Here is a 114,232-nt window from a genome sequence, read left to right as displayed (position 1 = left end):
CGCTCCTCGCGGCGATCGTCTCCCTCGACGGCGACGGCTCCACGACCTTCATGATCACCGTCTCGGCGATGTATCCGCTGTACAAGCGGCTGAAGATGAGCCTGGTCGTGATGACCGGTGTCGCCGCGATGGCCAACGGCGTGATGAACACCCTGCCCTGGGGCGGCCCGACGGCCCGCGCGGCGACCGCGCTGAAGCTCGACGCGAGCGACATCTTCGTCCCGATGATCCCGGCGCTCGCCGTCGGCCTGGTCTTCGTGATCGCCCTCTCGTACGTCCTGGGCCGCCGTGAGCGCAAGCGGCTCGGCGTGCTGACGCTGGACGAGGCGCTGGTGGAGGAGAAGGAGTCGGAGACGGTGCTGGTGGGCGCCGGTACTACGGGTACCACGGGCTCGGCCGCCGGTACTACGGGTACTACGGGTGGCGGCAAGGGCAACGCCTCCCTCCCCGAGAACCCGCACGGCCCCGAGGACTCCGACGACGACGGCTTCCGCGTCCTCGACCCCGAGCGCCCCACCCTCCGCCCCAAGCTCTACTGGTTCAACGCCCTCCTCACGGTCACCCTCCTCACCGCGATGATCATGGAGTGGCTGCCGATCCCGGTGCTGTTCCTCCTCGGCGCGGCCCTCGCCCTGACTGTCAACTTCCCGCACATGCCGGACCAGAAGGCCCGCCTCGCCGCACACGCCGAGAACGTCCTCAACGTCTCCGGCATGGTCTTCGCCGCCGCCGTCTTCACCGGCGTCCTCAAGGGCACCGGCATGGTCGACCACATGGCCCGCTGGCTCGTCGACAACATCCCCGACGGCATGGGCCCGCACATGGCCTTCGTCACCGGTCTGCTGAGCCTCCCGCTCACCTACTTCATGTCCAACGACGGCTTCTACTTCGGTGTCCTCCCCGTCCTCGCCGAGGCCGGCCAGGCCCACGGCGTCTCCTCGCTGGAGATCGCCCGCGCCTCCCTCGTCGGCCAGCCCCTGCACATGTCCAGCCCGCTCGTCCCGGCCGTCTACGTCCTCGTCGGCATGGCCAAGGTCGAGTTCGGCGACCACACCCGGTTCGTCGTCAAATGGGCCTGCCTCACCTGCCTGGTGATCCTCGCGGCGGGCATGCTCTTCGGGATCATCTAGCGGAGGCACTGGCTCAACCGGCGTACATCTGGAGGTACTTGTGAGGCCCGGCGGGAACCGCGGCTGGCTGCTCAGGCTCGTCATCGCCTTCGCTTTCGCGCAGGGGGCGGTGTCGATGGCCCGGCCCGCCGTCTCCTACCGGGCCCTCGCGCTGGGCGCGGACGAGCGGGCGGTCGGTGTGATCGCGGGGGTGTACGCGCTGCTGCCCCTCTTCGTCGCCGTGCCGCTCGGACGTCGTACGGATCACGGCCGTTGTGCGCCGCTGCTGCCGGCCGGAGTCGTGCTGATCGCGGGCGGGTGTGCGCTGAGCGGGGCCGCGAACTCCCTCTGGGCGATGGCTCTTTGGAGCGGGGTGATGGGGCTCGGGCACCTCAGCTTCGTCATCGGCGCGCAGTCGCTCGTCGCCCGGCAGTCCGCGCCGCACGAACAGGACCGCAACTTCGGCCACTTCACCATCGGCGCCTCTCTCGGACAGCTCGCCGGACCCGTCGCGGCGGGCGCCCTCATCGGCGGGGGCGGCCTCGCCGGGACCAGCGCGCTCGCCCTCCTCGTCGCCGGGGCGGGCGCGGCCGTCGCGGTCGGCTCGCTGTGGCGGATCGAGGACCGGGAGACGATCCCCAAGTCCCGTACGGGGCAAGGCGACCGGGTGGCCGTGACGGGCATCCTGCGGACCCGGGGCGTACCCGCCGGGATGCTGATCAGCATGTCGGTGCTGTCCGCGACGGACATCCTCACCGCGTACCTGCCGGTCGTCGGCGAGGACCGCGGCATCTCGCCGACGGTCGTCGGCCTCCTGCTCAGCCTGCGGGCCGCCGCGTCCATCGCCTGCCGGCTGATCCTCACCCCGCTGCTGCGCCTGCTGGGCCGCAGACGGCTCCTCACCCTGACCTGCCTGCTGGCCGCCCTGTTCTGTGCGGCGGTGGCGATTCCCGTACCGGTGTGGGTACTTGGCGTCATCCTCGCGGCGCTTGGCTTCTGTCTCGGCGTGGGCCAGCCGCTCTCGATGACGACGGTCGTGCAGGCGGCCCCCGCCTCGGCCCGTTCGACGGCCCTCGCCCTGCGCCTCACCGGCAACCGCCTCGCCCAGGTAGCCGCACCCGCCGGGGCCGGGCTCGTCGCGGGGGTCGCCGGGGTCGCGGCGCCGTTCCTGACGCTGGGGGTGCTGTTGCTGCTGTCGGCGGGGGTGGGACTACGGGTACCCGGACCCGAGAGTGACGCCGACGGGGTGAGAGAGCCGCAGACGGACGCCCCCGAGGACTCGCCCCCAACCCCGGGGACCGGTCCCCTACCCCCTGAGGACCAGCCTCCCGGACGCCGAGGACGCCTCTCGCTGAGCCGTAAGAGTGAGGACTGACGCCTCGCACGGCGATGCTCCCACCCACCCCGCACCCCCTACCCCCAGTCTTCCGAAAAAGATGACAATCATCCGACTCGGAGGCTCTGTATGACCCGCCCGTATCCCTCCCGCAAGGCCGCCGCCGCCCTGACGGCGCTCGCCGCGACGGGGGTGACCCTCCTCGGCGCGTCCGCCGCCGTCGCCGCGCCCGGCGACAACGGCGACGTCAAGATCCACACCGTGGGCACCGCGGTCGACGCCCAGGCCAACCAGCCCAAGGTCTGCCGCTTCTACCTGGACGCGTTCAACTTCGACACCGCCCAGGGCATCGACTGGACGATCCAGCCGCAGGGCGGGAACTCCGGCACCACGGCCACCCTGTCGGACTCGCTCACGCTGGCCAACGGCACGGGGACCACCGAGAACCTGCTGCTGCCGACCGGGCAGTACAAGCTGACGTGGAAGATCGTCGGCGGCAACGGCGCGGGCAAGATGAAGGTCTTCAAGGTCGACTGCCCGGACATCACGCCCAGCAGCCCGCCGCCGACCGGCGGTCCGGGTGGCCCCGGCGGTGGCCCGGGCGGTCCCGGCGGTGGCCCCGGCGGTCCGAACGGCGGTCCGCCGGCGGGTGGCGGCGGGCTCGCGAAGGACGACGCGTTCAGCCCGCTCGCCGGTGCGGCGGCCGTCGGCGTGACAGCGGTCGGCGCGGTGGCGTGGTTCCGGCTCCGCCGTCGCCCGCATGGCGCCGCGTAACCCCGGCGCCGTACGCGTGTCCCAGGCCCCCGGCGTCCCGGTCTCCCCGGGCGCCGGGCCCGGCCCGGGGGTACGGCGGTCCCGTCGCCCGGCGCCGCGCCCCTGGTACCGCACCCGCGCCTACCGCCTCACCCGCACCCTCGTGGTGGCCGCCGCGCTCACCACGGCCGGCGTGTGGTGGGCCGCCCCCGGCGACCCGGCGATCACGGCCGCCCCCGGCTCCGACGCGAAGAGCGTCCTCCCGGCCTCCGGCCCGAGCACCCCCGGCGGCCCCGGCGGCCCCGGCGGTTCCGGCGGTTCTGGTACGACGGTCCCCGGCCCCGGCGCGAGAAGCGTGCCCCCGACATCCGGTACGACGCCCCCCGGCCCCGGCGCGAAGAACGTGCCCCCGACAGCCGCCCCCACCCCGTACCCGTACCCCTCCAGAGCCACCCGCCTGGTCATCCCCTACCTCGACGTGGACGCCCCCGTCATGCCCCTGTCCCTCGACCGCGACCACCGCCTCACCGCACCGCCCGGCGACGACCCCAACCTGGTCGGCTGGTACACCGGCGGACCCGCGCCCGGCGTCCTCGGTACGGCCGTCGCCGTCGGACACCTCGACACGCACACCGCCGGTGCCGTCTTCGCGGGGCTCAAGGAACTCACCCCGGGCCACCTCGTCGAGGTGCGCCGCGCGGACGGACGGACCGCCGTCTACACGGTCGACAGCGTCGCGACGTACGACAAGAAGGACTTCCCCGACCGGCGGGTGTACGGCGACCGGGGGCGCGCCGAGCTGCGGCTGATCACCTGCGCGGGACGGTACGACCGGAAGAGCGGGTACTCGGGCAACACGGTCGTCTTCGCGCATCTCACGGGGACCCGGGGACGCTGAGTCCGCCCGCGGAACAGGTCGTTCACCCCGGTTCCGGTCCGCCCCGTTGACCCCATACCGTCCGGTCAGTATGTTCCCGGGAACGTCCCCCGCGTCCCACGGAGTGTGCACGTATGGACACGTTCCCCACCGCTCACCCCCGTACGACCCCCACCCGCAAGGCGTCCCACCGCCGGGTCGCCACGGCCGCCGCGCTGGCGTCGGCCGTGGAGTGGTACGACTACTTCGTCTTCGGGATCGCCGCGGCACTCGTGCTCGGCGATCTCTATTTCCCGTCCGGCAGTTCGACCGCCGGCATCCTGGCGGCGTTCGCGACCTTCGCCGTCGGCTTCCTGGCCCGCCCGATCGGCGGCATCGTGGCCGGCCAACTCGGCGACAAGCGCGGCAGGAAGCCGATGCTGGTGATGGCGCTGACCCTGATGGGGGTCGCGACGACCGGTATCGGGCTGCTGCCCACCTACGACACGATCGGGGTGGCCGCGCCGATCCTGCTCGTCCTGCTGCGCGTCGTCCAGGGCGTCGCCGTCGGTGCCCAGTGGGGCGGCGCGATGCTCCTGGCGACCGAGTACGCCCCCGAGGGCAAGCGCGGCATCTACGGCAGCTTCGTCCAACTCGGCGTCCCCATCGGCGTGGTGACCGCGAACTCCGTCTTCCTGCTGGCCGGCGCCTTCACGAGCGAGAGCGCGTTCGAGGCGTGGGGCTGGCGAGTCCCGTTCGTCATCGGCCTGTTCGTCCTCGTGCTCGCCTGGTACATCCACCGCCATGTCGAGGAGACCCCCGAATTCCGGGCGGCGGAACGGGAGTTGGCCGAGAAGGAGAAGTCGGAGCAGAGCTCCCCGCTGCGTACGGTCCTGCGCCACCACCTCGGCACCGTCCTCCTCGCCGGCGGCTCCTTCGCCGTGAACACCGCGACGTTCTACATCCTGATCACCGGCGTCCTCGACTACACGACCCGCGACCTCGGGATGAAGCGCAGCGCGGTCCTGACCGTCTCCCTCTGCGTCAGCCTCACCCAACTCGTCCTGATACCCGCCTCGGCCGCCCTCTCCGACAAGGTCAGCCGGATCAGGATCTACGCCCTCGGCGCGGCCGGCATCGCCCTGTGGGCCGTCCCGATGTTCCTCCTCATCGACACCGGCTCGCTGCTCTGGCTCGCCGTCTCCACCTTCGTCGCCGGCTGCTTCCTCAGCATCATGTACGGTCCCCAAGCCGCCCTGTTCGCCGAGCTGTTCACCCCGGAGATGCGGTACACGGGAGCCTCGCTCGGCTACCAGATCGCGGCGGTCGCGGGCGGCGGACTCGCGCCGTTCGTGATGGTCCTGCTCCTGGAGACGACCGGTACGTCGATGGCGGTCTCGGCGTACATCATCGGCCTCTCCGTGATCGCCCTGCTCTCCATCAAGGTCCTTGCGGACCGGGCCCGTTCACGCTGATCCGCGCGAACTGCCCCTCCAGGCCGTCGAGGAGAGCCGTCAGCCCGGTCTCGAAGGCCCGCTCGTCCACGGTCTCCTGCCGCTCGGCCAGCAGATGCGCCTGGCCGAGATGCGGGTAGTCGGCGGGGTCGTACGCGCCGCGGTCCCGTACGAAGCCGCCCGCGAACGACCCCAGCGCCGACCCCATCACGAAGTACCGCATCAGCGCCCCGACCGACGTCGCCTGCGCGGCGGGCCAGCCGGCCCGGACCATCGCCCCGTACACCGCGTCCGCGACCCGTAGCCCCGCGGGTCTGCGGCCCGGACCCCGAGCCAGTACCGGGACGATGTTGGGGTGATCCCGCAGGGCGGCCCGGTACGACGTCGCCCAGTCGTGCAGCGCGGTGCGCCAGTCGCGGCCGTCCTCGAACATCGACAGGTCGACCCGCGCGCTCACCGAGTCGGCGACCGCCTCCACGATCTCGTCCTTGGTGGCGAAGTGGTTGTACAACGAGGGCCCGCTCACGCCGAGTTCGGCGGCGAGGCGGCGGGTGGAGAGCGCGTCGAGCCCCTCGGCGTCGATCAGCTGCCGGGCCGCGGCGACGATCCGTGCGGTGCTCAGCAAGGGCTTGTGCGGTCGGGCCATGGCGCTCATAGTAGGGCTGCGCCAGAAAACTAGCAGTGATAATTTATCCTTACAGGAATCGCCGCATGAATCTGGAACTGACCGAGGAACAGACCGCCGTCCAGCGCCTCGCCCGGGACTTCGTCGCCCGCGAGATCACCCCGCACGTCCGCGACTGGGACCGCGCCGAGGCCGTCGACCGGGGCATCGTCAAGAAACTCGGCGCCGTCGGCTTCCTCGGCCTCACGGTCGACGAGGAGTACGGCGGCTCGGGCGGTGACCATCTCGCGTACTGCCTGGTCACCGAGGAGCTGGGGCGCGGCGACTCCTCGGTGCGCGGCATCGTCTCCGTCTCCCTCGGACTCGTCGCCAAGACGATCGCCGCGTGGGGGAGCGAGGAGCAGAAGCGGCAGTGGCTCCCAGGTCTGACGTCCGGTTCGTACCTGGGGTGCTTCGGGCTGACGGAACCCGGCACCGGGTCCGACGCGGGGAACCTCGTCACCCGGGCCGTACGTGAGGGTGACTCGTACGTCGTCAACGGGTCCAAGATGTTCATCACGAACGGGACCTGGGCCGACGTCGTCCTCCTCTTCGCGCGCTCCACCGACGCCCCCGGCCATCACGGCGTCTCCGCGTTCCTCGTCCCCACCGACACCGCCGGCCTGACCCGCCGCACGATCCACGGCAAGCTCGGGCTGCGCGGGCAGGCCACCGCCGAGCTGGTCTTCGAGGACGTCCGTATCCCCGCGTCCGCGCTGCTCGGCCCGGAGGGGAAGGGGTTCTCCGTCGCGATGTCGGCGCTGGCCAAGGGGCGGATGTCGGTGGCGGCCGGCTGCGTCGGGATCGCGCAGGCCGCGCTGGACGCCGCCGTCGGGTACGCGGGGGAGCGCGAGCAGTTCGGCACACCGATCGCCGGGCACCAGCTCGTGCAGGAGCTGATCACCGACATCGCGGTCGACGTCGACGCCGCCCGCCTGCTGACCTGGCGCGTCGCCGACCTGATCGACCGGGGGCTGCCGTTCACCACCGAGGCGTCCAAGGCGAAACTCTTCGCCTCCGAGGCCGCCGTACGCGCCGCGAACAACGCGCTCCAGGTGTACGGGGGTTACGGGTACATCGACGAGTACCCGGTGGGGAAGCTGCTGCGGGACGCCCGGGTGATGACGCTGTACGAGGGGACGAGCCAGATCCAGAAGCTGGTGATCGGGCGGGCGCTCACGGGGGTGTCGGCCTTCTGAGCCACCCCTCGGGGGTACGCCTTCAGAGGTACCTCTCCGGTCTCCCCCGGCTGAGTACCTCCTGAGTACTACGGCGGATGTGGCGCGGGCCACGTCCGCCGAGACTCGTCCCCATGAGTGAGACACCCAAGCAGCAGAGCACCGCCGCCTTCTACGGCCAGGCCGTGGCCTCGTTCGCCGTCGCCATGGCGGCCACCGCCGTCGGCATCTACCAGCTCAGCGCCGACGCCTGGGTCCGCGCGTTCCTCGCGATCGCCGTGCTCTACCTGGTGACGTCCTGCTTCACCCTCGCGAAGGTGATCCGCGACCGCCAGGAGGCCGGCCGGATCGTCAGCCGGGTCGACCAGGCCCGCCTGGAGAAGCTGCTCGCCGAACACGACCCCTTCGAGAAGCTCTGAGCGCGGACAGGTGCGGGGAAAGCTCCGACCGGCCTGACTAAGCGCCCGCTCACCTTCGGCGGTATGGTAGGGCGACTGTCTGTGAGAAGGGTCGGTGAGCGATGAGTACGGCGCAGGACACGATCGGCGGCGAGGCCGAACCGTGGGAAGAGGTCACGCCCGACGCGGCCCGACGTCTGCTCGTCGCCGCGGTCGAGGCGTTCGCCGAGCGCGGCTACCACGCCACCACCACCCGGGACATCGCGAGCAGGGCCGGCATGAGCCCCGCCGCGCTCTACATCCACTACAAGACCAAGGAGGAACTCCTCCACCGGATCAGCCGCATCGGCCACGACAGGGCGCTCGACATCCTGCGCACCGCCGCCCGCGGCGAAGGCACCGCCGCCGCGCGCCTCGCCGACGCGGTCAGCTCCTTCGTCCGCTGGCACGCGGTCCGGCGTACGACGGCCCGTGTCGTCCAGTACGAACTGGACGCCCTCGGCCCCGACGCCCGCGCCGAGATCGTCGCCCTGCGCCGCGAGGTCAACGCGGAGGTGAGCGGCATCCTGGAGGACGGGGTCGCCTCGGGGGAGTTCGACGTCATCGACGTCCGGGGGACGACGCTCGCGATCCTCTCCCTCTGCGTCGACGTCGCCCGCTGGTTCAACGTGCACGGGACACGGACGCCGGAGGAGGTCGGCGAACTGTACGCCGACCTCGTACTGCGGATGGTGGGGGCCGCGAAGTAGCGCTCCGGGGGTAGCTCCCGGGAGGTAGCCCTCTGGAGGCAGCTCCTGCGAGGCAGCTCCTGCGAGGCAGCTCCTGCGAGGTAGTCCTTCCGAGCCGCCCCCTGAGGGGTAGCCCTCTAGAGGTAGTACCGGGACACCGACTCCGCCGCGCACACCGGCTTGTCGCCGCCCTCGCGCTCCACCGTGAACGCGAGGGTGATCTGCACCCCGCCCGTGACGTCCTCGACGGAGCTGATCCGCGCGGTCGCGCGCAGCCGGGAGCCGACCGGCACCGGGGCGGGGAAACGGACCTTGTTCGTCCCGTAGTTGACGCCCATCTTCGCGCCGTCGACGCGGATCAGCTGGGGGCCGAAGAGGGGCAGCAGCGACAGCGTGAGGTAGCCGTGCGCGATGGTCGTCCCGAACGGGCCGGCCGCCGCCTTCTCCGGGTCGACGTGAATCCACTGGTGGTCCCCGGTGGCCTCGGCGAACAGGTCGATCCGCTTCTGGTCGACCTCCACCCAGTCGCTGTACCCCAACTGCTCGCCCACCGCCGCCTTGAGCTCGTCGGCGGACGTGAAGATCCTCGGCTCTGCCATGGTCCCGGCCTCTCGCTGCGAAGTCCCGAAGTCTAAGCGACTGCTTAGCATGGTCGACCGGAAAGCCACTGTCAACGCACGGCGGCCACCTCCGGCGGACCCGCGAGGGCGAGCCCGCCCCACTAGGCTGGTCGGGTGCCCCAGATCCACGAGAACGTCCAAGAGCTGACCGTCGGCCAGTTGTCGGCGCGCAGTGGTGTCGCCGTGTCCGCGCTGCACTTCTACGAGGCGAAGGGGCTGATCATCAGCCGCCGCACCGCGGGGAACCAGCGCCGCTACGGCCGGGACACGCTGCGGCGGGTGGCGTTCGTGCGGGCGGCCCAGCGGGTCGGCATCCCCCTCGCGACGATCAGGGAGGCGCTGGCCCAGCTCCCGGAGGAGCGGACGCCGACGCGCGAGGACTGGGCGCGGCTGTCGAAGGCGTGGCGGTCCGAACTGGAGGAGCGCATCAAGCAGTTGAACCGGCTGCGCGATCACCTCACGGACTGCATCGGCTGCGGCTGCCTCTCCCTCGACACCTGCGTCCTCTCCAACCCGGACGACATCACCGGCAACCGCCTCACCGGCTCCCGGCTGGTGGTGGAACGCCGGGAGAGCTGAGGAGGCGGCCCCGCCGACAGGGCGCGCCCGCCTCCTCGTGCAGGGCACGCCCCCACCTCCGCGCAGGGCACGCCCCCCGTACGCGGCCCCATATCACTCGTACTCCGTCCCGCCCTTCCTCGTCAGATAAGCCGGACTCACCGCCTTCCCGATCGCCCGCCCCCCGACGACAGGGCTGTACCTCTCGACGGCGGGCCGGATGACGACCCCCTCGCGCAGATGCAGCCCCTTCCCGGACACCGTCTCGCGCCCGGTCGCCAGCGCGAACACCTGCTTGGGGTCGTAGGGTCCGGCGAACAGCCGGGGTACGAGGGGCAGTTCGCCCGCGAGCAGCTCCTCCGCGTCCAGCCACCGCACCACCCCGTCGACCTCGGCGGCCACGTCGAACACCGCGTACCCGAGGGACTCGCGGCGCCCGTCGGCCCCGTACGACAGATCCTGGACGCCCTCCCCGTACACCTCCCCGAAGATCCCCACTCGCCGGGCCCCGAGGCGCGCGGCGAGCCGGGCGGCGGCCTCGGGGACGCCGTGGCCGCGTACCGCGCGCCAGTACAGGTTGCGCGGGTCCTCCTGGAGAGCCAGGGACCGGGCGCCGAACCCCTTGGAGGTGACGTACACCCGCTCGTCGTCCGCGACGTACGTCAGCAGGCAGGCCGAGCCGTGCAGCTTCTCCGTGAGTACTACGGGTTCCCCCGGGGTGAAGAGGCCGGGGTACCGCTGGATGTTCTCGATGTCCACCCAGGGGACAAGGTCGGGCGCCGGCTCCACGTCCCCGCTCATCGTCGGCGGCACCGGGGGCACCCACTTCGTGATCCCCAGGACCTCCGCGAAGTCGGTGCCGTCCTCGGCGGCCCGCGCCAGATCGACCCCCGCCAGGGCGCCCGGCCGGCACACGATGCCCTGCGACAGCTCACCGCGCAGCCGGACCGCCTTGACCCGGTCCGCGTTCCCGCCCGCGAGCCGCCCGGTCAGCCCGAGTTCCGCGATGAGCCCGGCGGGCAGCACCGCCTGCTCGGGGATGTAGACGGCGGTGTCCCCGGTCCGGTACACCCCCTTCGCCACCACGGCCCGGTACAGCCCGACCTGGGCCAGCTCCAGGGCGTCGGCGTTCGGGTGTTCGTGCACGGTCAGGACTTCGGCGGTGACGCGCAGCGTCGACATGAGTGCTCCTACGGACGTGGTCTCATCGCCGCCAACTGTCCCGGCGGGAATGAGGTGGAGCGACCGGATTTCCGCCTGCTACCTTCAACGGCCCCCGAAAGAGGGCCCGTTCAGCCCTCGCGCCCGCTGCACCCCCTTCACCCCCGGGCCCGCTTCACTCCCACACCCACCGAATCCCGAACCGGCACCCCTCCGCCCCCAGCGCCACCGCGTGCACCGCCCCCGCCGCGTCCAGCCGCAGCCGCCGCTCCCGCCGGAACCGCGCCCGCCCCTCCCTCTCAAGTCCCGTCGTACGGAAGGAGTAGCACGCGGACGGCAGGGCCTCCGCGGCGAACCGCACCTCCAACAGGTGCTCCCGCATGGGCACATGGATCGCCGTCTCCACGTGCTGGGACACCGGCAGCGGCTCCCGGTGCTCGACCGTGTAGTCCACGATCACCGTCTCCCCCCGGGCCAGCGGCCGTTCGAACAGCATCTCCGCGACGAGCAGCCCCTCCTCGGGCAGTTCGACGACCGTCCCGAGCCGCAGCGGCTCGGCGAGCCGTATCCGGGGCGGCGGGCCGGGGGAGTCGAGCCGGTAGAGGGCGATCCACCGGTCAGCCCCGTCCGCCTCGGCCCGCAGCAGCCGCCGGCTGGACAGCGACCGCAGCCGCCGCTCCCCGTCGACCTCCGCGCGGTTGTGGCAGCTGAGCCGGGTCAGTGAGGAGTCCCAGCGGACGTCGACGGCGTGCCGGGCGTCGCCCAGCGGCCAGGCCCGGTCCAGCGCCGGATGCGTGTCGCCGGGCGGCAGCCAGCGGCCCCGGGGCCGGGGTGGGGCGAGGCGTGCGCTGAGGGCGGCCGGGGGGAGTGCCAGCACGTCCTCCAGGACCGTCAACGCGGAGAGCGAGCGCCGTCGTTCGGGCTGGTGGCGGCCGGACTGCCAGGAGCTGAGCGTCGCCGCCGAGACCGGGACCCCGCGCAGCCGCAGCCGTTCGTGAATCCGGTCCAGACTCAGCCCGCTCGCGGCGATGGCGGCCCGCAGCTCCTCGTGGAACGGTCTCTCCCCGTGCATCCCCACAGTCTCCGCCCGGCCCCATGGCGGGGCGGAAGAGCACAGTCCGGATGTTTGATCAAAGTTTCCGCTTGTTTGATCGAAACCGTCCGAACCTAAAGCTTTCTTCTGGCAGCCGTTTCGCCGGTATTGCGGCTCAATTCCCGCAGAACTGAACGGACTCGGACTTCTTGCCATGCCCATGAAAGCTCGCCGAAGCTGCTGATCGCCGCCGCATGTCCCCCCACCTCCCCAGCCACCACGGAGAGTTCATGTCCAGCATCAGGTCCGCGAGCCTCGCCGTCCTCGCCGCAGGCACCCTCACCGCAGCCCTCGCCACCCCGGCGCTCGCCGCGACGCAGACGGTGACCGCCAAGGCCCCGCGTCAGCTCACGCAGTCCATCGAGAGCCACGAGAACCACGCCCCCCACGGCGCGCTGAAGCACTCCGGCAAGGTCAACGCCTCGGAGACGTCCACGAACTGGTCCGGTTACGCCGCGACCGGCTCCGCCGGCGACTTCACCTCCGTCACCACCTCCTGGACCCAGCCGACGGTCACCTGCGGCTCGGCCACCACCTACTCCTCGTTCTGGGTCGGCCTCGACGGCGACGGCAACGACGCGCTGGAGCAGACCGGCACCGAGGCCGACTGCATCAACGGCCAAGCCGTGTACGGCGCTTGGTGGGAGGTCCTGCCGGACGCCTCGACGTCGTGGGACGACGTCACCGTCGCGGGCGGCGACAAGCTGACGGCGACCGTGACGTACAGCGGCAGCAACTTCACGATGACGCTGAAGGACACCACGCAGGGCTGGACGAAGTCCAAGACCGACGCGGGCTCCTCCGACTTCCAGAACGCCTCCGCGGAGGTCATCGCCGAGGCGCCCGAGGTCGACGGCTCGCTCGCCGAGCTGGCCGACTTCGGGACGGTCGCCTTCACCGGTGCGAAGGCCAACGGCTCCGCCCTGAGCAACTCCTCGCCCGACAAGATCACGATGACCAACAGCAGCGGCACGGTCCGCGCGCAGCCCGGCACGCTGTCCAGCGGCGCGTTCTCGGTGGTGTGGAAGTCCGCCTGAGCCGTAGTGCTGTAGCGCTCAGGGCTCAGGTCCCGGCCGAGAGGTCGTCGTACCCAGGTCGTCCGGGACACCCCGTACCACCTGCGGACCTCGCCGTGAATCGGGGGGTGCGGCATCCCCGTCGCACCCCCACTGCCCTGCTCCGGGAGCTACGCCGACACCAGCAGCCGGCCTCGCCTGGCGGACGCCAGTGCCTCCGGGGTGAGGACCGGACGCGGGACCAATATGCCGCAGTCCGTGCAGACCGGGCCCGCCGACGGCTCGTGATCGAGGTCGTACTTCCACAGGAGCCGTTCGCCACCGCACACCGGGCAGCAGGCGCCCGGAGCGCGCTCCAGCGCGGCGATCAGCCGGCGCAGTACCTCGGCCAGCGGCTCACGGGGGTGGAGCCGCGGGTCGTCGCACCATGCCACGCCGAACCCGCCCCAGGTCAGCCGGTGCCAGTCGTCGACACTGCCGGGCCTGCGCAGTCCGTCGTGCTTCTCCTTCCTGCGCCGCTGGGCGAAGCCCGCCTCGTAGGCCAGCCACACCGTCCGCGCCTCCTCCAGCTCCTCCAACGCGGCCACGAGCCGCGCCGGGTCGGGAGAGCGGTCCTCGGGGCCGAACCCGGCCCGCGAGGAGAGGTGGTCCCAGGTCGCCCTGTGCCCGTAAGGGGCGAACCGCTCAAGGCACTTGCGCAGCGAATAACGCCGCAGCGCCAGATCGCTGCGCGGATCGCGCGCCTGTCTCGCCAGACTCCGGAAACCTGCCATCGCCTTGCACCTCCGTCACACCTGCACCTGTACTTCGGTCACTTCGGCGCCGCCGCGCCGGAATCGCGCGACGTCGTCGAATAGACGTATCGACTCTCGATTCGGCTCCATCCGATTTCCGGATGGCCCCCGCCGGGTGAGGAGCCGTGGAAAAACTTGACGCATGTTCATCTTCAAAGCCGGGGATACCGGCGGTAACCTTCCGGCCACCCCCGTCGCTAGGAGCTGCACATGCCACGGCGAACTCCCCTCGACAGACTGAGAACTCCCGGCAGACTTCCCGGGTTCCTGAAGAGCGCGACCGTGTGCGCGCTCCTCGCCGGTCTGTTGTCCCCCCTCACCCAGGTCGCCACCGCCCAGGCGGCCGAGGCCAACGACTACTGCGGCGGACAGTGTTCCGACATCCTGCCGCCCGGCCAGAACGGCAACGCGACCCTCGCGCAGATCATCCTCAACCAGGCGTTCGGCACCCAGCCCGACCACGCCGAGGACCAGCTCGGCCCGTACAACAACCTGGCCAAGGGCTATCCCACGCTCACCAACGCCACCATCAACACCTTCTTCAACGACGCCTCCTTCGGGGTCACGGCCGATCAAGTCGCCTCCACCCTCCAGCCGGCCGGCCGCACCGACGTCAAGATCGTCCGTGACAAGAAGACCGGCGTCCCGCACATCACCGGTACCACTCGATACGGCACCGAGTTCGGCGCCGGGTATGCGGCGGCCCAGGACCGGCTGTGGCTGATGGACGTCTTCCGCCATGTCGGCCGCGGACAGCTCACCGGCTTCGCCGGCGGCGCCGCCTCCAACCAGGGCCTCGAGCAGCAGTTCTGGCGCAACGCGCCGTACACCGAGGCCGATCTCCAGGCGCAGATCGACAACGCCGTCGCCACCAGCGGGGCCCGGGGCCAGCAGGCCCTCGCCGATGTGAACGCCTATCTCGACGGCATCAACTCCTACATCGACGCCTCCGACAGCGGCCGGTACTTCCCCGGCGAGTACGTCCTCACCGGGCACAAGGACTCGATCACCAACGCCGGGACCATCGACCACTTCAAGGTCACCGACATGGTCGCCCTCGCGTCCGTCATCGGCGCGCTCTTCGGCTCCGGGGGCGGCGGCGAGGTCAACAACGCGATCTCCCTGCTGGCCGCGCAGGAGAAGTACGGCGTCACCGAGGGCACCAAGGTCTGGGAGTCCTTCCGGGAACGCAACGACGCCGAGGCCGTCGTCACCGTCCACAACGGCGAGAGCTTCCCGTACGCCACGAAGCCCGCGAACCCGCAGGGCACTGCGCTCCCCGACGCCGGTACGGTCGCCGCCGAACCCCTCATCTACGACGCGACCGGCACCGGCGGCCCCGCCGCGACGGCCGCCGCTGCCGCCACGACGTCCGCGAAGCGCGGGATGTCCAACGCCCTCGTCGTCAACGGCGCGCACACCGCCAGCGGCCATCCCGTCGCCGTCTTCGGTCCGCAGACCGGCTACTTCGCCCCACAGCTCCTCCTTCTCCAGGAGATCCAGGGTCCCGGAATCAGCGCCCGCGGCGCATCGTTCGCAGGTCTCAGCATGTACGTGGAACTCGGGAGGGGTCAGGACTACGCCTGGAGTGCTACGACGTCCGGCCAGGACATCATCGACACGTACGCCGTCGAGCTGTGCCAGGACGACTACCACTACCTGTACCACGGCACCTGCACCGCCATGGACAAGGTCGAGCAGAAGAACGCCTGGAAGCCGACGACCGCCGACTCCACCGCCGCCGGCTCCTACACGATGCGCGTGTGGCGCACCAAGTACGGTCCCGTCACCCACCGGGCGACCGTCGGCGGCAAGAAGGTCGCCTACACGACGCTGCGCTCCTCCTACCTGCACGAGGCCGACTCGATCATCGGCTTCCAGATGCTCAACGACCCCGACTTCGTGAAGGGACCGGACACCTTCAAGGAGGCGGTCCAGCACATCAACTACACCTTCAACTGGTTCTACGCCGACTCCCAGCACACCGCGTACTACAACTCCGGCGACAACCCGGTCCGCGCGAGCGGCGTCGACGCGGAGTTCCCGGTCTGGGCGCAGGCGGCGTACGACTGGAAGAACTGGAACCCGACCACCAACACGGCCGACTACACGCCGGCTTCGCAGCACCCGCAGTCCGTCGACCAGGACTACTACATCTCCTGGAACAACAAGCAGGCCAAGGACTACACGAGCGCGCCCTGGGGCGAGGGCTCGGTGCACCGGGGCAACCTCCTCGAAGACCGCGTGAAGAAACTCGTCACGGCGGGCGGCGTCACCCGTGCCTCCCTCACCAAGGCGATGGCGGACGCGGCCCTCACCGACCTGCGCGCCGAGGACGTCCTGCCGGATCTGCTGAAGGTCGTCAACAGCTCGACGGTGACGGACTCGACGGCCGCCGCGGCGGTCACGAAACTCCAGACCTGGCTCGCCAACGGCGGTAAACGTACGGAGACTTCGGCCGGGTCCAAGACCTACGCCGACGCCGACGCGATCCGCATCCTGGACGCCTGGTGGCCGCTGCTGGTGCAGGCCGAGTTCCAACCCGGCCTGGGCAGCGACCTGTTCACCGCGATCACCGCCAACCTTCCCGTGGACGAGTCGCCTTCGGCGGCCCACGGTCCCACCGGCTCGCACGCGGGCAGCTCCTTCCAGTACGGGTGGTGGAGCTACGTCGACAAGGACATCAGGTCCGTCCTCGGCCAGTCCGTCCAGGACCCGCTGGCCCGGCAGTACTGCGGGGGCGGCGTCCTGACGGCCTGCCGCGACACGCTGATCAGCACCCTGAAGACCGCCGCGGGCAAGACCGCCGCCCAGGTCTACCCGGGCGACGCCCTCTGCTCGGCCGGCAACCAGTGGTGCGCCGACTCGATCTTCCAGCGCCCCCTCGGAGGCATCAAGCACGGCAACATCAGCTGGCAGAACCGCCCCACCTACCAGCAGGTGGTGGAGTTCACCTCACACCGGTAAGTCCCATGGCGGCGGGGCGCGTTCACAGGGGCACCCCTTTCCTCAGGGGCACCCCTCTCCAAGGGGTCACCCCTGAGGAATCCGCCCCGCCGCCAGCACCACCCGCGCCAGTTCGGGGTGCACGATGTCGCTGTGCGCCCCGGACGGCGGCCCGCCCCGGCGGACGACGGCCGCCGCGTCGACGTTGACGCAGCCGGACGCGGGCAGTGGCCCGCGCAGCGCGTCCGCGAGGCTCAACTGCCGTGTCCCGGGCACCGACTGGACCCCGTCGTGCCCCATGGCACCCCACTTCACACCGAGCAGCTCCCCGATCACCCCCTCCGAGTCCCCCGCCATCCGGGAGGCCAGCGGGTACATCGTCCCGAGGGCCTGGTCGAAGGAGGAGTGGCAGCACACCACCGGCCCGTCGACCCGGCTCTGCCGCCCGCTCAGCGCCCCGTTCGCCGCGAACGCGTAATGGGAGAAGGCACCCTGAAGGAGCGTCACCGACTTCACCGAACGCACCCCCGCCGGCAGCCCGTTGAGCGCGAACGACACCAGACGCCCGCCGAAGCTGTGCCCGACGAGATGGACCCGCACGCCGGGCGCCGCCGACGCCAGCCTGCCGAGGAACGGCCCGAGTCCACGCTCGCCGACCGTCCCGGCCCGGCGCTTCATCGCGTAGTACGTCGCCTGCCGCAGCAGCTCCTTCGCCCCGTCCCAGGGGTTGGGGAGGGAGAACTCCCGGGTGCCGTCGCCCTCTTGGAGCGCCTCCGCGAACTCCGCGCACATCTCGGCCGTCGACTCGGTGAGCAGCGCGGGCTCCCCCTCGCCCGGCAGGTCCGTCGCGCAGCGCGCGGGCACGGCGTCCACGAGCCGCGCCACCAGCTCCCCGAACTCCGCCAACCCCGCTTCCCCGGAGGGACGTTGGTCCAGCAGCGTGACGAGCCGGTCGACGGTCGCCCCCTTGCCGGGGAAGGCGGTCAGGAGCCCGTCCCGGGTGCCGTCGTCCAGGCAGGTGTCCTGAAGGGCCGTCAAGTGCGGGAAATCGGGGATGGGTTCGTCGCAGAACCGCATCGACGGCCACACGATCCCGGCGTACCCGAGTTTCGCGTGCGGCGCGAGGTTCGGGATCGGGGCGAAGAAGGCCCGGTAGAGGGCGGTCGCGCGGGAGCGGTCGTTGTTCCAGCCGTGCGAGAAGAGGATCAGGTCCTGGACGCCCCGCGGCCCTGCCTCGGTGAGGAGCCGGTCGCGTTCGGCGGGGTTCACGTCCCCGTCCGCGTCGAAGGTGAGTTGCCAGTAGGGAGCGACAGTCATTGCCGGTTCGGCCATCACGGCCTCCGTCCCCCGGAGTGATGTGGGCGCAGTGTCCTGCTAACCGGGTGACTTGGCCATACGTCACGCACAGGCTGTCCGGCAGCTCTTCCCCGGCACATACCGACTGGTTAGTCTGTAGCCGTTCCGTTGCTCGTGAGCCGTCGTGAGCCGTGTCGTGTCGAGGGAGACCCGATGGTGGAAGCCGTTCGAGGTGCCGGAGTTGTCGTGACCGGGGGCGGGGGAGGGATCGGCGCCGCGCTCGCCCGCCGGTTCGCCGCCGAGGGCGCGCGGGTCGTCGTCAACGACCTCGACGGGGCCAGGGCCAAGGCCGTCGCCGACGAGATCGGCGCGATCGCCGTCGCCGGGGACGCCTCCGTCGTCGTCGACGAGGCGCGCGAGGCGCTCGGCGGGAGCGTCGACGTCTACTGCGCGAACGCCGGGGTCGGCGCGGGCGGCTCGGAATCGGCCGGGGACGACGTCTGGGCGCTCGCCTGGGACGTCAACGTGATGGCCCACGTCCGCGCGGCCCAGGCGCTGCTCCCGGAGTGGCTGGAGCGCGGCGAGGGCCGTTTCGTGTCGACCGTGTCGGCCGCAGGGCTCCTCACCATGATCGGCGCCGCCCCCTACAGCGTCACCAAGCACGGCGCCCACGCCTTCGCCGAATGGCTCTCCCTGACCTACCGCCACCGCGGCCTCAAGGTCCACGCGATCTGCCCCCAGGGCGTGCGCACCGACATGCTGGAGGCGTCCGGCAGCGCGGGCGACCTGGTCCTGAAGCCGACCGCGATCGACCCCGACGACGTCGCCGAGGCCCTCATGCGCGGCATCGAGGACGACCGCTTCCTGATCCTCCCGCACCCCGAGGTCGCCGGCTTCTACCAGGGCCGGGCCACCGACCCCGACGGCTGGCTCGCCACCATGAACCGCCTCCAGCAGAAGTGGGAGGCCGCCCGGTGACCACCTACGCCGACCAGCCCTGGCTGGCCCTCCTGGACGACGCCCAGCGCGGCCCGGTCACCCCGCTCGACTCGATGGTCCACGCCCTGCGCGACGCCGCCCGGACGGTCCCCGAGCGCACGTTCCTCACCTACTTCGACGGCCGGCTGAGCTATGCCGAGGTCGACGCCCTGAGCGACGCCGTCGCCGCCCACCTGGCCGACCGGGGCCTCGCGTACGGCGAACGGGTCGCCCTCGTCCTCCAGAACTCCCCGCACTTCGTCATCGCCCTGCTCGGCGCCTGGAAGGCCGGCGCCGTCGTCGTACCCGTCAACCCGATGTACAAGTCGGGCGAGGTCGCGCACGTCCTGCGGGACGCCGAGGTGGCGGTGCTGATCTGCACGGACCGCGCGTGGGAGGCGTACCTGCGGGAGACGGCGGCGGACTCGCCGGTGCGGTTCGCCCTCACGGCGAGTGAGTTGGATTTCCAAACCCGCGGCGACGCGCGCGTGCTGGACTTCGAACGGCGGCCCGCCGACGACGCCGACGACCTCGTCGAGGTCGCCCGGCGCGGCGGCAAGGCCCCCGAGGGGCGCACGCTCACCCCCGACGGTATCGGCCTGATCAGCTACACCTCCGGGACGAGCGGCACCCCCAAGGGCGCCACCAACACGCACGCCAACCTGATGGCCAACGCCGACCGGCAGCGTGCCTGGCTGCACCTGCCCGACGCGCCCGTGTACTACGCCCTCGCGCCCCTGTTCCACATCACCGGCATGGTCTGCGAACTCGGCGCCTGCCTCAACAGCGCGGGCACCCTCGTCCTGACGTACCGCTTCGAACCCGGCGTCGTCCTCGACGCGTTCGCCGAGCACCGGCCGCACTACACCGTCGGCCCCTCCACGGCGTTCATGGCGCTCGCCGCGCACCCCGGGGCGACGCCGGAGCACTTCGCGTCGTTCGTGCACATCAGCTCCGGCGGCGCGCCGGTGCCGCCGGCCCTGGTGGAGAAGTTCCGGGCGGGCTTCGGACCGTACATCCGCAACGGCTACGGGCTCACCGAGTGCACGGCCCCCTGCGCCTCCGTGCCGCCCCAGCACGAGGCGCCCGTCGACCCGGCCTCCGGGACGCTCGCCGTCGGTCTGCCGGGCCCCGACACCGTCGTACGCATCCTCGGCGACGACGGGGCCGAGGTGCCGTTCGGGGAGCACGGGGAGATCGTCGTGCGCGGGCCGCAGGTCGTGCCGGGGTACTGGCGGCGGCCCGAGGCGACCGCGGAGACGTTCCCGGACGGCGAGCTGCGCACCGGGGACATCGGTTTCATGGACGAACAGGGGTGGCTGTACGTCGTCGACCGCAAGAAGGACATGATCAACGCCTCCGGGTTCAAGGTGTGGCCGCGCGAGGTCGAGGACGTCCTGTACACGCATCCGGCGGTGCGCGAGGCGGCCGTCGTGGGGGTGCCCGACGGGTACCGGGGCGAGACCGTACGGGCCTACATCAGCCTGCGGCCCGGCGCCGGCGCGACCCCCGGCGACCTGGCCGCGTACTGCAAGGAGAGACTGGCCGCCTACAAGTACCCGAGGCAGGTGGAGATCCTGCCCGACCTGCCCAAGACGGCAAGTGGGAAGATCCTGCGTCGGGAACTGCGTTCCCGCACCACGGACAACGACTGACCTCCAGGAAAGGCAGGTGGCGGCAGTGCCAAGAACGACGGACGGCGACGGTACGCCCGTCCCCCAGCGGCTGCTCGCCGCCGCCACCCGGCTCTTCGCCGAGCAGGGCTACGACCGCACCTCGGTCCAGGAGATCGTCGAGGCGGCCGGCGTCACCAAAGGCGCGCTCTACCACTACTTCGGCTCCAAGGACGACCTCCTCCACGAGGTCTACGCGCGCGTGCTGCGCGTCCAGCAGGAACGCCTGGACGCCTTCGCGAACGCCGACGAGCCGATCGAGGAGCGCCTGCGCGCGGCGGCGGCCGACGTCGTCGTCACGACCATCGAGAGCCTCGACGACGCGGCGATCTTCTTCCGCTCGATGCACCACCTGAGCCCCGAGAAGTACAAGCAGGTCCGCTCGGAGCGCCGGCACTACCACGAGCGGTTCCGCGCGCTGGTGGAGGAGGGCCAGGAGGCGGGCGTCTTCTCGAAGGCGACCCCGGCCGACCTGGTCGTCGACTACCACTTCGGCTCGGTCCACCACCTGCCGACCTGGTACCGCGTCGGCGGCAGCCTCACCCCCCAGGAGGTCGCCGACCACCTCGCCGACCTCCTGCTGAGGGCGCTGCGGCCCTGACCCGCAGCCATGTGTAAGGGGCGGTCGTCCATGGCGACCGCCCCTTACACATGTGTCCCTACACGTACTTCTTGAGCTCCCGGCGGGCCAGCGACCGCTGGTGCACCTCGTCCGGACCGTCCGCGATCATCAGCGTGCGCGCGCCCGCGTACAGCTCGGCCAGCAGGAAGTCCTGGCTCAGCCCGCCCGCGCCGTGCAGCTGGATCGCCCGGTCGATGATGTCGACGACCGCGCGGGGCGTCGCGATCTTGATCGCCTGGATCTCCGAGTGCGCGCCCCGGTTGCCGACCGTGTCCATCAGCCAGGCCGTCTTCAGGACCAGCAGCCGCAGCTGCTCGACCGTCACGCGCGCGTCCGCGATCCAGTTGTGGACGACGCCCTGCTGCGCGAGCGCCTTCCCGAACGCCTCCCGGGAGACCGCCCGGCGGCACATCAGCTCGATGGCGCGCTCGGCCATCCCGATGAGCCGCATGCAGTGGTGGATACGCCCCGGACCGAGCCGCGCCTGGGCGATCGCGAACCCGCCGCCCTCCTCACCGATCAGGTTCGAAGCCGGCACGCGCGCGTGGTCGAAGACCACCTCGGCGTGACCGCCGTGGTAGTGGTCCTCGTACCCGAACACCTTCATCGCCCGCTTCACCGTCACCCCCGGGGTGTCGCGCGGCACGAGGATCATCGACTGCTGGCGCCGGATGTCCGGCCCGTCCGGGTCGGTCTTGCCCATCACGATGAAGATCTTGCAGTCCGGGTTCATCGCCCCGGAGATGTACCACTTACGGCCCGTGACCAGGTAGTCGTCGCCGTCCCGCTCGATGAACGTCGTGATGTTCGTGGCGTCCGAGGAGGCCACCTCCGGCTCGGTCATGGCGAACGCGGAGCGGATCTCCCCGGCGAGCAGCGGCTCCAGCCACTGCTTCTTCTGCGCCTCGTCCCCGAACTGCGCGAGGACCTCCATGTTGCCCGTGTCGGGCGCCGAACAGTTCAGGACGGTCGGCGCGAGCTGCGGCGAGCGCCCGGTGATCTCGGCGAGCGGCGCGTACTGGAGATTCGTGAGGCCGGCGCCGTACTCCTCGTCGGGCAGGAAGAGGTTCCACAGGCCCTGTCGGCGCGCTTCGGCCTTCAGGTCGTCCACGACCGCCGGGGTGTCCCACGGGGACGGCAGAGCGGCGCGCTGCTCCTCCGCGAGGGTCTCGGCGGGGTAGACGTACTCGTCCATGAAGGCGAGCAGGCGCCCGCGCAGTTCCTCCGTGCGCGCGTCGAACGCGAAGTCCATGCCGGTCAGCCTTCCTGGAGAGTGGTCAGTCCGTGCTCGATGAAGACGGGGACGAGCTCGCCGATCCGGTCGAAGCCCCGCCCGACCGTCTGGCCGAGGGTGTAGCGGTAGTGGATGCCTTCGAGGATCACGGCGAGCTTGAACCAGGCGAACGCCGTGTACCAGGACACGTCCGAGACGTCCCGCCCGGAGCGCAGCGCGTACCGCTCGATCAGCTCGGCGGGGGAGGGGTGCCCGGGGGCCGCGGCCGTCGTCGAGACCGGGGAGTCGGGCATCTCCAGGGGCACGCTGTACATCACCAGGAGGCCCAGATCGGTCAGCGGGTCGCCGAGAGTGGACATCTCCCAGTCGAGAACCGCCTCGATCCGGTCGTCGGGACCGATCAGGACGTTGTCGAGCCGGTAGTCGCCGTGCACGATCGCGGCCTCGGGGGAGAACGGCAGGTTCCGGCCGAGTGTCGCGTGCAGCTCGTCGATCCCGGACAGCTCGCGGTTGCGGGAGGCGTCGAGCTGCTTGCCCCAGCGCCTCAGCTGGCGGTCCAGGAAGCCCGCGGGGCGCCCGAAGTCGGCGAGCCCGACCTCCGCCGGGTCCACGTCGTGCAGCTCCACCAGCGTGTCCACCAGCGACAGCACGGCCCCGCGCGTCCGCTCGGGCCCGAGGGGGGCCAGCTCCTCGGCGGTGCGGTACGGCGTCCCCTCGACGAACTCCATGACGTAGAACGGGGCCCCCAGCACCTCCTCGTCCTCGCACAGCAGCACCGGACCCGGCACCGGGACGGCCGTCTCGTGGTACAGCGCGCTGATCACCCGGTGCTCGCGCCGCATGTCGTGCGCGGTCGCCAGCACATGCCCCAGCGGGGGCCGCCGGACGACCCACTGCCGCGCGCCGTCCGAGACGGTGTACGTCAGGTTCGAGCGCCCGCCCTCGATCAGCCGCCCGGAGAGCGGTCCCGCCACCAGACCGGGCAGCTCGCGCTCCAGTAGGTCCCGCAGCCGGCCGAGGTCGAGCCCGGGTGGATGATCGGTGCTCATGGGGCGCTCCTGACTGCGTACGGCGGTGGACGTGGATCACATGATGCCGACCGGTCGGTATGTCGTCCAGTGCGAGGCGCCGAAGTGACCTGGGCCACCCTAGAGGTACGCCCGGAGGCGTGGCACCGGCACGGCACGGGTACGGCCCCCCGCGAGGTGTCGCGGGGGGCCGTGAGGGGCGCTTTTCGGCCGTCTGTCAGCGCGGTGCGCCGGCGGCCGTCGGTGCCGTGCGCCGGTGCCGTGGGTCAGTGGTCGTCGTAGTGACCGTCGTGCTCGGCGTGGCGGTGGCCGTCGTGCAGGTAGTCCACGTGGTCGCCGTGCTGCACGCGCGCGTGGCCGCACGATTCGTCGTGCCGGTGGTCGTGGTCCGCGTGCGCCACGTGGCCGCCGGGCTCGCACTCGTCCCAGTGGCCGTCGTGCGCGCGGTGCAGGTGGCCGTCGTGCGCGTAGTCGACGTGGTCGCCGTGCGGTACCTCCGGGTGACCGCAGTCCGTGCCGTGCGCGTGGGGGTGCGTCGGGTGTTCCTGGTGCAGAACGCTCATGGTGCTCACCTTTGCGAGGTGGAGGGGGGAGTTGCTTCCCTCAGACTGCCACGTAAACGGCCCATATGGCGTATATGGGTTCATTCGGCTTGCGTGGCGCGGGAGCAGCCCGGAGGGTCGGAGGCATGAAGGCCATCAGCTACAGCCGGTACGGCGGACCCGAGGTGTTCGAGTACGGCGAGGTGCGCGATCCGAAGGTCGGCCCCGACTCCGTGCTGGTCAAGGTGCGGGCCGCCGCCGTCAACCCCGTCGACTGGAAGGCCCGGGAGGGGTACCTCGACGGGATCATCGACCCGGTGTTCCCGGTCGTCCCGGGATGGGACGTCTCCGGCGTCGTCGTCAAGCCAGGCTTCTCGGTCACCGAGTACGCCGTCGGCGACGAGGTCGTCGGCTACGTCCGGGAGGACTTCCTCTCCCGGGGCACCTTCGCCGAGTACGTCGCCGCGCCCGTCCGGACGCTCGCCCGCAAGCCGCGCAACCAGTCGTTCGAGGAGGCCGCGGGCCTCCCGCTCGCCGGGCTCACGGCGTACCAGGGGCTCGTCCACGCGCTGTCCGTGCGGCGCGGCGAGACGATCCTCGTCCACGCGGCGGCGGGCGGCGTGGGGTCGCTCGCCGTCCAGATCGGGCACCACCTGGGGTGCCGGGTCCTCGGGACGGCCAGTGAGCGCAACCACGACTTCGTGCGCTCCCTGGGGGGTGAGCCGGTGACGTACGGGGAAGGGCTCGTCGACCGCATCCGGGGGCTCGCTCCCGAAGGGGTCGACGCGGCGTTCGACACGGTCGGGGGCGACGCGCTCAAGGCGTCCGTCAACGTGCTGACACCGGAGGGGCGCCTCGCGTCCGTCGCGGACGGGGACGTCCTCGGGTACGGGGGGCGCTACTTCTGGGTCCGGCCCGACGCGAAGGACCTCACCCGGCTCGTCGAACTCGTCGAGCAGGGGGTGGTGTCCGTGCACGTCTCCGAGACGTTTCCGCTGGAGCGGGCGGCCGAGGCGTATCGGCTGAATCAGGAGGGGCGGACTCGGGGGAAGATCGTGGTGACGGTGGAGTGGGAGGCGGAGGGGGGTTCTTGAGGGGGTGGGGGCGGGGGCCTGGAGGGGTGACCGGTCGGCTGCCTCGGGCTTTCGGGGGTGGGGGCGGGCAAGGGGTCTTCGGCGCCGGGAGGGGGCGCCGGGAGGGGCTGCCGGTCACGTCGCCACCAGGGCCGCCGCGCACAGTGCCGTGGCGACCGTGCACAGCACCGCCGCGGTGGCCAGGCGGGGGGAGAGGACCGGGGGACGGGGGGAGGAGGCGAGGGTGACCATCCGGCGGTGGGCGACCGCGAGGAACGCCAGCCACAGGGCGCAGCACACCGCGCCGATGAGGGCTCCGGTGGGGGTCGGGCCTTCGTGCAGCGCCGTCTTCATCGCGAGGACGGTGGCCACGGTGCCGGCGAGCGTCGTGCGGCGCCAGGCGAGGCGGGTGCGCTCGGGTTGGAGGCCGGGGTCGCGGGGGTCGTGGGCGTCGGGGCCGGGGCCGGGGTCGGGGTCGGGGTCGGGGTCGTCAGGGTCGGGGTGGGGGGCGTCCGGAACGGTGGTGTGCAGGTCTTGGTGGGGGTCGTCCGGGTCGGTGGCGCGGGGGCTGTCCGGTCCGGTCACTCGTTCCATCCCAGGAGCACCACGACCACCATCGCGACGGCGACCACGGCGACGACCAGGCTCAGGATCGCCGGGAAGCGGGACGTCGGCAGGTCCTCGCCCCTGCGCATCGCCCGCTCGCACCGCACCCAGTGGTTCAGCGCCCGGACGGCGCACAGCACGCCCGCGACGAGGAGCGCGAGGGCGAGGCCGACGCGCCAGCCCCAGCGGAGGTCGGGAAGGAACTGGTCGACCGCGAAACCCCCGCCGACCAGGGCCATCGCGGTGCGCAGCCAGGCGAGGAAGGTGCGTTCGTTGGCGAGGGAGAAGCGGTAGTCCGGGGTCTTCCCTTCCTCGCGCACCAACTCGGGCGCGAACCACAGGCGGACGTTCCGAACAAAATCGATCACGTTCAGGACCCTACCGGGAGGGCGGGGAGGGGGCGTTGTCAGTGGGGGCCGTTACGGTCGGTGCATGGAGGTTCCCGCGCCGCTGAGCGGCTACGCGCACCCCGGCCACGGCATAGCCCCGGCCGAACAGCACCTCGCCCTGCCCGGCTTCTGGTCGGCCTACCTGTCCGTCTCGCGCGGGGACACCGAGGAGTTCGGCGCGGATCTGGCGGACGTCGACGCCGCGTACGAGGCGCTGTACGACGCGACGCGGACGTGGCCGGCGTTCCGCCTCCCCCTGTCGTCCGGCCGGACGGTGTGGATCGTGTTCGCCAACTTCCCGGACGACCCCGGGGTCGACTACCTCCTGACCGACCCCGCCCACCCGACCCCCCGGACCCTCGCCGCCACCGAAGGCCCCTTCGCGGGCCCGGCCCTGTCCTGGCCGGACCTGCTGGCGATCGCAGAGGACGTCCCGCAGCCGTTGCCGGGACCGACGGCCGTCCAGCGCGACGACGGCGTCCTCGACCCGGACCACCGACTGCTCCTGCTGCTCCCCGCGTACGGCGACATCGACACCCCCACGGAGGCCGCCCTGGAGCGAGTGACCACCGCCCTCCTCAGAACCGGCGTCCCCCGAGCCACCGCCCCGGCCCTGGCCGAACGCCTCCTCGACACCGGCACCACCTGGGACGCCTCGGGCGTCACCCCGCTCAGCGGCGCCGGAACTCCTTGAGGCGTTCGTAGGCGGCCAGCCCGTCCGGCACCCACGCCCACTCCCCGAGCCGGTCCTCGACCTCCGCCTCGGAGAGGAACGCGTGCCACTCCACCTCCTCGACCTGAGGCCGCACCGGCCCCTCCCAGCGCACCTCGTACACCGCCGCCCACCAGCTCAGCCCCGGCTCGCTCTCGTACAGGAACTTGAAGAGGAACTCCGGCTGCGGCAGCCCGCTCACCCCCAACTCCTCCTCCGCCTCCCGCAACGCCGCCTCGTCGTACCCCTCCCCGGCGCCCACGACCCCGCCGACGAACATGTCGTACAGCGAGGGGAACACCAGCTTCGTGGCCGTCCGCCGATGCACGAACAGCCGTCCCTCGGCGTCCCGGGCCTGGATGAACACGCACCGGTGCCGCAGCCCACGGGCGTACGCCTCCCCGCGCGGGGACTGCCCGATGACGCGGTCCTGTTCGTCGACGATGTCGAGAATCTCGTCAGCAGCGCTCATGGGGTCATCCAAGCAGTCGCTCGGGGCCGGTGGCTCAGAGTCGGTCGCTCAGGGACTGCGGCTCTGGTCGACCCGTCCGGAATCCGCTCGTTCCGGGCCCGGCCCGGAATCCGGCCGCGCTTGACCCGCCCCTCGTGAGCCGGCCGCCCCCGGCGCGCCCCTCGTGAGTCGGCAGCCTCGGCACGCTCCTCGGCAACCGACTGCCCCGGTGCGCTCCTCGGCAACCGGCTGCCCCGGTGCGCTCCTCGGCAACCGGCCGCCCCCCGGCCCGCCCCTCGTGAGTCGGCCGCCCCGCTGTGCCCCTCGGCAACCGGCCGCCCCCGGCGTCACTGCGGCTGAAGATCCCGCACTGGCTCCCGCACCGAGACCCCCTGCGGCATGGCCGGATGCATGCCCAGCAGCACGATCCCCGCGACGATCGCCGTCAACCCGGCCGCCTCCCACGCCAGCGCCCCCGTGTCCGTCCGCAGCCGGTCTCCGAGGAACCCGACCCCGCAGATGATCCCGGCGATGGGCTGCGCGGCGGTGAGGGCCGGCAGCGACATCCGCAGCGGCGCCGTCTCGAACGCGCTCTGGACGAGCACCAGCCCGGTCACCCCGAGCGCGAGGACGGCGTACGGCTGCCACCCCGTGAGCAGTTCGGCGAACCCGCCGGAGGAGAACCGTTCCCCGCTGACCCGGGTCAACGCGTCCTGGACGCCGTAGAGCAGCCCCGCCGCCAACGCCAGCAGCACCGGCCCCGAACTGAGCCGGGACCGCTTCGCGTACGTCGTGAGCAGCAGCGCGAGCCCGATCATCGCGCCGATGATCAGCCAGTGCCGCAGCGGATCGCTCACCGCGTGCCCGCCGCGCGGCTCACCGGCGACGATGAACGTGGTCACCCCGCCCGCGAGCAGCCCGAGCCCGGCCCACCCCTGGCGTCCCAGCGACTGCCGGGTGTAGCGGCGGGAGAGGGCGAGCGCGAAGAGGAGGTTCGTCGCGAGCAGCGGTTCGACGAGGGACACCTCGCCCTGGCCGAGCGCGACCGCGCCCAGCACCATCCCGGCGACCATCAGCCCGAGCCCGCCGAGCCAGCGCGGCACCCGCGCCAGATCGAGCAGCAGCCGGGGCGAGAGGAAGTCGCCGAGCGGCGCCTTCTGCGCGGCCTGCTGTTGCAGCACGAATCCGAAGCCCAGACAGCAGGCGGCGCTCACGGCGAGAGTCAGAACCAGAACCGACACGCTGCGTACCTCGATGATCGTCCGGTCGGGCCACGGTTGTCGTGGGCCGACTGTAGCGCTCCAGAGCTACGGCCGTTCCCGTGCTGACGGGGAACGACCCCTACGGGTACCCCGGAGACGGGGTCCGACGTCGGCCGTGACCCCCTCCGGAAGCAACGCGATGCAAAGCACCCGGGGGAGTACGGCCGTCCCCACATCGTGGGCCGCGCCGCCTCTTCGCGCCATGGCGTACGCCACACCCCCGTCACGTTCACGCCACACGCTCCCTGTGTACCGTCCGCCCCTCGCGCCCCCGACCAGTGCTCCCACCTCGGCGATCACCTCGCCAAGTCCCTTGTGTCGACAGCCACTTGATACGTGTCATGTTCCCCTGGCCCTTGACGCTGACCACTGCCTGGGGCTTTGCTGTGCGTGATCGGTCGATCGCAGGCCGACGACAACCCGTGTCGCGCCAGGAGGACGAGGAAAACCCGCGGTGCCCCCACCCCCGCCCTCCCGGGTTCCCGGTCGCGAACGCGATCCCCGAACCCTCGACGCCACCCTCGACGACGCCGAACTGGGCGTCGCCCGCGCGGCGTTGGCCCAAGGCCGCTGGCAGGCCGCCGCCACGCTCCTCGCCCGCACCGGCGACGACTGGGACCGCCGCGGCCACCGCGCCGCAGTCCTCGCCCTCGAACCCCACGCCGCTCCCCGCGCCACCGAGTGGCTCACCACCGAACCGGACAACGCCGACGCGGCGACCCTCCTCGCCCTGTCCCTCGTCCGCCGGGCCCGCAGAGGTGGGGCCGGGGCGGACGGGGGTGGGACCGGGGCGGACGGTGAGGCCGGCTCGGACCGGAGCGGGGCCGACTCGGGTCGGACGGGGAGTGACCGGAGCGGGATCGATTCGGACCGGGGTGGGACCGACTCGGACCGGAGTGGGGCTGACCTGGACGGGGGCGGGACCGGCCCGGATCGGGATGCGGCTGGCCCGGACGGAGGTGGGGTCGAGCGGCATCGAAGCGAGACCGGCCGGCATCGGGGTGAGATCGGCCCAGACGGAGCCGGGGCCGACCGGCATCGGAGCGAGACCGGCCGGTATCAGGGTGAGATCGGCCCAGACGGAGCTGGGGCCGACCGGCATCGGAGCGAGACCGGCCGGTATCAGGGTGAGACCGGCCCGGATCGGAGTGGGCCCGGTCCTGACCTGCGCGGGACCGATGCGGACGACGCCCGCGCGGCCTGCCTAATCGCCGCTCGCCTCGCCCCCGCCGACCCCACGCCCTGGCTGGGCCTGCTGCGGCTGGACGGGGATGATGCCGGGGAGGCCGTGCGGCTCTTCGAGGAGGTCCGTGCCCGCCATCCCGACCACCACCAGGCCCACCATCTGATGGTCGCCCGGCTCGCCGAACGCCGTGCGGACAGCGGGCCCGACCCGCTCCACGAGGTGTACGACTTCGCCGCCTGGGCCGCCGAACAGGCCCCCGCCGACTCACCGCTCGCGATCCTCCCGGTCGTCGCGCACGCCGAGCGCTACCGCGTGCTCGCCGCCCGGGGCCACCTCCCCGCCGATCCGGCCGCCTCCGGGCACTGGGACGACGGCCGCGCCCGCGAGGTGATGAAGGCCGCGTACGACTGGTGGGTCGAGTGGGAGCACGAGGGCCACCCCCGCCGGCTGATCGACCTCAACTACCTCGCCCACGCCAAGGTCTGCGCCGGCCGCCCCGTCGAGGCGTCCGCCCTCTTCCAGCGCATCGCCGACCACGCCACCCCCCGCCCGTGGTCCTACCCCGACCGCGACCCTTACGAGGCGTTCACACGGGCGCGGGACAGGGCGCTGGGCAGGACGTGCGGCGAGGAGAACCCGTAATACCCGTACAACCCTGAGAAACCCCGTACAACTCCGAGGAGCAACCCTGAGGAACCCTGAGAACCCGGTGAGACTCACCCCCAGGACTGGCCCCCACCCACCCCCTGGTGCTCGAATGGATACGTGAAACCCGAACCACCCGAGGAAACCCCCACGGACGACGGCACCCCCATCGGCCGCCGCGTCTTCCTCGGCACCCTCGGCCTCGGCGCCCTGGGAGTGGCCGCCGCACCCGTCCTCCAGCGCGGCATGGAGTCCGTGCTCGGCGCGATCGCTGGCAAGGACCCCACCGGGCTCACCGGCCTCCTCCCCAACGGCGGCGGCTTCCGCTACTACTCGGTGACCTCCTCCGTCCCCCGCAAGAACGACACGAACTACCGCCTCACCGTCGACGGCCTCGTGGACCGCCCCGCCACCTACACCCTCCCCGACCTGAGAGCCATGCCCCAGACCCGCATGGTCAAGGACGTCCAGTGCGTCACCGGCTGGCGCGTCCCCGGCACCCCCTTCGAGGGCGTACGCCTCTCCCACCTCCTGGACGCGGCGGGCGTCAAGGCCAAGGCCGGCGCCATCCACTTCACCTGCTTCGACGGCGCCTACACCGAGAGCCTCACCCTCGCCCAGGCCCGCCGCGCCGACGTCCTGGTCGCCCTGCGCATGCAGGACAAGGACCTGGGCCACGACCACGGCGGCCCGGTCCGCCTCTACGTCGCCCCGATGTACTTCTACAAGTCCGCCAAGTGGCTCTCGGGTATCACCGTCACCGAGGACGTCGAGCCCGGCTACTGGGAGCAACGCGGCTACGACATCGACGCCTGGGTCGGCAAGTCGAACGGACGGGACGATGACCCCACTGCCTGACACCGTCCCGGTGGCGACGACCGTCCACCGCTTCACCCGCGCCGAACGCTGGGTCCACCGCACGACCGCCCTCCTCATGGGCGTCTGCGTCGTCACCGCCGCCTGCCTCTACCTCCCGGAGCTCGCCGAACTCGTCGGCCGCCGTGAACTCGTGGTCCGCATCCACGAGTTCGCGGGCCTCGCCCTGCCCGTCCCGGTCCTCGCCGGCCTCGCCTCCCGCGCCTTCCGCAAGGACCTCGGCCACCTCAACCGCTTCGGCCCCCACGACCGCGTCTGGCTGCGCGCCGCCCTGCGCCGCGACCAGCGCCGCTCAGCCCGCCCGGCCGCGAAGTTCAACGCGGGCCAGAAGGTGTACGCCGCCTGGATCGCGGGCGCCACCCTCGTCATGCTCGGCACCGGCCTGCTGATGTGGTTCACCCACCTCACGCCGATCATGTGGCGCACCAGCGCGACCTTCGTCCACGACTGGCTGGCGCTGACCATCGGCGTCGTCCTCGCCGGCCACGTCGGCATGGCCCTCGCCGACCCCGAGGCCCGCCACGGCATGCGCACCGGCTCCGTCAGCCGCGACTGGGCCCGCCGCGAACACCCCCTCTGGCGCCCCGACGACCAGGGACCCGACGACCGGCGACCCGACGACCGAGGGTGACACGGACGGCGACCCCGAGGGCGGTCCGGACGGCGACGGCGATGTACCGGTCCGCGACCGTACGACCGTGAGGCCACCCTCCGCGACGACCCGCACCCCGCCGTACTCCAGCCGCACCTCGACGGCCTCCCGCTCCGGCCCCGCGAACTCCGGCACCACGAACTCCACTTGGTCCCCCGCCTCGAACAACGGCACCCGCAACCCCCCGACGACGGCGCCCCCTTCGGCCACCAGCTCCCCGAAGTCGAAGAACCGGTCCCACAGTTCGAGCCGCACCACGTCCCCGGCCGCGACTTCCCTGCCTTCGGCCGTCCCTTCACCGCCTCCCGCCGTCCCGTCGCCGTCACCGCCCCCGGCCCCCGCCTCCCCGCTCCCGACGACCCGCGCCCCGAACGAACAGGCGGGCGCCCCACCGGACTTGACGACCAGCCGCACCGACTCCCCGCCCCGCGCACCCCGATGAGCCGTCAGCAACTCCTCCAGCACCCGCCGCGCGGCCACCCCCTTGCAACTGTTCCCCCGCACCGCGACCGACGCCTCCGCCCAGCTCCCGCCCTGCCCCCGCACGGCCAGGCACGCGTGCGCGAGTGCCTTCAACACCCACCACTCCTCGCCGAGTTCACCCCCGGGGAGCATCCGCAACGCCTCACCGCACCGCTCCGGGGAACGCAGCACGTCGTACACGCTCTCCGGGTCCGCCCTCCTGTCCGTGTCGGGTGAGACCGGTCCCGGCGGCAGCCAGGCGACCGTGACAACACGCGGCGCGGGGCTGGGACTTGGGGCGGGAGCGACCGGCGGCGGCGAGGCGACCGACCGCCCGGAGCCGACCGGCCCGCCCTCCAGCGCGCTCGTCCGGGGCGCCGGAGGAGGAGAGGAGGCCGCCGCGGCAGTGGACCGCACCGCCGAGGAACCGGCGTCCGGCACCCCACCCCGATCCCGGGGCGCGTTCCCCTCCTGCACCGCCACCGTCACCACCGCCACGGCCCCCACCAACAGCACCGCGGAGAGCCGAGTGCCCAGCGAAATCCCCATGACGTCCCCCCAGTCGTCACCTCCCATCATGCGGGAAAGCCCACGAGCGGGCCAGGACGATGTCCCTGGCCCGCTCGTGAAGTGACAACCGCAGAGGCCGAGTTCAGCCCCCGATGCTCCCGAGACCCTCGGGGCTCCCGAGCCCCCCGAAGTCCAACAGCACCTTGCACGACTTCGCCCGGTCGGCCGCCAGCGCGAACGCCGACTCCGCCTCCTCCACCGGCACCACCGCACTCACCAACCCGTCGAACGAAGGCTCCACGGCGAGCAGTTGCAGCGCCTCGTCGAACTCCGCGTCGAACCGGAACGCCCCGCGCAGCTCGATCTCCCGGCTGACGACGAGGTTCCCGGCGAACGGACTCTGTCCCGGCGGCAGCATCCCGAGCTGGACGACGACCCCGCCCCGCCGGATCAGCCGCAGACACGTGTCGAGCCCGGCGGCGACCCCCGACGCCTCGATGGCGACGTCGACTTCCGTGGGCCACCCGGGATCTGACGGATCGTCGGCACGCACCGCGTCGGACGCCCCCGCGATCCGCCCGTACTCCAGCGCGGCCGGCAGGATGTCGGTCACCGTCACCCGCGCCGCCCCGGCGGCCTTCGCGGCGGCCACGACCAGGCACCCGATCGGCCCGGCCCCGGTCACCAGCACATGACGGCCCCGCACCTCTCCGGCCCGCCGCACCGCGTGCAGCGCGACGGACAGCGGTTCCGCGAGAGCGGCCCGCCGCAGCCCGAGCCCCTCGGGAAGCGGCCTCAACTGCTCCTGCGGCACCACGATCTGCGCCGCGAACCCACCTTGCACGTGCGGTGTCCGCGCCGCGCTGCCCAGGTACCGGGTGTCCCGGCAGACGTTGCGCCGCCCGTCCGCGCACTCCGGGCACACCCCGCACGGAGTGGCCGGGTGCACGGCGACCGCTCGCCCCTCGAACGGCCCCGACAGCGCCGTACCGACGACCTCGTGGCCCAGCACCATCGGCTCCTTGAGGCGGAAGTCACCGACCCCGCCGTGCCGCCAGTAGTGCAGGTCGGAGCCGCAGACCCCGCCGTAGCGGACGGCGACCAGCGCCTGCCCCGGGCCCGGCTCGACCGGCGTCAACTCCTCGACGCGCAGGTCTCCTTGAGCGTGGATGACACAGCCCAGCATTCGCGTTCCCCCGTTCACAGCACGCTCGTCATGCCGCCGTCGACGTACAGGATCTGCCCGCTGACGAAGTCGGCGGCAGGAGAGGCGAGGAAGAGCACCCCGCCGACCAGGTCCTCGGTCCGGCCCCACCGCCCGGCCGGCGTCCGCTTGCGCACCCAGGCGCTGAACTCCTCGTCGTCCACGAGGGCTTGGGTGAGTTCCGTCTCGATGTAGCCGGGCCCCAGCCCGTTGACCTGGACCCCGGACGGCCCCCAGTCCGCGCACATGCCCTTGGTCAGCATCTTCAGCGCGCCCTTGGTCGCCGAGTACGGCGCGATCCCGGGCCGGACGACCTCGCTCTGGAGGGAGCAGATGTTGACGATCTTCCCGTGCCCGCGCGCCGTCATGTACCGGGCGGCCTCGCGGCCCACCAGGAACGCGCTGGTGAGGTTGGTGTCGAGGATGCGGTGCCAGTCGGAGTCGGTGAACTCCAGGAGCGGGGCCCGCAGTTGCATGCCCGCGTTGTTGACGAGGATGTCGATCGGGCCGACGCGTTCCTCGACGTCCTTGACGCCGGCGGCGACCGAGGGGCCGTCGGTGACGTCGAAGACGGCGGTGTGGACCTTGCCGGGCAGTTCGCGGGCGGCCTCGGCGAGACGCGCCTCGTCGCGCCCGTTGAGGACGACCGTGCAGCCCGCTTCCGCGAGACCCCGGGCGAGCGCCAGGCCGATACCTCGGCTGGACCCGGTGACGAGCGCGGTCTTTCCGGTGATGTCGAAGAGAGGATGGCTCATCGTCGTCCCCCTAAAGGACCAGTGACAGAAGGAAGACCACGCCACCCGCGACCACGGAGATGATCGTCTCCATGACGGACCAGGTCTTGAGGTTCTGGCCGACACTCAGCCCGAAGTACTCCTTGACCATCCAGAAGCCGGCGTCGTTGACATGGCTGAAGAAGAGGGAGCCGGCGCCGATCGCGAGGACCAGCAGGGCCGCGTGCGCGGTGGACATGTCGGCGGCGAGGGGGGCCACCAGACCGGCCGCGGAGATGGTCGCGACCGTCGCGGAACCCGTCGCCAGCCGGATCGCGACCGCGATGAGCCAGGCGAGCAGGATCGCCGAGATCGACCAGTCCTTCGAGATCTCCAGGATCATCTGGCCGACGCCGGAGTCGATCAGCGTCTGCTTGAAGCCGCCGCCCGCGCCGACGATCAGCAGGATGCCCGCCATGGGCGCGAGGCTCTTCTCGACCAGCTCGTTCAGCCGCTGCTTGGAGAAACCGGCGGGCCGGCCGAGCGTGAAGATACCGACCAGGACGGCCGACAGCAGCGCGATCAGCGGCGATCCCACGACGTCGAAGACCCGCTGGACGCTGTCCTCCTTGTCGTCGATCACGATGTCGACCAGCGCCTTGGAGAGCATCAGGACGACCGGCAGCATGATCGTGAACAGGGTCGCGCCGAAGCTCGGACGCCTCTCCAGGTCCTCCGACGGCCGCTGCGGGACCATCTTGTCGGGCGCCTGGACGTCGACCCAGCGGGCCGCGTACCGGGAGAACACCGGACCGGCGATGATCACGGTCGGGATCGCGACCAGCACACCGAGCGCCAGCGTGACGCCCAGGTTCGCGTCGACGGTGTCGATCGCGACGAGCGGGCCGGGGTGCGGCGGGACCAGGCCGTGCATCACGGACAGGCCGGCCAGGGCAGGGATGCCGATCCGCATCAGCGAGTAGTTGCCGCGCTTGGCGACCATGAGCACGACCGGGATCAGCAGGACGACGCCGACCTCGAAGAAGAGCGGCAGGCCGATCACCGAGGCGATCAGGACCATCGCCCACGGCATGGTCTTCCCGTTCGCCTTCGCGAGGATCGTGTCGACGATCTGGTCGGCGCCGCCGGAGTCCGCCAGCAGCTTGCCGAGGATCGCGCCGAGCGCGATCAGTACGCCGACACCGGCGACCGTCGAACCGAGGCCGCTGCTGAAACTGGCGATCGCCTTGTCCAGCGGAGCCCCGGCGAACGCGCCCAGCGCGAGCGTGCCGATGGTCAGCGAGAGGAAGGCGTGGAGCTTGAACTTCGTGATGAGCAGGACGATGACGGCGATGCCCGCCAGCACGGCGATACCGAGCTGGGCGTGCCCGGCCGAGGTGATCGGCTCTGGCGCGTCCGCTGCCAGCATCTCGACGCTGAGTCTGGTCACGGGGGTCCCTTACGGAGACGGGGAGGGGTGGACGGGGTGGGGGTGGGGCTTGGAGGTAGCCCTCAGGTATGGGGGAGGGGGTATGAGGGGCGAGGGGTCTACTACCGATGGAGTAGCCCTGGAGGCCGAGTACCGGAGAGGTAGCTCTACGGACCTGCGGACCTGCGGACCTGCGGACCTGCGGACCTGCGAACTTACGGAACGATCAGCCCCGAGCCCCGGCAGCCGTACCGAGCGCGCTGATCGCCCGCTCGGTGATCTCCTCCGGCGCGCCCGCGACATCCACGGCGACACCGGCCTCGTCCGCGCCGAGCGGCTCCAGCGTGGCGAACTGGGAGTCGAGGAGCGCGGTCGGCATGAAATGACCCTCCCGGTGCCCCATCCGCTCCTCGATCAGCTCACGGGAGCCGCTGAGGTGCACGAAGAGGAGGCCGGGGGCCGCCGTACGCAGCCGGTCCCGGTACGACCGTTTCAGCGCCGAACAGCTGACGACGCCGCCGAGTCCGGCGCGGTCGTGCGCCCACACGCCGATGGAGTCGAGCCAGGGCCAGCGGTCGTCGTCGTCCAGCGGGGTGCCGGCCGACATCTTCGCGATGTTCGCCGGCGGATGGAAGTCGTCGCCCTCGGCGTACGGGACACCGAGCCGGGCCGCCAGCAGGGGACCGATCGTGGTCTTTCCGGTGCCCGCGACGCCCATGACCACGACGACCTGGGGGGTGCTCATCACTACCTCGCTGTCTTCCTCGACGTACCGCCGACACGTGATGTCGACGTAACTGAAACCTATTAGGTGCGACTAATTCAAGACCCTGTGACCAATAAATCTGACTTTTTGAGTCCGTGATCGGGGACGTACGCTGAGTGCATGACCATTCCGGGCCGAGGTCTGCACGGCCATGTACTCGACACCCTCGGCCCCGCGATCACCGCAGGCGAGTTCCCCCCAGGCAGCGTCCTGCGCACCGACGAGCTCTCCCAGCGCTTCGACGTCTCCCGCTCCGTCATGCGCGAGGCCGTCCGCGTCCTCGAATCGATGCACCTCGTGGAGTCCCGCCGCCGGGTCGGCGTGATCGTCCGCCCCACCGCCGAGTGGAACGTCTACGATCCGCAGGTCATCCGCTGGCGCCTGGCCGGCGCCGACCGCCCCCGCCAGCTCCGCTCACTGACGGTGCTGCGCTCGGCGATCGAGCCGGTCGCGGCGGGTATGGCGGCGAAGAACGCGACCCCGGAACAGTGCGCCGAACTCACGGAGTGCGTCCTCGGTATGGTCGCCAACTCCCGCGGCCACAAACTGGAGGGCTACCTGATCCACGACGTGGCCTTCCACCGCGTGATCCTCACGGCCTCCGGCAACGAGATGTTCGCCCGCCTCGGTGACGTCGTCGCCGAAGTCCTCACCGGCCGCACCGCTCACCGCGTCATGTTCGAAGACCCCGACCCCGCTGCCGTCACCCTCCACGTCCAGGTGGCCGAAGCGGTCCGCGAGGGCGACGCCGAACGCGCCGAACAACTCACCCGCGAAATCACCGAGGGTGCCCTCCAGGAACTGGACATCCTCGCCCCCTGACCCTCACACCCCGCCGGGAAACTCCCCGTCCACATACACCCAGGCCCCGTCGACCCGCTCGAACCGACTCACCTCGTGCAACACCCCACCCCGGTACGAGGCCCGGAACTCCACAACCCCCTTGCCGTGGAAGGCCGTTCCCTCCCGAGTCGCGACAATCTCCAACCCCGTCCACCGCATCCCCGGGTCCAGCTCCAACACCCCCGGCCGAGTCCGAGGATGCCAAGTCCGCACCAGATACCCCACCTCCCCCTTCACGAACGCGCAGTACCGCGACCGCATCAACGCCTCGGCGGTGGGCGCGGCGGCGGGACCCGCGTGGTAACGACCACAGCAGGCGTCGTACGGCTGGGGGAGCCCACAGGGGCACAGGGCGGGACGTCGCGGCATACCCCCATTCTGCCGGAACCGCCCGGTCCGTGACGCCCGCCCGTAAGCTCCCTCCAGGTGAGAGGGGAAGGGGCAGGGGTGTCCGGCAGCGACCCGGTGGCCGCGTTCTGGCGACCGCTGAAGGCGGAGGTGCGGAAGAGCGGCCTCAGCCAGAAGGAGGTGGCCCGCGAGCTCGCCCTCAGCCCGTCCGCCCTCTCCGAACTCCTCAACGGGCACCGCGCGAAGGCACCGGACTGGGATGTGGTGCGGAAGCTGGTCCGGCTCGTCGGCGGTGAAGTCGGGTACTGGCGAAAGAGACTTGAGGAGCTGGAGGTCGAACTCGACCGCACCGAGAGGGATTCGCCGGGGCGAAGCACGGGGCGGCTGCCTGTCGGCTGTGTGGTCTGCGACAGCGGCGACCACTTGGGGAGCCGCTATGACTACGGGGTCTACGGCATGCCGGTACCGGACGACCTCGACGGCATCTCCCGCGTCCTCGCCGGACCGGACGACCGCCTGATCGCCGAAGCCGAGTCCGTCAACCGGACCGAACTGCGGTCGGACTCCGAACTCGCCGCGTTACGCCACCGGTTCGACGGTGTCGTACGACGGCTGCTGACCGGCCTGAGGGGCAAGGTGCGCGGTGCCTGCGGTAGCCACCGGGCGCTGCTGCTGCACGCGGCGCACCGCCTGCTGGTCGTGGACGCGTGCTTGAACGGGCCCATCCTGGGGTGGAGTTGGCCGAGCTTCGAACTCAACCACGTCATCGACGTGACCCTGTCCGACAGCGTGCTCACCTCGGCTCCGTTGTCTGTCGAGGACGTGTCGTACACCTGCCATCACTCCTGGGCCTTCGAGAGCTACGAGCGGGTCGCCCTGGCGCTGGACATCAACCCTCGCCTGGCCACCGAGACGGCCACTCTCTACGAGACCCGCCTCGTCGAACTGGCCGCAGAATGCCCGGAGTTGTACCTCTGGACCACCTTGCGAGACGGCCCTGAGGCGGCGGGAGCCCTGCATGCCTGCCCATCCGACACCGCGCGCGAGGAACTTGAGGGCCTCTACAGCGAACTACGCGCACAGACCAGGGGACTTGATGGCCTGGAGAACCTCCTGCGGGTCTTCGCCCGAGACCCGGAGCCTGCCGGGTGGCCCGCCTGCCTCGCCACGATCCACCGCAACGAACTGCGCCACTCGATCTCCTCGGTCGGCGAGGGCATCGCCGGCCCGCGCATCCCCCGCCTCGCCCAGGGATACGTCAACCCGGCCTTCCGCATCGCCGTTCACGGCAACGACAGCCGACCGCACGTGGACGCCTGGTGGAACACCCGCCCCCTCCACCAGGAGATCCAGGGCTTCCTCGCCGGTCACCTCTCCGGATTCCCCACACCAGACCGGCCGTTGATCGTCCTGGGCGACCCGGGCGCGGGCAAGTCACTACTGACCAGGCTCCTCGCCGCCCGCCTCCCGCCCTCCGACTACCTGCCGATCCGTATCGAACTCCGTGACCTCCCGGCCGACATCGGCATCCTCGACCAGATAGCCCACGCCCTGCGCGCCCTCACCCACCGAGAGGCCACCTGGTCGACCGTCACCCGATCCTCGCCGAACGTCATGCCGGTACTGATCTTCGACGGCCTCGACGAACTCCTCCAGGCAGGCGGCGACCACTACCACTACCTCGACGACATCGCCGATTTCCAGCGCCGGTCCGCGGACAACGGCCGCCCGGTCGCCGCGATCGTCACCAGCCGCACGGTCGTCGCCGACCAGGCGAGCATCCCGCTGGGGAGCGTCGTCATCCGGCTGGAGCCGTTCGACGGGCCACGCATCGCCCGCTGGACCCGGACCTGGCACCGGTGCAACACGGGCCGCCCCCGCCTGCTCGACCTGGCGGCCAGCTACCCCGAACTCGCGCCCCAGCCCCTGCTGTTGCTCATGCTCGCGCTCTACCACTCCGTCGAACCCGACCCCGGCGACACGGCCACGATGAGCCGAGCCACCCTCTACGAACGCCTCCTGAGCCTCTTCGTCCGCCGCCAGATTGCCAAACTGGAACCCCGCCTCCGCCCAGACCTCCTTGAGCGGCGGACCGAGGACGAACTCGACCTGCTCTCGGTGATCGCCGTCGCCATGTTCAACCGGGGCCGCCAGGGCGTGACCGGCGAGGAGGCCGAACACGACCTCGCTCATCTCCGCGCCCCCGACAACCACCTCACCGCTCCCGAACCCCGGCTGCTCTTCGGACGGTTCTTCTTCATCCACGAGGCACGAGCGAGGTTCGACGGGGGAGAGGAACGGCTCTGGTACGAGTTCCTGCACGCGACCTTCGGGGAGTACCTGGTCGCACGGAAGATCGCCCGCTCCCTGGACCACCCGGCCCTGCTGTTCGCCCTCCTGTCCTCCGTGCCGCTCACCGACCGGGCACGGATCATCGACGACCTGCGCGATCTGGCGCCGTCCGTGAAACGCGTCCAGGAGCTTTTCCCCCGGGCGCTGTTCGCGGTGGACGGCGACATCGGATACGCGACCGGCCCGGTCACCGTCACCTACCGCCACGCCTGCTACAGCGCGAACCTCCTGCTGCTGGCGCTCGCGCCGGGAACCCCTCTCCACTTTTCCGAGGTCGCGGGGGAGGCGTCCCCTCCGGGCGAGAGGTGGCGTGCACTGGCGACGCTGTGGAAGTCACAGTTCTCGGCAGGCACATGGGACGCCTTCACCCGGGCCGTGCGAACGACGCCGGTCCAGAGCCAGGGAACGCCGAATTCTGACATCGTGATCCAACTGGGAGACCCGTACGGCGCGGAGCCGGCCGTGTCCCGGCGCGTGCTGGCCCTCCACGACCCTGACATCGAGGAGTTGGTGGACCCGGCGCTGCCCGTGTGGGAGGCGGTGGGGGGTCTCACGGGTTATATGGAGGAAGACACCAAAGGGCGGCTCATCTCCCGGGCACACGACCTGGTCGCTCTCCTGCTGGCCCCGCCTGCACCGCACGGGGACCTGCCGGCCCGGTACGAGCGATGCCTGCGCGACATGGACGAGATCCCCATGCTGCTGGACGGGGTTCGCTATCACGGCGCGATCGCCCACCGCCTCACTGCCGAGAGCGAACGACTCCCCGGACCCTTCGTGAGCGATGCGCTGTGGCAGCTGGTAACTTGCGAATTCGAGGGCGAGACGATGGCGGACGAAACCCGCATCGCCCTCCTGGCCTGCGCCTGCCGTCAACGGTCCCGCACAGGCACCGACAACTCCCTCGACACCGTGATCGCCACCTTGCTGGGAGTCCCTCCGGTGCGCATCCACCTGCCGGCGGCAGCCCGCACTGGACCGGTCCTGTCGGCCATCCTCACCTCCCTCCAAGAACCCCCACTGAACCGCCCCCTCACCCTCCTCCTCAAAACCGCCATCCGCCTGGACCTCCACCACTGGTGCACCCACCACGCCGTCAACATCCTCAACACCCTCGACGCCCCCTCCTGGCACCTCCTCTCCGCAGCCGACGCCGAATACCTCCACCCCATCCTCGAAAGCGCCGCCCCTGCCCTGGCCCGCCGCCTGGCCACCCCCGGACAGGGCCGACACCCCTGACCCGCCGACCCGCGCTCTCAGTCCCCCACCACCCGGTCCAGCCGCTCCGCGAACCACAGAGCCACCGCCCCGGTCACCACGTTCCCCACCCCGCCGAGCTGCCCCCAGGCCTCGACGGCACCCCCGGCGACCGACCCGGCCACCACCGAAACCCCCATGATGACCGCGCTCCGCAGACTGACGATCTTCCGCATCCCGTCCTCCAGGACTAGTAGGTGCCCCCACCTTCGCGAACCCGCCAAGGCCACCCACGAAACCCCGAAGACTCCCGAACCGAACGCCGAACCCCCAGCTCAGCGCCCCGCCCCCCGGAACCGCCCCCGAACAACGCCGAACTACGAGGGCAGCGGCGGCACAGGAGGCATGGCCGGGAATTCAGGCAGCGCGGCCCCATAGACCCACGCGTCGAACAACTCGTCCACAGCCCCCCCGGCGAACCGCCCCACGTGGGCGACGAACGTCGACGTGGTCACCGCCCCACCCCGGTGCAACCCCGCCCACCCCCGCAACATCGGAAAGAACGCCGAGTCCCCCAGGGCGCACCGAATCGCGTGGATCGCCACCCCACCCCGTTCGTACAGCCGATCGTCGAACATGTTCTTCCGCCCGGGATCGGCGAGCCGCAGATCCTGGGGCAGCCCGGCCAGCAACCGATGCGCGGCGGAGGCGAGTTGATGGGCGCTGCGCCCGCCGGACCGCTCGGACCAGAGCCACTCGGCGTACTTGGCGAGCCCCTCGTTGAGCCAGATGTGCCGCCAGTCGGCGACGGAGACGCTGTTGCCGAACCACTGATGGGCCAGCTCGTGGGCGATGAGGCGCTCCGAACCCCGCGCGCCGTCCACGTGGTTGACGCCGAACAGGGACAACCCCTGTGCCTCCACCGGCACATCGAGCTCCTCCTCGGTGACGACCACGGCGTACTCGTCGAAGGGGTACGGGCCGAACACCTCCTGGAAGAGCTCCATCATGGCCGGCTGCCGCGCGAAGTCCCGGGAAAAACGGGGGAGCAACTCGGCCGGAATGTGCCCGTGCTGGGGCACCCCGCCGACCCCGAGGTCACCGAGGAGGACGGTCTGGTACTTGCCGATGGCGAGCCCGACGAGATAGCTGGAGGTGGGGGCGGGCTGGTCGTAGACCCAGGTGGTGGTGGACGCCCGGGTGGTCCGCGTGAGCAGCCGGCCCCCCGTGACCACGGAGTACGCGGAAGGCACCGTCACCGACAGCAGGTACGCCGCCTTGTCGGCGGGCCGGTCGTTGCAGGGGAACCACGACGGCGCCCCCACCGGCTGGCTCGCGACGAGCGCCCCGTCCCCCAGCTCCTCCCAACCGATCCCGCCCCAGGGGCTGTTGACCGGCTTGGGATTCCCGGACCAGTGCACCTCGACGGTGAACGCGGCCCCGCCCCGCACGGACTTGGGCGGCCGGACCCGCAACCGCCCGCCCCGATGGGTGTATTGGGCCTGACGCCCGTCGACCCGGACCCGGCCGACCCGGAAGTCGGCCAGGTTCAGATGGAATTCGGTGAGCGCCCCCCGCCCCGCGATCGCGTTGATCCGCGCCGTCCCGGCCAGCCGGTTCGGCCCGGGACGGTAGTCCAGCGTGATCTCGTAGCGATGCACGCGGTAGCGAGGGTCGCCGTTGTCCGGGAAGTACGGGTCCGGCCCCGCTGCCTGCTGAACTGCCACTACCGCGTCCGCTCCCTGCGCCGTGCCACTCGAACCGCCGCCCATGGAGACCGAGCGGCGTGTGCTCACGGGCGCCACGCCTCGATCGGGTTGCCCAGCCAGCGGGTGTCGTCGGGGACGGACTCCGCGGCCATGACGAGCGACGCGGGACCCAGTGTCGTACGGGCCCCGATCGTGCTGCCGGGCAGCACGATTCCGCCAGGGCCCAGTGTGGCGCCCTCACGGAGTACCACAGTATCCGTCCGCAAGATCCGGTCGTGGAAGAGGTGAGTCTGGAGAACACAGCCCCGGTTGACCGTCGAACCCTCCGCGAGGGTCACGAGATCGGCCTCGGGCAGCCAGTGCGACTCCAGCCAGACCCCCTTCCCGATCCGCGCGCCCAGCCCCCGCTGGAAGGCCGTCATGACGACCGTCCCGGGCACCGCCCCGGCCAGCCACGGCACGGCGACGACCTCGACGAACGTGTCCGCCAGCTCATTGCGCCACACGAAGGAGCTCCACAGCGGATGCTCCCCGGCCCGGTGCCGCCCGACGAGCGCCCACTTCGCGACGACCGCCAGCAGAGAACCCAGCACCCCCGCCCCGAGCAGCACGACGCCGCCCGCGAGGAACGCCCACGGCCCCAGCAGGCACAGCGCGGCCACGACCAGCACCGCGACCCCGGCCGAGCAGAACACCGGCACGATCCGGCACAGCTCGACCAGCCCACGCGCCCACAGCAGCCGCGCCGGCGGGTCGTACGTACGGCTCTGGTCGCCGTCCGAGGCGCTGCGCGGCAGCTTCACCGGCGGCAGACCCAGGTACGAGCTGCCCTTCTTCGCCTTCTTCGGCGTCGCCGACAGCACCCCGACGAGCCCGCCCTCCGGCACGGACCGCCCCGGCGCCGTCATCCCCGAGTTCCCGAGGAACGCCCGCCGCCCGATCTCGGCCCGCCCGATGTGCACCCAGCCGCCACCCAGCTCGTACGGCGCGGTCAGGGTGTCGTCCGCGAGGAACGCGCCCTCACCGACCGTCGTCAGACTCGGCAGCGCCAGCACGGTCGACACCTCGGCGCCGCGCCCGATCCGCATCCCGAGCGCCCGCAGCCACACCGGCGTGACCAGCCCGGCGTACAGCGGGAACAGCGTCTCGCGCGCCTGGTCCATCAGCTGCGTCACGGTCCACGCCTGCCACCCGACCCGGCTGTGCGTCGGATACGTCCCCTCCCCGAGGCGCAGGCTCAGCAGCCGGACGCCCGCCAGGATCAGGAACGCGTAGACGAGCCCGTACGCGAGGGTCGCCGGGACGAGCGCGTACAGGACACCCGGCCACACCGCGCCGCCGGGGCGCACGAACACCGACGCCACCAGCAGCGCGACGGCCGCCGCGGCCACCGGGAGCAGCCCGAGGGCGCCGCCCGTCAGGCCGTACATGAACCGCCAGTACGTGCCGCGCGCCGGGCGCTCCTTCGGCCAGCTCCGCTTCGCCTTGCCCAGCTTGACCGCCGGGGCACCCGCCCAGCGCTGGCCCGTCGGGACCTGCCCGGCGACGGCCGACCCGGGGGCCACCTCGGCGCGCTTCCCGACACGGGCGCCGGGGAAGAGGATGCTGCGCGTGCCCACGACGGCGTGCGCGCCGATCTTCAGGGCGCCGATCTCCAGCCGGTCCCCGTCCAGCCACCAGCCGGACAGATCGACCTCGGACTCGACGGCCGCCCCACGCCCCAGCTTCAGCATGCCCGTCACCGGCGGCAGCGAGTGCAGGTCCACCTCCGGACCCACCTTCGCGCCCAGCGCCCGCGCGTACCGCTCCAGCCACGCGCCCGTCAGCGAGGTCGCCCCGCTGAACTCCGCCAGCCGCTCGGCCGTCCACAGCCGCAGATGCACACTCCCGCCGCGCCGGTACCGGCCCGGCCGCACCCCGCGCAGCAGCAGCCGCGCACCACCCGCCGCGATCCCCAGCCGCCCGGCCGGGGAGAACAGCAGCAGCGCGACGACGGCGATCAGCCACCACGGCGCCGTCGGCAGCCACGCGTACCCCGGCAGCAGATTCCCGGCCGCCGCCAGCACCGTCGTCCAGCGCAGCCCTGTCAGGGTGAACAGCGGCAGCAGCACGAGGAGTTGGATCACCTGCGCGCGCACCGGCACCGGCGTGATCACCCGCGCCGCGCCGTCGTCCTGCGCCGACTCCTCCAGATGCCGGGCGAGTTTGCGCAGCACCGGCTGCTGATAGATGTCCAGGACGGCGGCGGTCGGATACCGCTCCCGCAGCCGCGTCGTGAGCTGCGCGGCGGACAGGCTGCCACCGCCTATGGCGAAGAAGTCGTCGGAGGCACTGGTGACCGGAGCCCCCAGCACCTCGGTCCACTGCTCGGCCAGCCACGCCTCCGTGCCGTACAACTCCTCCTTCACCAGCGAGGTTTGCAGGTCGGGCAGCGGCCACGGCAGCGCGTTGCGGTCCACCTTCCCCGAGGTACGGGTGGGGAGTTCGTCGACCGGCGCCAGCAACGGCACCAGCGCGGCCGGGAGTTCGGCCCGCAGCCGCTCCACGGCGGCGGCCTGGTCCCAGCCCTCCTGCGTCACCACATAGCCGACCAGCAACTGGTTCCCGCTGCGCGCGGTCCGTACGGCCGCGGCCCCGCCGGCCACCCCGGGCAGCGCCTGCAACGCGGCGTCCACCTCGCCGAGTTCGATCCGCCGGCCGCCCAGCTTGATCTGCTCGTCGGCCCGCCCGAGGAACAACAGCCCCTCGGGATCGGCCCGTACGAGGTCACCGCTCCGGTACGCCCGCTCCCAGCCCAGCGATTCGAGCGGCGCGTACTTCTCGGCGTCCTTCTCCGCGTCGAGGTACCGCGCGAGACCGACCCCGCCGATCACCAACTGCCCGGTGCCGCCCATGAGTACGGGCTCGCCGGCGTCGTCCACGACCGCCAGCTCCCAGCCGTCCAGCGGCAGCCCGATCCGGATCGGCTCCTCGCCGGTCAGCAGCGCGGCACACGCCACGACCGTCGCCTCGGTCGGACCGTACGTGTTCCACACCTCCCGCCCCTCGGTCACCAGCCGCTGCACCAGCTCGGGCGGGCACGCCTCCCCGCCGAAGATCAGCAGGCGTACGTCGTTGAGGGTCTCGGGCTCCCACAGTGCGGCGAGCGTCGGCACCGTCGAGACGACGGTGATCTCCTGCTCCACCAGCCACGGCCCGAGATCGGCGCCGCTGCGGACCTGGGAGCGGGGCACGGGGACCAGGCAGGCGCCGTACCGCCAGGCGAGCCACATCTCCTCGCAGGACGCGTCGAACGCCACCGACAGGCCCGCCATGACCCGGTCACCGGGCCCGATCGGCTCCTCGGCGAGGAACAGCCGCGCCTCCGCGTCCACGAACGCCGCGGCGCTGCGGTGCGAGACGGCGACGCCCTTGGGCTTCCCGGTCGACCCGGACGTGAAGATGATCCACGCGTCGTGCCCGCCCCCCGGCCGCCCCGCCGGGGCGCTCTCGCCCTCCCGCACGGTGATCGCGTTCCCGGCGGTGAGCACGGCCCGCACACCGGCCTCGCCGAACACCAGGTCGGCCCGCTCGTCCGGGTCCTCCGCGTCCACCGGCACATAGGCGGCGCCCACAGCGAGGACGGCCAGGATCGCGACGTACAGATCGTTCGTGCCCGACGGCACCCGTACGCCGACCCGGTCGCCGAGCCCCACGCCCGCCTCCGCGAGCCGCCGCCGCGTCCGCTCCACCTCGGCGGCCAGTTCGCGGTAGGTCAGCTGGGTGTTTCCGTCGTCGAGCGCGGGCTCGTCGCCGTAGAACCGCACGGTGCTGTCGAAGATGTCGACGAGCGTGCGCGCCGGGGCGGCAGAGCCTCCCGAGAACCGCGCGAACGCCGTCTCCTCCTCCGCCAACAAGGCCGTGCTGACCTCGTGTATGGCCGCCATCAGGTCCCTCGCGTCTCGTTCCCGGAAACCTCCGGGGCGCTGGCGGGCCCGCAGGTATGCCTGGGGTTGTCCGGCTCCAGCCAGTAACAAGCCGGAAATTTTAGTACGACGCTATGGATCAACCGGTTCGACGGCCACCGGAGAGAGCCGTTCGAGCCACCGACCGGTGCCCCCGGCACCGCTCTGACCTGCATGATCTTGGTGCCGGAGAGAGATCCAACACATCATGCGAAAAGGCCCCGACCAGGTGGTCGGAGCCTTCGCTCACAGTGTCCGAGGGGGGACTTGAACCCCCACGCCCGATAAAGGGCACTAGCACCTCAAGCTAGCGCGTCTGCCATTCCGCCACCCGGACAGGGTGTGTGTTCCGCGCGGGTTTCCCCCGCGGCGACGTCGTAAACATTACCAGGGTTTCCGGGGTGCTCGATCACGGGTGGATCGGCGTGAACGGTGTGTGACGAGGCGGGAGCGGTCTTGGGCACGGGAGGCGGGGGAGGGAGGATGAGGGGAGAGAGAAGACCGGCAGTGGGAGGCAGAGGCGTGAGCGAGACGGGCACGGACGGGTACGTCAGGGGCGAGGACGAGGTCGTCGACCTCTGTTCCGAGCTGATCCGGTTCGACACCAGCAACTACGGCGACCACTCGGGGCCGGGGGAGCGGCAGGCCGCCGAGTGGGTCGCGGAGAAGCTCGCCGAGGTCGGGCTCGAACCGGAGATCTTCGAGTCGCACCCCGGCCGCGCCTCGACCGTGGCCCGGATCGAGGGCGAGGACCCCTCCCGGCCCGCGCTCCTCATCCACGGCCACCTCGACGTCGTCCCCGCCAACGCGGACGACTGGACGCACCACCCGTTCTCCGGCGAGGTCGCGGACGGCTGCGTCTGGGGCCGGGGTGCCGTCGACATGAAGGACATGGACGCGATGACCCTCGCGGTCGTCCGCGACCGGCTGCGCAGCGGGCGCAAGCCGCCCCGGGACATCGTCCTCGCGTTCCTCGCGGACGAGGAGGCGGGCGGCACGTACGGCGCGCGCCACCTCGTCGACAACCACCCCGGCCTCTTCGACGGCGTCACCGAGGCGATCAGCGAGGTCGGCGGATTCTCGTTCACCGTCAGCGAGCAGCGGCGGCTGTATCTCATCCAGACGGCCGAGAAGGGCATGCACTGGATGAAGCTCACCGTCGCTGGGACGGCCGGGCACGGCTCGATGATCCACCGCGACAACGCGATCACCGAACTCTCCGAGGCCGTCGCCCGCGTCGGACGCCACAAGTGGCCCGTCCGCGTCACCAAGACCACCCGCGCCTTCCTCGACGAACTCGGCGACGCCCTCGGCACGCCCCTCGACCCGGAGGACATGGAGGCGACCCTCGCCCGCCTCGGCGGCATCGCCAAGCTGATCGGCGCGACCCTCAGCAACACCGCGAACCCCACCCAGCTCGGCGCCGGCTACAAGGTCAACGTCATCCCCGGCGAGGCCACCGCGCACATCGACGGCCGCTTCCTGCCGGGCCACGAGGAGGAGTTCCTCACCGACCTCGACCGCCTCCTCGGCCCGCGCGTACGCCGCGAGGACGTCCACTCCGACAAGGCGCTGGAGACGTCCTTCGACGGCGCCCTCGTCGACGCCATGTCCGCCGCGCTGCTCGCCGAGGACCCCACCGCCAAGGCCGTCCCCTACATGCTCTCCGGCGGCACCGACGCGAAGTCCTTCGACGACCTCGGCATCCGCGGCTTCGGCTTCGCGCCGCTCAAGCTGCCGCCGGAGCTGGACTTCGCGGGGATGTTCCACGGCGTCGACGAGCGGGTCCCGGTGGACGGGCTCCGGTTCGGCGTACGGGTCCTGGACCGGTTCATCGACGCGTCCTGAGGATTCGGCTGCCCGTTCGGCCTCCCCCCGGACGGGTGAATCGGACCATACGCTCGTAGCCCCAATGGCCCCTCCTCGTTACTGGTCATGCGGCCCGCACCTTGGGCCGCTTGCCAACTAGGAGGAATACCCATGATCAAGAAGGTCGTCGCCGCCGCGGCTGCCACGGGCGGTCTCGTTCTCGCGGGCGCGGGTCTGGCCGTCGCCGACGCCGGCGCGCAGGGTGCCGCGGTGGGCTCCCCGGGCGTCCTGTCCGGCAACGTCATCCAGGTCCCCGTGCACGTTCCGGTGAACGTGTGCGGCAACACGATCTCCGTGATCGGCCTGCTGAACCCCGCCTTCGGCAACACCTGCATCAACAAGTGACGCCACCCCGCTGAGGGGGGCGTCCACACGCCGTACCGGCCCCGGAGCGCGCGCCATGCGCTCCGGGGCCGGCCGGTTTCGGGAACCAGCGGACATCAGTGAGGCGAAGGCAGGGATCAGGATGCGACAGGTCACCCGCAAGGGGCTCATGACCGTGGCGGCGGCGACGGGGGCGATCGCCGCGGCGGGCGGGGTCGCGCACGCGGACTCCGCGGCGGGGGGTGCGGCCGAGGGGTCTCCGGGCGCGCTGTCCGGGAACACGGTCCAGGCGCCGGTGCATGTGCCGGTCAACGTGTGCGGGAACACCGTGGACGTGGTGGGGCTGCTCAATCCGGCGATGGGGAACGCTTGCCGGAACGGGGGCGGGGGGAAGGCCGGGGGTGGGTACGGGGGCTCCGGGGGGTACGGCGACTCCGGCGGGTACGGGGGTTCTGGGGGGTACGGGGGGTCCGGCTCGCACGGTGGGCACGGCGGTCATGGCGGGTACGGAGAGCACGGCGGGCAGGGCGCGTCCGGGGGCTCCGGGGGCGCGCACGCGGGCGGTCACGCCGGGGGGTCGCCCGGGGTGGGGTCCGGGAACCACGTACAGGTGCCGGTCGATGTGCCGGTGAACCTGTGCGGGAACAGCATCGACGTCGTCGGGATCGCGAATCCGGCGTTCGGGAACGACTGCGGGAACGGGGGGTCGGGGTATCCGGGGCATCCCGGCAATCCGGGTAACCCGGGGAATCCGGGGAATCCCGGGGGGCCGGGTGGGCCTGGCGGTCCCGGGGGTCCGGGGAATCCGGGCGGCCCCGGTGGGCCTGGCGGCCCTGGAGGTCCCGGTGGGCCTGGTGGTCCTGGCGGTCCGGGGAATCCCGGTGGTCCCGGTACGCCGGGGCATCCCGGTACCCCCGGCACCCCGGGCAACCCCGGCACCTCGAACCCCTCCGGCCCCACGCACCCGACGCACCCCACCACCCCCACCCACCACAACCCCCCGAACCACACCCCTCACACCACCCACCTGTCCGCCCAACCCCCCACCCTCTCCGGTGAACTGGCGAGCACCGGTGCCGAACTCCCCCTGGGCCTCGCCCTCCCGGCCGGCGCGGGGATGCTGGTCGCGGGCGCGGTGCTCTACCGCCGCAAGCGCGCCTCGGCCTGACCGGCGAGCCTCAGCCGACGGCGATCTTCGGCCAAGCTGAGGCAACGACCTTAAAAATCACGGCAAAACACTCCAGAGCGCGACAACTGCCGTGAAACCGCGGAGGTGATCCCGGACACAGGGATCACCGCCCGCCGAAAGCGCGACGGAGCGGGCCCCGACCCGGCGGGGCCCGCTCCGTCGTCTCGCCCGTCTCCTTCGTCCGCGTCTCAGCTCACCACGTGGCCCGTGCCTGGCGGATGATCCGCCTCCGCAACCGCACTCTGCGGCTGCCGTCCCGCATGAGGCTCAGACGGTGCAACTCCCAGTGTCCGTACTCGGCATGGTCCGTCAGCAGGCGTGCCGCCTCCTTGCGGGAGACCCCGCGAGGTACGTACACGTCGACAAATTCGTATTCCGGCATCGCATCTATTGTGCGGGCTGGGGCCTCGTACGGATAGCGTCTGCACTATGTCTGATGCTGCGCAGCCCACCGCTGCCGAGGTACGCGCCGCCGCCGAGGCGGTGAAGACCGCGCTCGACCGCCACCTGGACGCGGTCGAACGCCGGTCGGGGGAGGACGACCCGGCCGTCTACGAGGCGTTCAACGAACTGGCCGCTGCGGCGGAGACGTACGACGAACTGCTCTACGACCGGTACGACGAGGTCACCCCCTTCGAGATCCCCGGCACGGACGACTCCCTGCCGCCCTACGCGGGCCCCGAGGAACCGAGCGCCCTCAGCGTGCTCATCCGGCGCGACTACGCCGTCGCGGAACCCCAGCGGCTGCTCGCGCAGGCCCAGCGGGTCGAGGCGGCGGAGTACGACGGCGGCGAGGACACCGCGAGCACCGTCCACGGCGCGCTCGGCATCCTGTTCGGCGAGTACGAACCCGACGAGATCGCCTCCCGGCACAAGGAGTTCGGCCTGGAGGAGGGCGACTCCACGCTCTGGGTCGTCGCCGCCGAGGACCCGGCCGACCCCGGGGAGTGGCTGGAGGCCCCCTTCGACCAGGCCGACCCCCAGCGGGTCGTCTGCCGCTTCGACGTCAGCGCCGTCTTCGACGAGGAGGCGGAGGACGAGGACTTCGAGCTGGACGACGAAGCCGACGACGAGGCCGACGAGATCGAGGAGGCCGAGGAGGACGACCTGGAGCCGCTGAACGCGGACCGGCGGTAGCGGGAGTTCTTGTCGAGGGGCGTCTCGTCGAGCGGCGTCTCGTTGAGGGGCGTGGAGGGGAGGTTCCCTCCGCGCCCCTTTCCCGTCGGCCCGCCACCGCCCGCCGTACTACCCCGCCGCCACCGGCACCTGGCCGCGCAGCAGCACCGGCAGCCGGGTCGTCCTCGGCTTCGGGAGGACCTCGGCGACCGCGCGCGGCAGGGCCTGTTCCACGCCGTGGACGACCGACAGGTGCCGCTCCGGGCGGCCGAACGCCGTGTACACCCACGGCCGCGACAGCCCCTGCGCCGCGTCCCCCGGCAGCACCACGACCGCCGCCGGCCAGCGGCCCCCCGCCGCCTGGTGCGCGGTCAGCGCCCAGCCGTGCCGCACACTCTGCTCGACCCGGTCCTTCGGTACGACGACGGCGGCACCCGCGCAGGTCAGGCGCAGGCCGTCCGCGTCGGCGCCCACCACCCGGCCTGGGACACTGCGCCCCGGCGCGGGGGAGTAGGCGACGAGGTCACCGGGGTCGAACCCGGCGAACCGGCCGGGGCCGGGGTTGAGCCGCTCCTTGAGGGCCGCGTTCAGCGCACGCGTCCCGGCCGCGCCGCCGTGGCCCGGCGTGATGACGACGGTCTCCTCCGGGGAGACCCCGAACGCCCTCGGTACGGAGTCGGCGACCAGCTGCACGGTGCGGTGCACGGCCTCCCCGGCGTCCCGCACCGGGACGATCACGATCTCCTTGCCGGGGGCCTCCACCTGGTTCAGCTCCCCGATGCCGATCCCGGAGACCAGCTCGCCGATCGGACCCGGGTCCGGCGTCCGCGAGGCGACCTGCGGGCACACCTTCGCGGCCAGCAGGTCCCCGAAGACCCGGCCCGCTCCCGCCGACCACAGCACCCCGGGGTCCCCGCTCAGCACGAGCCGCGCGCCGTCCGGCAGCGACTCCACGACCATCGCGGCCGTCTCGACGTCCAGTTGGGGCGCGTCGAGCAGGACGAGGAGGTCGAGCGCGAAGGCTCCGTCGGAGTCCCGGCCGGGACCTTCGAGACCGGCGAGGAGACCGGGGAGGGTGACGACTGCGGGGGCGGGGGCGGGGGCTGTGGTGTCCGGGTGTCCGTCGGCCGTGTCGCCGTCGGTGGGGTGCGGGATGCCGCCCTCCGGGGTGTGTCCGGGGTGCGGCAGGGACGCGAAACGGTGTCGGCCGCTCGCCGTGTGGCAGGCGGCGACCGCGCGCAGGCCGAGGGCGCGGGCGGCGTCGAGGAGGGCCGCCGGTTCGGTGCGGGACGCCTCGCCGCCGGTGTGCAGGACGAGGCCGTTCGAGGCGACCGCGCGGATCAGTTCGGCGGTGCCTCGCGGGGCCGCCGACGCGGCGGACTCCCACCCGGGGGAGTCGTCCTTCGGCAGCGCGTTGACGATCCGGGCGAGGCCGTCGGCGAGGCTCTCCTCCGCGAGGGCGTACCGCTCAAGGCCGACCAGCACGCGGACGGGACGCTCCTCGTCGTCCTCCTCGGCCTGTGCGGGAGCGGCCCCGGGCTCCTCCAGGGCGTCCTGGAAGACCAGCGCCTCCCCCTCGGCGACGGTGTCCTGCACGGCCTCGTCGGCGTCCGGTACGCCCCGCTGGGCCAGCGCGGCGGTCAGCGCGGGCAGCTCCAGCGCGGTGTGCCCCGCCAGGGCCGCCTGCTCCAGCAGCCACAGCGTCATCGCCCGGCCCCGCCGCTCGTCCGCCGGCCCGCACTCCGCGCCGAGCAGCGCCCGCGCGAACCCGTCGGCCTGCTCGGGCCGCACCCCGGCGACGCGCAGCAGCAGCCAGGGGTCCTCGCGGAGCAGTTCCCCGGCGCCTTCCCCGAGGGCGGTGGCGACCTGCGAGGCCAGCGCCTCCGGTGCGCCGCCTTGGGCGAGGACACCGCGGACGGCGTCGACGAGCTCCGGCGCGGGCAGGCCGGGCCCGCCGAGGGGTTGGGCGACGAGCCCGAGGGCGGCGGTGGCTCCGGGAGTGCTGGTGGCACTGAGGGGGCCGGTGGTGCCGAGAGCCGGGGAGGGACCCGCGCCTCCGACGTCTCCGAGCCCGCCGACGTTCCCCGGGGCGCCGCCACCTCCAGACGCCCCGCCGCCGGCGTCTCCGGTGGTCTCGGGGGGCTCGTACGTGGTGTCACCGCCCCCGGAGGCCGCTCCCGCGCCAGAGTCTCGCCCGGAATCGGCGGCCCCGCGCGCGGGCGCCGTGTACACCTCCGACGGCTTCGCCCCGCCCTCCACGGCCCGTACGGCGGCCAGTAGGTCGGCGGCGGTTCCGCTCAGCTTCCCGCCGCTGGTGATCGGCGTGTTCTTCTCGGCCTTGCGCCGGGCGATCCGCTCCCGCTCGACCTTCTGCGCGGCGAGCTCGGCCTGAGCCTCACTGAGCCCGGGGGCCGCCGCCTCGCCCTCGCCCTTCTGGGCCTCGGCCCCGTCCGCGTCACCTCCACCCCCGCCGGAGTCGCCCCCCACCTCGTCCACTCCACCGCTCGCGCCACCCTCGCCCTCGGCGAGTTCCCGCCCGCCGGACCCGGCGTCCTCTCCGCCCCCGGAGGGCCCCGTTTCCCCGGCGTCGGAACTGCCCGCGTCGGAACCGCCCGCGTCGGAACTGCCCGGTTCGGTCTCCGTGGTCTCCGGGTCCGTGCTCACAGCGTGCTCCAGTCGTGATCGGGATAGCGGTGCACGGGCGCCGACACGTCGTCGAGGGCCCGGCAGATCTCGTCTGGAAGCGTAAGGGCCTCCACTGACAAAGCGGCGCTGAGCTGCTGCGCGTTGCGCGGACCGATGATGGGCGCGGCGACGCCGGGCCGGTCGCGGACCCAGGCGAGGGCGATGTGCAGCGGGGTCACGGCGAGGCCGTCCGCGGCGGTCGTCACCGCGTCGACGACGCGGCTCGCGGTGTCGTCGAGGTAGGGCTCGACGAAGGGGGCGAAGTGGTCGGAGGCGGCGCGGGAGTCGGGCGGGAGGACGGCGCCGCGGTACTTGCCGGTGAGGACGCCGCGGCCGAGCGGGGAGGAGGGCAGCAGCCCGATGCCGAGGTCGATCGCGGCGGGCAGTACCTCGCGTTCGACGCCGCGCTGGAGCAGGGAGTACTCCATCTGCGTGCTCGACAGGCGCGTACGCGTGCCGGGCGCGGCGAGCTGCCAGGTGGCGGCCTTGGCGATCTGCCAGCCGCAGAAGTTGGAGACGCCCGCGTACCGCGCGCGCCCGCTGGAGACAGCGATGTCGAGCGCCTGGAGGGTCTCCTCCATCGGCGTGTGGGGGTCGTAGGCGTGGATGTGCCACACGTCCACGTAGTCCGTGCCGAGGCGGGCCAGCGAGGCGTCCAGCGCGGCCAGGAGATGCCCTCGTGAGCCGTCGAAGCGGCGGTCGGGGTCGGGGACGCTGCCCGCCTTCGTCGCGATGATCAGGTCCCGGCGCGGGACCAGGCCCTCTATGAGGCGGCCCAGCAGGTATTCGGCGTCGCCGTCGCCGTACACGTCCGCCGTGTCGACGAGGGTGCCGCCCGCTTCCCAGAACGTCTTCAAGAGGTCCGCCGCGTCGTGCTCGTCCGTGTCGCGGCCCCAGGTCAGGGTGCCTAGCCCGATACGGGACACGCGAAGGCCGGTGCGGCCGAGATGCCTCTGCTCCATGGACGCCGAGATTACTGGCCAGAACCGGGCGGTGGGTGGCCTGTGGATAACCGAATCCGCAGGTTGTGGATCGCGGGGGCGGTACTCCCGGCCGTACGAGGGCGCGCGCTATGGTCTGTGCACAAGGGACGTTACTGATCGGTAAGGGGATGCGGCCAATGCAGCTCGGGATCAACCTCGGCTACTGGGGTGCCGGGATGGACGGGGACAACCTCGCCGTGGCGCAGGAGGCCGACCGGCTCGGCTACGCGGTGTGCTGGGCGGCGGAGGCGTACGGCTCGGACGCGGCGACCGTGCTGACCTGGGTCGCGGCGAAGACCGAGCGGATCGACGTCGGGTCGGCCATCTTCCAGATCCCGGCCCGCCAGCCCGCGATGACCGCGATGACCGCCGCGACCCTGGACTCCCTCTCGGGCGGGCGGTTCCGGCTCGGCCTCGGGGTCTCCGGGCCGCAGGTCTCCGAGGGCTGGTACGGCGTCAAGTTCGACAAGCCGCTGTCGCGCACGCGCGAGTACGTCGAGATTGTCCGCAAGGCGATGACGCGTGAGCGGCTGTCGTTCGAGGGGGAGCACTGGACGCTGCCGCTGCCCGGGGGGCCGGGCAAGCCGATCAAGCTGACGGTGCATCCGGAGCGCGAGCACATCCCGCTGTACATCGCGGCGATCGGGCCGAAGAACCTTGAGCAGACCGGTGAGATCGCCGACGGCGCGCTGCTGATCTTCCCCTCCGCGGAGCACCTTGAGGACACCGCCCTCAAGCACCTGCGCGCGGGCCGCGAGAAGGCGGGCCTCACCCTCGACGGCTTCGACGTCTGCCCGACGCTCCCGCTCGCCCTCGGCGACGACAAGGACGTCGAGAAGCTCGCGGACACGTTCCGGCCGTACACCGCGCTGTACGTCGGCGGCATGGGCAGCCGCAAGCAGAACTTCTACAACCAGCTGGCCCAGCGCATGGGGTACGAGTCCGAGGCCGCCGAGATCCAGGACAAGTTCCTCGCGGGCGACAAGACCGGCGCGGCAGCCGCCGTCCCCCACGACCTCATCGACAAGACCGCCCTCCTCGGCTCGGTGAACCGCATCGCCGACCGCATGAAGTCCTACGCCGCGGTAGGCGTCACCACCCTCACCCTCGCCCCCGCCGGCTTCACCCTCGACGAACGCCTCGCCTCCCTGAGGGCCGGCGCGGAGGCACTGGAACTGGCGGGCCTGGCGTAGGGGACCGGGAGAACGGGAGCGCCACGCGCGCGTGAGAGCGCAGAGGCTGGGGCCGGTACGACGCCCCCGACCGAGAGCCTCACGCGTGAGGGCGGGTCGGCGGAGGCGGAGCGACGGGCGTTCATGGCGGAGAGCCGCACGCGCGCGCGAAAGCGGGCCGAGAGTCCCGTCCGATCAGGCGCGTGGCCCGGTGAGCCGCACACGCGCGTGAAGCCCCGCCGGGCGCCTCCCCGCCGACCGCCGCTTCAGGCGGTGAGCCGCACGCACGCGTGAAGCCAGGCTCACGGTGCGGCCCCTGGCCCTGCCCCTGGCTCTACGGCACAGCGCGCTCGCGCGCGTAGGGCGGCGTTCGCGAGCCGCACGCGCGCGGGCGAAGGGGTTTCTGGCGCTGCCCCGCCGCCCGCTGGCCCGAGGCCGAGGTGGTCTCTCGGTGAGTCGGCCGAGTGGCGGCCTCTTGCGGGAGGGGCGTGGTCTGGGTGGCGTGAGTTCCGGGGTGTCTGTCGCGGCAGTGTCGTTCCCGGTCGGCCCTCGGAGAGTTTCGCGGCCGTGGTGGGGGCTCGGGGGGTCTTCCCCGCCACGGCCGGCTGTGAGGAACAACGTCGGTGCGGGGGTGGGGTTACGGGGGCGGGGGTACTCGGATGGGCGAGTTGTCCGGGGGAGCTGTTGCGGTGCGTTCCGGATCGCATTTGACTTTTTCTTTGCGAAACCCTGCGGACGCGAAGAGGTGGTCAGGATGCTTTCGGCGAAGAGCCTGTTCCAGGAGATCCTTGCGGACGACGAGTCGTTCCGGCTGTTCTGTTCGATCGCGGCGAGCGGCGAGTCCCAGGGCGGCTGGGAGAACGCGAGGATCGCCGCACTGGTCCCGGAGAGCGAGCGCGCCCTCGCCCCGAAGATCACCCGGCACGGCGCCGACGAGGACAAGCACGGCCGGATCTTCAACGCCCTGATGAGGAAACGCGGCCTGGAACCGGTCCCGGTACCGGCCGACACGGACTACACGATGCTCCTGGAGCACAACGGCATCGGCCTCGCCCACGACAAGCTGAAGGCCGACCGGCCGCTCACCGTCCAGGACGTCGTCACCTACCTCGCGCACAGCAGGGTCACCGAACAGCGCGCCTCGGAGCAGATGGAACTCCTGCGCCGCCACTTCGCGGACCACCCCGACCTCGGTCGCGCCGTCCGGATGATCTCCCACGACGAGGACAACCACCTCGCCTACTGCCACGAGGAACTCCTGCGGTTCGCCCGCGCGGGACACGGCCCGGCGATCCAGCGGACCCTGCGGGAGTGCGCGCTCGCCGAGATCCGCGTCTACCGGGACGTCAGCCTCGCCGTCATGGCCCACATGGGCCGCATCCTCGGCTGGCCGAAGGCGAAGTCGGCGACCCTCGCGGCCGGCATCCACGCCGTCTACGCCTACGAACGCCTCGCCGGCTGGCACCGCATGGTCTCCCTGAAGATGCCGGCCCACCGCAACGCCCTGGGCGGCCCGGCCACCCCCGAGTTCGCCTGAGACCCGGTCACAAAAAAGGCCGAGCCACAAAAGAACCCGAGCCACAAAAAAACCTGAGCCACGAAAAACGCCGGGCCTCAGAAAACCAACCCCCTACAGCCACCCCCGCCGCTTGAACAACCGGTACAGCAGCACCTCAAGCCCCGCCATGATCAGAATCACCGCCGGATACGACCACACCCACCGCAACTCCGGCATGTGCTCGAAGTTCATCCCGTAGATCCCGGCGATCATCGTCGGCACCGCCGCCATCGCCGCCCACGCGGAGATCTTCCGCATGTCGTCGTTCTGCCGCACACTCATCTGCGCGAGATGCGCCGACAAGATGTCCGAGACGAGCCGGTCGAGCCCCTCGACGGACTCGTTGACCCGCGCGAGATGATCGCCGACGTCCCGGAAGAACGGCCGCGACCGCTCGTGGACGAACGGCACGGGCGCCCCGTACGACCCGGCGAGCCGGGTGAGGGGCAGGGCGAGCGGCACGGTGGCCCGCCGGAACTCCAGGACCTGCCGCTTGAAGGTGTAGATCCGCGACGCGGCCCCCCGGGAGTCCCCGCCGTCCGGCGAGAAGACCTCCGCCTCCAGCCCCTCCAGGTCGTTCTGCAACTCGGCCGCGACCTCCAGGTACCGGTCGACGACACCGTCCGCGATCGCGTACACGACGGCCGTGGGGCCCTTCGCGAGGAGCTCGGGCTGCTCGTGCTCCAGCCGGCGGCGTACGGCCGCCAGAGGGGCGCCCTCGCCGTGTCTGACGGTGACGACGAAGCAGTCGCCGAGGAAGACCATGACCTCGCCGGAGGAGACGGTGTCGCTGTCCTCGTCGTATCCCACCGGCTTCAGGACGAGGAACAGCGAGTCGTCGTACACGTCGAGCTTGGGGCGCTGATGGGCCTTGAGGGCGTCCTCCACGGCCAGCCGGTGGAGCCCGAACTCCTCGGTGACGAGCGCGAACTCGTCCGGCGTCGGCTCGTGCAGGCCGATCCACACGAACCCGCCCGAGCCCCGCGCCTCGGCCAGCGCGTCGGAGAAGTCGGCGGGCCCGGCCACCCGGCGCCCGTCACGGTAGACGGCACAGTCGACGATCACGGAGCGTATTCTCCCGCCGCGCGCCCGGCCCCGCACGTGCGCGTACGCCTACCCTGGGCCGCATGCCCACCCTGATCCTCGTCCGGCACGGACGGTCCACCGCCAACACCTCCGGAGTGCTCGCCGGCTGGACACCCGGAGTCGCCCTGGACGACCGCGGCACCGCGCAGGCGGCGGCGCTCCCCGGACGCCTCGAAGGGCTCCCGATAGCGGAAGTCGTCGCGAGCCCCCTCCAGCGCTGCCAGGAGACCGTACGGCCCCTCCTGGAGGCCCGCGGCCTCACCGCCCACACCGACGACCGCATCGGGGAGGCGCACTACGGCGACTGGAGCGGACGCAAACTCGCCGAACTGAGCGGCGACCCCCTCATGGAGGTCGTCCAGGCCCACCCCTCCGCCGCCGCGTTCCCCGGCGGCGAGTCGATGCGCTCGATGCAGACCCGCGCCGCCGAGGCCGTACGCGAGTGGAACGCGCGCGTGGAGCGCGACCACGGCGAGAGCGCCGTCTACCTGATGTGCTCCCACGGCGACATCATCAAGGCGCTCGTCGCCGACGCCCTCGGCCTGCACCTCGACCTGTTCCAGCGCATCTCCGTCGAACCCTGCTCCGTCACGGCGATCCGCTACACCCGGCTGCGCCCCTTCCTCGTGCGCCTCGGCGACACCGGCGACCTGACCTCCCTCGCCCCCCGCGAGGAACCGCCCACCGGGGACGCGACCGTGGGAGGTGGTGCGGGCGCACCGTGATCGTCGCCCGCAGTAGGGTGAAGCGGTCCGCACAGCGCGCGCCCGCGCGCCCGGACGTATCCGAACTCACGACTCCCACTGGAGACAGGACGTGTCCCGTCAGGTGTTCCTCTACGACCCGCCGGACCGTTTCGTGGCCGGCACGGTCGGACTGCCCGGACGCCGTACCTTCTTCCTCCAGGCCGTCGCCGGCTCCCGGGTCACCAGCGTGTCGCTGGAGAAAACCCAGGTGGCCGCGCTCGCCGAGCGTATGGACGAACTGCTGGACGAGGTCGTGCGCCGCAGCGGCGGAAACGCCGCCGTGCCCGCCGTCGCCCCCGCCGAGAACCCCGACACCCGCCCCCTGGACTCACCCGTCGAGGAGGAGTTCCGGGTCGGCACCATGGCCCTCGCCTGGGACGGCGACGAACAGCGCATGATCGTCGAGGCGCAGGCCCTCGTGGAGCTCGACGCGGACTCCGAGGAGGACCTCGCCGAGGCGGAGGAACGGCTCCTCCAGGACGAGGAGAACGGCCCCCCGATGCTGCGCGTCCGGCTCACCGGCGCGCAGGCGCGCGCGTTCGCCAAGCGCGCCCTGGACGTCGTCAACGCGGGCCGCCCGCCCTGCCCGCTGTGCAGCCTGCCGCTCGACCCGGAAGGACATGTATGTCCGCGCCAGAACGGATACCGGCGAGGGGCGTGACGACCGTGGAACCCGCGGACGCGCTGCTCCTGGCGCGCGGCGAGCTGACCGTGCGCGGACGCATCGGCGACGCCTCCAACGCCGCCCTGTACTGCACGGTGGCCCACGACGGCCGTGAGGCGGCCTGCGTGTACAAGCCGGTCGCCGGGGAACGGCCCCTGTGGGACTTCCCCGACGGCACCCTCGCCCAGCGCGAGGTCGCCGCCTACGAGGTGTCCGCCGCGACCGGCTGGGGACTGATCCCGCCGACCGTCCTGCGCGACGGCCCGTACGGCGAGGGCATGTGCCAGCTGTGGATCGAGGTGTCGCCCGAGGCCGAACTCCTCGCCCTGGTCGACGCCGAGGAACCGGAGCCGGGCTGGAGGGCCATCGGGTTCGCCGAGGTCGGGGAGGGCAGGACGGCGCTCCTCGTGCACGCCGACGACGACCGGCTGCGCCGCCTCGCCGTCCTCGACGCCGTGATCAACAACGCCGACCGCAAGGGCGGCCACCTCCTGCCCACCGCCGACGGCCGCCTCTACGGCATCGACCACGGCGTGACCTTCAACACCGAGAACAAGCTCCGTACGCTCCTGTGGGGCTGGGCGGGCGAGCCCCTGACCGACGAGGCCCACACCGTCCTCAAGGACCTCAGAGGCGCCCTGGAGCCCTCCGGAGCGCTCACCACGACTCTCGCCCCCCTGATCACCCCGGCCGAACTCGACGCCACCCGCGCGCGGGTCGACGCCCTGCTGGCCACCGGGAAGCACCCGGAACCGAGCGGGGAGTGGCCCGCCATCCCCTGGCCGCCCGTCTGACACCCCGAACCCACGCCCCTGCACATCCACCCGATCCGCACAAGACCGCCTTGTCGGCCATCTAGCGCGCTCCGGTTCGTATACCGAACTACGGTCCGGTTACGCTCATGACATGCATGCCTGGCCCGCTTCCGAGGTCCCCGCCCTGCCTGGTCAGGGCCGCGACCTGAGGATTCACGACACCTCGACCGGTGATCTCGTCACCCTCGACCCCGGTCCCGTCGCCCGTATCTACGTGTGTGGCATCACGCCGTACGACGCCACGCACATGGGACACGCGGCGACCTACAACGCGTTCGACCTCGTTCAGCGCGTGTGGCTCGACACCAAGCGGCAGGTTCACTACGTCCAGAACGTCACCGACGTCGACGACCCGCTGCTGGAGCGCGCGGAGCGCGACGGCGTGGACTGGGTCGCGCTCGCCGAGAAGGAGACCACCCTCTTCCGCGAGGACATGACCGCTCTGCGGATGCTGCCCCCGCAGCACTACATCGGCGCCGTCGAGGCGATACCCGGGATCGTGCCGCTCGTCGAACGGCTGCGGGACTCCGGGGCGGCGTACGAACTCGAAGGGGACATCTACTTCTCCGTCGAGGCCGACCCGCACTTCGGGAAGGTGTCCAACCTGGACGCCGCCGCGATGCGCCTGCTGTCCGCCGAGCGCGGCGGCGACCCCGACCGGCCGGGCAAGAAGAACCCCCTCGACCCGATGCTGTGGATGGCCGCCCGCGAGGGCGAGCCCAGCTGGGACGGCGCCTCCCTCGGCCGCGGCCGGCCCGGCTGGCACATCGAGTGCGTCGCCATCGCCCTGGACCACCTCGGCATGGGCTTCGACGTCCAGGGCGGTGGCTCCGACCTCGCCTTCCCGCACCACGAGATGGGCGCCTCCCACGCGCACGCGCTGACCGGCGAGTTCCCCATGGCCAAGGCGTACGTCCACGCCGGCATGGTCGGCCTGGACGGCGAGAAGATGTCCAAGTCCCGCGGCAACCTCGTCTTCGTCTCGCAGCTCCGGCGCGACGGCGTCGACCCGGCCGCGATCCGGCTCGCGCTCCTCTCCCACCACTACCGCGCCGACTGGGAGTGGACCGACCAGGTCCTCGCCGACGCCGAGGCCCGCCTCGCCCGCTGGCGGGCCGCCGTCTCGCGGCCCGACGGCCCCGAGGCCGAGACCCTCGTCGAGGAGATCCGCGACGCCCTCGCGCACGACCTCGACGCACCGGCGGCCCTCGACGCCGTCGACCGCTGGGCCTCCCGCCAGCAGGAACTGGGCGGCACCGACACCGGCGCCCCCGGCGTCGTCTCCCGCGCGGTGGACGCGCTCCTTGGCGTTGCCCTGTAAGGGCAACGCAGAGGCGGACAGGGGCGGTTCCCCGTACCGGCACGTGTCACCGGTACGGGTGACCGCCCCTCTCCGCTTCGACTGCCCCGTCGCCCGCGCCCCGCAAGCTGTCGATGCCCTGTCAACCCCTGTGTCCCGCGCGGCAGTTGTGATGGGGTGGGGTGTCAGTTGACCGCCGGATCGGCCAACTGCCGGTCCCCGTACGCGGAAGGACGCTCCGTGGCACCCACACACGGTTCCTTCGCACACCCCTTCTCCCGCCGCCGGATGCTCACCGCCGGCGCGGCGGCCCTCGGCGCCGCCGCTCTCGGCACGACGCAGGCCCACGCCGGCCCCCACGCCCCCTGGCCCGACCTCATCCCCCTCCCGGACGGCTTCCGCCCCGAGGGCATCGCCATCGGCCGCGCCCCCTACGCCTACCTCGGCTCCCTGGGCGACGGCTCCCTCTACCGCGCCGACCTGCGCACCGGCGAGGGCGAGATCTTCTCCACCGGCCCCGGCACCCCCTCCGTCGGCCTCAAACTCGACGACCGGGGCCGCCTGTTCGTCGCCGGACGCGGCGAGGGCGCCCGCGTCGTCGACGCCCGCAGCGGCGAGATCCTCGCCTCCTACCGGCTCACCACCGAGGCCCCCACCTTCGCCAACGACGTGTTCCTCACGCCGCGCACCGCCTGGTTCACCGACTCCTTCCAGCCCGCCCTGTACGCCCTGCCCCTCGGCCGCGACGGCGCGCTCCCGGCCGCCGACGACGTCGTACGCGTCCCCCTCAGCGGCGCCTGGGCGCAGGTGCCCGGTGAGGTCGTCAACGGGAACGGGATCACGCGGACGCCCGACGGGGCGGCGCTGCTCGTCGTGCAGTCCGGGGTCGGCGCGCTGCACCGGGTCGACCCGCGCACCGGCGTGACCACGCTGGTCGACCTCGGGGACGCGGCGCCGCTCACCAACGGCGACGGGCTGCTGCGCGACGGGCGGACGCTGTACGTCGTCCAGAACCGGCAGAACGCGATCGACGTGTTCCGGCTGGCCGCCGACGGCCGCAGCGGGGTGTTCCTGCGGCGGATCACCGACGCGGACTTCGACGTGCCGACGACGGCCGCCGCGTACAAGGGGCGGCTGTACCTGCCGAACGCGCGGTTCACGACGCCGCCGACGCCCCAGACGGCGTACGCGGTCGTCGCGGTGGCCGCGTAGAGAAAGGGCAGGGGCACCTGATCAGTGCCCCTGCCGCTCAGTCCTCCGACGAATCGTCGTCGTCCCCGCCGCCCGCCTTCGGCGGCCTCGGCGGGCGGGTCTTCTCGCCCGGGTCGCTCGGGTCGCGGCGGCGCAGATAGCGCTCGAACTCGCGGGCGATCGCCTCGCCGGACGCCTCCGGCAGCTCCGCCGTGTCGCGGGCCTCCTCCAGGGTCTGGACGTACTCGGCGACCTCGCTGTCCTCCGCCGCGAGCTGGTCCACCCCGACCTGCCAGGCCCGCGCGTCCTCGGCCAGCTCGCCGAGCGGGATGCTGACGTCGATGAGGTCTTCGAGGCGGTTCAGCAGGGCCAGCGTCGCCTTCGGGTTCGGCGGCTGCGACACGTAGTGCGGGACGGCCGCCCACAGCGACACCGCCGGGACGCCCGCGTGCGTGCACGCCTCCTGAAGGACGCCGACGATGCCCGTCGGCCCCTCGTACTTGGTCTCCTCCAGGTCCATCCGGCGGGCCAGATCCGGATCGGACGTCGTCCCGCTGATCGGCACCGGACGTGTGTGCGGGGTGTCACCGAGCAGCGCGCCCAGGATCACCACCAGCTCCACACCCAGTTCGTGCGCGAAGCCCAGCAACTCGTTGCAGAAAGAACGCCAGCGCATCGACGGCTCGATGCCGCGCACCAGCACCAGGTCACGCGGCTTCTCGCCGCCGACCCGCACGACCGACAACCGCGTCGTCGGCCAGGTGATCTTCCGCACGCCGCCGTCCATGAACACCGTGGGGCGGTTCACCTGGAAGTCGTAGTAGTCCTCGGCGTCCAGCGCCGCGAACACCTCGCCCTTCCACTCCCGCTCCAGATGCATGACGGCGGTGGAGGCGGCGTCGCCGGCATCGTTCCAGCCTTCGAACGCGGCCACCATGACTGGGTCGATCAGCTCGGGAACCCCCTCCAGCTCGATCACCCAGCGCCTCCTTCCGACGTGCCCTCGCCTGACCACCCAACCTTACGGCGTGCGGCAAGGGCGCCCGCAGCCCCCTTCCACGGGGGAGTGACCGGATCACTGCCCCGTCCGGCGCCCTCGAACACCCCTGAGGAGAAACGCACAGAAACCGGTTTCAGAGACTCGCCCGCAGCCACTGCTCCACACTCGCGATGTGGACCGTCGCCCACGACCGCGCCGCCTCCGCGTCCCGGTCCCGCAGCGCCGCCAGGATCGCCCGGTGCTCGTGCAGCGTCCGCGCCACCGCGTCCTCCTGCGTCAGCCCCCGCCAGATCCGGGCCCGCGTCGTCGGCCCGGACAACCCGTCGAGCAGCGAACACAGCACCGAGTTCCCGGCGCTCTGCACGATCCCCCGGTGGAACTCCAGATCGCACGCCACCAGCTCCTCCACCGAGGGACCCGCCCCCAGCCGGTCCAGCTGCGCCGAGAGCGCGTCCAGCTGCTGCTCGCTGATCCGCAGCGCCGCCATCGCCGTCGCCGCCGGCTCCAGAATCCGGCGCACCGCGAGGAACTCCAGGACGGTGTCGTCGCGATGGAAGTCGACGACGAAACTCACCGCCTCCAGCAGCAGCTGGGGGTCCAGGCTCGTGACGTACGTGCCGTCGCCCTGGCGCACGTCCAGGATGCGGATCAGCGACAGCGCCCGCACCGCCTCCCGCAGGGAGTTCCTCGACAGGCCCAGTTCGGCGGCGAGTTCGCTCTCCTTGGGCAGCCGGTCCCCGGGGCGCAGCGCACCCGAGACGATCATTCCCTTGATCTTCTCGATGGCCTCGTCGGTGACTGCCATGACGGCCTCCCAGTTCATGCGTGGTCCGGACACCCGAGACGGCGAAGGACAAGCGAAAGACATCGGATGTCTCGGGTCATTATGGGGCTCAGCCGATCAGCGTCTCCAGATCCGCGATCACCGCGCGTTCGTCCAGCGTGGTGAGCACCCGCCCCCGCATCAGCACCTTCCCGTCCACGACGGTGTCCCGCACGTCGTCGGCGCGCGCCGCGTACGCCAGCGTCGACCACGGGTCGTGCAGCGGGCGCAGATGCGGACCGGACAGCTCCACGACGGCCAGATCCGCCCGCTTGCCCGCCTCCAGCGACCCCAGCCGCTCCCCGAGCCCCAGCGCCCGCGCCCCCTCGACGGTCGCCATCCGGACGGCCTCCTCGGCACCCACCGCCGTCGGATCGCCGCCCGCCTTGTGCACCAGCGCCGCCTGCCGCACCGCGCCCAGCATGTCCAGCGTGTTCGAGCTGACCGCGCCGTCCGTGCCCAGCCCGACGGTCACCCCGGCGCTCAGCAGCCTCGGCACCGGCGCGATCCCGCAGCCCAGCTTCAGGTTCGACACCGGACAGTGCGCGACCGACGTGCCCGAGCGGGCCAGCGCCGCGATCTCCGGACCGGTCAGGTCCACGGCGTGCGCCAGCAGCACGTCCGGGCCGAGCAGCCCGAGCGAGTCCAGCAACTCCACCGGCCGTTTCCCGTACTTGACCTCGACGGTCGCGACCTCGGTCGCGTTCTCCGCCGCGTGGATGTGCACCAGCGCCCCGAACTCCCGCGCCAGCGCGAACACTTCAGTGAGCTGCTCGGGCGAGAGGGTGTACGCCGAGTGCGCGAAGACGACCGGGCGGAGGCCGTCGCAGTGCTCAAGGTCCTTGCGGGCCCAGGCGGTTCGGGCCGTGAAGTCCCGCCTGTCCGGCGGCTCGGGGACGTCCATGAACGTCGGCCCGGTCAGCAGCCGCCAGCCCGCCTCGCGCGCCGCCAGGCCGGCCGCCTCGTGGAACCAGTACATGTCCAGCGCCGAGGTCACCCCGGCCCGGATCGACTCGGCCGCCGCCAGCCGCACCGCCGCCGCCACGTTCTCCGGCGTCAGCAGTTCGGCCTCCCACTTCAACACCCGCTCCAGGAAGCCCTGGAGCGTCACGTCGTCGGCCCGGCCGCGCAGCAGCGTCATCGCGAGATGGGTGTGCGTGTTCACGAACCCCGGCAGGACGAGACACCCGGCGGCGTCGATCGACTCCCGCGCCTCGTACCGCCGTTCGAGTTCCTCGGCGGGCCCGACGGCGACGATCTCCCCGCCGTCGACCGCGACCGCCCCTGCGCGTACGACCGTTCCGGCGTCGTCCATCGTCAGGACGTCACCCCCGGACACCAGCAGATCGACGCTCACAGCGCGCCCTCCGCGAGCAGCCGCAGCGCCTCCAGCGAGACCACGGCGCCCCGTTCGACGCCCTCGGCGACGACGTCCCGGTGCGGGTCGTAGACGCTCGCGCCCTCGTCGTCGACCAGCTCGTCGGCGTTCGCGCCGTCCACCACGAGGACGCCGCCCGCCGTGAGACCCCGCAGCGACGCCGTGACCAGCAGCGCGGACAGCTCCATCTCGATCGCGGCCAGACCCACGCCCGGGTACCCGAAGAGGGGGAGGTGGCCCGGCTGGAACGCGGCACGGGTCCAGACGACACCCCGGTGGTGCGGGGCGCCGGTCGCACGGGCGGCGCGCTGGAGGGCGAGGACCGCCTCGGGGGCCGCGAACGCCGGGTACTCCGGCGGCAGGAGCTGCTGCGTGACACCGTCGTCCCGGACCGCCGCCTCGGCGATCACCAGGTCGCCGTCCGCGATCCCCGGCTTCATCGCCCCCGCCGTACCGAACCGAAGGATCGTGCCCACGCCCGCGTCCGCCAGCTCCTGGAACAGCAGGTTCGCGCCCGGCGCGCCCACCCCGTGCGAGGCGACGACGACCGGCAGACCCTTCCAACTCCCGCTGAACACCCGGTACTCACGGTGATACGACACCTCCACCGCCCCGTCGAGCAGCCCGGCCACGGCCGCCGCGCGCGCCGGGTCGCCGACGACGACCGCGTGAACGGGCAGGCCGGTACGGGGAATTCGGGTGATGGGCAGGAGGTCCTGCGTCATGAGACGGCTCCGGAGGAGGAAGGGGTACGGCGACGGCGGCGGGCCGTCGACAGGAACAGGGCGCCGAGCGTGACGACGTAGGGCGCGGCGTCGGTGGCCTGTTGGGGCAGCCCGACGCCCTGGAGACGGAAACCGACCGCCTCCGCGAGCCCGAACAGCAGCGCCGCGAGCAGCACGCCGACCGGCAGGGCCCGGCCCAGCATCACCGCGACCACCGCGATCCAGCCCCGGCCCGCCGTCATGTTCTCGGTGAACAACGTGACGTTGCCCAGTGCGAGTTGGGCACCCGCGAGTCCGCACAGCACACCGGACGACAATACGGCGCCGTACCGGTACTTCACCGGACTGACACCCAAGGTCGCGGCGGCGTCCGGGGATTCGCCGACGCCGCGCAGCCTGAGGCCCCACACGTGCCGGGACAGCAGGAGCGCGGCGATGCCGACCGCGAGCCAGGAGAGGTAGGCCAGCGGGCTCAACCCCCCGATCAGGGGAAGGCCGTTGAGCGAGGGGTCGCTGAACGTGCCCTGGACGCCGAAGACCGTCCGCAGCAGGAAGCTCGTCAGGCCGACGGCCAGGAGGTTCATGGCGATGCCGAGCACCACCGCGTCGCCCTTCAGGGTGATCGCGCCGACCGCGAGGATCAGCGAGTACGCCGCCGCCGCGAGGGCCGCCGCGAGCACACCGAGCCAGGCGCTGCCGGTGAACCAGCTGGTGGCGACCGCCGTGAAGCAGCCCAGCAGCATCATGCCCTCAAGGCCGATGTTGAACACGCCGGCCCGCTCGCAGATCGCCCCGCCGAGCGCGGCGAGCAGGATCGGGGTGAGCGCGCGCAGCGCCGACATGAGGAGGTCGGAGTCGAAGAACATCAGACCGCCCCCTTCTTCTCTCGTCGCACGAGTCGGGCGAACAGCCGCTGCGGGAACCGGAGCCGGGCCGCCAGGAACACGATCACAATCGCTTGCAGCACCTGCGTCAGCTCGCGCGGCACCTCCGTCGTCCGCTCCATCGCGAGCCCGCCGACCTGGAGGACCGCGAAGAAGAACGACGCGATCAGCGTGCCCACCGGAGCCGCCCCCGCGAGGAGCGCCGCCGTCAGACCCGTCCAGGTGTAGCCGGGCGCGGTCAGCGAGCCGTCCACGAACCGGTACGGGAAGCTCAGCACCCCGATGGCGCCGACGAGTCCGGCGAGCGCCCCCGACACCGACATCAGCTTCAGCGTCAGGCCCGCCCGTCCGACCCCCGCGTACGCGGAGAAACGGGAGTTGAGGCCGGTCATCCGGATCTCGTACCCGAACGCCGTGCGCCGGTCGGTGAACCAGTAGGCCGCCGCCGCGAGGACGACGAGCACGAGACCGACGGTGACCGTCGAGCCGCCGAAGGTGGGCAGGGCGACCCCGCCCGGGAACGCCCGCGTCTGGGGCAGGCTGGAGCCCGGCTCCTTCAGCGGGTACCGGGCCAGGTACGACGCCAGCGACACCGCCGGATAGCTCAGCAGCAGGCTGCTGACCAGCAGGGGGACACCGAACCGGTTCTCGCACAGCGCGGCGAGCACCGCGTACCCGGCGCCGGCGGCCATCCCCGCGAGGAGGGCGAGGGCGACGGTGAGGGGGGCCGGGAGCGGGGAGTACAGGGCCGTCGTCGCCGCCGTGATCCCGCCCAGCACCATCTGACCGTCCCCGCCGAGGTTGATCAGCCCGGCCCGCAGCGGGACGGCCAGCGCGAGGGCGAGGCCGAGGACGCTGGTCCCGGTGGTGAGGGTGGCGCCGATGCCGTCCGCGCCGAGGGCGCCGGTGAGGACGGCGTCGTAGGCGGTGAGGGGGTCGGAGCCGGTGCCGAGGAGGAAGAGGGCGCCGATGAGGAGGCCGGCGAGGACGGAGGCGGTGACGGGGGAGCGGAGGGCCGCGGTGAGGCGGAGCACGACGCTTCGAGGCGTGACGGTCGTATCGGATGACGTCATGCGTCCTCACCTCTGCCGTTTCCGCCGGCCATCGCGAGGCCCAGCACCCTCTCGTCCGCCTCCTCCTTCTCGTACGCCCCCACGACCCGCCCCTCGTACATGACCAGCACCCGATCCGCGAGCCCCCTGATCTCGCTCAGCTCGGCCGACACCAGCAGCACCGAGTGCCCGGCGTCGCGGTAGGCGATCAGCTGGTCGTGGATGTTCTGGACGGCGCCGATGTCGACGCCCCGCGTCGGCTGCTCGACGAGCAACAAGGGGGCGGCGTGGGCGAGTTCACGCCCGATGAGGAGCTTCTGGAGGTTGCCGCCGGACAGTGAGGAGGCCGGCGCCGTGACGGACGCCGTCTTCACCCCGAACCGCTCGACCAGTGCGCGCGCGTGCTCGCGGACCGCGCCCGGCGGCAGCAGTCCGCGCCGGGACAGCGAGGTCCGGTGGTGGCCCATCGCCAGGTTCTCGGCGACGCTCGCCGCCGGCGCCGTACCGACCGCGTGCCGGTCCTCGGGGACGTACGCCAGGCCGTGGGCGCGGCGTTCGGCGGCCGAGGCGTGCGTGAGGTCGCGGCCCTGGACGGACACCCGCCCGCCGGTCACCGCCCGCAGCCCCGCCAACGCCTCGACCAACTCGCTCTGCCCGTTCCCGGCGACCCCCGCGACCCCGACGATCTCACCGGCGCGGACCGTGAGGTCCACATCGTGGACACCCGGCGACGACAGCCCCCGTACGTCGAGCACCGGCTCACCCGGCGTCCCCGCCGCGTGCACCCGGTCCAGCTCCACCGCGCGCCCGGTCATCGCCGCCGCGATCTCCTCGGCGGACGTCTCCGCGGTGACCAGCCGGGACACGACCCGGCCGTCCCGCAGCACCGTCACCCGGTCCGACCCCTCCAGCACCTCACGGAGCTTGTGCGTGACGAGGACGACCGTACGGCCCTGCGCGGCGAGGGACTTGAGGACGGCGAACAGGGCGTCCGCCTCGGCCGGCGTCAGCACGGCCGTCGGCTCGTCGAGGATCAGCGTCCGCGCGCCCCGGTGCAACAGCTTGAGGATCTCGACGCGTTGCCGCAGCCCGACCGGCAACTCGCCGACCCGCGCGTCCGGTTCGACCGCGAGCCCGTGCTCCTCGGCCAGCTCCCGCACCCGCCGCCGGGCCGCGCCCCGGTCCACCAGCCCGAACCGGCGCGGCTCGGCGGCGTACACGACGTTCTCGGCGACCGTCAGCGAGTCGAACAGCTTGAAGCTCTGGTGGACCATGCCGAGCCCGGCGGCCATCGCGTCGGACGGGCTCGCGAACGACACCTCGCGGCCGTCGACCCGGATCGTCCCCGCGTCCGGGCGCAGCATGCCGTACAGGATCGACATGAGCGTCGACTTGCCCGCGCCGTTCTCACCCATCAGAGCATGGATCTCACCCTGTGAGACGGTGAGGTCGACGGAGTCGTTGGCGAGCGTGCCGGGGAACCGCTTCGTGATCCCCAGCAGCTCGACAGCGGCCCCGCCGCCCCCGGCCTCAGCCCGCGGCGGGGTCATCGACGGTCAGCGTCCCCGCGACGATCTGGTCGCGCAGCGCCTTCACCTTCGTCAGGACGTCCGGGTGCTGCGCGATCACGCACTGCGAGGACTCCACGCCCGTCTCCAGACCGGTCAGGCTGATGCCGCCCTCCTTCAGCCCGTACGACACCGTCGTGCCCGCCTTCCCGCCGAGCACCGCGTCGATGCCCTTCTGGACGGCGATGTCGGTCCGCTTGATGACGTTGTCGACGACCGTGCCCGGCGAGGAGGGGCACTGGTTGACGTCGACGCCGTACGCGAACGCGCCCTTGGCCTTGGCCGCCTCGAAGACGCCGTAGTTGCCAGCCGCAGCCGCCGCCATCAGCTGGTCGTAACCCTGCGAGAGCAGCGTGTTGGCCTGCTCCTTCGCGCGCGCCGAGTCGTCGAAGGGGGACTGCCCGCCGACGAATCGGGTGCCCGTGGACGTCTTGGGGGCGACCTTCTTCGCGCCCGCCGCGAACGGGTCGCTGTAGCGGCGGAACTGCGGGGTGTCGAGGACGTCGACCGCGCCGACCTTGCCGGACTTGGAGAGCAGGCCCGCCTCGGCGCCCGCGAGGTAGACGCCCTCGTGCTCGCGGAAGACCGCGCAGCTCACGTTCTTGAAGGGCTTCGCCGTGCACGCGTCGATGATCAGGAACTGCTGGCCGGGGTTCTTCTGCGCCTGCTGGGCGACGATGTCCGCGAACTCGAAGCCGACCAGGACGATGACGTCCGGCTTGGCGTCCACGGCGGCCTGGACGTTCTGCTGCTGAGACGCGGTGTCCGTGGACTGGTACACCTTCTGGGAGCCGCTGTGCTCCTTCGCCGCCGCCTCGACGCCGGTCACCGCGAGCTTCAGGAACTCGTTCTGCCCCACGGCGTCCGGGGTGACCAGGGTGAACGACTTCCCGGAGGAGCCGGAGGCGGCCGTGCCGGTGTCCTTCTTCGCGGCGGCGTTGCACGCGGTCGCGAGGAGGACCGTGCCGGCGGCGAGCGCCGTGAGCTGGAGGGTGCGGCGGGGTCTACGGTGCATGGCGGGCGGCCTTCCGGGTATGGCGAGCGGCGCTCCGCGGGGGCGACGGTGCCGGGCCGCGAGAGCGCTGGGGGAGGGGTCGTTCGAGGGGTGTGGGGGAAGCGGTGGGGGAAGGGTTCAACCGCGACAGCGGTCGCCGCAGCACCGGCCGAAATCGAGGAAACGGCGCTTCGTGAGCAGCGGCACAGCTCCTCCTCCGTCTCGGCCAGTGGGATCGGTGGTGGACTGTACCACCCGGTTTCAGCCACCCGACAGACTGTCTCGAACTGTGGTTCTCCGAGGTCATGTACGGTGTCGGACACCACAGGACCCCCAGGAGCGATCCCTTATGTCCCAGGAACTGCGTGCCGTCGACTGGACCGGCTCCGGCCTCGCCCTCATCGACCAGACCGTGCTCCCGCACCGCACCGAGACCGTGGACATCCGCGATGTGGACGCCCTGATCGACGCGATCAAGCGCCTCGTCGTCCGCGGCGCCCCCGCGATCGGCGCGGCCGGCGGCTACGGGGTCGCCCTCGCCGTCATCCAGGGGGAGCGCGAGGGCTGGAGCGACCTCCAGGTCCTCGACGCCGTCGCCCGCGTCCGCGAGGCCCGCCCCACCGCCGTCAACCTGATGGTCTGCGTCGACCGCGTCATGACCCGGTACGCCGAGGGCCTCGACGCGGTCCTCGAAGAAGCCGCCGCGATCCAGCGCGAGGACGTCGAGGCGAACCGCGCGATGGGCGTCCACGGCGCGGACTGGCTGATCAAGAAGGCCGGCGTCGACCGCCCGCTGCGCATCCTCACCCACTGCAACACCGGCGCCCTCGCCACCGCCGGCTGGGGCACGGCCCTCGGCGTCGTCCGCGAACTCCACGCCCGGGGCCGGGTGGAGGTCGTGTACGCCGACGAGACGCGCCCGCTGCTCCAGGGATCGCGGCTCACCGCCTGGGAGTTGGTCCAGGAGGGCATCCCGCACTACGTCCAGGCGGACGGCGCCGCCGCCGGCACCATCCTGCGCGGCGAGATCGACGCAGCGATCGTCGGCGCCGACCGCATCGCGGCCAACGGCGACACCGCGAACAAGGTCGGCACGGTCGGGGTGGCCCTCGCCTGCGCCGACGCCGGCATCCCCTTCCTGGTCGCCGCCCCCACCACGACCGTCGACCTCGCCACGGCCACCGGGGACGACATCCACATCGAACTCCGGGGCGAGGACGAGGTGCTGGAGTGGGGCGGCGTCCGCACCGCGCCCGCCGGGTCACGCGGCCACAACCCGGCCTTCGACGTCACGCCGGGCCGTCTCGTCACCGGACTGGTCACCGAGCGCGGGGTGTTGGAGGTCTCGGCGGGCGAACTGCCGGGCGAGCGCCTCAAGTAGACGGGACATCAGAAAGGGAGGGAGCCGATTTCCCGGCTCCCTCCCTTTCTCCGTTTCCCGGACCTCAGCGCCGGGCCAGCTCCAACTCCAGCAGCCACTCCACGACTTCGGTGTGGTGCCGGGCCTGGCGCGGATCGGCCCCCCACACGTACAGCCCGTGCCCCGCCACGACCACCGCCGGCATCAGGGGGTTGCGCGCCTCCTCCAGCCGGTCGCCCAGCTCCTTCATGTCCTGGCTGTTGGCGATGACCGGCAGGACGACCTCGACGCCGTGCGCGGGCTGCCCCACGCCCTTCAGCATCTCGACGTCCCGGAACGGAATCCCGCCCGGCTGCCGGTGACCCATCGTCACCGACGCGACCGTGTGGACATGGACGACCGCCCCGGCCCCGGTCAACGCGGCGACCCGGGCGTGCAGTTCGGCCTCCGCGGACGGCTTGCCGCCCTGTACTGCGGCCCCCTGCCCGTCCACCAGCACCACGTCGGCGGGGGTCAGCTCACCCTTGTCGTGCCCGCTCGCCGTCACCGCGAGCCTGAGCGGCTCCCGGGACAGCACCACCGACAGGTTGCCCGAGGTCCCGCGCATCCAGCCGAAGGAGGCGAACCGCGCGGACTCGGCGGCGAGCACGGCACCCGCCTCGTGAAGGTCCTGCGCGCTGATGCCGTCGGTCATGCGATGCTCCCGGAAACGGTGATCTCGTCGAACGACCCCGCCTGCGCGTGGTCCCCGACGCCTTGCTCGAAGTACGGCTCCCCGGGCCGCCGGATGCCCACGGCATGCCAGCCGGCCTCCCGGGCGGCGTCCAGCTCGCCCGGCCGGTCGGAGAGGAAGAGGAGACGGGACGGCTCGACGCCCGTCGCCTCGGCGATCCGGCGGTACGACGCCGCCTCCTGCTTGGGCCCGGCGTTCTCCGTGTCGTACAGACCCGACGTCAGCGGCAGGAGATCGCCGTCCGGCGTCGCGGAGAACCAGGCGCGCTGGGCGGCGACCGAACCCGACGAGTAGACGTACAGCCGCACTCCGGCCGCGTGCCAGGCGCGCAGCCGGGGGACGACGTCGTCGTAGAAGTGCGAGACGAGGTCGCCCCGCGCGAAGCCCTCCGCCCAGACGATGCCCTGGAGGGTCTTCAGCGGGGTCGCCTTGCGGTCCTCGTCCAGCCAGGCGTTGAGGGTCTTCTCGATCGCGGCGGCGTCCGCGTCCGGCTCCCCGGACAGCTCCCGCACCTGCGCGATCGCCCGCGCCACCGCCGGCTCGTCCGCCCGCTGGGACAGCAGGTCCGCGAACCGGACACGCGAGTAGGGGTACAGGACGTCCACGACGAACCCCGTGGCGCTCGTGGTGCCCTCGATGTCGAGCACCACAGCGTCCACGGCGTAGCGGAGCGTCACGCGACGTACCCGGCGGCGATCGTGTCGTAGTCCGGGAAGCGCCCGGCGATCGTCGAGCCGGTGAAGCTGCCGATCCAGCCGTCCTCCTCGTGGAAGAAGCGGATCGCCGTGAACGACGGGTTCGTGCCCATGTCGAACCAGTGCGTCGTGCCGCGCGGGACGCCCAGCAGGTCGCCCTTCTCGCAGAAGACCGCGTGGACCTCGCCGTTCACGTGCAGATAGAAGATGCCGGAGCCGGAGACGAAGAAACGGACCTCGTCATCGTCGTCGTGCGTGTGCTCCTGGAGGAACTTCTCCCGGGCGGCCTTCGCCTTCGCCGGGAACCCCGGGTCGTCGCTGGGGTGCAGGCCGAGGACGTCGACCGTGGTGAAGCCCTCCTCCGCGTTCAGCTTCTCGATCTCCGGGCCGTACGCGGCGAACACCGTCTCGCTGTCCGCGTCGAACGGGACGTCCTCGTGGATCGGCCACTGCTCGTAGCGCACGCCCAGCGGCTTCAGGGCCTCCGCGATCTCGGCGGGGTCGGAGGTCCGGCGGACCAGGGTGTCCGGACCGGACTCGGGCCAGGTGGTCAGGAGGGTCATGACAACAGCTCCAGAGTCTGTCGGGGTCTTCCGGCCGGAAGCCGCCGTCCGGATACCGAGACGAGCGCCGGTCGGTCGGGGAGGAAAGGGGCAAGCGCCGCTTCGGTGATGGTAACGCGAGCTTTGACGATCACCCGGTGTGACGTAGTCGTTGTCTCATTCCTTGAGAATCCCCTTTTACACCTTTGACGTATGGCTGAAACCGTTCTCATGATCTGTGTATGAAGACGCTGCTGCTCGTGCGGCGGCTGTACGTGGACTTGCTCCGGTCGACCACAGCCAGCTGTCGCTGACCGTTCCCGGAGCCATCGGCTCCGTCTCCCCGCCTCCCCTCGGCGCGCGCCCGACGGCGCATTTCTCTCGTACCACCTGTACCTGGAGCCCCTCATGTCCCGTACCCGCCTGCCTCTCGCCGCGCTCTCGCTGGTGTCCGTCTCGGCTCTCGCCCTGAGCGCCTGCTCCCAGTCCTCGGACGCCTCGACCAAGACGAGCGGCGACTCGGCCGCCTCCGCCCAGGCCGCCACCGGCAAGAAGCCCGCCCCCTTCGACTCGGGCGCGGTCAAGGTCGCCCTGGTCCGCCAGAGCGGCGCCGGCGACTACTTCGAGCAGTGGGGCAACGGCGCGAAGGCCCAGGCCAAGGCGCTGGGCATCGACCTGACGGTGTACGACGCGCAGGCCGACAACGCCAAGCAGGCCACCGACCTGTCCTCCGCGATCAACTCCGGCGCCAAGGCGATCATCATCGACCACGGCTTCCCGGCGACGATCCAGCCGGAGATCGACCAGGCCGTCAAGAAGGGCATCAAGGTCGTCGTCTACGACGTCGAGACCGCCACGAAGGGCGTCGTCACCACCCGCCAGAACGACGCGAGCATGGCCCAGGCCGTCCTGGACGTCATGGCCACGTCCCTCGGCAAGAACGCCAAGGTCGGCTACGTCAACGTCGCCGGGTACGCCGCCCTCGACAAGCGGGACTCCGTCTGGAAGACCGAGGTCACCGCGCAGGGCTGGAAGCAGGCGTTCAAGGTCGGCAAGGTCACCGACTCCACCGCCACGGACAACGTCCCCCTCGTCTCCGCCGCGCTCACCCAGAACTCCGACGTCACCGGCGTCTTCGCGCCCTACGACGAGCTCGCCAAGGGCACCGTCCTCGCCGTCCAGAACAAGAAGCTCCAGGACAAGGTCAAGGTCTTCGGCGCGGACGTCTCCAACGCGGACATCCAGCAGATGACCGCCGCCGGCAGCCCGTGGGTCGCCACCGCCGGCACGGACCCGTCGGCGGTCGGCGCGGCCGTGGTGCGGACGACGGCCCTGGAGCTGGCCGGCCAGCTCGGGAAGACCACCGTCGAGTTCCCGGCGGTCGCCATCACCCAGGACTTCCTGCGCGAGAAGAAGATCGCCAACATGGACCAGCTGCGCACGGCGCTGCCCGCGCTGAACCTGTCCCAGGTGTCGACCGCGGACTGGATCGCGAATGTCGCCCACTGAGACGGCTGAGACGACCGAGGGAGCTTCTGCCGAGACGCCGGCCGTCGGTCTCACCGACGTCAGCATGGCGTTCGGCGGCAAGACCGTCCTCGCCTCCGTCTCCCTCGACATCGCCCCCGGCAGCGTCGTCGCGCTGCTGGGGGCGAACGGGGCCGGCAAGTCCACGCTGATCAAGATCCTGTCCGGCGTGCACGCCGGACACGGCGGCGAGGTGCGCGTCGCGGGGGAGCCCGTAGCCCTCCAGTCCCCGTCCGCCGCACGCAAGTTGGGCATCCAGACCGTGCACCAGCGGATCGGCGAGGGCATCGTCCCCGGCCTGTCCGTCGCCGAGAACCTCGTCTTCGAGGAACTCGCCGCCCAGCGCGGCAACCCCTTCCTCAACGGCCGCCGCACCCTCGCCCGCGCCCGCGAGATCCAGGCGGGCCTCGGCCTCGACTGGAGCGACGCCGTCCTCAAGCGCGACGTCACCGAACTCGGCATCTCCGACCGCCAGTTGCTCATCCTGGCCCGCGCCCTCGCCACCCGCCCCCGGCTCCTCATCCTCGACGAACCGACCTCCGCGCTCTCCGCCGCCGAGGCCGAACGCCTCTTCGCCCTGGTCGAGAAGATGCGCGAGGACGGCATCGCCGTGCTCTACGTCTCCCACCGCCTCGGCGAGATCGACGCGCTCGCCGACCGCCTGGTCGTCCTGCGAGACGGCCGTCTCACCGAGGACCAGGCGAAACCCTTCGACTGGGACGCCGCCCTGCGCGCGATGCTCGCCCAGGAGCAGGAGGCGACGACGGCCCGCCCGCAGCGGGAGGGCGCCGCCGGCGACGTGGCCCTGTCCCTGCGCGGAGTCCGCCTCTTCCCGGGACAGCACCCCCTCGACCTCGACCTGCGCGCCGGTGAAGTCACCGGCGTCGTCGGCCTGTTGGGCGCCGGCAAGACCGAGCTGGCCCGCGGCCTGTTCGGCGCCGAACCCTTCCCCGCCGGCACGGTCGAACTGGACGGCGAGCCGTACACCCCCCGCCGCCCGGCCGACGCGATCCGCGCCGGCGTCCACCTCGTCCCCGAGGACCGGCACGCCGACGCCCTCGTCCCCGGCTGGTCCGTCGCCCAGAACGTGTCGCTGCCGTTCCTCAAGTCCCTGTCCCGCCTCGGCCTCCTCCAGAGCGCCAAGGAGGACGCCCTCGGCCGGGACACCATCGCCGCCCTCGGCGTCGTCACCCGCGACGAGCACAGCACCGTCGAGGAACTGTCCGGCGGCAACCAGCAGAAGGTCGTCGTCGGCCGCTGGCTCGCCGAGACCCCCCGCGTCCTCATCCTGGACGAGCCGTTCCGAGGCGTGGACATCGGGGCGCGCCGCGACATCGGCCGCCGCGCCCGGCAGCTCGCCGCCGAGGGCGCCGCCGTCCTCGTCCTGTCCGCCGACGTCGACGAGATCCTGGAGACCGCCGACCGGGTCGTCGTCCTCGCCGCCGGGGAGATCCACCTCGACGCGTACGGCCGGGACGCGGAGCGCGACCGCGTCATCCAGACCATCTCGGCGTCCGTCTGACGCTCGCCTCGCCGAAGGAAGCAGCCCCCTCCATGACCACCACCCAGAGCACCGAGGCCCCGGCGAAGGCGGCGACCCCGCCCACCGCGCCCACGGCCGTCCGCGTCCAGAACGCCGTCATCAAGTACGGGTTCATCTTCGTGACGGTCGCGCTGTTCCTGTACTTCGCGCTGAGCGAGGGCTCCTTCCGCGAGTCCGCGACCCTCCTCGACACCCTGCGCTACGTGTCGGTCGCCGCGATCCTCGGCCTCGGCGTCACCCTCACCATGGCCGTCGGCGGGATGGACATGTCCGTCGGCGCGGTCGCCGGGCTCGGGGTGTCGGTCGCCGCGCAGACGATGGTCGTCCACAACCAGGTCGGCGCGGTCGCCATCGTCGCCGTCCTCATCGCGGGCGCCCTCGCCGGACTCCTCAACGCGCTGCTGATCGTCGTCCTCAAGATCCCCGACATGCTCGCCACCCTGGGCACGATGTTCGTCATCCAGGGCAGCAAGCTGATCCTCGTCGACGGGCAGTCGATCACCTCCGGCATGACCATGTCCGACGGGTCGACGGCGCCCGGGAAGTTCACCGCCGGGTTCCTGAAGATCGACCGGGGGACCGTGTTCGGCATCCCCGTCTCCGTACTGATCTTCGGCGGGCTCACCGTCGCCGCGTGGGTGTTCCTCGCCCGCACCCGCTGGGGGCGCGTGCTGTACGCCATCGGCGCGAACCCCGAGGCGTCCCGGCTGGCCGGCATCCGCGTCGGCGCCTACCGCGCGCTCGCGTACGTCATCTCCGGCGTCCTCGCCTCCGTCGGCGGGCTGATCCTCGCCTCCCGCATCGGGCAGGGCGACGTCAGCGCCGGCACCTCGCAGCTCCTGGAGGCCGTCGCCGTCGCCCTCGTCGGTACGTCCGTCCTCGGCCGGGGGCGTCCCAACGTGTGGGGGACCGCGCTGGGCGCCGTCCTGATCGGCATCATCACCACCGGGCTGACCATCAAGGGCCTGCCGTACTACACGCAGGACGTCGTCGAGGGCGCGGTGCTGATCCTCGCCCTCGTCTTCAGCTTCACCTTGTCCAAGCGCCGTACCGCATAAGGGAGTTCTGATGGGTTACCGCATCCTGGAGACCGAGGACATCGCGGCGTACCTGCGGGAGCGCGGCCACTGGGCCGAGGCGGCCGATCCGGAGGTCCGCGAGGTCTCCGACGGCAACATGAACCGGGTCTTCCTCGCTTCCTCCGCCGACGGCGGCCACAGCCTCGCGGTCAAGCAGGCGCTGCCCTGGGTGCGGGTCGCGGGCCCCTCCTGGCCGATGAACCCCGACCGCGCGGACGCGGAGGCACGGGCCTACGAGCAGGTCGCGAAGGTCGCCCCCGACAAGATCCCCGCGATCCTCGGCTACGACCCCGAGAACTACGCCCTCGTCATGGAGGACATGTCCGACCTGGAGGTCCTGCGCACCCTCCTCAACGAGGGCGCCTCCTACGGTCCGGACACCTCCGCCCGCATCGGCGAGTTCGTCGCCCAGCTGACGTTCACCACCAGCGACTTCGGCATGCCCTCCGCCGAACGCAAGGCGCTGGTCGCGGCCTCGGTGAGCCCGGAGCTGTGCAAGATCACCGAGGACGTCGTGCTGTCCGAGCCGTACATCGAGCACGAGCACAACCACTGGCTGCCCGAACTGGCCGGCCTCGCCGCCGAGTTCCGCTCGGACAGCGTGCTGCGCACCGAGGTCGCCGACCTCCGGCACACCTTCATGACCAGCGCCCAGGCACTGCTGCACGGCGACCTCCACACGGGCAGCGTCATGGTGGGGGAGCGGGACGGCGCCCACGTCGTCCGCGTCTTCGACCCCGAGTTCTCCTTCGTCGGCCCCATCGGCTACGACCTCGGCCTGTACTGGGCCAACGCCCTCGTCTCGGAGGAACGCGCGCGGGCCCTGGGCACGTCGACCGACCACGCCGACCAAGTACGCCTCTCCTGGGAGGCGTTCGAGACGGAGTTCCGCCGCCTGTGGCCGACGAGGGTCGACACCTTCTTCGACGACGCCTACCTCGACCGCTTCCTGCGCCGCGTCTGGACCGACTCGGTCGGCTACGCCGGCACGGAGATCGTCCGCCGCATCATCGGCTTCGCCCACCTCACCGACCTGACGACCCTCCCGGACCCGGCCCCGGCTTCCCGCCGGGCACTGCTGCTGGGCCGCGAACTGATCGTGCGGCGCGCGGAGTTGACCGATGTGGAGTCGGTCCGCCGCCTCGTCTCCTCACTCGCCTGAGAACCACTCCTCACCGGCGGCCCACCGCCGCACCCAGTCCCCGAACCCCGGCCCGCCGTACGGCATCGCGCCCTCACCGGTGACGAGCCAGACGCGCCCGCGCTGCGGGCCGGTGACGACGAGGTGCCAGTCCATGCCGCACCCGTCCGTCCCCAGATTCAGCGAACCGTCGTGGGCGACCCGCTCGATGACGGCGCCGGGGTCCTCGTACCCCCCGTCGTCCTCCCACACCCACATCCCGGTGAGCGGGAAGGGCTCGGCCGGCCGCTGCCCCCCGGCGCTCTCGGCCAGCCCCGCCCACCCGTACTCCGGCGGCCCCTGGAAGGAGCCGTCCGCGATCTCCGCGACGAGCGTGCGGTACGGCTCCGGCAGCACCACGCCATGCCGCTCCTCGAACTCCCGCACCCCCGCCCACCCCAGCGGGGACGCGCCCTCCCCCTCACCGAACGCCTCCCGCAGCGCCGCGAGTTCCGCCGGGTCCGCCTTCTCGATCTCCATGCCTCAGGGATAACACCCGGCACTGACAACCGGGTACGCGAAAGGGGCGGCCCCCCGACTTCGGGAGAGCCGCCCCTTTCGAGGTGTCCGTTACTTCTTGTCGAGCAGGTCCTGCACCTTCGCCCGCACCTCGTCCGTGGCGAGCCCACGGATCGTCAGGGTGGTCCGGCGGCGCAGGACGTCGTCCTGGGTCTCGGCCCACTCGTTGTCGCGGGCGTAGACGACCTGGGCCCAGATCTCGGGGGCGTCGGGGTGGACGCGCTCCGCGAGCTCCGGGTTCTCGTTCGCCAGACGGGCGATGTCGAAGGCGAGGGAGCCGTAGTGGGTCGCGAGGTGCTTCGCCGTGTCGGCGGACATCCGGGGGCCGGGGGCCGGGTTGTCGACGAGGAGGCGGTGGGCGACCGCGCGGGGGTTCGCGACCCCGGGCAGGGGCAGCTTCTTCGGCAGCGAGGAGATCGGCTCGAAGTCGTCGCCCAGCGGGTGACCCGGCAGGGACTCCAGCTTCTGCATGACCGTACGGCCGATGTGCCGGAACGTCGTCCACTTGCCGCCCGCGACGGACAGCATGCCGCCCCGGCCCTCGGTGACGACGGTCTCCCGCTTGGCCTTGGCCGTGTCACCCGGACCGCCGGGCAGGACGCGCAGACCGGCGAACGCGTACGTGATGTTCTCCCGGGCGAGCTGCTGGTCCCGGACGGAGAACGCGGCCTCGTCGAGGATCTGCGCGGTGTCCTTCTCGGTCACCGACACGTCCGCCGGATCGCCCTCGTACTCCTCGTCCGTCGTCCCGAGGAGCAGCATGTCCTCCCAGGGCAGCGCGAACGTGATCCGGTACTTGTCGATCGGCGTCGCGAGCGCGGCCTTCCACGGGGAGGTGCGCTTCAGGACGAGGTGCGCGCCCTTGGAGAGGCGGATGGAGGGGGCCGCGTTCGGGTCCTCCATCCTGCGCAGGTGGTCGACCCAGGGGCCGGTCGCGTTCAGGACGAGGCGGGCGTTGACCCCGAACTCGTCGCCCGTCGTCCGGTCCTTGAGGTCCGCGCCGGTGACCCGGCCGTTGGTGAAGCGCAGGCCGGTGACCTCGGCGTGGTTGAGGACGGCCGCGCCGGCCTCGACGGCCCCGCGGACCGTCATCAGGGCCATGCGCGCGTCGTTCATCTGGTCGTCGCCGTAGACCGCGACGGCCTTCAGGTTCTCGGTGCGCAGCTCCGGCACGTCCTGCGCCGCCTTCGCGGGGGACAGGAGGTGGCCGACGCCGTCACCGAACGCGGAGAGCGCGGAGTAGGCGAACACGCCCGCCCCGAGCTTCGCCGCGCCGTGCGGGCCGCCCTTGTAGACGGGCAGGTAGAACGTGAGCGGGTTCGCCAGGTGGGGGGCCACCTGACGGGACACCGCGCGCCGCTCGAAGTGGTTCTCCGCCACCAGCTTCACCGCGCCGGTCTGCAAGTAGCGCAGACCGCCGTGGAGCAGCTTGGAGGAGGCGGAGGAGGTGGCGCCGGCGAAGTCACCGGCGTCGACCAGCGCCACCCGCAGACCGGACTGCGCGGCGTGCCAGGCGGTGGAGATGCCCAGGATGCCGCCGCCGATCACGAGGAGGTCGTACGACGCCTTGGCGAGCTGCTCCCGGGTCTCGGCTCTGCTCGGGTTGGAGGCGGAGGCCGGGTGCGTACCCAGGGCAGGCACGGTCTGGAGGGTGGGCTGACTGGTCATGTCGGGTTCTTACTCCTCATCAGAGCTTGACGCGGGGGGTTCGCTTCAGCTCTCGTCCTCGATCCAGCCCATGGTCCGCTCGACGGCCTTGAGCCAGGTCTTGTACTCACGGTCGCGGGTCTCCGCGTCCATGCGGGGGGTCCACTCGGCGGCCCGGCGCCAGTTGGCGCGCAGGTCGTCGGTGCTGGTCCAGAAGCCGACGGCGAGGCCGGCGGCGTAGGCGGCGCCGAGGCAGGTCGTCTCGGCGACCATCGGGCGCACCACCGGGGCGTCCACGAAGTCCGAGAGGGTCTGCATCAGCAGGTTGTTGGAGGTCATGCCGCCGTCGACCTTGAGGGCCGCGAGCTCGACGCCGGAGTCCTTCGTCATGGCGTCGGTGATCTCACGGGTCTGCCAGGCCGTGGCCTCCAGGACGGCGCGCGCGAGGTGCGCCTTGGTGACGTACCGGGTGAGGCCGGCGATCACACCGCGGGCGTCGGAGCGCCAGTGCGGGGCGAACAGGCCGGAGAAGGCCGGGACGAAGTAGGCGCCGCCGTTGTCCTCGACGGACAGGGCGAGCGTCTCGATCTCGGCGGCGGTGGAGATCAGGCCCATCTGGTCGCGCATCCACTGCACCAGCGAGCCGGTGACCGCGATCGAGCCCTCCAGGGCGTAGACCGGGGCGTCGTTCCCGATGCGGTAGCCGACCGTGGTGAGCAGGCCGGAGTACGAGTTGATGATCTTCTCGCCGGTGTTCATCAGCATGAACGTGCCGGTGCCGTAGGTCGACTTGGCCTCGCCCTCGGCGAAACAGGTCTGGCCGAAGAGGGCCGCCTGCTGGTCGCCCAGCGCGGAGGCGACCGGGATGCCGCCGAGCAGCTCGCCGAGGGGGCCGCCGGTGACCTCGCCGTAGACCTCGGCGGAGGAGCGGATCTCGGGGAGGATCTGGAGCGGCACGCCGATGGATTCGGCGATCTTGTCGTCCCACGCGAGGGTGTGCAGGTTCATCAGCATCGTGCGGGAGGCGTTGGTGACGTCGGTGTAGTGCTTGCCGCCGTTCACACCGCCCGTCAGGTTCCAGATGACCCAGGTGTCCATCGTGCCGAACAGGATGTCGCCCGCCTCGGCGCGCTCGCGCAGGCCCTCGACGTTGTCGAGGAGCCAGCGGGCCTTGGGGCCGGCGAAGTAGGAGGCCAGCGGGAGGCCGGTCTCGCGGCGGAAGCGGTCCTGGCCGACGTTGCGGCCGAGCTCCTTGCAGAGGGCGTCGGTGCGGGTGTCCTGCCAGACGATCGCGTTGTGGACGGGCTCGCCGGTGTTCTTGTCCCACAGCAGCGTCGTCTCACGCTGGTTGGTGATGCCGATGGCCTTGATGTCGTCGCGCGTGATGCCCGCCTTGGCGATGGCGCCGGCGACGACCTCCTGGACGTTCGTCCAGATCTCGTTCGCGTCGTGCTCGACCCAGCCCGGCTTCGGGAAGATCTGCTCGTGCTCCTTCTGGTCGACCGAGACGATCCGGCCGTCCTTGTCGAAGACGATGCAGCGGCTGGAGGTGGTGCCCTGGTCGATGGCGGCGATGAACGGGCCGGTGGTGTGGGCGTCGGTCACTGTGTGCTCCCGGGGGATTCCGTGGTTATGGGGCTTGACGATCGGCGTTCGCCGAGAGTTTCGAGAACCCGTACCTCGTACGGGTGAAACCCGCGGCTGCTAGGCGAACGCGACGTTGTAGATGCCCGCCGCGATGGCGCCGCCGACGAGCGGGCCGACCACGGGAACCCAGGCGTAGCTCCAGTCGGAGCCGCCCTTGTTGGGCAGGGGCAGGAGGGCGTGCACGATACGCGGACCGAGGTCACGGGCCGGGTTGATCGCGTAGCCGGTCGGGCCACCGAGGGACAGACCGATCGAGACCACCACGAGGGCGGTGATCAGGGCGCCCAGCGTGCCGAGGCCCTTGCCGCCGTCGTTGAGACCCTGCGTGAGGACCGCGAGCACCAGCACGATCGTGCCGATGACCTCCGTGGCGACGTTCTGCCAGGCCACCCGGATCTCCGGGCCGGTGGAGAAGATGCCGAGCACGGGGCCCGCGCCCTTCTCCTGCGCCTCGACCGACTTGGTCGTCGGCTCGCCGACGATCTCCTTGTCGGTGAGGTGCGCCAGGAACTGGCCGTAGTAGGCGATCCACACCAGGGACGCGCCGATCATGGCGCCGAGCAGCTGCCCGCCCCAGTAGATCGGGACGTCGCTCCAGTCGATGCCGTCCTTCTTGAGCGCGAGCGCCAGGGTGACGGCCGGGTTGAGATGCGCGCCGGAGAGCGGCGCGGAGGTGTAGACGGCCGTCAGAACGGCGAAACCCCACCCGAAGGTGATGGCGAGCCAGCCGGCGTTACGGGCCTTGCTGGCCTTCAGCGTGACGGCGGCGCACACGCCGCCGCCGAGCAGGATGAGTATGGCGGTACCGATGGTCTCGCCGATGAAGATGTCGGAGCTGGACACCCGCGACTCCTTTGTCCTTCGTCCAGGGGAAGCCGAACCCCGGGTCCCTCCGGGGGTTCCGCGCCCTCGGGGGTGAGAGCGATGGCGGCCCTTGGCACTGTCACACTCTAGCGCGTATTGCCGGTAGGTGTTCGACAATGCCGACCGATGGACGGGAGTCTTGCCCCGGCGTTACGTGTGCGTCAAGAGTTCTGTTATCGGAAACCTGATCGTTATTGATAGTCATGAGTTATTGATCTTCGCGAGATCAGCCCATGTCTGACCGGTTATGTCCGGATCAGGGTATGCCGAGAACCGGAACGTCGCCCGACGTCCCGGTGGTCTCTCACCCACTTCTCAGAAGCGGCCGACCGCTCCTCAGAACCTGCCCGCGCCCAGGTCCCGCGACACCGCGCGGGCACAGTCACGCACCGCCGCGATCAGCTCGGGCCGCAGCTCCCCGTCCGGACACACCCGCTCCACCGCGCCGGTGATCCCCACCGCGCCCACCGGCATCCGTCGCCGGTCGTGGATCGGCGCCGCGACCGACGCGACACCCTCCCAGGTCTCCTCCACGTCCGCCGCGTACCCACGCGCGCGCGTGATGTCGAGGATCTGCTCGAACGCCTTCAGCTCGCACACCGTGCGGTCCGTGAACGACCGCCGCTCGGTCTCCAGCGCCTCACTGTGCGCGACCGGGTCGTACGCCGTCAGCACCTTGCCCAGCGCCGTCGAGTGCAGCGGCTGCATCGCCCCGATCTCCAGCACCTGCCGGCTGTCGTCCGGGCGGAACACGTGGTGCACGATCAGCACCCCCTGCTGGTGCAGGACGCCCAGGTGCACGCTCTCGCCGCTGGCCCGCGCCAGGTCGTCCGTCCACACCAGGGCCCGCGCGCGCAGCTCGTGCACGTCCAGGTACGTCGTCCCCAGCCGCAGCAGCTCCGCGCCCAGCTGGTAGCGCCCCGACGCGTCGTCCTGCTCCACGAACCCCTCCTGCTGGAGGGTGCGCAGGATGCCGTGCGCCGTGCCCTTGGCCAGGCCCAGGGCCGAGGCGATGTCCGACAGGCCGAGCCGCCGCTCGCCGCCCCCGAGGAGCCGCAGCATCGCGGCCGCCCGTTCGAGCGACTGGATGTTCCGTGCCATCGCCGTCCTGCCTCCGTCCCCTTGCGACCGGCTCGCGCCGACCCCGACCGCTGTTCGTCCACACCGGCCGGCCTCCCGTGGCCGTCTCCGCAGCCATCGTTCGGCAATGCCGAACACTACCGGTCCATGCCGACCTCCTGCCAATGGTCGGTAGCCGTGTGTTGCTCCACAGGTCGCCCCTCGGCCACCCACCGGAACCCCCGAAGTATCCCCGCGCGCCCCACCCGCCCCCGCACCGACCTCACCCGACACCCCCGGCCGCACCCCCTCCGGAAGGAAAATCCCCGGACCCCGCACGGTCGTGTCGCACACGAACACGAAGGGGACATCCGCCCGAGAAACACTCGACCCCCACCGTCCGCCCCCTGGAACGACCTGACAGCACACCCCCGTCCCCCGCTACCCTGGCCCCAAAGCCGACAGCCGTCGCACCCGAGGGAGCCCTTACATGGCCTCTGTGCCGCCGACCCCTTCCGCCGACAGCCGGACCCGCGTGTCCGCGCTCCGAGAGGCGCTCGCCACCCGCGTGGTGGTCGCCGACGGAGCGATGGGAACCATGCTCCAGGCCCAGGACCCCACCCTGGAGGACTTCCAGGACCTCGAAGGCTGCAACGAGATCCTGAACCTGACCCGCCCGGACATCGTCCGCTCCGTCCACGAGGCGTACTTCGACGCCGAGGTCGACTGCGTCGAGACCAACACCTTCGGCGCGAACTTCGCGGCCCTCGCCGAGTACGACATCCCCGAGCGCGTCCACGAACTCTCCGAGGCCGGCGCCCGCATCGCCCGCGAGACCGCCGACGCCTACACCGCACGCGACGGCCGTCAGCGCTGGGTCCTCGGCTCCATCGGCCCCGGCACGAAACTGCCGACCCTCGGCCACGTCGGATACACGACGATCCGCGACGCCTTCCAGCAGAACGCCGAGGGCCTCATCGAGGGCGGCGCCGACGCCCTCATCGTCGAGACCACCCAGGACCTCCTCCAGACCAAGGCCGCCGTCATCGGCGCCCAGCGCGCCCGCGACCTCGCCGGACTCGACGTACCGATCATCGTCTCCGTCACCGTCGAGACCACCGGCACCATGCTGCTGGGCTCCGAGATCGGCGCCGCGCTCACCGCCCTGGAACCCCTCGGTATCGACATGATCGGCATGAACTGCGCGACCGGCCCCGCGGAGATGAGCGAACACCTCCGCTACCTGGCCCGCAACTCCCGCATCCCCCTGTCGTGCATGCCGAACGCCGGCCTCCCCGTCCTCGGCAAGAACGGCGCCACCTACCCGCTGACGGCCCCCGAACTCGCCGACGCCCACGAGACCTTCGTCCGCGACTACGGCCTCAGCCTCATCGGCGGCTGCTGCGGCACCACCCCTGAGCACCTGCGCCAGCTCGTCCACCGCGTCCGGGACATCGCCCCCACCCCCCGCGACCCGCGCCCCGAACCCGGCGCCGCCTCCCTCTACCAGACCGTCCCGTTCCGCCAGGACACCTCCTACATGGCGATCGGCGAACGCACCAACGCCAACGGGTCGAAGAAGTTCCGCGACGCCATGCTGGAGGCCCGCTGGGACGACTGCGTGGAGATCGCCCGCGAACAGATCCGCGAAGGCGCCCACATGCTGGACCTCTGCGTGGACTACGTCGGCCGCGACGGCGTCGCCGACATGGCCGAACTCGCCGGCCGCCTCGCCACCGCCTCGACGCTCCCGATCGTCCTCGACTCCACCGAGGTCGACGTCATCCAGGCCGGCCTGGAGAAGCTCGGCGGACGCGCGGTCATCAACTCCGTCAACTACGAGGACGGCGACGGCCCCGACTCCCGCTTCGCGAAGGTCACCCGGCTCGCCCAGGAACACGGCGCGGCGCTGATCGCGCTGACGATCGACGAAGAAGGCCAGGCCCGCACCCCCGAGAAGAAGGTCGAGATCGCGGAACGGCTCATCGACGACCTCACCGGCAACTGGGGCATCCACGAGTCCGACATCCTCATCGACACCCTGACCTTCACCATCTGTACCGGCCAGGAGGAGTCCCGCGGCGACGGCATCGCCACCATCGAGGCCATCCGCGAACTCAAACGCCGCCACCCCGACGTCCAGACCACCCTCGGCCTGTCCAACATCTCCTTCGGCCTCAACCCGGCCGCCCGCATCCTGCTGAACTCCGTCTTCCTCGACGAATGCGCCAAGGCCGGCCTGGACTCCGCGATCGTCCACGCCTCGAAGATCCTCCCCATCGCCCGCTTCACCGAGGAAGAAGTCACCACCGCCCTCGACCTCGTCTACGACCGCCGTGCCGAGGGCTACGACCCCCTCCAGAAGCTGATGGCCCTCTTCGAAGGCGCCACCGCCAAGTCCCTCAAGGCCAGCAAGGCCGAGGAACTCGCCGCCCTCCCCCTGGAGGAACGCCTCAAGCGGCGCATCATCGACGGCGAGAAGAACGGCCTCGAAGCCGACCTCGACGAAGCCCTCACGACCCGCCCCGCCCTCGACATCGTCAACGAGATCCTCCTCGACGGCATGAAGGTCGTCGGCGAACTCTTCGGCTCCGGCCAGATGCAGCTGCCGTTCGTCCTCCAGTCCGCCGAGGTCATGAAGACGGCCGTCGCCCACCTCGAACCCCACATGGAGAAAACCGCCGACGGCGAAGGAGGGGCCGGCAAGGGCACCATCGTCCTGGCCACGGTCCGCGGCGACGTCCACGACATCGGCAAGAACCTCGTCGACATCATCCTGTCCAACAACGGCTACAACGTCGTCAACCTCGGCATCAAACAGCCCGTCTCCGCGATCCTCGACGCCGCCGAGGAACACAAGGCCGACGTCATCGGCATGTCCGGACTCCTCGTGAAATCCACCGTGATCATGAAGGAGAACCTGGAGGAGCTGAACCAGCGCGGCCTCGCCGCCAGCTACCCCGTCATCCTCGGCGGCGCCGCCCTCACCCGCGCCTACGTCGAACAGGACCTCCACGAGCTCTACCAGGGCGAGGTCCGCTACGCCCGCGACGCCTTCGAGGGACTGCGCCTCATGGACGCCCTCATCGGCGTCAAACGCGGCGTCCCCGGCGCCGTCCTCCCCGAACTCAAGCAGCGCCGGGTCCGCGCCGCCGGCGCCGTCGTGACCGAGGAGCAGCCGACCGAGGAAGGGCACGTCAGGTCCGACGTCGCCATCGACAACCCCGTACCGAAAACCCCCTTCCAGGGCACCCGGATCATCAAGGGCATCCCTCTCAAGGACTACGCCAGCTGGCTCGACGAAGGCGCCCTCTTCAAGGGACAGTGGGGCCTCAAGCAGGCCCGCGCGGGCGACGGGCCGACGTACGAGGAACTCGTCGAGCACGAGGGACGGCCCCGGCTGCGCGGCCTCCTCGACCGCCTCCAGACCGACAACCTCCTCGAAGCCGCCGTCGTCTACGGCTACTTCCCGTGCGTCTCCAAGGACGACGACCTGATCATCCTCGACGACCAGGGCAACGAACGCACCCGCTTCACCTTCCCCCGCCAGCGCCGGGGCCGCCGCCTGTGCCTCGCCGACTTCTTCCGCCCCGAGGAGACCGGCGAGACCGACGTCGTCGGCCTCCAGGTCGTCACCGTCGGCAACCGCATCGGCGAGGAGACCGCCAAACTCTTCGAGGCCAACGCCTACCGCGACTACCTCGAACTCCACGGCCTCTCCGTCCAGCTCGCCGAAGCCCTCGCCGAGTACTGGCACGCCCGCGTCCGCGCCGAACTCGGCTTCGCCGGCGAGGACCCCGCGCAGATCACCGACATGTTCGACCTGAAATACCGCGGCGCCCGCTTCTCCCTCGGCTACGGCGCCTGCCCGAACCTGGAGGACCGCGCCAAGATCGCCGAACTCCTCCAGCCCGAACGCATCGGCGTCCACCTCTCCGAGGAGTTCCAGCTCCACCCCGAGCAGTCCACCGACGCGATCGTCCTCCACCACCCGGAGGCGAAGTACTTCAACGCACGATGAGCACACGGTGAGCGCGCGATAAGAAACGCGCGCCGCCGCCGCGAGTCGTACACTGGTCGGTCCACCGCAGGCCGGTCGCCCACTCCGTCTGGAACGGAGCGCGTGACCGGCCTGCTCGTCCCTCCCGCGCCTTCCAAGGAGGTACTGGATGACCAGTACGGTCCCCGCACCCGCAGCGATCACCGCCGAGGGCTCCGCCCTCCAGGCAGTCCTCCTCGACATGGACGGCACCCTGGTGGACACCGAGGGCTTCTGGTGGGACGTCGAGGTCGAGATCTTCAAGAACCTCGGCCACACCCTCGACGACTCCTGGCGGCACATCGTGGTCGGCGGCCCCATGAGCCGCAGCGCCGGCTTCCTCATCGAGGCCACCGGCGCCGACATCACCCTCGACGAGATCTCCGTCCTGCTCAACGACGGCTTCGAGGACCTCATCGGCCGGGCCCTGCCCCTCATGCCGGGCGCCGCCCGCCTGCTCGCCGAACTCGCCGCGCACGACGTGCCCACGGCCCTGGTCTCCGCCTCCCACCGGCGCATCATCGACCGAGTCCTCGCCTCCCTCGGCCCCCAGCACTTCCGGCTCAGCGTCGCCGGCGACGAGGTCGCCCGCACCAAGCCGCACCCCGAGCCCTACCTCCTGGCCGCCGCCCGCCTCGGAGTCGATCCGGCCAGATGCGCCGTCATCGAGGACACCGCGACCGGAGTCGCCGCCGCCGAGGCCGCGGGATGCCAGGTCGTGGCCGTGCCGTCGGTCGCCCCCATCGCGCCCGCCGCCCGCCGCACCGTCGTATCCTCCCTGGAACACGTCGACGTGCCATTTCTGCGCGGACTGATGGCCGCCTGACCGGGCCCCGGCCGAAAACCCCGGGCACCCCCGATAACCTGGGAATTCACGGAAGGCGACGCGGCGCAATTCAGATCCCCGGCATTCCGCGGAACGGCCGGAATTCCGCCCTGCCCCCGGTGTGACATTCCCCACTCGCGGACGCCTTTTCCGGTGCCCTCCGTCCTGCCCAAGTGTCCCGATTCATGAACCGCTGCACGAAACATTCCAGGGCTGATTCTCCGGTCCGTTCGCATGCGGCTTCACAGCGTGAGGAACCATCAACTCCGGTATGCGCAAGCCGACGCGCGGGTGCCCACTAACCTCGTACAGAACCACCCCGAGACCGCCGCCGAGGAACTCGCACAGCCCCTGGAGAAAGCCGCACATGAACCGCACCACCACGGAGCCGCGACCGGCCCCGGCACGGGCTGGTTCCCCGGCTTCCCCCACGCGAAGACCCACCTCCGGCCGCCCCCCACACACGGCGAGCCCGACAACTCCCTCACCCCGGAGTCCCGCCGCGCGGCCGACCGCCGCGCAGCCGCCGCCGGCCCGGACAGCACCGGCACGGCGTACGCGCTGAACTCCTCACCGACTCACCGGCCCACCCGACTCACCGACAGCGATCGACCGAGTCACCGGGCCACCGAGTCATCGACACCGAGAATCCGACGACAAGGCACGTACACGTGAACAAGCGCACCCAGTGGCCGGTCCTCCCGATCGTGGCAGGGCTCGCCTCCGGTCTGTTGACCGGCTGCGGCTCCGAGAACGGCTCCTCCGGAGGCAGCGGCTCCTCCGTGGTCATGGGGATGTCCGACGACGTCCTCGCCACCGACCCCGCCTCCGGCTACGACCCCGGCTCCTGGCTGCTGTTCAACAACGTCTTCCAGTCCCTGCTGTCCTTCCCCAAGGGCGGCACCGACCCCGAACCGGACGCCGCCAAGGAGTGCACCTTCACCGACACGGAGACCAAGGTCTACCAGTGCACCCTGAAATCGGGACTCAAGTTCAGCAACGGTGACTCCCTCACCTCCGAGGACGTCAAGTTCTCCTTCGAACGCATGCTGAAGATCAACGACGAGTCCGGCCCCGCGATCATGTTCCCCATGCTCGACAAGGTCGAGGCCCCCGACGAACACACCGTCGTCTTCCGCCTCAAGGTCGCCGACGCCACCTTCCCCAGCAAACTCGCCTCCGGCGCCGGCTCCATCGTCGACCACAAGCAGTACGACGCGGACGGCCTGCGCAAGGACGGAAAGGCCGTCGGCTCCGGCCCCTACAAGCTGGAATCCTTCGACGAGGACCAGGCCGTGTTCTCCGTCAACGGCAACTACAAGGGAAACGCCCAGGTCAAGAACTCCGGCGTCACCCTCAAGTTCTTCAAGGGCGACCAGGCCGCCCTCAAGAAGGCCCTCCTCGACGACAAGGTCGACATCGCCTACCGGGGCCTCACCGCCGCCGACATCACCGACGTCCAGCACAGCGCCAACAGCAAGGACCTCGACGTCGTCGAAGGCACCAGCGCCGAGGTCCAGCACCTCGTCTTCAACATGAAGGACCCCGTCGCCGGGAAACTCCCCGTCCGCAAGGCGATCGCCTACCTCATCGACCGCGACGCCCTCATCAAGGACGTCTACGAAGGCACCGCCGACCCCCTCTACTCGATCATCCCCGCGGGCATCACCGGCCACAACACCGCCTTCTTCGACCGCTACGGCGCCCGCCCCTCCGCCGAGAAGGCCGAAGCGGCCCTGCGCGACGGCGGCATCACCGACAAGGTCAAGCTCACCCTCTGGTCCACCCCCTCCCGGTACGGCCCCGCCACCGACCAGGAACTCAAGACCATCGCCGCCCAGCTCAACGCCAGCGGCCTCTTCGACGCCGACGTCAAGTCCGTCGCCTTCGACCAGTACGAGAAGGACATCGAAGCCGGCAAGTACGGCGTCTACGTCAAGGGCTGGGTCCCCGACTACCCCGACGCCGACAACTTCACCGCCCCCTTCTTCGGCGACGGCAACGTCCTGAACAACCACTACACCAACGAGACCATCACCGGCACCCTCATCCCCCGCACCGCCGCCGTCACCGACCGCGCCGCCACCGACAAGGACTACGGCCAGCTCCAGGACATCGTCGCCGAGCAGCTCCCCGTCCTCCCCGTCTGGCAGGCCAAGCAGTACGCCGTCACCCGCGACGCCGTCTACGGCCTCGAATACTGCCTCGACGCCTCCACGGTCTTCCGCTTCTGGGAACTCAGCAAGGGCTGAACGGCCTTCCTCCGTACGACGACGGGGCGCCCCTTCTTCCCGAAGGGGCGCCCCGCGTCGTCGTAGTCAAGTCACCCGGCGTCGGTCCCTACTGCGCCCCCGGCCGCACCAGACCGCTCTCGTACGCGTACACCGCCGCCTGCACCCGGTCCCGCAGACCCAGCTTCGTCAGCACATGCCCCACATGCGTCTTCACCGTCGTCTCGCTCACGAACAGGTCCGCCGCGATCTCCGCGTTCGACAACCCCCGCGCCACCAGCTTCAACACCTCGACCTCACGGTCCGTCAACGTGTGCAGCGTGTCCGGGACCGGGTCGTCACCCGACGGCAGATGCGTCGCGTACTTGTCCAGCAGCCGGCGCGTGATGCTCGGCGCGAGCATCGCCTCACCCGCCGCCACCACCCGGATCGCCTGCACCAGCTCGTTCGCCGGAGCGTCCTTCAGCAGGAACCCGCTCGCCCCCGCCCGCAACGCCTCCACCACGTACTCGTCCAGATCGAACGTCGTCAGCACCAGCACCTTCGCCGGACCGTCCCGCTCCGGACCCGTGATCTGCCGGGTCGCCTCCACACCGTCCATCCGGGGCATCCGGATGTCCATCAGCACCACGTCGGGCTGCAACGCCCGCACCTGATCCAGTGCCTGGAGACCGTCACCGGCCTCCCCCACGACCGCGATGTCCTGCTCCGCCTCCAGGATCATCCGGAAGCCGGTACGCAGCAGCGGCTGGTCGTCGACCAGTAGGACACGGATGGCCACGAAAGTCTCCTTCGATAGTCCGGACCCATTCTGCCCTGCGCACCACGACCGGACTCGACAGGCCCTAAGGCTCCCGCGACACCGGGGAAGCCAGCGGCAGCGGATACGGCGGAGGCGTACCGCCGAACTCCGGGCAGTGCGCCTGATGATCGCACCAGCCGCACAGCTTCGTCGGCCGCGGACGCCAGTCGCCCGTGAGGGTCGCCTCCCGGATCGCCTCCCACAGCGCGAGCAGCTTGCGCTCCACCCGCTCCAGATCGGCCGGGACCGGGTCGTACGTCACGACGTCACCGCTGCCCAGATAGACCAGCTGGAGACGGCGGGGGACCACGTTCTTCAGCCGCCACACCACCAGCGCGTAGAACTTCATCTGGAACAGGGCACCCTCCGCGTACTCCGGGCGGGGCGCCTTGCCCGTCTTGTAGTCGACGATCCGCACCTCGCCGGTCGGCGCGACGTCCACCCGGTCGATGATCCCGCGCAGCGTCAGCCCCGACTCCAGCTCCGCCTCCACGAACAGCTCCCGCTCGGCCGGCTCCAGCCGCGTCGGGTCCTCCAGCGTGAACCAGCGCTCCACCAGCCGCTCCGCCTCACCCAGCCACTTCCCCAGCCGCTCGCCCTCCGGATCGTCCGCGAACAGCTCCGCGACCTCCGGACGGTTCTCCCGCAGCCGCTCCCACTGACCCGGCACCAGCCCCTTCGCCCTCGGCACCGTCCGCTCCCCGGCAGGCGCGTCGAACAACCGCTCCAGCACGGAGTGCACCAGCGTCCCTCTGGTCGCCGCCTCACTCGGCTTCTCCGGAAGCCGGTCGATCACCCGGAAGCGGTAGAGAAGGGGACACTGCATGAAGTCCCCGGCACGGGAGGGGGAGAGGGAGGTGGGGGAGCGGGGGGTTGGCGGGGGAGCGGGGGTGGTGAGGGCGTCAGAGGTGGTGGGGGAGCCGGGGACGTCGAGGGAGGCAGGGGAGGCGGAGGAGCCTGGTGCCGACGGGGTCTTGGGGGTGTCGGGGGAGTGGGAGGTGTCGGGGGAGTCGATGGGGCCTGTGGGGAAGTCGGCGGGGGGCGCCAGCGTGGGTGGAGGCGTGGTTGTGGGATCGGCGAGAGGTTCCCGGGTGGTCGGGAGACGGCTCGGGGAACCGGTTGAAGGCCCGCTGCCCGGCGACGCCGTGCGCGTCGTCCGGTCCTCCTCCGGCCCGCCCACGCGCGCGAGGAGAGCCGCCACCGCGTCCGCCGCGCGCCCGGCAGCCCGACCTGCGGTACCGGACGGCGCCTCAGGGGCACCGGGGAGCTCCGTACGAGCATCCCGGGCCGGCGTCGTACCGGCATCCGCGTCGGAGACGGCCCCGCCTGCGGCACCCTCCGCGCCCGCCCGCGTGTCCGCCCCGCCGCGGCCCGCCGTCACACCCTCGCTGCTGCTCTCCATGCCCCAGACCCTACGGCTCGCCACTGACAGTCACCCGCATCCCTGCCCGCCCGCCCCCTCCGACGGCCAGGCGAACACAGGGGGTGCCGGGGCGGAACGCGCCGCGACGGCCGCATACCATCGGTCGGAGACCCTTCCGCCCGGCAGGCGCGGGAGACCTTGCGATCGAGGGGACACCGTGGTGGAAAGCGGCGGGAGCGGGCAGCCGCGGCCGGACAACGAACAGCCGACCGAGCACCCCTCCGACCCTGCGCCCCAGGCGTCCGAAACCCCCGAGAAGCCCGAGGCGACGGCCACCCCCGAGCCCACCGCCACCCCCTCGACCCCGCCCGACGACGAGACCCGCCAGATCCGCCTCCCCGCCGAACCGCCGTCCCCGGACGCCACCACGAGCCCCGACGGTCCCGCCGAGCCGTCCCCGGACGACACGCCCCGCCCGCCCGCCGAGCCCGCGCACCCTGCCGAGCCCCCGGCCCCGAGCGCCCCCGCCGCGAGCCCGCGCCCTTCCGACGCCCCGCCGCTCGACGACGCGACCCGCCAGATCCGCCTCCCCGTCGCACCGTCCTCTTCGAACGACGCCGCCGAGAGCCCCGACCCGTCGGGCAACCCACCGGCCGACGACGAGACCCGGCAGATCCGGCTCCCCGCCGACCCCGTGAACCCCCCGGCCCCGAGCCCGTCCGCTGCCCCGTCGGCCCGGGCCGATGACGAGCCGCCCGCTACTGCACAGCCTTCTGCCGCCGAGCAGTCGCCCGCCCCTGTACAGCCGTCAGCCGCCGCACAGACCTCCACCTCCGCTGACCCGTCGGCCCGGGCCGATGGAGAGCCGCCCGCTGCCGCGCAGCCTTCCGCCGCCGCGCAGCCCCCCACCCCGGAGCCCGCGAGCCTGGAGAAACCCCCCGCCCAGCCCGCCCCCTCGGAGGGCACCCCGCCCGTCAGCCCCTTCAGCACCCCCGACACACACCCCGACCACCCGCACGCGCACAGCGCAGGGGCCGGGGCCGGGGCCGGGAAGAAGGAGGCGGAGAAGGCGCGCGAACCGCGCAGCGGGATTCTGATGGGGCGGCCCTTCGGCGTCCCCGTGTACGTCGCCCCCAGCTGGTTCCTCGTCGCCGCCCTGATCACCTGGGTCTTCGGCGGACAGCTCGACCGCGTACTGCCCGAACTCGGCGCCACCCGCTACCTCGTGGCCCTGTTCTTCGCCGTCGCGTTCTACGCCTCCGTACTCGTCCACGAACTCGCCCACACGGTCGCCGCACTCCGCTTCGAACTCCCCGTCCGCCGTATCCAGCTCCAGTTCTTCGGCGGCGTCTCGGAGATCGAGAAGGAGGCGGAGACCCCGGGCCGCGAGTTCTGGCTCGCGTTCGTCGGCCCGCTGCTCTCCCTCGTCCTGTCCGGCCTGTTCTACCTGGCGATGCTCACGGTCGAACCCGGCACCGTCCCCGGCGTCCTGCTCGCCGGCCTGATGATCTCCAACCTCATCGTGGCGATCTTCAACCTCCTCCCCGGCCTCCCCCTGGACGGCGGCCGGATGCTGCGCGCCGTCGTCTGGAAGATCACCGGCAGGCCCATGGCCGGCACCGTCGCCGCCGCCTGGGTCGGCCGCGCGCTCGCCGTCTCCGTCCTCATCGGCCTCCCCCTCCTCACCCAGTCCGGCGCGCTCGGCACCACCGCCGAGGACAGCGTCGGCATGGACACCGTCACCGACGCCCTGCTCGCCGCGATCCTCGCCGCGATCATCTGGACCGGCGCCGGCAACAGCCTCCGCATGGCCCGCCTGCGCGAACACCTCCCCGAACTGCGCGCCCGCAACCTCACCCGCCGCGCCGTCCCCGTCGAGACCGACACCCCTCTCTCGGAGGCCCTGCGCCGCGCCAACGCGGCCGGCGCCCGCGCGCTCGTCGTCGTCGACGCCCACGGCGAACCCCTCTCCCTCGTCCGCGAGGCCGCCATCGTCGGCGTCCCCGAACACCGCCGCCCCTGGGTCGCCGTCAGCGGCCTCGCCCAGGACCTCACCGACGGCATGCGCGTCTCCGCCGAACTCGCCGGCGAGGACCTCCTCGACGTCCTGCGCGCCACCCCCGCCACCGAGTATCTCGTCGTCGAGGACACCGGCGAGATCTACGGCGTCCTGTCCGCCGCCGACGTGGAACGCGCGTTCGTGAAGGCGATGGCCCGCCCCAACTGAGGACCGGCCCGGGGCGGGCCGCGAGTGGTCGGCGGCCTCCACAAACCCCGGTAGGCTGTTCACATGTCCGAACCGACCGGTGCCGCCCGCAGGCGCGGGCCCTTCAAGGTCGGGGACCAGGTTCAGCTGACCGACCCCAAGGGCCGTCACTACACGTTCACGCTCGAAGCCGGGAAGAACTTCCACACCCACAAGGGTTCCTTCCCGCACGACGAACTGATCGGCGCACCCGAGGGCAGCGTTGTCCGCACCACCGGGAACGTCGCCTATCTCGCGCTGCGCCCCCTGCTCCCCGACTACGTCCTGTCCATGCCCCGCGGGGCGGCCGTCGTCTACCCGAAGGACGCGGGACAGATCCTCGCCTTCGCCGACATCTTCCCCGGCGCCCGCGTCGTCGAAGCAGGCGTCGGCTCCGGCTCGCTCAGCAGCTTCCTGCTGCGCGCCGTCGGCGACCAGGGCATGCTGCACAGCTACGAGCGCCGCGAGGACTTCGCGGAGATCGCCCAGCAGAACGTGGAGCGCTACTTCGGCGGCCCCCACCCCGCCTGGCAGCTCACCGTCGGCGACCTCCAGGACAACCTGTCCGACACCGACGTCGACCGCGTCATCCTCGACATGCTCGCCCCCTGGGAGTGCCTGGAGGCCGTCTCCAAGGCCCTCGTCCCCGGCGGCATCGTCTGCTGCTACGTCGCGACCACCACCCAGCTCGCCCGGACCGTCGAGTCCATCCGCGAGATCGGCTGCTTCAACGAGCCGAGCGCCTGGGAGTCGATGATCCGCAACTGGCACATCGAGGGTCTCGCCGTCCGCCCCGACCACCGCATGATCGGCCACACCGGCTTCCTCCTGACGGCCCGCCGTCTCGCCGACGGCGTCGAGCCGCCCATGCGCCGCCGCCGCCCCGCCAAGGGCGCCTACGGCGAGGACTACTCCGGCCCCAATGCCGACGGCGGCGTCGGCGAACGCTGACCCTCCCCTCCGACTTACCCCGCACAACGCCTCATGCCGTGGCGGAGTTCCCGCGAATTCGACAGGAACCCCGCCACGGCATCGTCGTACCTACGGCTCGTACGACCATCACCCCGCCGTTCCCCCGCCCCGCCCCCTGTGGCACGATGCTGGCACTCCCGCCCCCCTTTCGGCACAGCCCCACAGGAGACGCGCACTCGTGCAGCACCCCGTCGTCCCGGAACTGGCCCACACGCACACCCGGCCCATCCACTGGGTCGCGACCGCCACGGCGATCGCCGGAGTCGTCGCCCTCTCCTCGGTGCTCCAGCCCGGCCCCGCGACCGCCGCACAGCCCACACCCACGACGAAGGCGGACGACAGACCCGCCGTCGCCCCCTCGGTCGCCGGAGTGAAGTTCCCCCTGGACTGCGGCCCCGTGAAGGCACTGGTCGTCAAACAGGCCGCCGGCGACCTCGACGGCGACGGCAGGCCCGAGACCGTCGCCGTCGTCCACTGCGACGCCCCCATGGGCACCCCGCCCGACGCCGTGTACGTCATCACCCAGGGCCCGAAGGACAGCGCACCGCGCGTCGTCGCCACCCTCGTCACGCCGAAGGACCGCAACACGGTGACCACCCTCACCGTCACCGACGGCGCCGTACGCGCCACGCTCCTCGGCTACTCCACGCCGGACGTGCCCAGTTGCTGCCCCGACGTGAAGAGCGACGCGCAGTGGCGGTGGAAGAGCGGCGCTTTCGTCCGCTCGACACCCGCCGGCGCCCGCAGCGTCTGAGACCACCCGGGGTGACCTTCCGGTCACTCCGCGTCCGGGCCGTACACCTCCACGCTGTCCGAAACGCGCCGTACATGAATGCACTCGCCCGGACACTCACGCGCCGAATCCACCACATCCGCCAACAACGGCAACGGAACCGGCGCCACCGCACCCGGCGCCTGCAACAGCTCCTCACCCGGACCCCGCACATACGCCAGACCGTCGATGTCGAGCTCGAACACCTCCGGCGCGTACTGCGCGCAGATCCCGTCCCCCGTGCAGAGATCCTGGTCGATCCAGACCTCCAGCGCACCCGCCTCCGCGACCACGTCCACCACTCCCGAGACTCCCGCCGTTTAACACCGAGCCCCACGGGAACCATGCAGGCTCTGACCGCCGTTGAACACTTCGACCCTACCCGGACCCGCTTCCCAATCATGTTCGGTGGGTATTCCCCTGGCGTGAGGGAGAGCGCAAGGGTGAAGATCGGACACACCCCGACCGTCTTTGTGATCTAGGGGTTTCAACCGACACCCACCCAGGTAGGGTCTGGAAGCGTCCAGCTCCCCATGGAGGAGGTGAGGACCGTGGCAGCCCACGACGACGACATGAACCGCGGCATCCGCCCGGGACGAGGGTCCGACGACCCGTCCGGGCAGATTGCCTACCTTGAGCAGGAGATCGCCGTCCTGCGCCGCAAGCTCGCCGACTCTCCGCGGCACACGAGGATTCTCGAAGAGCGGATCGTCGAGCTACAGACCAACCTGGCCGGCGTGTCCGCCCAGAACGAACGACTCGCCAACACGCTCCGCGAGGCCCGCGACCAGATCGTCGCCCTCAAGGAGGAGGTCGACCGGCTCGCCCAACCCCCGGCCGGCTTCGGAGTCTTCCTCCAGGCCACCGAGGACGGCACCGCCGACATCTTCACCGGAGGCCGCAAACTCCGCGTGAACGTCAGCCCGAGCGTCGACCTCGACGACCTCAGGCGCGGCCAGGAAGTGATGCTCAACGAAGCACTCAACGTGGTCGAGGCCATGGAGTACGAGAGCGTCGGCGACATCGTCACCCTCAAGGAGATCCTGGAGGACGGCGAACGCGCCCTCGTCCAGGGCCACACCGACGAGGAGAGGGTCGTACGACTCGCCGAGCCCCTGCTCGACGTCACCATCCGGCCCGGCGACGCCCTCCTCCTCGAACCCCGCTCCGGCTACGTCTACGAGATCGTGCCCAAGAGCGAGGTCGAGGAACTCGTCCTCGAAGAAGTCCCCGACATCGGCTACGAACAGATCGGCGGCCTCGGCGGACAGATCGAGGCCATCCGCGACGCGGTCGAACTGCCCTACCTGTACCCGGACCTCTTCAAGGAGCACGAACTCCGCCCGCCCAAGGGCGTCCTGCTCTACGGCCCCCCCGGATGCGGCAAGACGCTCATCGCCAAAGCCGTCGCCAACTCGCTGGCCAAAAAGGTCGCCGAAGTCACCGGCCAGGCCCAGGGCAAGAGCTTCTTCCTCAACATCAAGGGCCCCGAACTCCTCAACAAATACGTCGGCGAGACCGAGCGGCAGATCCGCCTCGTCTTCCAGCGAGCCCGCGAGAAGGCCAGCGAAGGCACCCCCGTCATCGTCTTCTTCGACGAGATGGAATCGCTGTTCCGCACCCGCGGCTCCGGCGTCAGCTCGGACGTGGAGAACACCATCGTCCCCCAGCTCCTCGCCGAGATCGACGGCGTCGAGGGCCTCCAGAACGTGGTCGTGATCGGCGCCTCCAACCGCGAGGACATGATCGACCCCGCCATCCTGCGCCCCGGCCGCCTCGACGTGAAGATCAAGATCGAACGCCCCGACGCCGAGGCCGCCAAGGACATCTTCGGCAAATACCTCACCGAACGCCTCCCCCTGCACGCCGACGACCTCGGCGAACACGGCGGCAGCAAGACGGTCACCGTCGACAGCATGATCCAGACCGCCGTCGAGCACATGTACGCCGAATCCGAGGAAAACCGCTTCCTCGAAGTCACCTACGCCAACGGAGACAAAGAAGTCCTCTACTTCAAGGACTTCAACTCCGGCGCCATGATCGAGAACATCGTCGGCCGCGCCAAGAAAATGGCGATCAAGGACTTCCTCGACAAGGAACAGAAGGGCCTGCGCGTCTCCCACCTCCTCCAGGCATGCGTGGACGAGTTCAAGGAGAACGAGGACCTCCCCAACACCACCAACCCCGACGACTGGGCCCGCATCTCCGGAAAGAAGGGCGAACGGATCGTCTACATCCGCACCCTCATCACCGGAAAGCAGGGCGCCGACACCGGACGCTCCATCGACACGGTGGCGAACACCGGACAGTACCTGTAAAGAAGACAGGGCGGCTGCGGGTGCCCCCGGGCACTCGCAGCCGCCCCGTTTTATCCACCCGCACAACGAACAATCCGGCCAACAAGCCGGAACCATGCAATGACGCAAATGATCTCCCCGCCGGCGCGCAGGCGTTCTAGGCTCTTTCGTACCGCCGAGTCGCACAGTGCGGGGACGGGCACCGCACACGCACCGAGGCACCAGCGGTACTTGAGCGACGCCCACCACGGGCGCCGCCGGGCAAGGAGGGCCGCATGACCGTACGGCGAGTAATGGGCATCGAGACGGAGTACGGCATCTCCGTCCCCGGCCACCCCAACGCCAATGCCATGCTCACCTCGTCCCAGATCGTCAACGCCTACGCCGCGGCGATGCACCGGGCCCGCCGGGCCCGCTGGGACTTCGAGGAGGAGAACCCCCTGCGCGACGCCCGGGGCTTCGACCTCGCCCGCGAAGCCGCCGACGCCAGCCAGCTCACCGACGAGGACATCGGCCTCGCCAACGTCATCCTCACCAACGGCGCCCGCCTCTACGTCGACCACGCCCACCCCGAATACAGCTCGCCCGAAGTCACCAACCCCCGCGACGCCGTCCTCTGGGACAAGGCCGGCGAACGCATCATGGCCGAAGCCGCCGAACGAGCCGCCCAGCTCCCCGGCGCCCAGCCCATCCACCTCTACAAGAACAACACCGACAACAAGGGCGCCTCCTACGGCACGCACGAGAACTACCTGATGAAGCGCGAGACCGCCTTCTCGGACATCGTGCGCCACCTCACGCCCTTCTTCGTCTCCCGTCAGGTCTTCACCGGCGCCGGACGCGTCGGCATCGGCCAGGACGGCCACGAACACGGCTTCCAGATCAGCCAGCGCGCCGACTACTTCGAAGTCGAGGTCGGCCTGGAGACCACCCTCAAACGGCCCATCATCAACACCCGCGACGAACCCCACGCCGACGCGGAGAAATACCGCCGCCTCCACGTCATCATCGGCGACGCGAACCTCTCCGAGATCTCCACCTACCTCAAACTCGGCACCACCGCGCTCGTCCTCTCGATGATCGAGGACGGCTTCATCGCCGTCGACCTCGCCGTCGACCAGCCCGTCCGCACCCTCCACCAGGTCTCCCACGACCCCAGCCTCCAGCGCCTCGTCACCCTCCGCAGCGGACGCACGCTCACCGCCGTACAACTCCAGATGGAGTACTACGAGCTGTCCCGCAAATACGTCGAGGAACGCTACGGCGCCGACGCCGACGAGCAGACCAAGGACGTCCTCGCCCGCTGGGAGGACACCCTCACCCGGCTGGAGAACGACCCCATGAGCCTCGCCGGGGAGCTCGACTGGGTCGCCAAGAAGGAGCTCATGGAGGGCTACCGGCGCCGGGACGACCTCGACTGGGACGCCGCGCGGCTGCACCTCGTCGACCTCCAGTACGCCGACGTACGGGCCGAGAAGGGGCTCTACAACCGGCTGGTGCAGCGCGGGCGGATGAAGCGGCTGCTGGACGAGGCGGAGGTCGAGCGGGCCAAGTCGGAGCCGCCGGAGGACACCCGGGCGTACTTCCGGGGCCGCTGCCTCGACCAGTACGCCGACGACGTCGCCGCCGCCTCCTGGGACTCGGTCATCTTCGACCTCCCCGGGCGCGACAGCCTCCAGCGTGTCCCAACCCTGGAACCACTACGCGGAACGCGAAATCACGTCAAGGAGCTGCTGGACCGGTGCCGGACCGCGGAAGACCTGGTCCGGGTGCTGTCCGGCGGCTGAACACAAGATCCCCGGAGACGGGTGGAAACCCCCTCCTCCGGGAATCATCGAGGTGGCCCCCGCGCGTTGTACCAACTGCGGGGCCGATGTCGGACCCGGATTGTAGGGTCTGATCACACTGGCATATCGGGCGAAACTGAGCGGGGTGAAGGTTCATGGCGACCAAGGACACCGGCGGCGGCCAGCAGAAGGCGACCCGGACGAACGAAGAGGCCGAGGAGCAGGCGGCGGAGACGTCGGGCTCGGAAGACCTCAAGGAACGACACGAGAAGCTGAGCGACGACGTCGACTCGGTTTTGGATGAAATCGACGACGTACTTGAGGAGAATGCAGAGGACTTCGTTCGTGGATTTGTTCAGAAAGGTGGGGAATAGTCCGAATTGACCTTCGAATCGAAGGTGACGGGGGTCGAAGGTTATGGACGAATCCAACGCGAAGCACTGCTCGGGTTGCGGGCGGGATCTGCCGCTCAAGTCGTTCGCGAAGGACAAGAACCGGCGGGACGGCCTTCAGGCCCGGTGCCGGGAGTGCGTGGCCGAGTATGGTGCCGCGCACTACCGGCGCCGTCGGGAGGCCATGGGTAAGAAGGTGTGGGAGAAGGCTGACGTCCCGGCGGGTCACAAGCTCTGTCGGACCTGCGGGGAGTACAAGCCGCACAGCGATTTCCACCGGCACCGGAAGTCGTCGGACGGCCTGGCCGGCCGATGTAAGCCGTGCCGGGCGATCGAAGGGCGGCAGCGTCACCTCAAGCGCAACTACAACCTCACCGAAGCCCAGCGCGACGAGATGATCGCGGAGCAGAAAGGGCTCTGTGTCATCTGCCTGAAAGCCCCCGCCGTTCATGTGGATCACTGCCATGAGACGGGTAGGGTCCGTGGCGTACTGTGCTTCAACTGCAATTCGGCCATCGGCAAGTTGGGGGACGACCCCGATGCGGTTCGTCGGGCGGCCGCCTACCTGGAAGGAATCTCGTGGAAGCCAACACTCGTGGCACCGGGCGTCTACCAGCTGCCTTCCTGACGCCCGGGTCCTCCTCGTTCATGGATTTCCTGTCGGCGCATCAGCCGCAACTGCTCCCGGGGAACAGGCAGTTGCCCCAGGTTCAGGGCGTGATCGAGGCCCCGCACGGGACGACGATCGTCGCGGTGACGTTCCAGGGCGGGGTGATCCTCGCGGGTGACCGCCGCGCGACGATGGGGAACATGATCGCCCAGCGGGACATCGAGAAGGTGTTCCCGGCGGACGAGTACTCGGCGGTCGGGATCGCCGGCACGGCGGGCCTCGCCGTGGAGATGGTGAAGCTGTTCCAGCTGGAGCTGGAGCACTTCGAGAAGGTGGAGGGCGCCCAGCTCTCGCTGGAGGGCAAGGCGAACCGCCTGTCGACGATGATCAGGTCGAACCTGGGCATGGCGATGCAGGGCCTCGCGGTCGTCCCGCTGTTCGCCGGTTTCGACGTGGACCGCGCGAAGGGCCGCATCTTCAGCTACGACGTGACGGGCGGCCGTTCCGAGGAGCACAACTACTCGGCGGTCGGCTCGGGTTCGATCTTCGCGCGGGGCGCGCTGAAGAAGCTGTTCCGTGACGGTCTGTCGGAGTCCGAGGCGACGACGCTGGTGGTGCAGGCGCTGTACGACGCGGCGGACGACGACTCGGCGACGGGCGGTCCGGACGTGGCGCGCCGGATCTATCCGATCGTCACGGTCATCACCGACGAGGGTTTCCGCCGGCTGACGGACGCGGAGGCCGCCGACATCGCGCGTTCGGTGCTGGAGAGGCGGCTGGAGCAGCCGGACGGCCCGCGGGCCGCGCTGCTGTAGCGGTGGATCTCCGTTTCTTGTCAGTGATCGAGTGACCCTCTCAGAGTCAGAATCAGAAAAGGACGGGTAACCGGTGTCGACGCCGTTCTATGTGTCTCCCCAGCAGGCGATGGCGGACCGCGCGGAGTACGCCCGTAAGGGCATCGCGCGGGGCCGGAGTCTGGTCGTCTTGCAGTATGCCGACGGCATCGTGTTCGTCGGCGAGAATCCGTCGCGCGCGCTGCACAAGTTCAGCGAGATCTATGACCGGATCGGTTTCGCGGCGGCCGGTAAGTACAACGAGTACGAGAACCTGCGGATCGGTGGTGTGCGGTACGCGGATCTGCGTGGGTACACGTACGACCGGGACGATGTGACGGCCCGGGGGCTTGCGAACGTGTACGCGCAGACGCTGGGGACGATCTTCTCGTCGTCGGCGGAGAAGCCGTACGAGGTGGAGCTGGTGGTCGCGGAGGTCGGTGAGACGGTCGAGGGTGACCAGATCTACCGGTTGCCGCACGACGGTTCGATCGTGGACGAGCACGGCTCGGTCGCGGTGGGCGGGAACGCGGAGCTGATCAGCAACTATCTGGATCAGCGGCACCGTGACGGGATGAGTCTGGCGGAGGCGCTGAAGCTGGCGGTGCAGGCGTTGTCGCGGGAGGCGAACGGCACGCAGCGGGAGATTCCGGCCGAGCGTCTTGAGGTGGCGGTCCTGGACCGTACGCGTCCGCAGCAGCGGAAGTTCAAGCGGATCGTGGGTCCGCAGCTGTCGCGTCTGCTGGAGGCGGAGGGTCCGGCGACGGAGGCGGAGAGCGCCGAGGAGGCCGAGGGTTCCGCCGGTTCGGGGGATTCCGGCGAGGAGTAGTCGGCCTCTTTTTTCCCTGTACGTGCCCCGGCCGGGTTCTCCGGCTGGGGCACGGGGTGTTTCAGGGGCGGGGCGGCGGGGGTGCGGTGGAGCCGCGGACGACGAGGTGGACGGGGATGTCGCCCTGGTCGGGGGTGCGGCCGTCGAGGACGGCGAGGAGGGCGTGCATGCCGCGTTCGCCGAAGAGTTCGGCGTCGAGGCGGACGGTGGTGAGTTCGGGGTCGATGGCGGTGGCGAGGGCGAGGTCGTCGAGGCCGGTGACGGAGATGTCGTCGGGGACGCGCAGGCCGAGGCGGCGGAGGGCTTTGTAGGCGCCGGCGGCGAGTTTGTCGTCGTCGCAGACGACGGCGGTGGGGTGGGGGCCGTCGCGGAGGGCGTGGGTGACGGCGTGCCGGGCGTCTTCGATGGCCATGGGGGAGCGGGTGGTGCGCAGGGTGGTGCCGGGGACGGTGGTGAGGCGTTCGGCGAGGGTGTCGGCTCGGACCTGGAAGGTCCAGGAGGGGACGTCGGCGGCGAGGTGGAGGAAGTGGTGGTGGCCGAGGCCGAGGAGGTGGTCGGCGATCTGGCGGGTGCCGTCGGCGATGTCGAGGTTGACGGTGGCGGCGCCGAGGCTGCCGTGGGGGTCGCTGTCGAGCATGACGAGGGGGAGCTGGTCGCCGCGGATGGCGGTGAGGGCGTCGGCGGCCATGGAGGAGGCGATGACGCCGTCGAGGGCGGCCTGGGCGCTGGCGAAGGGGTTGCGGGCGGGGCCGATGCCTTCGGGGGAGGGGTAGAGGACGAGGCCGAAGCCGTGCTGGGCGGCGATGCGGGCGGCGCCGGTGTAGACGCCGGCGAAGAATTCGGTGGTGAGGGCGGGGACGACGAGGAGGATGGTGCGGGTGTGGCCGAGGCGGAGGTTGCGGGCGGCGAGGTTGGGGCGGTAGCCGAGGTCGTGGGCGGCTTGGCGGACGCGTTCGGCGGTGGGTTCGGAGACTCTGCCGCGCCATTTGTCGCCGAGGACGAGGGAGACGGCGGCCTGGGAGACTCCGGCGGCGTGGGCGACGTCGCGGCTCGTGGGGCGCGTGGTGTTGCGGGCCACCGTGGGTCTGCCTCCGCTGTGGGTCGTCGCCTCCTGGCGTTCCGGTCCCGGTCTGGACCGGTGGTCTGGGGTCATGGTACGTATGACCCTGGACGTTATACGTAACACGTGCACGGTGGGAGGCGGGATGGCCGGGGGACTGGCGGGGTACGCGGAGGTGGCGCGGACGCGGTACGCGCTGCGGCTGCTGGTCGGCACGCTGGTGGGCCGGCTGCCGTGCGCGACGGCGGCGATCGGGATCGTGCTGTTCACGCGCGCTGAGGGCGGCTCGTACGGCCTGGCGGGCGTGCTGGCGGCGGTGTACGGCGTGGCGAACGCGGTGGGCCAGCCGGTGCTGGGGCGGCTGGTGGATCTGCGCGGGCAGCCGCGTGTGCAGCTGCCGGCGGCGCTGGGCGCGGCGGCGGGGATGGCGGTGTTCGCCTGGAGCGGCCTGGAGCCCCTGTGGCTGGCCTGTGCGGCGGTGGTGGCCGCGGGGCTGCTGACGCCGCCGCTGGAGGGCGGTCTGCGGGCGCTGTGGCCGTCGGTGCTCAAGCGCGAGGACCAGGTGCACACGGCGTACGCGATGGACTCGGTGGCGCAGGAGGCGATGTTCACGGTCGGGCCGCTGCTGGTGACGGTGTGCGCGTCGGTGTGGTCGGAGCGGGCGGCGCTGCTGGTGATCAACGCGGTGGGGGTGGTGGGGGCGCTGTCGGTGGTGGTGTCGCCGCCGTCGCGTACGTGGCGGTCGGCGCCGCGTGAGGCGCACTGGCTGGGCGCGCTGCGGTCGCGTCCGCTGCTGGCGCTGCTGGGGGCGTGTGTGTTCATCGGGGTGGCGCTGGGGTCGATCACGGTGGCGTCGGTGCCGTACGCGGACGGTCACGGCGGGGACGCGGTGTACGGGTGGATGCTGGCGGCGCTGGGGCTGGGGGCGCTGGTGGGCGGGACGGTGTACGGGGCGCGGTCGTGGCCGGGGTCGCCGCAGCGGCGGCTGCGGGTGATCGTGGCGCTGCTGGCGGTGTGTTACGTGCCGTTGATGCTGCGGCCCGGCGCGGTGGCGATGGTGGCGTTGTCGGCGCTGGCGGGGGTGTTCCTGGCGCCGGCGATCACGTGTTCGTTCGTCCTGGTGGACCGGTACGCGCCGCGGGGGACGGTGACGGAGGCGTTCTCGTGGCTGGTGACGATGTTCACGGTGGGCCAGTCGGTGGGGACGGGGGTGACCGGGTCGGTGGTGGAGGCGGGCGGCACGCTGTGGGGGTTCGCGGTGCCGTCCGTCGCGGGTTTTGCCGCGCTGCTGGTTTTGCTGGCGACGAGGAGGGTAATGGAAGCGCCGGCTGTTCGCGCGGTGGTCGTGGTGTCGTCGGAAAATGATCTGAACCGTGCCGTCGAACCCCGTTTCAGTTCCGGCGATCGGGCGTAATGTTCAGTCATGGACCGCCGCATTTTCGGGCTGGAGAACGAGTACGGCGTCACGTGCACGTTCAGGGGACAGCGGCGTCTGTCTCCTGACGAGGTGGCGCGGTACCTCTTCCGCCGTGTCGTGTCATGGGGCCGCAGCAGCAATGTCTTTCTGCGGAACGGAGCCCGCCTCTATCTGGATGTGGGTTCGCACCCCGAATACGCGACACCCGAATGTGACAACGTGACCGAGCTGGTGACTCACGACAAGGCCGGCGAGCGCATTCTCGAAGGACTTCTGGTGGACGCGGAACGGCGCCTGCACGAGGAAGGAATCGCGGGCGACGTCTACCTCTTCAAGAACAACACGGACTCGGCCGGTAACTCCTACGGCTGCCACGAGAACTATCTGGTCGCGAGACACGGGGAGTTCTCCCGTCTCGCCGACATCCTGATCCCGTTCCTGGTGACGCGTCAGCTGCTGTGCGGGGCGGGCAAGGTGCTCCAGACCCCGCGGGGCGCTGTGTACTGCGTGAGCCAGCGCGCGGAGCACATCTGGGAGGGCGTCTCCTCGGCGACGACCCGGTCCCGGCCGATCATCAACACCCGTGACGAACCGCACGCGGACGCGGAGCGCTACCGCCGGCTGCATGTGATCGTGGGCGACTCGAACATGTCGGAGACGACGATGCTGCTGAAGGTCGGCGCGACCGACCTGGTGCTGCGGATGATCGAGGCGGGCACGGTCATGCGGGATCTGACGCTGGAGAACCCGATCCGGGCGATCCGTGAGGTCAGTCACGACATCACGGGCCGCCGCAAGGTGCGCCTGGCGAGCGGGCGGGAGGCGTCGGCGCTGGAGGTGCAGCGCGAGTACTACGAGAAGGCCGTCGACTTCTGCGAGCGGCGCGGTATCCGCACGGGGACGGTCGAGCAGGTCCTGGAGCTGTGGGGCCGGACGCTCGACGCGATCGAGGCGGAGGACCTGGACCGGATCGGGACCGAGATCGACTGGGTGATGAAGTACCAGCTGATCGAGCGGTACCGGGCCAAGCACAACATGACGATGTCGCATCCGCGGGTGGCGCAGATCGATCTCGCGTACCACGACATCCACCGTCGCCGGGGTCTGTACTACCTGCTGGAGCGCAAGGGGCAGGCGGCGCGGATCTGCAACGACCTGAAGATCTTCGAGGGCAAGTCGGTGCCCCCGCAGACCACTCGGGCCCGGTTGCGCGGTGACTTCATCCGGCGGGCGCAGGAGCAGCGCCGGGACTTCACGGTCGACTGGGTGCATCTGAAGCTGAACGACCAGGCGCAGCGGACGGTCCTGTGCAAGGACCCGTTCCGTTCGGTCGACGACCGGGTGGAGAAGCTGATCGCCGGGATGTGAGGGACACGTTCCGGTGACAGGCCGGAACGCAACACGGGCGCCGTACGTTTTCCGTACGGCGCCCTTTGCACGCCGTAGAGTTGCGCGCACGCCATCCACAAGATCGACCGATTACGAGGCTTCCACCGTGCGCCGACGCTCCCTCATCCTCGCCGCCGTCCCCGTGGGACTGGTCACGCTCGCCGGCTGTGGCGACGACAAGTCCGACTCGAAGAAGGCGAGCGACAGCGCGTCGCAGTCCGCCTCGGAGTCCCCGTCGGCAGCTCCGGCGCCGAAGATCGTGGACGGTCCGCTGCCGGCCGTGACGGCGGGTCAGAAGTTCGGTGAGAAGCCGACCGTGGCGAAGGGTTCCGGTTCGCCGTCGGACCAGCTCGCGGTGAAGACGCTGGTCGCGGGTGGTGGGAAGACGATCGCCGAGGGCGATTTCGTGTGGGCGCACTACCTGGGCCAGATCTGGGACACGGCGAAGGTGTTCGACAACTCCTACGACCGTAAGACCCCGTTGTTCATCCAGCTCGCGCAGGGCAGCATCATCGACGGCTGGCGGTACGCGCTGGCGGGGAAGAAGACGGGCAGCCGGGTGGAGTTCTCGGTGCCGCCGACCTGGGGGTACGGCTCGGCGGGCCAGTCGCAGGCGGGCATCAAGGGCACGGACACGCTGGTGTTCGTGGTGGACGTGCAGGACACGTTCAACGGCAAGTCCTCCGCGAAGGGCAAGGACGTCGCGCAGGACGACGCGGCGCTGCCGAAGGTCGGGACGAACACGGACGGCAAGGCGCCCTCGGTGGAGATCCCCAAGTCGGCCGCACCGAAGGAGCTGGTGGCGAACTACGTCATCGAGGGCGACGGCGCGGTGGTGAAGGCGGACAGCACGCTGGTCGTGCAGTACAAGGGCGTCGTGTGGGAGACCGGCAAGGAGTTCGACTCGTCGTACAAGCGTGACCAGCCGACGTCGTTCTCGCTCCAGCAGGTCGTCAAGGGCTGGGCGCAGGGGCTGACGGGCAAGAAGGTCGGCAGCCGCGTCGTCATCGTCGTCCCGCCGGCGCTGGGCTACGCCGACAACCCGCCGGCGGACAGCGGTATCGAGAAGACGTCGACGATGGTGTTCACGGTGGACATCCTCGCCTCTTCCTGACACCGCCTGGCTTCTTCAGGACGTGGCGCAAGATGTAAGACTGTGCGGGTTGCCTTTTTGTGAACGACCAGGAGTTTGACGTGAGCATCGAGAAGCCCGAGATCGACTTTCCCGAGGGTCAGCCGCCGGCGGACCTGGAGATCAAGGACATCTGGGAGGGTGACGGCGAGGTCGCGCAGGCCGGTCAGACCGTGACCGTGCACTACGTGGGCGTCACCTTCGCGACCGGCGAGGAGTTCGACGCGAGCTGGAACCGCGGCTCGGCCTTCAAGTTCCCGCTGGGTGCCGGCCGGGTCATCAAGGGCTGGGACCAGGGCGTGCAGGGCATGAAGGTCGGCGGTCGCCGTCAGCTGACCATCCCGCCGCACCTGGGCTACGGCGCCCAGAGCCCGACCCCGGCGATCCCCGCCGGCTCCACCCTGATCTTCGTGGTGGACCTGATCGCGGTCTGAGCGGCGCACGACCGGTAGCGACCGGGTGAGGCCCATGCCTGTACGGGCATGGGCCTCGGCTTTTGTCCGGGCGGCGCGGGGCGGTACGGTCATCCGTCGGAAGCACCATAGGAAAGGCGAAGGGCGTCGATGGCCATTGCCAAGGCCGAGCGGCTCATGAACCTGGCGCTGTGTCTGCTGGGGACGCGCAGACCGCTCAGCAAACGGGAGTTGCGGGAATCCATCGAGGCTTACGTCGAGACCGGTAGGTCGGGCGGGGGTGTGACCGGCAGGCCGGGTGAGGGTGCGGCGGGTGTGGACGACGCCTTCAACCGGATGTTCGAGCGCGACAAGGACGATCTGCGCGAACTCGGGCTGGTCATCGAGACGGTGGAGAACCTGGACGGCGAGGTCGGTTATCTGGCCCGCCGGGACAGCAACCGGCTGCCGCCGATCACCCTGGACGCGGAGGAGGCCGCCGCGTTGGGGCTCGCCGCGAAGGTGTGGCAGCAGGCGAGGCTGGCCGGCGCCGCGTCGGGCGCGCTCCAGAAGCTGCGTGCGGCCGGGCTGCCGGAGGACGTCGACCCGTACGAGGCGCACGGGGCCCTGGAGCCGCGTATCCCGGTGCACGAGGCGGCGTTCGAGCCGTTGATGCTGGCGTGCCGGGACCGTCGTCCGGTGGTCTTCGAGTACCGGAAGGCGACCGCCGCGCGGCCGGAGCCGCGGCATGTGGAGCCGTGGGCGCTGGAGTGCTGGCGCGGGCACTGGTATCTCGCCGGGTTCGACCGGGACCGGGGCGCGGAGCGGGTGTTCCGGCTGTCGCGGATCACCGGGCGGGTGCGGTCGCGGGGGACCGGGTACACCGTGCCGGTTCCGGACGTCGTCACCGTGCGGGAGACCGTGGCGGGCTGGGCCGGGGAGGGCGCGGACCGCAGTGCGGTGATCCGGCTGCGGGCCGGGGCCGGTTACCCCCTTCGGGCGAAAGCGACGGCGGTCCGGGAACTCGGGGACGGCTGGGACGAGTTGGAGATTCCGTACGGGCACGGTCTGGACGCCTGGCTGGTGGAGTTCGGGCCGGATGTCGTGGTCGTCGGGCCGGCCGAGCTGCGGGCGGACGTCGTGGACCGGCTGCGGGCCGTGGCCAAGGGCTGAGGGGGACGGGGAGAGCATGGCGGGCAAGCCGGTACGGCCGGTGAACGCGATCGACCAGACGCGGCGGATGCTGTCGCTGGTGACGTATCTGAGGGAGCGGCCCGGCGCGCGCGTCGAGGACGTGGCGCGGGCGTTCGGGATCAGCGAGGAGGAGCTTGTCGCCGACCTGGACGTGCTGCCGATGTGCGGGACGAGTTTCCGGGGCGGCGACCTCCTGGACATCGACACGGACGGCGAGCACATCTGGTGGCACAACCCCGACGATGTCGCGGAGCCGCTGCGGCTCGCGGCGGACGAGGCGACGGCGCTGCTGGTCGCCGCGCGCGCGGTCGCCACGCTGCCGGGGCTGCGCGAGGGCGACCGGCAGGCGCTGGTGCGGGCGACCGCGAAGGTGGAGGCGGCGGCCGGTGAGGCGGCCGGGGCGAGCGCGCGGCTGTCGGTGACGTTCGAGTCCGAGGGCGGGGTCTTCGCCGAGGTCGACCGGGCGATCGCCGAGCGGCGCCGGCTGTGGATGCGCTACTACTCGCCGGCCCGTGACGAGGTCACGGAGCGGGAGATCGACCCGATCCGCCTGGTCAGCGTGGGGCACACGTACGTCGAGGCGTGGTGCCGGCGCTCGGAGGCGCGGCGGACGTTCCGGCTGGACCGGGTCGCCGAGATCAAGATCCTCGACGAGCCGTCGGCGCCGCCCGAGGTGGAGCTGCGGGATCTGTCGCTGGGGCTCGTGCAGCCCGCCGCGGAGGACCCGGAGGTCGTCGTCGAGGTGGGGCCCGGGGGCCGCTGGGTCG

At 71.3% G+C, this 114,232-nt stretch carries 101 protein-coding genes, 1 tRNA gene and 3 pseudogenes (2 of these 105 only partly in view); 59 read left to right on the top strand and 46 right to left on the bottom strand.

Features of this window, described 5'->3' with window-relative positions:
• The 5 genes from ABZX85_RS24255 to ABZX85_RS24235 all read left to right on the top strand — a co-directional run.
• Positions 1-1,130: the 3' portion of a citrate:proton symporter gene (locus tag ABZX85_RS24255; protein WP_355872207.1), read on the top strand. The gene continues 304 nt to the left of window position 1, outside the view; only the last 1,130 of its 1,434 coding nucleotides appear in the window; the start codon falls outside the window, past its left edge; the stop codon is at positions 1,128-1,130.
• Between the two features lie 40 nt (positions 1,131-1,170).
• On the top strand, positions 1,171-2,484 hold the full coding sequence (locus ABZX85_RS24250) for an MFS transporter (protein WP_355872205.1): 1,314 nt from the start codon (positions 1,171-1,173) through the stop codon (positions 2,482-2,484).
• A 90-nt stretch (positions 2,485-2,574) separates the two neighbouring features.
• Positions 2,575-3,219, top strand: a complete 645-nt coding sequence (locus tag ABZX85_RS24245) for a hypothetical protein (protein ID WP_355872202.1) — start codon at positions 2,575-2,577, stop codon at positions 3,217-3,219.
• Positions 3,206-4,096 (top strand): class F sortase, encoded by an 891-nt coding sequence (locus ABZX85_RS24240; RefSeq protein WP_355872200.1) that lies wholly within the window; start codon positions 3,206-3,208, stop codon positions 4,094-4,096. The genes ABZX85_RS24245 and ABZX85_RS24240 overlap by 14 nt, the downstream gene beginning before the upstream one ends.
• 113 nt (positions 4,097-4,209) lie before the next feature.
• Positions 4,210-5,529, top strand: coding sequence for an MFS transporter (locus ABZX85_RS24235; RefSeq protein WP_355872197.1), 1,320 nt, complete (start codon positions 4,210-4,212; stop codon positions 5,527-5,529).
• Here ABZX85_RS24235 and ABZX85_RS24230 read toward each other — a convergent pair.
• Positions 5,495-6,154, bottom strand: coding sequence for a TetR/AcrR family transcriptional regulator (locus tag ABZX85_RS24230; protein ID WP_355872195.1), 660 nt, complete (start codon positions 6,152-6,154; stop codon positions 5,495-5,497). The genes ABZX85_RS24235 and ABZX85_RS24230 overlap by 35 nt on opposite strands.
• A gap of 65 nt (positions 6,155-6,219) precedes the next feature.
• Here ABZX85_RS24230 and ABZX85_RS24225 point away from each other — a divergent pair, with 65 nt between their 5' ends.
• The 3 genes from ABZX85_RS24225 to ABZX85_RS24215 all read left to right on the top strand — a co-directional run bounded on the left by ABZX85_RS24225 (position 6,220) and on the right by ABZX85_RS24215 (position 8,497).
• A complete protein-coding gene (locus ABZX85_RS24225) occupies positions 6,220-7,371 on the top strand; it encodes an acyl-CoA dehydrogenase family protein (RefSeq protein ID WP_355872192.1) in 1,152 nt (383 codons plus the stop codon).
• Between the two features lie 113 nt (positions 7,372-7,484).
• Positions 7,485-7,769, top strand: a complete 285-nt coding sequence (locus ABZX85_RS24220; protein ID WP_355872190.1) for a YiaA/YiaB family inner membrane protein — start codon at positions 7,485-7,487, stop codon at positions 7,767-7,769.
• Between the two features lie 101 nt (positions 7,770-7,870).
• Positions 7,871-8,497 (top strand): TetR/AcrR family transcriptional regulator, encoded by a 627-nt coding sequence (locus ABZX85_RS24215; protein ID WP_355872187.1) that lies wholly within the window; start codon positions 7,871-7,873, stop codon positions 8,495-8,497.
• Positions 8,498-8,613: 116 nt separating this feature from the next.
• Here ABZX85_RS24215 and ABZX85_RS24210 read toward each other — a convergent pair whose 3' ends face one another.
• A complete protein-coding gene (locus tag ABZX85_RS24210) occupies positions 8,614-9,075 on the bottom strand; it encodes a MaoC family dehydratase (RefSeq protein WP_355872185.1) in 462 nt (153 codons plus the stop codon).
• Positions 9,076-9,210: 135 nt separating this feature from the next.
• Between ABZX85_RS24210 and soxR the strand changes: the two genes are divergently transcribed.
• Entirely contained in the window at positions 9,211-9,675 is a 465-nt protein-coding gene (gene soxR, locus ABZX85_RS24205) for a redox-sensitive transcriptional activator SoxR (protein WP_355872183.1), read from the top strand.
• A 93-nt stretch (positions 9,676-9,768) separates the two neighbouring features.
• Here the strand turns inward: soxR and ABZX85_RS24200 are convergent, their stop codons facing one another.
• Positions 9,769-10,836, bottom strand: coding sequence for an RNA ligase (ATP) (locus ABZX85_RS24200; RefSeq protein WP_355872180.1), 1,068 nt, complete (start codon positions 10,834-10,836; stop codon positions 9,769-9,771).
• 154 nt (positions 10,837-10,990) lie between these two features.
• Positions 10,991-11,887: a hypothetical protein gene (locus ABZX85_RS24195; RefSeq protein WP_355872178.1), complete on the bottom strand. Its 897-nt coding sequence runs from the start codon at positions 11,885-11,887 to the stop codon at positions 10,991-10,993.
• Positions 11,888-12,138: 251 nt separating this feature from the next.
• On the opposite strand from ABZX85_RS24195, the gene ABZX85_RS24190 reads away from it, so the two are divergent.
• Positions 12,139-12,945 carry a G1 family glutamic endopeptidase gene (locus tag ABZX85_RS24190; protein WP_355872175.1) on the top strand — a complete coding sequence of 269 codons (807 nt, stop codon included), beginning with the start codon at positions 12,139-12,141 and terminating at the stop codon, positions 12,943-12,945.
• A 149-nt stretch (positions 12,946-13,094) separates the two neighbouring features.
• Here the strand turns inward: ABZX85_RS24190 and ABZX85_RS24185 are convergent, their stop codons facing one another.
• Positions 13,095-13,697, bottom strand: coding sequence for a hypothetical protein (locus ABZX85_RS24185; protein WP_355872173.1), 603 nt, complete (start codon positions 13,695-13,697; stop codon positions 13,095-13,097).
• Between the two features lie 231 nt (positions 13,698-13,928).
• On the opposite strand from ABZX85_RS24185, the gene ABZX85_RS24180 reads away from it, so the two are divergent.
• Positions 13,929-16,685 (top strand): penicillin acylase family protein, encoded by a 2,757-nt coding sequence (locus tag ABZX85_RS24180; RefSeq protein WP_355872170.1) that lies wholly within the window; start codon positions 13,929-13,931, stop codon positions 16,683-16,685.
• A gap of 66 nt (positions 16,686-16,751) precedes the next feature.
• Here the strand turns inward: ABZX85_RS24180 and ABZX85_RS24175 are convergent, their stop codons facing one another.
• Positions 16,752-17,996 carry a serine-threonine protein kinase gene (locus ABZX85_RS24175; protein WP_355872168.1) on the bottom strand — a complete coding sequence of 415 codons (1,245 nt, stop codon included), beginning with the start codon at positions 17,994-17,996 and terminating at the stop codon, positions 16,752-16,754.
• Positions 17,997-18,173: 177 nt separating this feature from the next.
• On the opposite strand from ABZX85_RS24175, the gene ABZX85_RS24170 reads away from it, so the two are divergent.
• Genes ABZX85_RS24170 through ABZX85_RS24160 form a run of 3 tightly spaced genes read left to right on the top strand, consistent with a single transcriptional unit; the run spans position 18,174 to position 21,212 of the window.
• Positions 18,174-18,938, top strand: coding sequence for an SDR family oxidoreductase (locus ABZX85_RS24170; protein WP_355872166.1), 765 nt, complete (start codon positions 18,174-18,176; stop codon positions 18,936-18,938).
• On the top strand, positions 18,935-20,593 hold the full coding sequence (locus ABZX85_RS24165) for an AMP-binding protein (protein ID WP_355872164.1): 1,659 nt from the start codon (positions 18,935-18,937) through the stop codon (positions 20,591-20,593). Before ABZX85_RS24170 ends, ABZX85_RS24165 begins: the two co-directional genes overlap by 4 nt.
• A 25-nt stretch (positions 20,594-20,618) precedes the next feature.
• Positions 20,619-21,212, top strand: a complete 594-nt coding sequence (locus ABZX85_RS24160) for a TetR/AcrR family transcriptional regulator (RefSeq protein WP_355872163.1) — start codon at positions 20,619-20,621, stop codon at positions 21,210-21,212.
• Positions 21,213-21,270: 58 nt separating this feature from the next.
• Here ABZX85_RS24160 and ABZX85_RS24155 read toward each other — a convergent pair whose 3' ends face one another.
• From ABZX85_RS24155 to ABZX85_RS24145, 3 genes are all read right to left on the bottom strand, one after another.
• On the bottom strand, positions 21,271-22,485 hold the full coding sequence (locus ABZX85_RS24155; RefSeq protein WP_355872160.1) for an acyl-CoA dehydrogenase family protein: 1,215 nt from the start codon (positions 22,483-22,485) through the stop codon (positions 21,271-21,273).
• 5 nt (positions 22,486-22,490) lie between these two features.
• Positions 22,491-23,516, bottom strand: a complete 1,026-nt coding sequence (locus tag ABZX85_RS24150; protein WP_355872158.1) for a phosphotransferase family protein — start codon at positions 23,514-23,516, stop codon at positions 22,491-22,493.
• Positions 23,517-23,761: 245 nt separating this feature from the next.
• On the bottom strand, positions 23,762-24,058 hold the full coding sequence (locus tag ABZX85_RS24145; RefSeq protein WP_355872155.1) for a hypothetical protein: 297 nt from the start codon (positions 24,056-24,058) through the stop codon (positions 23,762-23,764).
• Positions 24,059-24,183: 125 nt separating this feature from the next.
• Between ABZX85_RS24145 and ABZX85_RS24140 the strand changes: the two genes are divergently transcribed.
• On the top strand, positions 24,184-25,131 hold the full coding sequence (locus tag ABZX85_RS24140) for an NADP-dependent oxidoreductase (protein WP_355872154.1): 948 nt from the start codon (positions 24,184-24,186) through the stop codon (positions 25,129-25,131).
• 114 nt (positions 25,132-25,245) lie between these two features.
• Here ABZX85_RS24140 and ABZX85_RS24135 read toward each other — a convergent pair.
• Together ABZX85_RS24135 and ABZX85_RS24130 are read right to left on the bottom strand one after the other, a co-directional pair.
• Positions 25,246-25,548: pseudogene (locus ABZX85_RS24135) on the bottom strand (DUF202 domain-containing protein); the annotation flags it as partial.
• 143 nt (positions 25,549-25,691) lie between these two features.
• Positions 25,692-26,084, bottom strand: a complete 393-nt coding sequence (locus ABZX85_RS24130; RefSeq protein WP_355872152.1) for a DUF202 domain-containing protein — start codon at positions 26,082-26,084, stop codon at positions 25,692-25,694.
• A 64-nt stretch (positions 26,085-26,148) separates the two neighbouring features.
• Between ABZX85_RS24130 and ABZX85_RS24125 the strand changes: the two genes are divergently transcribed.
• Positions 26,149-26,799: a hypothetical protein gene (locus ABZX85_RS24125; protein ID WP_355872150.1), complete on the top strand. Its 651-nt coding sequence runs from the start codon at positions 26,149-26,151 to the stop codon at positions 26,797-26,799.
• Here ABZX85_RS24125 and ABZX85_RS24120 read toward each other — a convergent pair.
• Both ABZX85_RS24120 and ABZX85_RS24115 read right to left on the bottom strand, forming a co-directional pair.
• Positions 26,777-27,289 carry an NUDIX domain-containing protein gene (locus ABZX85_RS24120; RefSeq protein WP_355872147.1) on the bottom strand — a complete coding sequence of 171 codons (513 nt, stop codon included), beginning with the start codon at positions 27,287-27,289 and terminating at the stop codon, positions 26,777-26,779. The genes ABZX85_RS24125 and ABZX85_RS24120 overlap by 23 nt on opposite strands.
• A gap of 326 nt (positions 27,290-27,615) precedes the next feature.
• Positions 27,616-28,509: a DMT family transporter gene (locus ABZX85_RS24115; protein ID WP_355872145.1), complete on the bottom strand. Its 894-nt coding sequence runs from the start codon at positions 28,507-28,509 to the stop codon at positions 27,616-27,618.
• Between the two features lie 475 nt (positions 28,510-28,984).
• On the opposite strand from ABZX85_RS24115, the pseudogene ABZX85_RS24110 reads away from it, so the two are divergent.
• From ABZX85_RS24110 to ABZX85_RS24085, 6 genes and pseudogenes are all read left to right on the top strand, one after another.
• Positions 28,985-29,290 (top strand): annotated as a pseudogene (locus ABZX85_RS24110) (hypothetical protein); the annotation flags it as partial.
• Between the two features lie 429 nt (positions 29,291-29,719).
• Positions 29,720-30,358: pseudogene (locus tag ABZX85_RS24105) on the top strand (hypothetical protein); the annotation flags it as partial.
• 123 nt (positions 30,359-30,481) lie between these two features.
• Positions 30,482-31,219, top strand: a complete 738-nt coding sequence (locus ABZX85_RS24100) for a molybdopterin-dependent oxidoreductase (RefSeq protein ID WP_355872143.1) — start codon at positions 30,482-30,484, stop codon at positions 31,217-31,219.
• Positions 31,203-31,868 (top strand): cytochrome b/b6 domain-containing protein, encoded by a 666-nt coding sequence (locus tag ABZX85_RS24095; RefSeq protein ID WP_355872142.1) that lies wholly within the window; start codon positions 31,203-31,205, stop codon positions 31,866-31,868. Before ABZX85_RS24100 ends, ABZX85_RS24095 begins: the two co-directional genes overlap by 17 nt.
• 67 nt (positions 31,869-31,935) lie before the next feature.
• Positions 31,936-32,331 carry a hypothetical protein gene (locus ABZX85_RS24090; RefSeq protein ID WP_355872141.1) on the top strand — a complete coding sequence of 132 codons (396 nt, stop codon included), beginning with the start codon at positions 31,936-31,938 and terminating at the stop codon, positions 32,329-32,331.
• A 42-nt stretch (positions 32,332-32,373) separates the two neighbouring features.
• Positions 32,374-32,985, top strand: coding sequence for a hypothetical protein (locus tag ABZX85_RS24085; protein WP_355872138.1), 612 nt, complete (start codon positions 32,374-32,376; stop codon positions 32,983-32,985).
• 18 nt (positions 32,986-33,003) lie between these two features.
• Here the strand turns inward: ABZX85_RS24085 and ABZX85_RS24080 are convergent, their stop codons facing one another.
• From ABZX85_RS24080 to ABZX85_RS24065, 4 genes are all read right to left on the bottom strand, one after another.
• Positions 33,004-34,047 (bottom strand): L-idonate 5-dehydrogenase, encoded by a 1,044-nt coding sequence (locus ABZX85_RS24080; RefSeq protein WP_355872136.1) that lies wholly within the window; start codon positions 34,045-34,047, stop codon positions 33,004-33,006.
• A gap of 14 nt (positions 34,048-34,061) precedes the next feature.
• Positions 34,062-34,820 (bottom strand): glucose 1-dehydrogenase, encoded by a 759-nt coding sequence (locus ABZX85_RS24075; RefSeq protein WP_355872134.1) that lies wholly within the window; start codon positions 34,818-34,820, stop codon positions 34,062-34,064.
• A gap of 10 nt (positions 34,821-34,830) precedes the next feature.
• Positions 34,831-36,228, bottom strand: coding sequence for a gluconate:H+ symporter (locus tag ABZX85_RS24070; protein WP_355872131.1), 1,398 nt, complete (start codon positions 36,226-36,228; stop codon positions 34,831-34,833).
• A gap of 205 nt (positions 36,229-36,433) precedes the next feature.
• Positions 36,434-36,952, bottom strand: a complete 519-nt coding sequence (locus tag ABZX85_RS24065) for a gluconokinase (RefSeq protein ID WP_355872130.1) — start codon at positions 36,950-36,952, stop codon at positions 36,434-36,436.
• A 141-nt stretch (positions 36,953-37,093) separates the two neighbouring features.
• Here ABZX85_RS24065 and ABZX85_RS24060 point away from each other — a divergent pair, with 141 nt between their 5' ends.
• Positions 37,094-37,795 (top strand): FadR/GntR family transcriptional regulator, encoded by a 702-nt coding sequence (locus tag ABZX85_RS24060; protein WP_355872127.1) that lies wholly within the window; start codon positions 37,094-37,096, stop codon positions 37,793-37,795.
• A gap of 3 nt (positions 37,796-37,798) precedes the next feature.
• Here ABZX85_RS24060 and ABZX85_RS24055 read toward each other — a convergent pair whose 3' ends face one another.
• Positions 37,799-38,185 (bottom strand): YchJ family metal-binding protein, encoded by a 387-nt coding sequence (locus tag ABZX85_RS24055; RefSeq protein ID WP_355872125.1) that lies wholly within the window; start codon positions 38,183-38,185, stop codon positions 37,799-37,801.
• Positions 38,186-38,263: 78 nt separating this feature from the next.
• Between ABZX85_RS24055 and ABZX85_RS24050 the strand changes: the two genes are divergently transcribed.
• Positions 38,264-41,755 carry a helix-turn-helix transcriptional regulator gene (locus tag ABZX85_RS24050; RefSeq protein WP_355872122.1) on the top strand — a complete coding sequence of 1,164 codons (3,492 nt, stop codon included), beginning with the start codon at positions 38,264-38,266 and terminating at the stop codon, positions 41,753-41,755.
• A 17-nt stretch (positions 41,756-41,772) separates the two neighbouring features.
• On the opposite strand, the gene ABZX85_RS24045 is transcribed toward ABZX85_RS24050, so the two are convergent.
• The 4 genes from ABZX85_RS24045 to ABZX85_RS24030 form a co-directional block, all read right to left on the bottom strand.
• Positions 41,773-41,949: a hypothetical protein gene (locus ABZX85_RS24045; RefSeq protein ID WP_355872120.1), complete on the bottom strand. Its 177-nt coding sequence runs from the start codon at positions 41,947-41,949 to the stop codon at positions 41,773-41,775.
• Positions 41,950-42,090: 141 nt separating this feature from the next.
• Positions 42,091-43,440, bottom strand: coding sequence for a M1 family metallopeptidase (locus ABZX85_RS24040; RefSeq protein WP_355872117.1), 1,350 nt, complete (start codon positions 43,438-43,440; stop codon positions 42,091-42,093).
• A gap of 65 nt (positions 43,441-43,505) precedes the next feature.
• On the bottom strand, positions 43,506-47,348 hold the full coding sequence (locus ABZX85_RS24035) for a Pls/PosA family non-ribosomal peptide synthetase (protein WP_355872114.1): 3,843 nt from the start codon (positions 47,346-47,348) through the stop codon (positions 43,506-43,508).
• Between the two features lie 270 nt (positions 47,349-47,618).
• Positions 47,619-47,703 (bottom strand) — tRNA-Leu (locus ABZX85_RS24030).
• A 185-nt stretch (positions 47,704-47,888) separates the two neighbouring features.
• On the opposite strand from ABZX85_RS24030, the gene ABZX85_RS24025 reads away from it, so the two are divergent.
• The 3 genes from ABZX85_RS24025 (at position 47,889) to ABZX85_RS24015 (ending at position 50,727) form a co-directional block, all read left to right on the top strand.
• Positions 47,889-49,214 (top strand): M20/M25/M40 family metallo-hydrolase, encoded by a 1,326-nt coding sequence (locus ABZX85_RS24025; protein WP_355872112.1) that lies wholly within the window; start codon positions 47,889-47,891, stop codon positions 49,212-49,214.
• Between the two features lie 132 nt (positions 49,215-49,346).
• Positions 49,347-49,580, top strand: coding sequence for a chaplin ChpH (gene chpH, locus ABZX85_RS24020; protein ID WP_010350369.1), 234 nt, complete (start codon positions 49,347-49,349; stop codon positions 49,578-49,580).
• A 121-nt stretch (positions 49,581-49,701) separates the two neighbouring features.
• A complete protein-coding gene (locus tag ABZX85_RS24015; protein WP_355872109.1) occupies positions 49,702-50,727 on the top strand; it encodes a chaplin in 1,026 nt (341 codons plus the stop codon).
• A 214-nt stretch (positions 50,728-50,941) separates the two neighbouring features.
• Here ABZX85_RS24015 and ABZX85_RS24010 read toward each other — a convergent pair whose 3' ends face one another.
• The gene (locus ABZX85_RS24010; RefSeq protein ID WP_355872106.1) at positions 50,942-51,130 is read right to left on the bottom strand and encodes a DUF5703 family protein; all 189 of its coding nucleotides are present in this window, start codon (positions 51,128-51,130) and stop codon (positions 50,942-50,944) included.
• 47 nt (positions 51,131-51,177) lie between these two features.
• Here ABZX85_RS24010 and ABZX85_RS24005 point away from each other — a divergent pair, with 47 nt between their 5' ends.
• Positions 51,178-51,885 (top strand): hypothetical protein, encoded by a 708-nt coding sequence (locus ABZX85_RS24005; RefSeq protein WP_355872104.1) that lies wholly within the window; start codon positions 51,178-51,180, stop codon positions 51,883-51,885.
• A 108-nt stretch (positions 51,886-51,993) separates the two neighbouring features.
• Here the strand turns inward: ABZX85_RS24005 and ABZX85_RS24000 are convergent, their stop codons facing one another.
• Together ABZX85_RS24000 and ABZX85_RS23995 are read right to left on the bottom strand one after the other, a co-directional pair.
• Positions 51,994-54,528, bottom strand: coding sequence for a helix-hairpin-helix domain-containing protein (locus tag ABZX85_RS24000; RefSeq protein ID WP_355872101.1), 2,535 nt, complete (start codon positions 54,526-54,528; stop codon positions 51,994-51,996).
• On the bottom strand, positions 54,525-55,511 hold the full coding sequence (locus ABZX85_RS23995) for an aldo/keto reductase (protein ID WP_355872099.1): 987 nt from the start codon (positions 55,509-55,511) through the stop codon (positions 54,525-54,527). Before ABZX85_RS23995 ends, ABZX85_RS24000 begins: the two co-directional genes overlap by 4 nt.
• 158 nt (positions 55,512-55,669) lie before the next feature.
• On the opposite strand from ABZX85_RS23995, the gene ABZX85_RS23990 reads away from it, so the two are divergent.
• Both ABZX85_RS23990 and ABZX85_RS23985 read left to right on the top strand, forming a co-directional pair.
• On the top strand, positions 55,670-56,725 hold the full coding sequence (locus tag ABZX85_RS23990; protein ID WP_355872096.1) for an LLM class F420-dependent oxidoreductase: 1,056 nt from the start codon (positions 55,670-55,672) through the stop codon (positions 56,723-56,725).
• 733 nt (positions 56,726-57,458) lie between these two features.
• Positions 57,459-58,241, top strand: coding sequence for a ferritin-like domain-containing protein (locus tag ABZX85_RS23985; protein ID WP_355872093.1), 783 nt, complete (start codon positions 57,459-57,461; stop codon positions 58,239-58,241).
• Between the two features lie 93 nt (positions 58,242-58,334).
• On the opposite strand, the gene corA is transcribed toward ABZX85_RS23985, so the two are convergent.
• A complete protein-coding gene (corA, locus tag ABZX85_RS23980; RefSeq protein ID WP_355872092.1) occupies positions 58,335-59,327 on the bottom strand; it encodes a magnesium/cobalt transporter CorA in 993 nt (330 codons plus the stop codon).
• A 62-nt stretch (positions 59,328-59,389) separates the two neighbouring features.
• Here corA and ABZX85_RS23975 point away from each other — a divergent pair, with 62 nt between their 5' ends.
• From ABZX85_RS23975 to ABZX85_RS23955, 5 genes are all read left to right on the top strand, one after another.
• A complete protein-coding gene (locus tag ABZX85_RS23975; RefSeq protein WP_355872089.1) occupies positions 59,390-60,073 on the top strand; it encodes a histidine phosphatase family protein in 684 nt (227 codons plus the stop codon).
• 91 nt (positions 60,074-60,164) lie between these two features.
• Positions 60,165-60,755, top strand: a complete 591-nt coding sequence (locus ABZX85_RS23970) for a DUF3090 domain-containing protein (protein WP_355872087.1) — start codon at positions 60,165-60,167, stop codon at positions 60,753-60,755.
• Positions 60,719-61,552, top strand: a complete 834-nt coding sequence (locus tag ABZX85_RS23965) for an SCO1664 family protein (protein WP_355872085.1) — start codon at positions 60,719-60,721, stop codon at positions 61,550-61,552. Before ABZX85_RS23970 ends, ABZX85_RS23965 begins: the two co-directional genes overlap by 37 nt.
• A 112-nt stretch (positions 61,553-61,664) precedes the next feature.
• Entirely contained in the window at positions 61,665-62,894 is a 1,230-nt protein-coding gene (mshC, locus tag ABZX85_RS23960; protein WP_355872083.1) for a cysteine--1-D-myo-inosityl 2-amino-2-deoxy-alpha-D-glucopyranoside ligase, read from the top strand.
• Positions 62,895-63,113: 219 nt separating this feature from the next.
• Entirely contained in the window at positions 63,114-64,085 is a 972-nt protein-coding gene (locus ABZX85_RS23955; protein ID WP_355872080.1) for a superoxide dismutase, read from the top strand.
• A gap of 37 nt (positions 64,086-64,122) precedes the next feature.
• Here ABZX85_RS23955 and ABZX85_RS23950 read toward each other — a convergent pair whose 3' ends face one another.
• The 8 genes from ABZX85_RS23950 to ABZX85_RS23915 all read right to left on the bottom strand — a co-directional run bounded on the left by ABZX85_RS23950 (position 64,123) and on the right by ABZX85_RS23915 (position 72,509).
• Entirely contained in the window at positions 64,123-65,043 is a 921-nt protein-coding gene (locus tag ABZX85_RS23950) for a PAC2 family protein (RefSeq protein WP_355872077.1), read from the bottom strand.
• A gap of 154 nt (positions 65,044-65,197) precedes the next feature.
• Positions 65,198-65,869, bottom strand: coding sequence for a FadR/GntR family transcriptional regulator (locus tag ABZX85_RS23945; RefSeq protein ID WP_355872076.1), 672 nt, complete (start codon positions 65,867-65,869; stop codon positions 65,198-65,200).
• An 88-nt stretch (positions 65,870-65,957) separates the two neighbouring features.
• Complete coding sequence (locus tag ABZX85_RS23940; RefSeq protein WP_355872073.1) at positions 65,958-67,244, bottom strand: amidohydrolase; 1,287 nt, start codon at positions 67,242-67,244, stop codon at positions 65,958-65,960.
• Positions 67,241-67,990 carry a nucleoside phosphorylase gene (locus ABZX85_RS23935; RefSeq protein ID WP_355872071.1) on the bottom strand — a complete coding sequence of 250 codons (750 nt, stop codon included), beginning with the start codon at positions 67,988-67,990 and terminating at the stop codon, positions 67,241-67,243. Before ABZX85_RS23935 ends, ABZX85_RS23940 begins: the two co-directional genes overlap by 4 nt.
• On the bottom strand, positions 67,987-68,856 hold the full coding sequence (locus tag ABZX85_RS23930) for an ABC transporter permease (protein ID WP_355872069.1): 870 nt from the start codon (positions 68,854-68,856) through the stop codon (positions 67,987-67,989). Before ABZX85_RS23930 ends, ABZX85_RS23935 begins: the two co-directional genes overlap by 4 nt.
• The gene (locus ABZX85_RS23925) at positions 68,856-69,947 is read right to left on the bottom strand and encodes an ABC transporter permease (RefSeq protein WP_355872066.1); all 1,092 of its coding nucleotides are present in this window, start codon (positions 69,945-69,947) and stop codon (positions 68,856-68,858) included. Before ABZX85_RS23925 ends, ABZX85_RS23930 begins: the two co-directional genes overlap by 1 nt.
• On the bottom strand, positions 69,944-71,476 hold the full coding sequence (locus tag ABZX85_RS23920; protein ID WP_355872064.1) for an ABC transporter ATP-binding protein: 1,533 nt from the start codon (positions 71,474-71,476) through the stop codon (positions 69,944-69,946). The genes ABZX85_RS23925 and ABZX85_RS23920 overlap by 4 nt, the downstream gene beginning before the upstream one ends.
• A complete protein-coding gene (locus tag ABZX85_RS23915; RefSeq protein ID WP_355872062.1) occupies positions 71,457-72,509 on the bottom strand; it encodes a BMP family ABC transporter substrate-binding protein in 1,053 nt (350 codons plus the stop codon). Before ABZX85_RS23915 ends, ABZX85_RS23920 begins: the two co-directional genes overlap by 20 nt.
• Positions 72,510-72,837: 328 nt before the next feature.
• Between ABZX85_RS23915 and mtnA the strand changes: the two genes are divergently transcribed.
• Positions 72,838-73,869: an S-methyl-5-thioribose-1-phosphate isomerase gene (mtnA, locus tag ABZX85_RS23910; RefSeq protein ID WP_355872060.1), complete on the top strand. Its 1,032-nt coding sequence runs from the start codon at positions 72,838-72,840 to the stop codon at positions 73,867-73,869.
• Between the two features lie 64 nt (positions 73,870-73,933).
• Here the strand turns inward: mtnA and mtnB are convergent, their stop codons facing one another.
• Genes mtnB through ABZX85_RS23895 form a run of 3 tightly spaced genes read right to left on the bottom strand, consistent with a single transcriptional unit; the run spans position 73,934 to position 75,839 of the window.
• Positions 73,934-74,542, bottom strand: coding sequence for a methylthioribulose 1-phosphate dehydratase (gene mtnB / locus ABZX85_RS23905; RefSeq protein WP_355872057.1), 609 nt, complete (start codon positions 74,540-74,542; stop codon positions 73,934-73,936).
• Positions 74,539-75,258 (bottom strand): acireductone synthase, encoded by a 720-nt coding sequence (gene mtnC, locus ABZX85_RS23900; protein ID WP_355872055.1) that lies wholly within the window; start codon positions 75,256-75,258, stop codon positions 74,539-74,541. Before mtnC ends, mtnB begins: the two co-directional genes overlap by 4 nt.
• On the bottom strand, positions 75,255-75,839 hold the full coding sequence (locus tag ABZX85_RS23895) for a cupin (RefSeq protein ID WP_355872053.1): 585 nt from the start codon (positions 75,837-75,839) through the stop codon (positions 75,255-75,257). The genes mtnC and ABZX85_RS23895 overlap by 4 nt, the downstream gene beginning before the upstream one ends.
• A gap of 387 nt (positions 75,840-76,226) precedes the next feature.
• Here ABZX85_RS23895 and ABZX85_RS23890 point away from each other — a divergent pair, with 387 nt between their 5' ends.
• Genes ABZX85_RS23890 through mtnK form a run of 4 tightly spaced genes read left to right on the top strand, consistent with a single transcriptional unit; the run spans position 76,227 to position 81,129 of the window.
• On the top strand, positions 76,227-77,327 hold the full coding sequence (locus tag ABZX85_RS23890) for a substrate-binding domain-containing protein (protein WP_355872050.1): 1,101 nt from the start codon (positions 76,227-76,229) through the stop codon (positions 77,325-77,327).
• Positions 77,314-78,867, top strand: a complete 1,554-nt coding sequence (locus ABZX85_RS23885) for a sugar ABC transporter ATP-binding protein (protein ID WP_355872047.1) — start codon at positions 77,314-77,316, stop codon at positions 78,865-78,867. The genes ABZX85_RS23890 and ABZX85_RS23885 overlap by 14 nt, the downstream gene beginning before the upstream one ends.
• Positions 78,868-78,899: 32 nt before the next feature.
• Positions 78,900-79,946: an ABC transporter permease gene (locus ABZX85_RS23880; protein WP_355872044.1), complete on the top strand. Its 1,047-nt coding sequence runs from the start codon at positions 78,900-78,902 to the stop codon at positions 79,944-79,946.
• A gap of 10 nt (positions 79,947-79,956) precedes the next feature.
• Entirely contained in the window at positions 79,957-81,129 is a 1,173-nt protein-coding gene (mtnK, locus tag ABZX85_RS23875) for an S-methyl-5-thioribose kinase (protein WP_355872041.1), read from the top strand.
• Here the strand turns inward: mtnK and ABZX85_RS23870 are convergent.
• From ABZX85_RS23870 to ABZX85_RS23850, 5 genes are all read right to left on the bottom strand, one after another.
• Positions 81,118-81,627: an SMI1/KNR4 family protein gene (locus tag ABZX85_RS23870; RefSeq protein ID WP_355872038.1), complete on the bottom strand. Its 510-nt coding sequence runs from the start codon at positions 81,625-81,627 to the stop codon at positions 81,118-81,120. The genes mtnK and ABZX85_RS23870 overlap by 12 nt on opposite strands.
• Before the next feature lie 90 nt (positions 81,628-81,717).
• On the bottom strand, positions 81,718-83,334 hold the full coding sequence (locus tag ABZX85_RS23865; protein ID WP_355872035.1) for a glycerol-3-phosphate dehydrogenase/oxidase: 1,617 nt from the start codon (positions 83,332-83,334) through the stop codon (positions 81,718-81,720).
• A gap of 45 nt (positions 83,335-83,379) precedes the next feature.
• Positions 83,380-84,918, bottom strand: coding sequence for a glycerol kinase GlpK (glpK, locus tag ABZX85_RS23860; protein ID WP_355872033.1), 1,539 nt, complete (start codon positions 84,916-84,918; stop codon positions 83,380-83,382).
• A 99-nt stretch (positions 84,919-85,017) separates the two neighbouring features.
• Positions 85,018-85,803, bottom strand: coding sequence for an MIP/aquaporin family protein (locus ABZX85_RS23855; RefSeq protein ID WP_355872030.1), 786 nt, complete (start codon positions 85,801-85,803; stop codon positions 85,018-85,020).
• Between the two features lie 357 nt (positions 85,804-86,160).
• Positions 86,161-86,925 carry an IclR family transcriptional regulator gene (locus tag ABZX85_RS23850; protein ID WP_355872028.1) on the bottom strand — a complete coding sequence of 255 codons (765 nt, stop codon included), beginning with the start codon at positions 86,923-86,925 and terminating at the stop codon, positions 86,161-86,163.
• Between the two features lie 448 nt (positions 86,926-87,373).
• Here ABZX85_RS23850 and metH point away from each other — a divergent pair, with 448 nt between their 5' ends.
• From metH to ABZX85_RS23830, 4 genes are all read left to right on the top strand, one after another.
• Positions 87,374-90,904: a methionine synthase gene (gene metH, locus ABZX85_RS23845; protein ID WP_355872025.1), complete on the top strand. Its 3,531-nt coding sequence runs from the start codon at positions 87,374-87,376 to the stop codon at positions 90,902-90,904.
• A 148-nt stretch (positions 90,905-91,052) separates the two neighbouring features.
• Positions 91,053-91,748 (top strand): HAD family phosphatase, encoded by a 696-nt coding sequence (locus tag ABZX85_RS23840; RefSeq protein ID WP_355872023.1) that lies wholly within the window; start codon positions 91,053-91,055, stop codon positions 91,746-91,748.
• Positions 91,749-92,039: 291 nt separating this feature from the next.
• Entirely contained in the window at positions 92,040-92,423 is a 384-nt protein-coding gene (locus ABZX85_RS23835) for a hypothetical protein (RefSeq protein ID WP_355872021.1), read from the top strand.
• Positions 92,420-94,000 carry an ABC transporter substrate-binding protein gene (locus tag ABZX85_RS23830; protein ID WP_355872020.1) on the top strand — a complete coding sequence of 527 codons (1,581 nt, stop codon included), beginning with the start codon at positions 92,420-92,422 and terminating at the stop codon, positions 93,998-94,000. Before ABZX85_RS23835 ends, ABZX85_RS23830 begins: the two co-directional genes overlap by 4 nt.
• An 88-nt stretch (positions 94,001-94,088) precedes the next feature.
• On the opposite strand, the gene ABZX85_RS23825 is transcribed toward ABZX85_RS23830, so the two are convergent.
• Positions 94,089-94,760 (bottom strand): response regulator transcription factor, encoded by a 672-nt coding sequence (locus ABZX85_RS23825; protein WP_355872017.1) that lies wholly within the window; start codon positions 94,758-94,760, stop codon positions 94,089-94,091.
• A 64-nt stretch (positions 94,761-94,824) separates the two neighbouring features.
• Positions 94,825-95,796 carry a RecB family exonuclease gene (locus tag ABZX85_RS23820; protein WP_355872325.1) on the bottom strand — a complete coding sequence of 324 codons (972 nt, stop codon included), beginning with the start codon at positions 95,794-95,796 and terminating at the stop codon, positions 94,825-94,827.
• 565 nt (positions 95,797-96,361) lie between these two features.
• Between ABZX85_RS23820 and ABZX85_RS23815 the strand changes: the two genes are divergently transcribed.
• The 3 genes from ABZX85_RS23815 (at position 96,362) to ABZX85_RS23805 (ending at position 100,115) form a co-directional block, all read left to right on the top strand.
• Complete coding sequence (locus ABZX85_RS23815) at positions 96,362-98,371, top strand: site-2 protease family protein (RefSeq protein ID WP_355872014.1); 2,010 nt, start codon at positions 96,362-96,364, stop codon at positions 98,369-98,371.
• A 63-nt stretch (positions 98,372-98,434) separates the two neighbouring features.
• Positions 98,435-99,340 carry a tRNA (adenine-N1)-methyltransferase gene (locus tag ABZX85_RS23810; protein ID WP_355872012.1) on the top strand — a complete coding sequence of 302 codons (906 nt, stop codon included), beginning with the start codon at positions 98,435-98,437 and terminating at the stop codon, positions 99,338-99,340.
• Between the two features lie 199 nt (positions 99,341-99,539).
• On the top strand, positions 99,540-100,115 hold the full coding sequence (locus ABZX85_RS23805; RefSeq protein ID WP_355872009.1) for a hypothetical protein: 576 nt from the start codon (positions 99,540-99,542) through the stop codon (positions 100,113-100,115).
• Between the two features lie 23 nt (positions 100,116-100,138).
• Here ABZX85_RS23805 and ABZX85_RS23800 read toward each other — a convergent pair whose 3' ends face one another.
• On the bottom strand, positions 100,139-100,432 hold the full coding sequence (locus ABZX85_RS23800) for a ferredoxin (protein ID WP_355872322.1): 294 nt from the start codon (positions 100,430-100,432) through the stop codon (positions 100,139-100,141).
• A 252-nt stretch (positions 100,433-100,684) separates the two neighbouring features.
• On the opposite strand from ABZX85_RS23800, the gene arc reads away from it, so the two are divergent.
• The 6 genes from arc to prcA all read left to right on the top strand — a co-directional run bounded on the left by arc (position 100,685) and on the right by prcA (position 106,881).
• Positions 100,685-102,451: a proteasome ATPase gene (gene arc / locus ABZX85_RS23795; protein WP_355872006.1), complete on the top strand. Its 1,767-nt coding sequence runs from the start codon at positions 100,685-100,687 to the stop codon at positions 102,449-102,451.
• Between the two features lie 254 nt (positions 102,452-102,705).
• Entirely contained in the window at positions 102,706-104,217 is a 1,512-nt protein-coding gene (dop, locus tag ABZX85_RS23790; RefSeq protein WP_355872003.1) for a depupylase/deamidase Dop, read from the top strand.
• A gap of 155 nt (positions 104,218-104,372) precedes the next feature.
• Positions 104,373-104,591 (top strand): ubiquitin-like protein Pup, encoded by a 219-nt coding sequence (locus ABZX85_RS23785; RefSeq protein ID WP_319726287.1) that lies wholly within the window; start codon positions 104,373-104,375, stop codon positions 104,589-104,591.
• A gap of 43 nt (positions 104,592-104,634) precedes the next feature.
• Positions 104,635-105,237, top strand: a complete 603-nt coding sequence (locus ABZX85_RS23780) for an endonuclease domain-containing protein (protein WP_355872000.1) — start codon at positions 104,635-104,637, stop codon at positions 105,235-105,237.
• Complete coding sequence (gene prcB / locus ABZX85_RS23775; RefSeq protein WP_355871998.1) at positions 105,189-106,034, top strand: proteasome subunit beta; 846 nt, start codon at positions 105,189-105,191, stop codon at positions 106,032-106,034. The genes ABZX85_RS23780 and prcB overlap by 49 nt, the downstream gene beginning before the upstream one ends.
• A 73-nt stretch (positions 106,035-106,107) precedes the next feature.
• Positions 106,108-106,881, top strand: a complete 774-nt coding sequence (prcA, locus tag ABZX85_RS23770) for a proteasome subunit alpha (protein ID WP_355871995.1) — start codon at positions 106,108-106,110, stop codon at positions 106,879-106,881.
• A gap of 61 nt (positions 106,882-106,942) precedes the next feature.
• Here the strand turns inward: prcA and ABZX85_RS23765 are convergent, their stop codons facing one another.
• A complete protein-coding gene (locus tag ABZX85_RS23765; RefSeq protein WP_355871992.1) occupies positions 106,943-107,959 on the bottom strand; it encodes a LacI family DNA-binding transcriptional regulator in 1,017 nt (338 codons plus the stop codon).
• A gap of 127 nt (positions 107,960-108,086) precedes the next feature.
• Between ABZX85_RS23765 and ABZX85_RS23760 the strand changes: the two genes are divergently transcribed.
• The 6 genes from ABZX85_RS23760 to ABZX85_RS23735 form a co-directional block, all read left to right on the top strand.
• The gene (locus tag ABZX85_RS23760) at positions 108,087-109,355 is read left to right on the top strand and encodes an MFS transporter (protein ID WP_355871989.1); all 1,269 of its coding nucleotides are present in this window, start codon (positions 108,087-108,089) and stop codon (positions 109,353-109,355) included.
• 9 nt (positions 109,356-109,364) lie between these two features.
• Complete coding sequence (gene pafA, locus ABZX85_RS23755; protein ID WP_007499792.1) at positions 109,365-110,726, top strand: Pup--protein ligase; 1,362 nt, start codon at positions 109,365-109,367, stop codon at positions 110,724-110,726.
• A 127-nt stretch (positions 110,727-110,853) separates the two neighbouring features.
• Positions 110,854-111,861: an FKBP-type peptidyl-prolyl cis-trans isomerase gene (locus tag ABZX85_RS23750; RefSeq protein ID WP_355871985.1), complete on the top strand. Its 1,008-nt coding sequence runs from the start codon at positions 110,854-110,856 to the stop codon at positions 111,859-111,861.
• 80 nt (positions 111,862-111,941) lie between these two features.
• Positions 111,942-112,313 (top strand): FKBP-type peptidyl-prolyl cis-trans isomerase, encoded by a 372-nt coding sequence (locus ABZX85_RS23745; RefSeq protein WP_355871983.1) that lies wholly within the window; start codon positions 111,942-111,944, stop codon positions 112,311-112,313.
• A gap of 129 nt (positions 112,314-112,442) precedes the next feature.
• Positions 112,443-113,444, top strand: coding sequence for a WYL domain-containing protein (locus ABZX85_RS23740; RefSeq protein ID WP_355871980.1), 1,002 nt, complete (start codon positions 112,443-112,445; stop codon positions 113,442-113,444).
• Positions 113,445-113,460: 16 nt separating this feature from the next.
• Positions 113,461-114,232: the 5' portion of a WYL domain-containing protein gene (locus ABZX85_RS23735; protein ID WP_355871977.1), read on the top strand. The gene runs 221 nt beyond the window's last position; only the first 772 of its 993 coding nucleotides appear in the window; its start codon is at positions 113,461-113,463; the stop codon falls past the right edge of the window.

The sequence above is a fragment of the Streptomyces sp. NPDC004539 genome (assembly GCF_040610055.1).
Classification (GTDB): Bacteria; Actinomycetota; Actinomycetes; order Streptomycetales; family Streptomycetaceae; genus Streptomyces.
The sequence above is the reverse complement of the archived record's forward strand: the minus strand, read 5'-3'. Positions and strand labels throughout refer to the sequence as shown.

Bases quoted from the DNA above. Each gene is read 5' to 3' on its own strand.
- ABZX85_RS24245 (WP_355872202.1), top strand. From the start codon at position 2,575: ATGACCCGCCCGTATCCCTCCCGCAAGGCCGCCGCCGCCCTGACGGCG.
- ABZX85_RS24240 (WP_355872200.1), top strand. From the start codon at position 3,206: ATGGCGCCGCGTAACCCCGGCGCCGTACGCGTGTCCCAGGCCCCCGGC.
- ABZX85_RS24235 (WP_355872197.1), top strand. From the start codon at position 4,210: ATGGACACGTTCCCCACCGCTCACCCCCGTACGACCCCCACCCGCAAG.
- ABZX85_RS24230 (WP_355872195.1), bottom strand. From the start codon at position 6,154: ATGGCCCGACCGCACAAGCCCTTGCTGAGCACCGCACGGATCGTCGCC.
- ABZX85_RS24225 (WP_355872192.1), top strand. From the start codon at position 6,220: ATGAATCTGGAACTGACCGAGGAACAGACCGCCGTCCAGCGCCTCGCC.
- ABZX85_RS24220 (WP_355872190.1), top strand. From the start codon at position 7,485: ATGAGTGAGACACCCAAGCAGCAGAGCACCGCCGCCTTCTACGGCCAG.
- ABZX85_RS24215 (WP_355872187.1), top strand. From the start codon at position 7,871: ATGAGTACGGCGCAGGACACGATCGGCGGCGAGGCCGAACCGTGGGAA.
- ABZX85_RS24210 (WP_355872185.1), bottom strand. From the start codon at position 9,075: ATGGCAGAGCCGAGGATCTTCACGTCCGCCGACGAGCTCAAGGCGGCG.
- ABZX85_RS24200 (WP_355872180.1), bottom strand. From the start codon at position 10,836: ATGTCGACGCTGCGCGTCACCGCCGAAGTCCTGACCGTGCACGAACAC.
- ABZX85_RS24195 (WP_355872178.1), bottom strand. From the start codon at position 11,887: ATGCACGGGGAGAGACCGTTCCACGAGGAGCTGCGGGCCGCCATCGCC.
- ABZX85_RS24190 (WP_355872175.1), top strand. From the start codon at position 12,139: ATGTCCAGCATCAGGTCCGCGAGCCTCGCCGTCCTCGCCGCAGGCACC.
- ABZX85_RS24185 (WP_355872173.1), bottom strand. From the start codon at position 13,697: ATGGCAGGTTTCCGGAGTCTGGCGAGACAGGCGCGCGATCCGCGCAGC.
- ABZX85_RS24180 (WP_355872170.1), top strand. From the start codon at position 13,929: ATGCCACGGCGAACTCCCCTCGACAGACTGAGAACTCCCGGCAGACTT.
- ABZX85_RS24175 (WP_355872168.1), bottom strand. From the start codon at position 17,996: ATGGCCGAACCGGCAATGACTGTCGCTCCCTACTGGCAACTCACCTTC.
- ABZX85_RS24170 (WP_355872166.1), top strand. From the start codon at position 18,174: ATGGTGGAAGCCGTTCGAGGTGCCGGAGTTGTCGTGACCGGGGGCGGG.
- ABZX85_RS24155 (WP_355872160.1), bottom strand. From the start codon at position 22,485: ATGGACTTCGCGTTCGACGCGCGCACGGAGGAACTGCGCGGGCGCCTG.
- ABZX85_RS24150 (WP_355872158.1), bottom strand. From the start codon at position 23,516: ATGAGCACCGATCATCCACCCGGGCTCGACCTCGGCCGGCTGCGGGAC.
- ABZX85_RS24145 (WP_355872155.1), bottom strand. From the start codon at position 24,058: ATGAGCGTTCTGCACCAGGAACACCCGACGCACCCCCACGCGCACGGC.
- ABZX85_RS24140 (WP_355872154.1), top strand. From the start codon at position 24,184: ATGAAGGCCATCAGCTACAGCCGGTACGGCGGACCCGAGGTGTTCGAG.
- ABZX85_RS24125 (WP_355872150.1), top strand. From the start codon at position 26,149: ATGGAGGTTCCCGCGCCGCTGAGCGGCTACGCGCACCCCGGCCACGGC.
- ABZX85_RS24120 (WP_355872147.1), bottom strand. From the start codon at position 27,289: ATGAGCGCTGCTGACGAGATTCTCGACATCGTCGACGAACAGGACCGC.
- ABZX85_RS24095 (WP_355872142.1), top strand. From the start codon at position 31,203: ATGACCCCACTGCCTGACACCGTCCCGGTGGCGACGACCGTCCACCGC.
- ABZX85_RS24080 (WP_355872136.1), bottom strand. From the start codon at position 34,047: ATGCTGGGCTGTGTCATCCACGCTCAAGGAGACCTGCGCGTCGAGGAG.
- ABZX85_RS24075 (WP_355872134.1), bottom strand. From the start codon at position 34,820: ATGAGCCATCCTCTCTTCGACATCACCGGAAAGACCGCGCTCGTCACC.
- ABZX85_RS24065 (WP_355872130.1), bottom strand. From the start codon at position 36,952: ATGAGCACCCCCCAGGTCGTCGTGGTCATGGGCGTCGCGGGCACCGGA.
- ABZX85_RS24060 (WP_355872127.1), top strand. From the start codon at position 37,094: ATGACCATTCCGGGCCGAGGTCTGCACGGCCATGTACTCGACACCCTC.
- ABZX85_RS24055 (WP_355872125.1), bottom strand. From the start codon at position 38,185: ATGCCGCGACGTCCCGCCCTGTGCCCCTGTGGGCTCCCCCAGCCGTAC.
- ABZX85_RS24045 (WP_355872120.1), bottom strand. From the start codon at position 41,949: ATGCGGAAGATCGTCAGTCTGCGGAGCGCGGTCATCATGGGGGTTTCG.
- ABZX85_RS24035 (WP_355872114.1), bottom strand. From the start codon at position 47,348: ATGGCGGCCATACACGAGGTCAGCACGGCCTTGTTGGCGGAGGAGGAG.
- chpH (WP_010350369.1), top strand. From the start codon at position 49,347: ATGATCAAGAAGGTCGTCGCCGCCGCGGCTGCCACGGGCGGTCTCGTT.
- ABZX85_RS24015 (WP_355872109.1), top strand. From the start codon at position 49,702: ATGCGACAGGTCACCCGCAAGGGGCTCATGACCGTGGCGGCGGCGACG.
- ABZX85_RS24010 (WP_355872106.1), bottom strand. From the start codon at position 51,130: ATGCCGGAATACGAATTTGTCGACGTGTACGTACCTCGCGGGGTCTCC.
- ABZX85_RS24005 (WP_355872104.1), top strand. From the start codon at position 51,178: ATGTCTGATGCTGCGCAGCCCACCGCTGCCGAGGTACGCGCCGCCGCC.
- ABZX85_RS23995 (WP_355872099.1), bottom strand. From the start codon at position 55,511: ATGGAGCAGAGGCATCTCGGCCGCACCGGCCTTCGCGTGTCCCGTATC.
- ABZX85_RS23990 (WP_355872096.1), top strand. From the start codon at position 55,670: ATGCAGCTCGGGATCAACCTCGGCTACTGGGGTGCCGGGATGGACGGG.
- ABZX85_RS23985 (WP_355872093.1), top strand. From the start codon at position 57,459: ATGCTTTCGGCGAAGAGCCTGTTCCAGGAGATCCTTGCGGACGACGAG.
- ABZX85_RS23975 (WP_355872089.1), top strand. From the start codon at position 59,390: ATGCCCACCCTGATCCTCGTCCGGCACGGACGGTCCACCGCCAACACC.
- ABZX85_RS23965 (WP_355872085.1), top strand. From the start codon at position 60,719: ATGTCCGCGCCAGAACGGATACCGGCGAGGGGCGTGACGACCGTGGAA.
- mshC (WP_355872083.1), top strand. From the start codon at position 61,665: ATGCATGCCTGGCCCGCTTCCGAGGTCCCCGCCCTGCCTGGTCAGGGC.
- ABZX85_RS23945 (WP_355872076.1), bottom strand. From the start codon at position 65,869: ATGGCAGTCACCGACGAGGCCATCGAGAAGATCAAGGGAATGATCGTC.
- ABZX85_RS23935 (WP_355872071.1), bottom strand. From the start codon at position 67,990: ATGACGCAGGACCTCCTGCCCATCACCCGAATTCCCCGTACCGGCCTG.
- ABZX85_RS23930 (WP_355872069.1), bottom strand. From the start codon at position 68,856: ATGTTCTTCGACTCCGACCTCCTCATGTCGGCGCTGCGCGCGCTCACC.
- ABZX85_RS23925 (WP_355872066.1), bottom strand. From the start codon at position 69,947: ATGACGTCATCCGATACGACCGTCACGCCTCGAAGCGTCGTGCTCCGC.
- ABZX85_RS23920 (WP_355872064.1), bottom strand. From the start codon at position 71,476: ATGACCCCGCCGCGGGCTGAGGCCGGGGGCGGCGGGGCCGCTGTCGAG.
- ABZX85_RS23915 (WP_355872062.1), bottom strand. From the start codon at position 72,509: ATGCACCGTAGACCCCGCCGCACCCTCCAGCTCACGGCGCTCGCCGCC.
- mtnA (WP_355872060.1), top strand. From the start codon at position 72,838: ATGTCCCAGGAACTGCGTGCCGTCGACTGGACCGGCTCCGGCCTCGCC.
- mtnB (WP_355872057.1), bottom strand. From the start codon at position 74,542: ATGACCGACGGCATCAGCGCGCAGGACCTTCACGAGGCGGGTGCCGTG.
- ABZX85_RS23895 (WP_355872053.1), bottom strand. From the start codon at position 75,839: ATGACCCTCCTGACCACCTGGCCCGAGTCCGGTCCGGACACCCTGGTC.
- ABZX85_RS23890 (WP_355872050.1), top strand. From the start codon at position 76,227: ATGTCCCGTACCCGCCTGCCTCTCGCCGCGCTCTCGCTGGTGTCCGTC.
- ABZX85_RS23885 (WP_355872047.1), top strand. From the start codon at position 77,314: ATGTCGCCCACTGAGACGGCTGAGACGACCGAGGGAGCTTCTGCCGAG.
- ABZX85_RS23880 (WP_355872044.1), top strand. From the start codon at position 78,900: ATGACCACCACCCAGAGCACCGAGGCCCCGGCGAAGGCGGCGACCCCG.
- mtnK (WP_355872041.1), top strand. From the start codon at position 79,957: ATGGGTTACCGCATCCTGGAGACCGAGGACATCGCGGCGTACCTGCGG.
- ABZX85_RS23870 (WP_355872038.1), bottom strand. From the start codon at position 81,627: ATGGAGATCGAGAAGGCGGACCCGGCGGAACTCGCGGCGCTGCGGGAG.
- ABZX85_RS23865 (WP_355872035.1), bottom strand. From the start codon at position 83,334: ATGACCAGTCAGCCCACCCTCCAGACCGTGCCTGCCCTGGGTACGCAC.
- ABZX85_RS23850 (WP_355872028.1), bottom strand. From the start codon at position 86,925: ATGGCACGGAACATCCAGTCGCTCGAACGGGCGGCCGCGATGCTGCGG.
- metH (WP_355872025.1), top strand. From the start codon at position 87,374: ATGGCCTCTGTGCCGCCGACCCCTTCCGCCGACAGCCGGACCCGCGTG.
- ABZX85_RS23840 (WP_355872023.1), top strand. From the start codon at position 91,053: ATGACCAGTACGGTCCCCGCACCCGCAGCGATCACCGCCGAGGGCTCC.
- ABZX85_RS23810 (WP_355872012.1), top strand. From the start codon at position 98,435: ATGTCCGAACCGACCGGTGCCGCCCGCAGGCGCGGGCCCTTCAAGGTC.
- dop (WP_355872003.1), top strand. From the start codon at position 102,706: ATGACCGTACGGCGAGTAATGGGCATCGAGACGGAGTACGGCATCTCC.
- ABZX85_RS23785 (WP_319726287.1), top strand. From the start codon at position 104,373: ATGGCGACCAAGGACACCGGCGGCGGCCAGCAGAAGGCGACCCGGACG.
- ABZX85_RS23780 (WP_355872000.1), top strand. From the start codon at position 104,635: ATGGACGAATCCAACGCGAAGCACTGCTCGGGTTGCGGGCGGGATCTG.
- ABZX85_RS23760 (WP_355871989.1), top strand. From the start codon at position 108,087: ATGGCCGGGGGACTGGCGGGGTACGCGGAGGTGGCGCGGACGCGGTAC.
- pafA (WP_007499792.1), top strand. From the start codon at position 109,365: ATGGACCGCCGCATTTTCGGGCTGGAGAACGAGTACGGCGTCACGTGC.
- ABZX85_RS23740 (WP_355871980.1), top strand. From the start codon at position 112,443: ATGGCCATTGCCAAGGCCGAGCGGCTCATGAACCTGGCGCTGTGTCTG.